General features: G+C 67.3%; 103 protein-coding genes, 1 CRISPR repeat array and 1 riboswitch (2 of these 105 only partly in view). Of the genes, 50 read left to right on the top strand and 53 right to left on the bottom strand.

The window, feature by feature from the left end; genetic code table 11:
• Window positions 1-185, bottom strand: partial view of an FMN-dependent L-lactate dehydrogenase LldD gene (gene lldD, locus KGR00_RS13940; RefSeq protein WP_224418202.1) — the 5' portion only. It extends 970 nt beyond the left edge of the window; 185 of the gene's 1155 nt are visible here — the first part of the coding sequence; it begins with the start codon at window positions 183-185; its stop codon lies beyond the left edge, outside the window.
• A gap of 440 nt (window positions 186-625) precedes the next feature.
• Here lldD and KGR00_RS13935 point away from each other — a divergent pair, with 440 nt between their 5' ends.
• Genes KGR00_RS13935 through KGR00_RS13925 form a run of 3 tightly spaced genes read left to right on the top strand, consistent with a single transcriptional unit; the run spans window position 626 to window position 5106 of the window.
• Window positions 626-1411: a GntR family transcriptional regulator gene (locus KGR00_RS13935; RefSeq protein ID WP_129140989.1), complete on the top strand. Its 786-nt coding sequence runs from the start codon at window positions 626-628 to the stop codon at window positions 1409-1411.
• A gap of 34 nt (window positions 1412-1445) precedes the next feature.
• Entirely contained in the window at window positions 1446-3728 is a 2283-nt protein-coding gene (locus KGR00_RS13930) for an ATP-binding protein (RefSeq protein ID WP_224418203.1), read from the top strand.
• A complete protein-coding gene (locus KGR00_RS13925) occupies window positions 3721-5106 on the top strand; it encodes a sigma-54 dependent transcriptional regulator (protein ID WP_224418204.1) in 1386 nt (461 codons plus the stop codon). The genes KGR00_RS13930 and KGR00_RS13925 overlap by 8 nt, the downstream gene beginning before the upstream one ends.
• Window positions 5107-5112: 6 nt before the next feature.
• On the opposite strand, the gene KGR00_RS13920 is transcribed toward KGR00_RS13925, so the two are convergent.
• The 3 genes from KGR00_RS13920 to KGR00_RS13910 form a co-directional block, all read right to left on the bottom strand.
• Window positions 5113-5784: a metal-dependent hydrolase gene (locus KGR00_RS13920; RefSeq protein ID WP_129140986.1), complete on the bottom strand. Its 672-nt coding sequence runs from the start codon at window positions 5782-5784 to the stop codon at window positions 5113-5115.
• Window positions 5785-5898: 114 nt separating this feature from the next.
• Window positions 5899-6441, bottom strand: coding sequence for a gamma carbonic anhydrase family protein (locus tag KGR00_RS13915; RefSeq protein ID WP_129140985.1), 543 nt, complete (start codon window positions 6439-6441; stop codon window positions 5899-5901).
• A 64-nt stretch (window positions 6442-6505) separates the two neighbouring features.
• Window positions 6506-7846 carry a sodium-dependent transporter gene (locus KGR00_RS13910; protein WP_129140984.1) on the bottom strand — a complete coding sequence of 447 codons (1341 nt, stop codon included), beginning with the start codon at window positions 7844-7846 and terminating at the stop codon, window positions 6506-6508.
• Between the two features lie 194 nt (window positions 7847-8040).
• Here KGR00_RS13910 and prlC point away from each other — a divergent pair, with 194 nt between their 5' ends.
• Window positions 8041-10092 carry an oligopeptidase A gene (prlC, locus tag KGR00_RS13905; protein ID WP_224418205.1) on the top strand — a complete coding sequence of 684 codons (2052 nt, stop codon included), beginning with the start codon at window positions 8041-8043 and terminating at the stop codon, window positions 10090-10092.
• Between the two features lie 63 nt (window positions 10093-10155).
• A complete protein-coding gene (locus tag KGR00_RS13900; protein WP_224418206.1) occupies window positions 10156-10398 on the top strand; it encodes a YheV family putative zinc ribbon protein in 243 nt (80 codons plus the stop codon).
• A gap of 99 nt (window positions 10399-10497) precedes the next feature.
• Here the strand turns inward: KGR00_RS13900 and sodC are convergent, their stop codons facing one another.
• On the bottom strand, window positions 10498-11028 hold the full coding sequence (gene sodC / locus KGR00_RS13895; RefSeq protein WP_224418207.1) for a superoxide dismutase family protein: 531 nt from the start codon (window positions 11026-11028) through the stop codon (window positions 10498-10500).
• A 210-nt stretch (window positions 11029-11238) separates the two neighbouring features.
• Here sodC and KGR00_RS13890 point away from each other — a divergent pair, with 210 nt between their 5' ends.
• Genes KGR00_RS13890 through KGR00_RS13880 form a run of 3 tightly spaced genes read left to right on the top strand, consistent with a single transcriptional unit; the run spans window position 11239 to window position 14190 of the window.
• Window positions 11239-12195 carry a tripartite tricarboxylate transporter substrate binding protein gene (locus KGR00_RS13890; protein ID WP_224418208.1) on the top strand — a complete coding sequence of 319 codons (957 nt, stop codon included), beginning with the start codon at window positions 11239-11241 and terminating at the stop codon, window positions 12193-12195.
• Window positions 12192-12647: a hypothetical protein gene (locus KGR00_RS13885; protein WP_224418209.1), complete on the top strand. Its 456-nt coding sequence runs from the start codon at window positions 12192-12194 to the stop codon at window positions 12645-12647. The genes KGR00_RS13890 and KGR00_RS13885 overlap by 4 nt, the downstream gene beginning before the upstream one ends.
• A 34-nt stretch (window positions 12648-12681) precedes the next feature.
• The gene (locus KGR00_RS13880) at window positions 12682-14190 is read left to right on the top strand and encodes a tripartite tricarboxylate transporter permease (RefSeq protein WP_224418210.1); all 1509 of its coding nucleotides are present in this window, start codon (window positions 12682-12684) and stop codon (window positions 14188-14190) included.
• On the opposite strand, the gene KGR00_RS13875 is transcribed toward KGR00_RS13880, so the two are convergent.
• Window positions 14187-15074 carry a LysR substrate-binding domain-containing protein gene (locus KGR00_RS13875; protein WP_224418211.1) on the bottom strand — a complete coding sequence of 296 codons (888 nt, stop codon included), beginning with the start codon at window positions 15072-15074 and terminating at the stop codon, window positions 14187-14189. The genes KGR00_RS13880 and KGR00_RS13875 overlap by 4 nt on opposite strands.
• 100 nt (window positions 15075-15174) lie before the next feature.
• On the opposite strand from KGR00_RS13875, the gene KGR00_RS13870 reads away from it, so the two are divergent.
• The 3 genes from KGR00_RS13870 to metC are packed head-to-tail and all read left to right on the top strand — an operon-like array spanning window position 15175 to window position 18568.
• Window positions 15175-15789 carry a cysteine dioxygenase family protein gene (locus KGR00_RS13870; RefSeq protein WP_224418212.1) on the top strand — a complete coding sequence of 205 codons (615 nt, stop codon included), beginning with the start codon at window positions 15175-15177 and terminating at the stop codon, window positions 15787-15789.
• Window positions 15789-17378 carry a rhodanese-like domain-containing protein gene (locus tag KGR00_RS13865; protein WP_224418213.1) on the top strand — a complete coding sequence of 530 codons (1590 nt, stop codon included), beginning with the start codon at window positions 15789-15791 and terminating at the stop codon, window positions 17376-17378. The genes KGR00_RS13870 and KGR00_RS13865 overlap by 1 nt, the downstream gene beginning before the upstream one ends.
• 20 nt (window positions 17379-17398) lie before the next feature.
• Window positions 17399-18568 (top strand): cystathionine beta-lyase, encoded by a 1170-nt coding sequence (gene metC / locus KGR00_RS13860; RefSeq protein WP_224418214.1) that lies wholly within the window; start codon window positions 17399-17401, stop codon window positions 18566-18568.
• A 63-nt stretch (window positions 18569-18631) separates the two neighbouring features.
• On the opposite strand, the gene KGR00_RS13855 is transcribed toward metC, so the two are convergent.
• The 3 genes from KGR00_RS13855 to KGR00_RS13845 all read right to left on the bottom strand — a co-directional run bounded on the left by KGR00_RS13855 (window position 18632) and on the right by KGR00_RS13845 (window position 21656).
• Window positions 18632-20014, bottom strand: coding sequence for a TRAP transporter large permease (locus tag KGR00_RS13855; protein ID WP_224418215.1), 1383 nt, complete (start codon window positions 20012-20014; stop codon window positions 18632-18634).
• Window positions 20011-20592: a TRAP transporter small permease gene (locus tag KGR00_RS13850; RefSeq protein WP_224418216.1), complete on the bottom strand. Its 582-nt coding sequence runs from the start codon at window positions 20590-20592 to the stop codon at window positions 20011-20013. The genes KGR00_RS13855 and KGR00_RS13850 overlap by 4 nt, the downstream gene beginning before the upstream one ends.
• Window positions 20593-20660: 68 nt before the next feature.
• Window positions 20661-21656 (bottom strand): TRAP transporter substrate-binding protein, encoded by a 996-nt coding sequence (locus KGR00_RS13845; RefSeq protein WP_129140972.1) that lies wholly within the window; start codon window positions 21654-21656, stop codon window positions 20661-20663.
• Between the two features lie 613 nt (window positions 21657-22269).
• Between KGR00_RS13845 and KGR00_RS13840 the strand changes: the two genes are divergently transcribed.
• Window positions 22270-22884: a superoxide dismutase gene (locus KGR00_RS13840; protein WP_129140971.1), complete on the top strand. Its 615-nt coding sequence runs from the start codon at window positions 22270-22272 to the stop codon at window positions 22882-22884.
• A 255-nt stretch (window positions 22885-23139) separates the two neighbouring features.
• Here the strand turns inward: KGR00_RS13840 and metF are convergent, their stop codons facing one another.
• The 3 genes from metF to KGR00_RS13825 form a co-directional block, all read right to left on the bottom strand.
• Window positions 23140-23979, bottom strand: a complete 840-nt coding sequence (metF, locus tag KGR00_RS13835; RefSeq protein WP_224418217.1) for a methylenetetrahydrofolate reductase [NAD(P)H] — start codon at window positions 23977-23979, stop codon at window positions 23140-23142.
• Between the two features lie 167 nt (window positions 23980-24146).
• The gene (locus KGR00_RS13830; RefSeq protein ID WP_224418218.1) at window positions 24147-25124 is read right to left on the bottom strand and encodes a cation diffusion facilitator family transporter; all 978 of its coding nucleotides are present in this window, start codon (window positions 25122-25124) and stop codon (window positions 24147-24149) included.
• 56 nt (window positions 25125-25180) lie between these two features.
• Window positions 25181-26080, bottom strand: coding sequence for a DMT family transporter (locus tag KGR00_RS13825; protein ID WP_224418219.1), 900 nt, complete (start codon window positions 26078-26080; stop codon window positions 25181-25183).
• Window positions 26081-26216: 136 nt separating this feature from the next.
• On the opposite strand from KGR00_RS13825, the gene KGR00_RS13820 reads away from it, so the two are divergent.
• Window positions 26217-27143 carry an AEC family transporter gene (locus tag KGR00_RS13820; protein ID WP_129140967.1) on the top strand — a complete coding sequence of 309 codons (927 nt, stop codon included), beginning with the start codon at window positions 26217-26219 and terminating at the stop codon, window positions 27141-27143.
• Here KGR00_RS13820 and KGR00_RS13815 read toward each other — a convergent pair.
• Together KGR00_RS13815 and KGR00_RS13810 are read right to left on the bottom strand one after the other, a co-directional pair.
• On the bottom strand, window positions 27140-27874 hold the full coding sequence (locus KGR00_RS13815) for an AraC family transcriptional regulator (RefSeq protein ID WP_224418220.1): 735 nt from the start codon (window positions 27872-27874) through the stop codon (window positions 27140-27142). The two genes, KGR00_RS13820 and KGR00_RS13815, sit on opposite strands and share 4 nt — an antisense overlap.
• Before the next feature lie 154 nt (window positions 27875-28028).
• Complete coding sequence (locus tag KGR00_RS13810) at window positions 28029-28850, bottom strand: UDP-2,3-diacylglucosamine diphosphatase (protein WP_224418221.1); 822 nt, start codon at window positions 28848-28850, stop codon at window positions 28029-28031.
• A gap of 162 nt (window positions 28851-29012) precedes the next feature.
• Between KGR00_RS13810 and KGR00_RS13805 the strand changes: the two genes are divergently transcribed.
• Window positions 29013-29432: a DUF411 domain-containing protein gene (locus tag KGR00_RS13805; RefSeq protein ID WP_224418222.1), complete on the top strand. Its 420-nt coding sequence runs from the start codon at window positions 29013-29015 to the stop codon at window positions 29430-29432.
• 112 nt (window positions 29433-29544) lie between these two features.
• Here the strand turns inward: KGR00_RS13805 and KGR00_RS13800 are convergent, their stop codons facing one another.
• The 4 genes from KGR00_RS13800 to KGR00_RS13785 form a co-directional block, all read right to left on the bottom strand.
• Window positions 29545-29883, bottom strand: a complete 339-nt coding sequence (locus tag KGR00_RS13800) for a cation transporter (protein WP_224418223.1) — start codon at window positions 29881-29883, stop codon at window positions 29545-29547.
• A 145-nt stretch (window positions 29884-30028) separates the two neighbouring features.
• Entirely contained in the window at window positions 30029-32344 is a 2316-nt protein-coding gene (locus KGR00_RS13795) for a copper-translocating P-type ATPase (RefSeq protein WP_224418224.1), read from the bottom strand.
• An 87-nt stretch (window positions 32345-32431) separates the two neighbouring features.
• On the bottom strand, window positions 32432-32683 hold the full coding sequence (locus KGR00_RS13790) for an SHOCT domain-containing protein (RefSeq protein WP_224418225.1): 252 nt from the start codon (window positions 32681-32683) through the stop codon (window positions 32432-32434).
• 310 nt (window positions 32684-32993) lie between these two features.
• Complete coding sequence (locus tag KGR00_RS13785; RefSeq protein ID WP_224418226.1) at window positions 32994-33728, bottom strand: DUF4396 domain-containing protein; 735 nt, start codon at window positions 33726-33728, stop codon at window positions 32994-32996.
• Window positions 33729-34065: 337 nt separating this feature from the next.
• Between KGR00_RS13785 and KGR00_RS13780 the strand changes: the two genes are divergently transcribed.
• Window positions 34066-34527, top strand: a complete 462-nt coding sequence (locus KGR00_RS13780; RefSeq protein ID WP_224418227.1) for a hypothetical protein — start codon at window positions 34066-34068, stop codon at window positions 34525-34527.
• Here the strand turns inward: KGR00_RS13780 and KGR00_RS13775 are convergent.
• The 6 genes from KGR00_RS13775 to metK form a co-directional block, all read right to left on the bottom strand.
• Window positions 34524-35759 carry a sodium:proton antiporter gene (locus tag KGR00_RS13775; protein ID WP_224418228.1) on the bottom strand — a complete coding sequence of 412 codons (1236 nt, stop codon included), beginning with the start codon at window positions 35757-35759 and terminating at the stop codon, window positions 34524-34526. The genes KGR00_RS13780 and KGR00_RS13775 overlap by 4 nt on opposite strands.
• An 85-nt stretch (window positions 35760-35844) precedes the next feature.
• Window positions 35845-37248, bottom strand: a complete 1404-nt coding sequence (gene ahcY / locus KGR00_RS13770; RefSeq protein ID WP_224418229.1) for an adenosylhomocysteinase — start codon at window positions 37246-37248, stop codon at window positions 35845-35847.
• Window positions 37249-37276: 28 nt separating this feature from the next.
• Window positions 37277-37369: riboswitch (S-adenosyl-L-homocysteine riboswitch) on the bottom strand.
• A gap of 124 nt (window positions 37370-37493) precedes the next feature.
• A complete protein-coding gene (locus tag KGR00_RS13765; RefSeq protein ID WP_224418230.1) occupies window positions 37494-37922 on the bottom strand; it encodes a hypothetical protein in 429 nt (142 codons plus the stop codon).
• Between the two features lie 260 nt (window positions 37923-38182).
• Window positions 38183-39178 (bottom strand): group II intron reverse transcriptase/maturase, encoded by a 996-nt coding sequence (gene ltrA / locus KGR00_RS13760; protein ID WP_239031488.1) that lies wholly within the window; start codon window positions 39176-39178, stop codon window positions 38183-38185.
• An 11-nt stretch (window positions 39179-39189) separates the two neighbouring features.
• Window positions 39190-39453, bottom strand: coding sequence for a hypothetical protein (locus KGR00_RS13755; protein WP_224418231.1), 264 nt, complete (start codon window positions 39451-39453; stop codon window positions 39190-39192).
• 650 nt (window positions 39454-40103) lie between these two features.
• Window positions 40104-41324, bottom strand: coding sequence for a methionine adenosyltransferase (metK, locus tag KGR00_RS13750; protein WP_224418232.1), 1221 nt, complete (start codon window positions 41322-41324; stop codon window positions 40104-40106).
• A gap of 356 nt (window positions 41325-41680) precedes the next feature.
• Between metK and tkt the strand changes: the two genes are divergently transcribed.
• Both tkt and KGR00_RS13740 read left to right on the top strand, forming a co-directional pair.
• Entirely contained in the window at window positions 41681-43678 is a 1998-nt protein-coding gene (tkt, locus tag KGR00_RS13745) for a transketolase (protein ID WP_224418233.1), read from the top strand.
• Between the two features lie 151 nt (window positions 43679-43829).
• Window positions 43830-44822 carry a sensor domain-containing diguanylate cyclase gene (locus tag KGR00_RS13740; RefSeq protein ID WP_224418234.1) on the top strand — a complete coding sequence of 331 codons (993 nt, stop codon included), beginning with the start codon at window positions 43830-43832 and terminating at the stop codon, window positions 44820-44822.
• Window positions 44823-44834: 12 nt separating this feature from the next.
• Here the strand turns inward: KGR00_RS13740 and nrdF are convergent, their stop codons facing one another.
• The 15 genes from nrdF to glnA all read right to left on the bottom strand — a co-directional run bounded on the left by nrdF (window position 44835) and on the right by glnA (window position 61961).
• Entirely contained in the window at window positions 44835-45812 is a 978-nt protein-coding gene (nrdF, locus tag KGR00_RS13735; RefSeq protein ID WP_129140995.1) for a class 1b ribonucleoside-diphosphate reductase subunit beta, read from the bottom strand.
• Window positions 45813-45897: 85 nt separating this feature from the next.
• Window positions 45898-48060, bottom strand: a complete 2163-nt coding sequence (gene nrdE / locus KGR00_RS13730) for a class 1b ribonucleoside-diphosphate reductase subunit alpha (RefSeq protein WP_224418235.1) — start codon at window positions 48058-48060, stop codon at window positions 45898-45900.
• Window positions 48050-48451: a class Ib ribonucleoside-diphosphate reductase assembly flavoprotein NrdI gene (gene nrdI, locus KGR00_RS13725; RefSeq protein ID WP_129140954.1), complete on the bottom strand. Its 402-nt coding sequence runs from the start codon at window positions 48449-48451 to the stop codon at window positions 48050-48052. Before nrdI ends, nrdE begins: the two co-directional genes overlap by 11 nt.
• Window positions 48452-48466: 15 nt before the next feature.
• The gene (nrdH, locus tag KGR00_RS13720) at window positions 48467-48694 is read right to left on the bottom strand and encodes a glutaredoxin-like protein NrdH (protein WP_129140953.1); all 228 of its coding nucleotides are present in this window, start codon (window positions 48692-48694) and stop codon (window positions 48467-48469) included.
• 140 nt (window positions 48695-48834) lie between these two features.
• Window positions 48835-50043, bottom strand: a complete 1209-nt coding sequence (gene ubiM, locus KGR00_RS13715) for a 5-demethoxyubiquinol-8 5-hydroxylase UbiM (RefSeq protein ID WP_224418236.1) — start codon at window positions 50041-50043, stop codon at window positions 48835-48837.
• A gap of 151 nt (window positions 50044-50194) precedes the next feature.
• Window positions 50195-51247 carry a class I fructose-bisphosphate aldolase gene (locus KGR00_RS13710; protein ID WP_129140952.1) on the bottom strand — a complete coding sequence of 351 codons (1053 nt, stop codon included), beginning with the start codon at window positions 51245-51247 and terminating at the stop codon, window positions 50195-50197.
• 73 nt (window positions 51248-51320) lie between these two features.
• Window positions 51321-52865, bottom strand: a complete 1545-nt coding sequence (locus tag KGR00_RS13705) for a tripartite tricarboxylate transporter permease (RefSeq protein ID WP_224418237.1) — start codon at window positions 52863-52865, stop codon at window positions 51321-51323.
• Window positions 52866-52875: 10 nt separating this feature from the next.
• Window positions 52876-53349: a tripartite tricarboxylate transporter TctB family protein gene (locus KGR00_RS13700; protein WP_224418238.1), complete on the bottom strand. Its 474-nt coding sequence runs from the start codon at window positions 53347-53349 to the stop codon at window positions 52876-52878.
• Window positions 53346-54356, bottom strand: coding sequence for a tripartite tricarboxylate transporter substrate-binding protein (locus KGR00_RS13695; RefSeq protein ID WP_224418239.1), 1011 nt, complete (start codon window positions 54354-54356; stop codon window positions 53346-53348). The genes KGR00_RS13700 and KGR00_RS13695 overlap by 4 nt, the downstream gene beginning before the upstream one ends.
• A gap of 48 nt (window positions 54357-54404) precedes the next feature.
• Entirely contained in the window at window positions 54405-55610 is a 1206-nt protein-coding gene (locus KGR00_RS13690) for a CoA transferase (RefSeq protein WP_224418240.1), read from the bottom strand.
• 2 nt (window positions 55611-55612) lie between these two features.
• Complete coding sequence (locus KGR00_RS13685; RefSeq protein ID WP_224418241.1) at window positions 55613-56563, bottom strand: hydroxymethylglutaryl-CoA lyase; 951 nt, start codon at window positions 56561-56563, stop codon at window positions 55613-55615.
• A 277-nt stretch (window positions 56564-56840) separates the two neighbouring features.
• Window positions 56841-58250: a nitrogen regulation protein NR(I) gene (gene glnG / locus KGR00_RS13680; RefSeq protein ID WP_129140946.1), complete on the bottom strand. Its 1410-nt coding sequence runs from the start codon at window positions 58248-58250 to the stop codon at window positions 56841-56843.
• A gap of 87 nt (window positions 58251-58337) precedes the next feature.
• Window positions 58338-59378 (bottom strand): nitrogen regulation protein NR(II), encoded by a 1041-nt coding sequence (gene glnL, locus KGR00_RS13675; protein WP_224419829.1) that lies wholly within the window; start codon window positions 59376-59378, stop codon window positions 58338-58340.
• A 411-nt stretch (window positions 59379-59789) separates the two neighbouring features.
• Window positions 59790-60368 carry a DUF4124 domain-containing protein gene (locus tag KGR00_RS13670; RefSeq protein ID WP_224424443.1) on the bottom strand — a complete coding sequence of 193 codons (579 nt, stop codon included), beginning with the start codon at window positions 60366-60368 and terminating at the stop codon, window positions 59790-59792.
• Window positions 60369-60551: 183 nt separating this feature from the next.
• Window positions 60552-61961 (bottom strand): glutamate--ammonia ligase, encoded by a 1410-nt coding sequence (gene glnA, locus KGR00_RS13665; RefSeq protein ID WP_224418243.1) that lies wholly within the window; start codon window positions 61959-61961, stop codon window positions 60552-60554.
• Window positions 61962-62548: 587 nt separating this feature from the next.
• Between glnA and KGR00_RS13660 the strand changes: the two genes are divergently transcribed.
• Both KGR00_RS13660 and KGR00_RS13655 read left to right on the top strand, forming a co-directional pair.
• Window positions 62549-63112, top strand: coding sequence for a hypothetical protein (locus tag KGR00_RS13660; RefSeq protein ID WP_224418244.1), 564 nt, complete (start codon window positions 62549-62551; stop codon window positions 63110-63112).
• A gap of 262 nt (window positions 63113-63374) precedes the next feature.
• The gene (locus KGR00_RS13655; protein WP_224418245.1) at window positions 63375-64364 is read left to right on the top strand and encodes a polysaccharide deacetylase family protein; all 990 of its coding nucleotides are present in this window, start codon (window positions 63375-63377) and stop codon (window positions 64362-64364) included.
• Window positions 64365-64399: 35 nt separating this feature from the next.
• On the opposite strand, the gene KGR00_RS13650 is transcribed toward KGR00_RS13655, so the two are convergent.
• Complete coding sequence (locus KGR00_RS13650; protein WP_224418246.1) at window positions 64400-64936, bottom strand: hypothetical protein; 537 nt, start codon at window positions 64934-64936, stop codon at window positions 64400-64402.
• A 205-nt stretch (window positions 64937-65141) separates the two neighbouring features.
• On the opposite strand from KGR00_RS13650, the gene typA reads away from it, so the two are divergent.
• The 8 genes from typA to KGR00_RS13610 all read left to right on the top strand — a co-directional run bounded on the left by typA (window position 65142) and on the right by KGR00_RS13610 (window position 72795).
• Window positions 65142-66968 carry a translational GTPase TypA gene (gene typA / locus KGR00_RS13645; protein ID WP_129140942.1) on the top strand — a complete coding sequence of 609 codons (1827 nt, stop codon included), beginning with the start codon at window positions 65142-65144 and terminating at the stop codon, window positions 66966-66968.
• Between the two features lie 205 nt (window positions 66969-67173).
• A complete protein-coding gene (locus tag KGR00_RS13640; protein WP_129140941.1) occupies window positions 67174-67803 on the top strand; it encodes an OmpW family outer membrane protein in 630 nt (209 codons plus the stop codon).
• 108 nt (window positions 67804-67911) lie between these two features.
• The gene (locus KGR00_RS13635; protein ID WP_129140940.1) at window positions 67912-68214 is read left to right on the top strand and encodes a hypothetical protein; all 303 of its coding nucleotides are present in this window, start codon (window positions 67912-67914) and stop codon (window positions 68212-68214) included.
• A gap of 112 nt (window positions 68215-68326) precedes the next feature.
• Window positions 68327-69094, top strand: coding sequence for a trehalose-phosphatase (otsB, locus tag KGR00_RS13630; RefSeq protein WP_224418247.1), 768 nt, complete (start codon window positions 68327-68329; stop codon window positions 69092-69094).
• Window positions 69061-70890, top strand: a complete 1830-nt coding sequence (locus tag KGR00_RS13625; RefSeq protein ID WP_224418248.1) for a glycoside hydrolase family 15 protein — start codon at window positions 69061-69063, stop codon at window positions 70888-70890. The genes otsB and KGR00_RS13625 overlap by 34 nt, the downstream gene beginning before the upstream one ends.
• Window positions 70887-72260, top strand: a complete 1374-nt coding sequence (locus tag KGR00_RS13620; protein WP_224418249.1) for a trehalose-6-phosphate synthase — start codon at window positions 70887-70889, stop codon at window positions 72258-72260. The genes KGR00_RS13625 and KGR00_RS13620 overlap by 4 nt, the downstream gene beginning before the upstream one ends.
• A 119-nt stretch (window positions 72261-72379) precedes the next feature.
• The gene (locus KGR00_RS13615; protein WP_129140936.1) at window positions 72380-72583 is read left to right on the top strand and encodes a hypothetical protein; all 204 of its coding nucleotides are present in this window, start codon (window positions 72380-72382) and stop codon (window positions 72581-72583) included.
• 35 nt (window positions 72584-72618) lie between these two features.
• Window positions 72619-72795 carry a hypothetical protein gene (locus KGR00_RS13610; RefSeq protein ID WP_203234878.1) on the top strand — a complete coding sequence of 59 codons (177 nt, stop codon included), beginning with the start codon at window positions 72619-72621 and terminating at the stop codon, window positions 72793-72795.
• A 319-nt stretch (window positions 72796-73114) separates the two neighbouring features.
• Window positions 73115-76815: direct repeats of the CRISPR family, unit length 33 nt; unit sequence GTTTCTATCCGCGCGACCCGTGCGGGCCGCGAC.
• A gap of 189 nt (window positions 76816-77004) precedes the next feature.
• Here KGR00_RS13610 and cas2 read toward each other — a convergent pair.
• From cas2 to betT, 9 genes are all read right to left on the bottom strand, one after another.
• On the bottom strand, window positions 77005-77295 hold the full coding sequence (gene cas2 / locus KGR00_RS13605; RefSeq protein WP_224418250.1) for a CRISPR-associated endonuclease Cas2: 291 nt from the start codon (window positions 77293-77295) through the stop codon (window positions 77005-77007).
• 19 nt (window positions 77296-77314) lie between these two features.
• Window positions 77315-78355: a type I-C CRISPR-associated endonuclease Cas1c gene (cas1c, locus tag KGR00_RS13600; protein WP_224418251.1), complete on the bottom strand. Its 1041-nt coding sequence runs from the start codon at window positions 78353-78355 to the stop codon at window positions 77315-77317.
• Between the two features lie 2 nt (window positions 78356-78357).
• Window positions 78358-78996 carry a CRISPR-associated protein Cas4 gene (cas4, locus tag KGR00_RS13595; RefSeq protein ID WP_224418252.1) on the bottom strand — a complete coding sequence of 213 codons (639 nt, stop codon included), beginning with the start codon at window positions 78994-78996 and terminating at the stop codon, window positions 78358-78360.
• Between the two features lie 13 nt (window positions 78997-79009).
• Entirely contained in the window at window positions 79010-79879 is an 870-nt protein-coding gene (gene cas7c / locus KGR00_RS13590; protein ID WP_224418253.1) for a type I-C CRISPR-associated protein Cas7/Csd2, read from the bottom strand.
• The gene (cas8c, locus tag KGR00_RS13585) at window positions 79876-81684 is read right to left on the bottom strand and encodes a type I-C CRISPR-associated protein Cas8c/Csd1 (protein WP_224418254.1); all 1809 of its coding nucleotides are present in this window, start codon (window positions 81682-81684) and stop codon (window positions 79876-79878) included. Before cas8c ends, cas7c begins: the two co-directional genes overlap by 4 nt.
• Window positions 81681-82349: a type I-C CRISPR-associated protein Cas5c gene (cas5c, locus tag KGR00_RS13580; RefSeq protein ID WP_224418255.1), complete on the bottom strand. Its 669-nt coding sequence runs from the start codon at window positions 82347-82349 to the stop codon at window positions 81681-81683. The genes cas8c and cas5c overlap by 4 nt, the downstream gene beginning before the upstream one ends.
• A 34-nt stretch (window positions 82350-82383) precedes the next feature.
• Window positions 82384-84618, bottom strand: coding sequence for a CRISPR-associated endonuclease Cas3'' (locus tag KGR00_RS13575; protein ID WP_224418256.1), 2235 nt, complete (start codon window positions 84616-84618; stop codon window positions 82384-82386).
• Between the two features lie 259 nt (window positions 84619-84877).
• Entirely contained in the window at window positions 84878-85129 is a 252-nt protein-coding gene (locus KGR00_RS13570) for a hypothetical protein (RefSeq protein ID WP_224418257.1), read from the bottom strand.
• Between the two features lie 173 nt (window positions 85130-85302).
• A complete protein-coding gene (betT, locus tag KGR00_RS13565) occupies window positions 85303-87360 on the bottom strand; it encodes a choline BCCT transporter BetT (protein WP_129142161.1) in 2058 nt (685 codons plus the stop codon).
• Window positions 87361-87688: 328 nt separating this feature from the next.
• On the opposite strand from betT, the gene KGR00_RS13560 reads away from it, so the two are divergent.
• From KGR00_RS13560 to KGR00_RS13535, 6 genes are all read left to right on the top strand, one after another.
• Window positions 87689-88375, top strand: a complete 687-nt coding sequence (locus KGR00_RS13560; RefSeq protein WP_224418258.1) for a hypothetical protein — start codon at window positions 87689-87691, stop codon at window positions 88373-88375.
• 245 nt (window positions 88376-88620) lie between these two features.
• Entirely contained in the window at window positions 88621-90273 is a 1653-nt protein-coding gene (locus KGR00_RS13555; RefSeq protein ID WP_224418259.1) for a methyl-accepting chemotaxis protein, read from the top strand.
• A gap of 148 nt (window positions 90274-90421) precedes the next feature.
• On the top strand, window positions 90422-90562 hold the full coding sequence (locus tag KGR00_RS13550; RefSeq protein ID WP_203234927.1) for a hypothetical protein: 141 nt from the start codon (window positions 90422-90424) through the stop codon (window positions 90560-90562).
• Window positions 90563-90568: 6 nt separating this feature from the next.
• Entirely contained in the window at window positions 90569-91306 is a 738-nt protein-coding gene (locus KGR00_RS13545) for a metal ABC transporter ATP-binding protein (protein WP_224418260.1), read from the top strand.
• Window positions 91303-92187 carry a metal ABC transporter permease gene (locus KGR00_RS13540; RefSeq protein WP_224418261.1) on the top strand — a complete coding sequence of 295 codons (885 nt, stop codon included), beginning with the start codon at window positions 91303-91305 and terminating at the stop codon, window positions 92185-92187. Before KGR00_RS13545 ends, KGR00_RS13540 begins: the two co-directional genes overlap by 4 nt.
• 32 nt (window positions 92188-92219) lie before the next feature.
• Window positions 92220-93302 carry a metal ABC transporter substrate-binding protein gene (locus KGR00_RS13535; RefSeq protein WP_224418262.1) on the top strand — a complete coding sequence of 361 codons (1083 nt, stop codon included), beginning with the start codon at window positions 92220-92222 and terminating at the stop codon, window positions 93300-93302.
• A 49-nt stretch (window positions 93303-93351) separates the two neighbouring features.
• On the opposite strand, the gene KGR00_RS13530 is transcribed toward KGR00_RS13535, so the two are convergent.
• Entirely contained in the window at window positions 93352-94173 is an 822-nt protein-coding gene (locus KGR00_RS13530; protein WP_224418263.1) for a YrhK family protein, read from the bottom strand.
• A 78-nt stretch (window positions 94174-94251) separates the two neighbouring features.
• Window positions 94252-95175, bottom strand: a complete 924-nt coding sequence (locus KGR00_RS13525) for a DMT family transporter (RefSeq protein ID WP_224418264.1) — start codon at window positions 95173-95175, stop codon at window positions 94252-94254.
• Between the two features lie 106 nt (window positions 95176-95281).
• Between KGR00_RS13525 and KGR00_RS13520 the strand changes: the two genes are divergently transcribed.
• The 5 genes from KGR00_RS13520 to gloA all read left to right on the top strand — a co-directional run bounded on the left by KGR00_RS13520 (window position 95282) and on the right by gloA (window position 101665).
• The gene (locus KGR00_RS13520) at window positions 95282-96211 is read left to right on the top strand and encodes a LysR family transcriptional regulator (protein WP_224418265.1); all 930 of its coding nucleotides are present in this window, start codon (window positions 95282-95284) and stop codon (window positions 96209-96211) included.
• Between the two features lie 81 nt (window positions 96212-96292).
• The gene (locus KGR00_RS13515; RefSeq protein ID WP_224418266.1) at window positions 96293-96958 is read left to right on the top strand and encodes an ABC transporter ATP-binding protein; all 666 of its coding nucleotides are present in this window, start codon (window positions 96293-96295) and stop codon (window positions 96956-96958) included.
• Window positions 96955-99483, top strand: a complete 2529-nt coding sequence (locus KGR00_RS13510) for an ABC transporter permease (protein ID WP_224418267.1) — start codon at window positions 96955-96957, stop codon at window positions 99481-99483. The genes KGR00_RS13515 and KGR00_RS13510 overlap by 4 nt, the downstream gene beginning before the upstream one ends.
• Window positions 99480-100667, top strand: a complete 1188-nt coding sequence (locus tag KGR00_RS13505; protein ID WP_224418268.1) for a lipocalin-like domain-containing protein — start codon at window positions 99480-99482, stop codon at window positions 100665-100667. The genes KGR00_RS13510 and KGR00_RS13505 overlap by 4 nt, the downstream gene beginning before the upstream one ends.
• A gap of 461 nt (window positions 100668-101128) precedes the next feature.
• Window positions 101129-101665, top strand: a complete 537-nt coding sequence (gloA, locus tag KGR00_RS13500; RefSeq protein WP_129142148.1) for a lactoylglutathione lyase — start codon at window positions 101129-101131, stop codon at window positions 101663-101665.
• 63 nt (window positions 101666-101728) lie between these two features.
• On the opposite strand, the gene KGR00_RS13495 is transcribed toward gloA, so the two are convergent.
• On the bottom strand, window positions 101729-103309 hold the full coding sequence (locus KGR00_RS13495) for a GMC family oxidoreductase (protein ID WP_224418269.1): 1581 nt from the start codon (window positions 103307-103309) through the stop codon (window positions 101729-101731).
• Between the two features lie 50 nt (window positions 103310-103359).
• The gene (locus tag KGR00_RS13490) at window positions 103360-103929 is read right to left on the bottom strand and encodes a twin-arginine translocation signal domain-containing protein (protein ID WP_224418270.1); all 570 of its coding nucleotides are present in this window, start codon (window positions 103927-103929) and stop codon (window positions 103360-103362) included.
• 281 nt (window positions 103930-104210) lie between these two features.
• On the opposite strand from KGR00_RS13490, the gene KGR00_RS13485 reads away from it, so the two are divergent.
• The 12 genes from KGR00_RS13485 to KGR00_RS13430 all read left to right on the top strand — a co-directional run.
• Window positions 104211-104525 (top strand): ribbon-helix-helix domain-containing protein, encoded by a 315-nt coding sequence (locus KGR00_RS13485; protein ID WP_129141710.1) that lies wholly within the window; start codon window positions 104211-104213, stop codon window positions 104523-104525.
• A complete protein-coding gene (locus KGR00_RS13480; protein ID WP_224418271.1) occupies window positions 104522-105019 on the top strand; it encodes a C40 family peptidase in 498 nt (165 codons plus the stop codon). Before KGR00_RS13485 ends, KGR00_RS13480 begins: the two co-directional genes overlap by 4 nt.
• Before the next feature lie 62 nt (window positions 105020-105081).
• Window positions 105082-105537, top strand: coding sequence for a GNAT family N-acetyltransferase (locus KGR00_RS13475; RefSeq protein ID WP_224418272.1), 456 nt, complete (start codon window positions 105082-105084; stop codon window positions 105535-105537).
• Between the two features lie 63 nt (window positions 105538-105600).
• Window positions 105601-106143 (top strand): ferritin-like domain-containing protein, encoded by a 543-nt coding sequence (locus KGR00_RS13470; protein ID WP_129141708.1) that lies wholly within the window; start codon window positions 105601-105603, stop codon window positions 106141-106143.
• A gap of 123 nt (window positions 106144-106266) precedes the next feature.
• Window positions 106267-106899 (top strand): peroxiredoxin, encoded by a 633-nt coding sequence (locus KGR00_RS13465; RefSeq protein ID WP_224418273.1) that lies wholly within the window; start codon window positions 106267-106269, stop codon window positions 106897-106899.
• Between the two features lie 468 nt (window positions 106900-107367).
• Window positions 107368-108744 (top strand): V-type ATP synthase subunit B, encoded by a 1377-nt coding sequence (locus KGR00_RS13460; RefSeq protein ID WP_224418274.1) that lies wholly within the window; start codon window positions 107368-107370, stop codon window positions 108742-108744.
• Entirely contained in the window at window positions 108701-109318 is a 618-nt protein-coding gene (locus tag KGR00_RS13455) for a V-type ATP synthase subunit D (RefSeq protein ID WP_224418275.1), read from the top strand. The genes KGR00_RS13460 and KGR00_RS13455 overlap by 44 nt, the downstream gene beginning before the upstream one ends.
• On the top strand, window positions 109315-111114 hold the full coding sequence (locus KGR00_RS13450; RefSeq protein ID WP_224418276.1) for a V-type ATP synthase subunit I: 1800 nt from the start codon (window positions 109315-109317) through the stop codon (window positions 111112-111114). Before KGR00_RS13455 ends, KGR00_RS13450 begins: the two co-directional genes overlap by 4 nt.
• A complete protein-coding gene (locus KGR00_RS13445) occupies window positions 111102-111548 on the top strand; it encodes an ATP synthase subunit C (RefSeq protein WP_129141703.1) in 447 nt (148 codons plus the stop codon). The genes KGR00_RS13450 and KGR00_RS13445 overlap by 13 nt, the downstream gene beginning before the upstream one ends.
• 8 nt (window positions 111549-111556) lie before the next feature.
• On the top strand, window positions 111557-112231 hold the full coding sequence (locus tag KGR00_RS13440) for an ATPase (RefSeq protein WP_224418277.1): 675 nt from the start codon (window positions 111557-111559) through the stop codon (window positions 112229-112231).
• 13 nt (window positions 112232-112244) lie between these two features.
• Complete coding sequence (locus KGR00_RS13435) at window positions 112245-112931, top strand: hypothetical protein (protein ID WP_224418278.1); 687 nt, start codon at window positions 112245-112247, stop codon at window positions 112929-112931.
• On the top strand, window positions 112928-114141 hold the 5' portion of the coding sequence (locus KGR00_RS13430; protein ID WP_224418279.1) for a V-type ATP synthase subunit A. The gene runs 670 nt beyond the window's last position; 1214 of the gene's 1884 nt are visible here — the first part of the coding sequence; it begins with the start codon at window positions 112928-112930; the stop codon falls past the right edge of the window. Before KGR00_RS13435 ends, KGR00_RS13430 begins: the two co-directional genes overlap by 4 nt.

Here is a 114141-nt window from a genome sequence, read left to right as displayed (position 1 = left end):
GTCTCCAGCGACAGCGAGGACATGTCCTTCAGGACCCGCTGGCGCAGCGCGACCTCGGCGAGATCCTCGACGTTGCGCCGCAGGGTGTGCTCGGCGTAGGCGCCCCCGTCGGCATAGTGGAAAAGAAAGGGGGGAAGGCGGCGCTTGGCGGCCTGGCGGTAGTCCGTGGACGCGGAAACGATCATGGCGTGCCCTGTGCGAGGTTGAACGAACGGCGGCCGTCACGACGTGCCTGCCGGGCGTGAAGCGGCCAAGTGGCGGCGAGACGCCTCCCGAATCCGCCAGGCTGACGCCCGGGAAGGAGACAGCTCGGTAAATTGGTAAAACCAATTGACAATCCAAGATTCAGAACCTTATGGCCAAGGCTAGGCGAGAGTCAAATCCGATGCGCTCCACGCCGGGTAAAATCTTCTTATACTTTGGTATGCATCGGCCAATGCGGGTACTCAAGACCTTGTCGCCACACCCGAAAATCCCGTCATCCCGGCATTGCCAGCCGGTTCCCGGAAGACCAATATTGGTAAAACCAATTTGTTGTTAGCCGCCCTGTCCCGCCTTTGACACAATTTGTCACGACCGCCGCGACGACACGGTCAAGCCACCCGGTCTTTCACGAGAATATGCCATGGTCTACCAGCCGGTCCGACAGCCGCGCATCGCCGATGTCATCACCGAGCGCCTCGAGGCAATGATCCTCGAAGGCAGCCTGGCGCCGGGGCAACGCCTGCCTCCCGAGCGCGAACTGGCCGAACGCTTCGGCGTGTCGCGCCCGTCGCTGCGCGAGGCGATCCAGAAGCTCTCGGCACGCGGCCTGCTGCACAGCCGCCAGGGCGGCGGCACCTTCGTCAGCGAGGAACTCAAGAGCGGCTACAGCGATCCGCTGCTGGAAATGCTCTCGCGTCACGGCGAGTTCCACCTCGATCTGCTGGAGTTCCGCGATGCCCTCGAGGGTATCTCGGCCTACTATGCGGCGCTGCGTTCCACCCCCGCCGACAAGGAGCTGTTGATCCGCCGCTTCAAGGAACTGGAGAACTCCTACGCCCAGCCCGACCTGAAGGACGACCCGAACCGCGAGGCCAAGGCGGACGCCGCCTTTCACCTGGCGATCGCCGAGGCCGGGCACAACGTGCTGTTGCTGCATACCATTCGCGGCATCTTCCATCTGCTCGAGAAGAGCATCGTCTCCAACCTCGCCCACCTGTTCGAGAAACCCGGTTCCCGCGAGAAGTTGATGCGCCAGCACCGTGCCCTGCTCGACGCGATCCTCGAGGGACGCGCCGAGGACGCCCGCTCGCGGGCCCACGAGCACCTGGTGTTCGTCGAGGAAGGGCTGCTCGAACTCGAACGCGCCGAGACCCGCGCCCAGCGGGCCCTGCGGCGCGCCCAGGCGCTGCCCGAGCGCGACGACTGACGCGACGTCGTCGCGCCACGAGGGAGGACCCCGCATGCAAGCGACCCGGCTGCCCAGACGCTGGCGACGCCTGCTGGTACTGCTGGTACCGCTGGGACTCGCGCTGAGCGTCTGGCAGGCCGTCGTGCTGGCTCGCGAGGAGGCGCTGGATTCACTCTACAACGAGGGGCGCAACGAACTGCGCCTGTCGGCCGCCGGCGTCTCCGCCTATCTGTCGCGTCACGACTATCTGCCGCGCCTGCTGGCCAGCCGCGAGGCGGTCAAGTACGCCCTGGCCCACCCCGACGCCCCCCAGGCCGTGCTGACCCTCGACCTCATGCTCGATCACTTCCGGGCCATCGCCGACGTCTCCGACATCTACCTGCTCGACGACCGGGGCACCACCCTGGCGGCCAGCAACTGGAACCTGCCGCACAGCTTCGTCGGTCAGAACTACGGCTTCCGCCCCTACTTCCTGGATGCCATGCAGGGCCGCGAGGGCCGTTTCTACGGGTTGGGCACCCAGTCCGGGGAGCGCGGCTACTATTTCTCGGCCCCGGTACGCGTCAACGACGACGAAGAGACACACATCCTCGGCGTGGTGGTGGTCAAGGTGCTCATCGCCCCGCTCGAGGAGAACTGGACCAGCCTCAACGGTGAACTGCTGATCAGCGACGAGCACGGCGTGGTGTTCATGGCCAGCCAGCCCGGCCTGCGTCTGACCAGCCTCGCCCCGCTCGCCCCCGAGGTCCGGGCACAGTTGCGCGCGGTCCGCCGCTATGACGGCACCGAACTGCCCGTGCTGCCCGTCGAGTCGCTGGGCCGGCGCGCCGACGGTTCGCGGCTGGTGAGCTTCGCGTCGGGCCCGCTGGCCGGCAAGCGCTTCCTGACGGTGACCCGCGAACTCCCGGAGCAGGGCTGGGAGATGCGCATGCTCAAGCCCCTGACCTCGCTGGAGAGCGCCGAATGGCAGGCCGGCATGCTCGCCGCGGGGCTCTACGGCGTGGTGATCCTGGCCGGCGGCATCGGCTGGCAGCGCTGGCGGCTGCGCCGCGAACGCGAACTGTTCGCCAACCGCGAGCGGCGGACCCTCGCCGAAGGCCAGGCGCGGGTTCGCGGGATCATCGACCGCACCCGGGCCGGCCTGCTGGTGCTCGACGAACACACCGCCCTCACCTATCTGAATCCCACCGCCCAGGCACTGTTCGGCCACGCCCCGGAAGCCGTCGAGGGTCGTCACCTCACCGAACTGCTCTCGCCGGCGGATGCGCGCAGTATCGCCACCTTGCGTCACACCCGTCAGTCGCCGGCGATCGAGGTCCTGGCCCTGCGCCCGGGTGGCGAGCGCGTGCCGCTGGAGCTGACCGTCAGCCAGTTGATCAGCCCCCACGGCCAGCGCTGGCTGGCCACGGTCTTCGACATCAGCGAGCGCAAGGCCCAGGAGCAGGCCCTGGCGCGCGCCCGCGATCAGCTCGAGCAGCGCGTCGAGGAGCGCACCCGCGACCTGCTCGCCTCCAACCGCCGACTGTCGTCGGAGATCGATGAGCGCAAGCGCGCCGAGGCTAGCCTCCGCCAGGCCCAGGACGAATTGATCCAGGCCGCCAAGCTGGCGGTACTCGGGCAGATGGCGGCGGGCATCAACCACGAGCTCAATCAGCCGCTGGCGGCGATCCGCGCCTATGCCGAGAACGCCCAGGCGTTCATCGAGCGCGGGCGCAGCGACGCGGCCAGCGCCAATCTCGCCCAGATCGTCGAGCTCACCGCGCGCATGGCCGAGATCAGCGCCCAGCTCAAGCAGTTCTCGCGCAAGAGCGGCGACAGCCTCGCCCCGGTGTCGGTGCAGGCCGGCTTCGGCTACGCCCTGCGCCTCTACCGTGCCCGCCTGATCAGCGCCGGTGTCGAGGTCGTACGCGACTGGCCGGCCGGCGATGTCTGGGTCCATGCCGATCTGGTGCGCCTCGAGCAGGTGCTGGTCAACCTGATCGGCAACGCCCTGCAGGCGATGGCCGACGTCGCCTCGCCGCGGCTCACCCTGCGCATCACGACCCAGGCCGGCCAGGTACGCATCGAGGTCGAGGACAACGGCACGGGTATCGACGAAGACCACCTGGGCCGGGTCTTCGAGCCGTTCTTCACCACCAAGGCCACCGGCAAGGGGCTGGGGCTGGGGCTATCGATCTCGGCGCGCATCATCGACGACCTGGGCGGCCGGCTCACCGCCGCCAACGTCGCCGGCGGCGGCGCGCGCTTCACCATCACACTGCCGGCCTGCGCGCCGCCATCGAGCACCGAGTCCGCGACGCGCATCGCGGCCCATGAGGAGAAGCGCCATGCATGAGCCGGACGCGGCCCCGGTACTGATCGTCGACGACGAGGAACACCTGCGCATCACCGCCAGCCAGACCCTGGAACTGGCCGGTTACCGCCCGCAGACCGTCGGCGACGCCGAGAGCGCCCTGACCACCCTGGAGGAGGACTACCCCGGCGTGGTGATCAGCGACATCCGCATGCCGGGCATGGACGGCCTGGCACTGCTGCGCGAGGTACGCCGCCGCGACCCGGACCTGCCGGTGATCCTGATCACCGGTCACGGCGACATCTCCACGGCGGTGGAGGCGATGCGCGAGGGCGCCTGGGACTTCCTCGAGAAGCCCTTCGCCGGCGAGCGGCTCGCCGAGGTGGTGCGCCGCGCCGTCGACAAGCGCCGGTTGAGTCTCGAGAACCGCCACCTCAAGGCCGAACTCGACGCCCAGCGCGCCGCACCGGGGCCGCGTATCGTCGGGCGCACGCCGGCGATGCAGCACCTGACGACCATGCTGCAGCGAATCAGCCAGGTGGAGACCGACGTACTGCTGTTCGGCGAGACCGGGGTGGGCAAGGACCTGGTGGCACGCTCGCTGCACGAACGCAGCAGCCGTGGCGGCCAGCCGTTCGTCGCCATCAACTGCGGCGCGGTGCCCGAGAACATCATCGAATCGGAACTCTTCGGTCACGAGAAGGGCGCCTTCACCGGCGCGGTGGAACGGCGCATCGGCAAGTTCGAGCACGCCAGCGGCGGCAGCGTGTTCCTCGACGAGATCGAGTCGATGCCGCTGTCGCTGCAGGTCAAGCTGCTGCGTGTGCTGCAGGAGCGCACCATCGAGCGTCTGGGCTCCAATCGGCCGATTCCACTGGATATCCGGGTGATCGCCGCGACCAAGGTCGATCTCAGGGCGGCCGCCGAGCGCGGCGAATTTCGCGAGGATCTCTACTACCGGCTCAACGTCGTGACCCTGCCGATTCCGCCGCTGCGCGAACGCCGCGAGGACGTGCCGCTGCTGTTCCAGCACTTCGCGGTGGTCGCCGCCAACCGCAGCGGCCTCGAGGCACCGCCGCTCGATGCCGGCGGCGTGTCGACGCTGATGGCCCACGACTGGCCGGGCAACGTCCGCGAGCTGCGCAACCTCGCCGAGCGCTTCGTGCTGATCGGCGCGGCCTACGATTACCGGCTCGACCGGCTGCTCGAGGGCAGCGACGCCGCCACCAGCGAGATGACCCTGCCGCAGCAGGTCGAGCTGTTCGAGAAGAGCCTGATCAGCCAGGCGCTGACCAACCACCACGGTCGCGTCAACGCGGTCTGCGAGCACCTGGGGCTGCCCCGCAAGACCCTCTACGACAAGCTCAAGAAGTACGATCTGCGCGCCGAGGACTTCCGCCAGCGCAGCGCCGGCGAGTGAGCCGGCTCACTGCCAGAAGCGGGCGCCCTGAGCCAGCAGCTCGACCAGCGACTGCCAGGGCGGCAGCCAGGGCGCCAGCCCCACGCCGAGCAGCAGCATGACCATCGAGTTGCCCGGCTCGCGGTAGTCGAAGAGCTTCATCGCGGTACCGAAGGAGCGCTTGAGCCGCGAGCCGACCAGATCGACGCTGTAGAGCTCGTCGAGCGCGAGGTGAATCACGCTGCCGAACACCAGCGCCAGCCCCTGGGCCCAGGCCTGCCAGGCACTCTGGGCCAGCCATTGATAGCTCAGCGCGGTGGTGGCCAGACCGCAAAGCGCCATCGCCAGCAACGAGTGCCAGATCCCGCGGTGCACGCTGAAGCGCCGGAAGACCGCCCCGGCACCGTAGCGCACCGCCAGATAGAGCCCGCCGCAACCGACCAGCAGCAGCGCCGGGCTGACCCGGGCCTGCAGCCACAACGCCCCGGCAACCACCGCCATCAGCGCGAACAGGTTGAAGATCAGCCGAATGGCGTGGGAATGGTCGGAATCGATGTCCGGCAGGATGCCGCCGAAGGCGGTCAGAGCGGCCAGCGACGCGCCCTCCGGCGGCGACCATAGCGCCGCCTGCCAGCCGCTCACCGCCAGCAGGGCACCGCCGGCCACGGCGACACTGAGATGGGTCTTGAAGTCGGCCACGCGCGCCCGCCCCGATTACTGGATGTAAATCCAGATTATCGCCCAAGGTGGCCAGAAAAAACAAACAGTTGGCCGCTCACTCCGCGACAAGATGAGCGCTCGCGAAAAACCGGCTCAGGACGTCGGCGACTCGGCCAGATAGGCATCCTTGAGCTTGACGTAATTGCCCGCCGTATAGGTGAAGAAGGCCCGCTCGCTGTCCTTCAGCGGACGCAGCGCCCTGGCCGGGTTGCCGGCATAGACGTGGCCGCCGGCCAGGCGCTTGCCGGGCGTGACCACCGCGCCGGCGGCGATGATCACCTCGTCCTCGACCACCACGCCGTCCATCACCGTGGCGTGCATGCCCACCAGCACGCGATTGCCCACGCTGCAGCCGTGGAGGATCGCCTTGTGGCCGATGGTCACGTCGTCGCCGATGGTCAACGGGAAGCCGTCGGGATTGAAGTCGCTGGCATGGGTGATATGCAGCACGCTGCCGTCCTGCACGCTGGTTCGCGCACCGATACGGATGCGATGCATGTCGCCGCGGATCACCGCCATCGGCCACACCGAACAGTCGTCACCCAGTTCGACGTCGCCCAGCACCACGCAGGCCGGGTCGAGGTAGACGCGCTCGCCCAGGCGGGGCGTGTGGCCCTGGAAGGGTCTCAGGTTCATGGGGTCACCTCCGGGACAGGGGGCCCGCCGGGCAAACGCCACGCCGGGCCGCGATCAGACAGGATCAAAACAGTCCCGACAGCAATACCACCACTACCAGCGGGATGGAAACGAAGCGCACCAGGGTGCGCCAGGTGCGAAACCCCGTCGCCCCGGCATCGAGCGCCCGCTCGGCGGTCCCGGCGGACATCACCCAGGCGGCGAAGATCGCGATCAGCAGGCCCCCGATCGGCAGGAACAGATCCAGCGGCACGGTGGTCACCAGCTCGAAGAAATTCATCTCGCCGATCCAGTGGACGTCGGCCATGGTGGAGAACGAGAACACCGACAGCAGACCCACCGCCCAGACCGCGACGCCCACCAGCGCCGCCGCCCGGCCACGCTTGAGCCCCGCGCCCTGCAGGGTGGCGACGATCGGCTCGGCGAGGTTGATCGACGAAGTCCAGGTAGCCAGCAGCAGCAGCAGGAAGAACACCGCCAGCCACAGCGAGCCGCCGGGCAGTTCGGAAAAGGCGATCGGCAGGGTGACGAACATCAGCCCCGGCCCCTCGGCGGGATCCAGCCCCTGCGAGAACACCACCGAGAAGATCGCGATGCCCGAGAGCAGCGCCACCGCCACGTCGAGCAGCGCCACCGCGGCCACCGCCCGTGGCAGGCTCTGGTGGTCCGGCATGTAGGCGCCGTAGGCCATCAGGGCACAGGCACCCACCGCCAGGGTGAAGAAGGCATGCCCCATGGCGTTGAGGACCACGCCGAGGGTGACCGCGGCCGGATCGGGGGTGAACAGCCAGGCCATCGCCTCGCCGAAGCCGGGCGTGGTGGTGGCATAGACGGCGAGCACGATCAGCAACAGGTAGAGCAGCGGCATCAGCAGGTTGTTGAGCTTCTCCAGCCCGCCGGCAATGCCCGCGGCGACCACCGACATGGTCAGCAGCATGAACAGCGTATGGTTGAAGGTCATGCGCAGCGGATCGGCGAGGAAGCCGTTGAAGTTGGCGCCGATCGCCTGCGGCGTGCCGCCGGCGAAATTACCGTTGATCGACTCCACCAGGTACTCGATCGACCAGCCCGAGACCACCGAGTAGAACGACAGGATGAAGAACACCGTCATCACCCCGAACAGCCCCAGCCAGCGCCAGTGCGGCGAGGCACCGGCCTCCCGGGCCAGGTGGCCCAGCGACTGCATGGGGCTGCGCCGCCCGGCGCGGCCGATCAGGATCTCGGCCATCATCACCGGCAGCCCCAGCAGCACCACGAAGAGCATATAGAGCAGCAGGAAGGCCGAACCGCCGTTCTCGCCCGCCACGTAGGGAAAGCGCCAGATGTTGCCCAGGCCCACGGCGGCGCCGGTGACCGCCAAAATAAATGCACGCCGCGTGCTCCAGCGCTCCAGCGTTTCGTTCATGATCCCCTATCCTTAAATCTGGCGCCGACGACCGATGCCCGCCCGTCGCGATGCGTGCTTGTCGAAAGGCGCAAGACTAGCAGGCCCGCCCCCGGCGGCCAATGCACCTGGACGTGTCGTCGTCGCCCGTTGAAAGCCCGCCGACCTGCCCGCATCTATGGCCCAACGCTCGTTGTCGACAAGGATTTCCGTCTATGTCCCGCAATCCCCTGCTCGAACCCCATGCCCTGCCCCCCTTCGCCGAGATCCAGCCCGAACACGTGGTCCCGGCGATCGAGCAGATCCTCGACGAAAACCGCGCCGAGATCGAACGCATCGCCGAGCGCGCCGCCGACGGCACGCCGACCTGGGCATCGCTCGCCCTGCCGCTGGAAGAGCTCAACGACCGCCTCTCGCAGGCCTGGTCACCGGTCTCCCACCTGAACGGCACCATGAACAACCCGGCGCTGCGCGACGCCTACCAGGCCTGCCTGGCCAAGCTCTCCGAATACGGCACCTGGCTGGGCCAGCACGAGGGCCTGTTCCGCGCCTACCAGGCACTCAAGGACTCGCCGGAATACGCCGAGCTCGACGCCGCCCAGCAGCGCTCGATCGACAACACCCTGCGTGACTTCCGGCTCGCCGGCGTCGACCTGCCGGCCGATGCCAAGCGTCGCTACGGCGAGATCATGGCGCGGCTCTCCGAGCTGACCAACACCTTCTCCAATCAGGTGCTCGATGCCACCCAGGCCTGGCACAAGGACGTCACCGACGAGGCCGCCCTCGACGGCCTGCCGCAGAGCGCGCTGGACACCCTCGCGGCCAACGCCGAGGCCAAGGGCGTCGAAGGCTACCGGATCACCCTCGACTTCCCCAGCTTCTTCCCGGTGATCACCTACGCGGCCGACCGCGAGCTGCGCCGCGAGGTCTACACCGCCTTCGTCACCCGCGCCTCCGAACTCGGCCCCAACGCCGGCGAGTTCGACAACGCGCCGGTCATGGAAGAGATCCTCGCCCTGCGTCAGGAACTGGCCCGGCTGCTCGGCTTCGACACCTACGCCGACTTCTCGCTGGCCACCAAGATGGCCGACACCCCCGATCAGGTGCTCGGCTTCCTGGGCGATCTCGCCGAGCGCGCGCACCCGCAGGCGCAGGAGGAGTTCAACGAGCTCGAGGCCTTCGCCAAGGAGTCGCTCGGCCTCGAGCATCTCGAGCCCTGGGACGTCGGCTACGCCAGCGAGAAGCTGCGCGAGTCGCGCTATGCGATCTCCCAGGAGCAATTGCGCCCCTACTTCCCGGTGCCCCAGGTGATCGACGGGTTGTTCAAGGTCACCGAGCGCCTCTACGGCGTGCAGTTCGTCGAGAACGACCAGGCCCCGCGCTACCATGACGACGTGCGCTACTTCGAGATCCGCGACGGCGAGACGCCGATCGCCGGCTTCTATCTCGACCTCTACGCCCGCGAGGGCAAGCGCGGCGGCGCCTGGATGGACGAGTGCCGGGTGCGGCGCCAGCGCGAGGACGGCAGCCTGCAGCTGCCGGTGGCCTACCTGACCTGCAACTTCACCCGCCCGGTGGGCGGCAAGCCGGCGCTGCTCACCCACGACGAGGTGACCACGCTGTTCCACGAGTTCGGTCACGGCCTGCATCACATGCTGACCCGCCAGACCGTCGCCGACGTTTCCGGCATCAACGGCGTGGCCTGGGACGCCGTCGAACTGCCCAGCCAGTTCATGGAGAACTTCTGCTGGGAGCGCGAGGGGCTGGACATGATCGCCGCCCACGTCGACACCGGCGAGCGCCTGCCCGACGACCTGCTCGGCAAGCTGCAGGCGGCGCGCAACTTCCAGTCGGCGATGGACATGCTGCGCCAGCTCGAGTTCTCGCTGTTCGACTTCCGCCTGCACCACGAACTGGAATCCCCCTCGGCGGCCGACATCCAGGCGCTGCTCGACGCGGTGCGCGACCGCTACTCGGTGGTCCCGCGGGCCGACTTCAACCGCTTCCAGAACAGCTTCGGCCACATCTTCGCCGGCGGCTACGCGGCGGGCTACTACAGCTACAAGTGGGCGGAAGTGCTCTCGGCGGACGCCTACAGTGCCTTCGAGGAAGCCGGTGTGTTCGACCCCGAGACCGGCCGGCGCTTCCGCCGGGAGATCCTCGAGCAGGGCGGCTCGCGCGACGCCGCCGAGCTGTTCAAGGCGTTCCGCGGCCGCGACCCCAGCGTCGAGCCGCTGCTGCGCCACAGCGGCATCCGCGCCGCCTGAACCGGCGTCATTCATCCAGCCGCCGCGCCCTGCGAGGCGTGGCGACGTCATAGAGGAGGCCTCATGGCCGTTCAGAAACGCTTCATCGCCGGTGCCATCTGCCCGCGCTGCGCCGCCATGGACCGGGTCCGCACCTGGGAGCAGAACGGCATCCGCTATCGGGATTGCGTGGCCTGCGATTTCTTCGAGCAGTTACCGATCGAGGAGCAGGACGCCCCGGAACTCAGCACCCGCGTCAACCAGCCGCGCGAGGAGGAGCACGACAACAGCGTGCAGCCGGTGCGCATCCTCGACCCCAAGGGCTGAATCCCCCGCGAATCGATTCCGCAGCAACGCCAAGCGGCCGGGCAATGCCCGGCCGCTGCGTCTCCGTTCGTGGGTCGTTGCGGTGCGCGAGACGCTGACTTACTGCGTCGTCTCGATCACCCCGCAGGCGACCCGCGCGCCGCCACCGCCGAGATGCGGATCGTCGCTGTAATTGTCGCCGCCGGCATGGATCACCAGCGCATGACCCGCCAGGTCGTCCATGGTCAGCCGCGGCGCCAGTACCGGCGTCGTCGAGGTGCCCTGGGCATCGGCTGTGAGCAGCGGCAGGTCACCCAGATGGCCTTCGCCGTAGGGCCCCTGGTGGGTGCCGGTCTCCTCGGGATCGAAATGCCCGCCCGCTGCTGCCGCGGCAACGGTCTCGCCATCCTTCTCGGCCGGTTCGCAGCTCGGGTTCTGGTGCAGGTGGAAGCCGTGCATGCCGGTTTCCAGCCCCTTCAGGTCGGGCGTGAACTCGACACCCCACGAGGTCTTCTCGGCGGTGATGGTGCCGATCGACTCGCCGACCCCGTCGGCCGAGACCGCATGCATCTCGACGGTGGTCGCGGCATGGGCCCCGGTCGTGGTCAGCGCGGCGAGCCCCAGGCCCAGCATCCATTGCGACAAACGCATGTCTCCCTCCTTCCCGGTTCGTGATCGCGTGTGCGATCTCAGGCTAGTCGACACACCGACGGCTGACCACCCGCGGCAGGCCGCCAAGGGGGCCGCGGCAGAGAGGTAAACAATGTTTATATTTTTCTGCCATTTATTTAATTGATGACATAACTTTTCGGCGATAGCGTTGATCCGTCCTCTCCACACAACACAACCAAGGACCCACCCATGCCCCTGATCAATGCCCGCCTGACCCTGGCCATCGTCGCCCTGAGCGCCAGCGGTGTCCTGCAGGCCGCCGACTACCCGCAGAAGAACGTCAATTACATCGTGCCCTTCGCCTCCGGCGGCGCCGTCGACGTCACCGGCCGGCTGATCGCCGACAACGCGCCCGAGGCGTTCGACGGGCACAAGTTCGTGGTCAAGAACATGCCCGGCGGCGGCGCCGTGATCGGCCAGACGTATGTCAGCTCGGCCCCCGCGGACGGCTATACCCTGCTGGCCATGACCTCGTCGATCATCAACAACTCCCTGACCAAGCCGGTCAGCTACTCGGTCGACAGCTTCACGCCCCTGGCCCTCTACAACCTCGACCCCGAGGTGATCGTCACCGCCGCGGACAGCGAGTTGAGCGACCTGAAGCACTTCCTGGACGCCGCCGCCGACGGGGGCGTCAGCGTCGCCACGCCGGGCAACGGCACCTCGCACCACATCGCGGCCCTGGCACTGGCCCAGCAGGAGGGGCTCGAATTCCGCTTCGTGCACAACGCCAGCGCCGCCATGCAGCTGCAGCAACTGATGGGCGGTCACGTCCAGGTCAGTTTCATGTCGCTGGGCGAAGCCGTCGGCCCCGCCCAGGACGGCAACATCACCATCCTCGCCGTGATGGACGGCCAGCGCAGCGATCTCGCCCCCGACGTGCCGACCTACCAGGAAGCGACCGGCGACGACTTCCAGTGGGGCACCTTCCGCGGCATCGCCGCCCCGGCAGGCCTGCCCGACGATGTCGAAGCCGAACTGGAGTCGCGGTTGCAGCAGGTGCTGACCTCACCGGCGTTCGTCGAGCGCATGAACGCCGCCGGTTACAAGGTCGACTATCGCGATGGCGAGGCATTCAGCCGCTATCTCGACACCACCGCCCAGAAGATGCAGAAAGTGCTGCCCATGCTGGATACCCAGTCATGATTCGCCAGCGCCTCTCCCCCCTGTCCGGCCACTGGCTGGACAGGGTGTTGTCGGCACTCTGCCTGGCCCTGGCGATCGGCGTGCTGACGCTGGCCGACGACTATCCGGACTCGGCCGCCGCCGTGCCGCTGATCCTGGGCTGGCTGCTGATCCCCTGCGCGATCGGGCTGTGGTTGTTCCCCGGACACCCCAGCGACACCCGGGGCATCGTCGCCACGCGGCTGCTGCGGGGCGCGGCGATACTCGCGCTGGCCTGCTGGCTGTTCACCGCCGTGGGCGCCGATGCGGGCCTGTGGGCGCTGTTCTTCGGCTGCGCCTGGCTCATGGGCCAAACGCCGAACACCAAGCTCGCCCTGGTGGCACTGCTGTTCACCCTCGGGCTGGGCGTTCTCTTCGGCAGCCTGCTCGGCGTTCCCCTGACCGGGCCGGTCTTCGGTCTCTTCCTCGACTGACCCGGGCCGACCGTCCCCAACGAGAACCGACTCCATGGATTATGCTGCCCTGTTGCAAGCGGGCCTTCACGCCATCAGCCTGTGGCCGCTGCTGAGTCTGCTGGCCGGCGTCACGCTCGGCCTGATCGTCGGCTCCATCCCCGGCCTCAACGACACCATCACCCTGGCCGTGCTGGTGCCGGTCACCTTCGCCATGCCCTCCGACATCGCCTTCCCGCTGCTGGTGGGCGTGTACTGCTCGGCCTGCTTCGGCGGCGCCTTCCCGGCCATCCTGCTGAAGATCCCCGGCACCGCCTCCTCGGTGCTGACCGCCATCGACGGCTATGCCATGACCCAACGGGGCGAGGCCGGTCGAGCGCTGGGCATCGCCACCTACAGCTCGGCGTTCGCCGGGGTGATCTCGGCGTTGGTCCTGCTGTTCTTCGCCCCGCTGCTGGCCCGCTATGCCCTGCAGTTCGGGCCGGCCGAATACTTCTCGCTGAGCGTGCTGGGGCTTTCCACGGTGATCGGCATGGGCGCCGGCAACGCCATGAAGAGCGCGCTGTCGTGCCTGCTCGGTCTGCTGGTGGCGATGATCGGCATGAGCCCCGAGTCCGGCTTCCCGCGCTTCACGTTCGGCAATTTCTGGCTCTTCGAGGGTCTGCCGCTGACCCCGATCCTGATCGGCCTGTTCGGCCTGAGCGTGGTCATCGAGATGCTCATCGCCAAGCCGGGCGACGAGGTCGCGAGTGCGTCCCGGCAGCGTCCGATCCGCTTCACCGACATGCTGCTGCCCTGGGGCCTGATACGCCGGCTGCTGCCGACCTGGCTGAGCGCGACGACCCTCGGCAACCTGGTGGGCATCCTGCCCGGGGCGGGCATGCTGGTCGCGATCTACATGGCCTACGAGCGCGTCCGCCGGCGCTTCGGCGAGCGCTGCGGCCAGGGGCTCCCGGAAGGTATCGCCGCGCCGGAGGCGGCCAACAACTCGGTGGTCTCGAGTTCGATGGTCCCGCTGCTGTCGCTGGGCATCCCCGGCAACTCGACCTCGGCGCTGTTCCTCGGCGCCCTGTTGATCCAGGGCCTGCGGCCGGGCCCCGGCCTGTTCAGCAACAGCCCCGACGTCGCCTACCTGATCGTGATCTGTTTCGTGATCGCCAACCTGCTGATGTTCCCCGTGGGCCTGCTGCTGGCGCGCATCGTGCCCAACCTGATCCGCGCCGTTCCCCAGCCGTTGCTGACCGCGGCGATCGCCGGGCTGTGCTTCACCGGCGCCTTCGCCATCGGCAACAGCGTCTTCGGCATCCTGGTCGCCCTGGCCTTCGGCGTCATCGGCTTCGGCTTCAACCGCATGCAGGTGCCATTGTCGCCGTTCATCCTCGCCCTGGTGCTCGCGCCGGTGATCGAGCGCGCCTTCTTCCAGAGCATGTCGTTGTCGCAGGGCTCGCCGAGCTATTTCTTCACCCAGCCGCTGAGCGCGACGATGCTGCTGTTCACGCTGGGATTTCTGCTCTGGCCGCTCGGCAAGCGCTATGTGCTGCAGCGCCGCACCGCCAGGGGCTAGGCCCCCGGCTCGGGCTCCTGGGTCGACGAGGCACGCCCGCCGACCTGGCTGGCGAGTAGCTGGTAGAGCTTGCTGGCCGCCTCGCTGGGGTTGTCGTCGCGCAGGTAGAGGTAGAAGTTGACGTCCGGCAGCGCCGGCAACCCCTGGCGCTCCCCCAGCACGCGAAACTCGGGCGTGACCATCTCGATGCTGCGCGCCGTGATGCCCAGCCCGGCGCGCACCGCCGCCTTGATGCCCGCCAGATTGGGGGCGACATAGCTTTCCTTGTAATCGCACCCCTGGCGATCCAGGGCCTCCAGGGCGAGGCGCCGGAAGATGCTGGGCTCGTCGGCCAGCACCAATGGCAGCGAGCCGGCGGTATCGAGCCGGTAGTCGCTGGCGGCGATCCACACCACCGGCGAGCTGCGCAGCAGCAGGTGCGGATACCCCGCCACCGCCCGGGTGGAGATGGTCAGGTCCAGTTCGCCGGCGAACAGCATGTCCATCAGGTCGGGACTGCGACCGACGTGAATCGCCATCGACAGGCGGGGGTTGGCCCGCGCGAAACGCTGCAGGATGTTGGGCAGCACCGTATCGGCGATGTCGGCCGGCGCGCCGATGCGCACCGGCCCGCTGAGTTCCTGATCGTGCAGGGTCGCCCACAGCTCGTCGTGCAGGGCCAGCAGCCGGCGGGCATACTCGGCCAGCCGGATGCCCGCCGGCGTCAACTGCTTCTGACGGCCGCGCTTGACGAACAACGCCACCTGCAGCTCGCTTTCCAGGCGGCCCATCTGCTGGCTGATGGCCGGTTGCGACTTGTGCACCTTGAGCGCAGCCTTGGCGAAGTTCGCCTCGTCGCAGATTGCCACGAAGGTGCGCAGCAGCGAGAGATCCAGGTGGCGCATATACTTAAATCCTGTTTATACATAGACGCCAAAAGCTTATTATAATTATAAAGTGTAGTGCAGTACCGTAGTGACGACTTCGCCAACTACGGAACTGCTCATGGAAACCGCTTCCGCCACTCGTCGGCAGGCCGTCGCCGAGACCCTGCGACACGTTCGCCAGACCCTCGCCGACCGCCCCGTCGACCGCCCCGTCGACCGCGCCACCCTGGACAGCGTCCTCGCCGCACTCAAGCAACTGGCCGCGCGCCACGAGCTATGGAACGAGACCGACTACCCGCCGCCGGCCGCCGACGAGTACCAGGCCCGTTATCTGATCGATCAGGGCGACGACCAGAGCGTCGCGCTCTATCTCAACGTCATGCGTCCCGGCAAGCGCATTCCGCCCCACGACCACACCACCTGGGCCTGCATCGCCGCGGTCGAGGGCGAGGAGTGCAATACCCTGTATCGTCGGCTCGACGACGGCAGCCAGCCCGGCCGCGCACGACTGGAAGAAGCCGAGCGCCACATCGTCGGGCCCGGTAGCGGCATCGCGCTGCTCGCCGACGACATTCACTCGGTGCGCATCGACGGCGACCGCCCGATCCGCCACCTGCATCTCTACGGCCGCGCCCTCGAGACGCTCACTGGCCGTACCAGCTTCGACCTCGAGGCCGGAACCTGCCGGACCATGGACATCGGCGTGAAGACGCGCCGGGCGGAGGAACGCTGATGCACGCCATCTCGCCCGGGACGCTCAAGCGCCTGCTGGCCGACGACGGCCGGGAAATCGCCCTGCTCGATATCCGTGAATTCGGCGAATACGGCATGGGGCATCCCTTTCACGCCGTCAACCTGCCCTTCAGCCGGCTCGAGGCACTGGCCGGTGGTCTGGTACCGCGCCGCACCGCGCCGATCGTGGTACTGGACGATCATGGCGAGGGCCGAGGGCAACGGGCGGCCCAGTGTCTGGCCGACCTCGGCTATCGGGACGTGGCCTGGCTGGAAGGCGGTGCCCAGGGCTGGCAGGCGGCGGGTTACGGCCTGTTCGCCGGCGTCAACGTGGTCAGCAAGACGTTCGGCGAACTGGTCCACGAGCATTTCCACACCCCCGGGGTCGCGGCCGCCACGCTGGACGAGTGGCAGCGCACGGGCAAGCCGGTGCATGTCATCGACGGCCGGCCCGTCGCCGAATACCGCAAGATGAACATCCCCGCCAGCATCTGCTGTCCCAACGGCGAACTCGCCAAGCGCCTTCCCACCTTGCTCGCCGGCGATACCACCACCCCGGTGGTGATCAACTGCGCCGGGCGCACACGCAGCATCATCGGCGCCCAGACCCTGCGCTGGCTGGGCATCGAGAACCCGGTCTACGCCCTCGAGAACGGCACTCAGGGCTGGCGGCTGGCCGGGCTATCGCTCGAACACGACAGCCGGCGCGACTATCCCGCCGAGATCGTGGCCGGAACCGAGCTGGGTGCGGCCGCCCGCCGGCTCGCCGAATCCGGCGGGGCGCAGGCGATCGACGCCGCGACCCTGGACGCCTGGCTCGCCGACGAGACCCGCACCACCTATGTCTTCGATGTGCGCACCGCCGAGGAGCATCGTCGTGACGCCCCCGCCGGTGCGGTCCACGCACCGGGCGGACAGCTGATCCAGGCCACCGACCACTGGGTCGGGGTCCAGCGTGCCCGCCTGGTGCTGCTCGACGACGACGAGTGCCGGGCGCCGGTGGTGGCACACTGGCTGGCCCTGATGGGCCAGGAGGTCGCCTGGCTGCGTGGCGGCAGCACGCACTGGCCGGCCCTGAAAAACCTCTCGCGACGCGGCGATGAAACCGCCCTGCCCCTGCTGCCGCCGGCGCTCGACCTCGCCGAGGCGCTGGACCTCGCCGAGGCGCTGGACCCGGCCAGACTGTGTCTCGACGCGCGGCCCGGCATGCAGTATCGCGCCGGCCACCTGCCCGGGGCGCGCTGGGTCAACCGCGCGCTGCTCGACGAGCAACTCGCCGAGATCGACACCCGGCGCGACATCGTCCTCGTCGCCGATGCCGAGCGCGCCGCCTGCCTGGCCATCGAACTCGCCTGGCGCGGGATCACCCGCGTCGGCTGGCTGGCGCCGGCCCTCGACGACTGGCAAAGCGCCGGCGTCACGCTGGCACGCACCCCCGACGAACCCGACGACGCGCACTGTATCGACTTCCTGTTCTTCGTCCACGACCGCCACGATGGCAACCTGGAGGCCTCACGCCGTTATCTGGCCTGGGAGACCGGCCTGCTCGACCGGCTCGACGCCCAGGAACGCGCCACCTTCACGATCTGAGTGCGCCAGCGAGGACTGCCATGAAGCTTACGACCGACCTGATTCATCTCGCGCGCCCCGGGCAGCGGCCGGCACCGGTCAACCCGCCGGTGGTGCGCACCAGTACCGTGACCTTCTCGACGCTCGCCGAGATGCGCGACACCAAGCAGCGGCGTGCCAACGGCGAGCGGCTGTTCAGCTACGGCCGTCGCGGCACGCCCACCACCCACGCTCTGGAAGACGCCATCTCGCGGCTCGAGAACGGCGAGCACACGCAACTGCTGCCTTCGGGGGTCGCCGCCATCAACCTGGTCTTCATGACCCTGTTGCAGCCCGGCGCCCATGTCGTCATCGCCGACAGCGTCTATCAACCGGTTCGCCGCATCGTGGAAGGCTGGCTGCGCCCCTGGGGCATCGCCGTCGACTACTTCGACGGCACCCCCGAGCACCTGAGCACACGGCTGCGTGCCGAGACGCGACTTATCTACACCGAGGTACCGGGCTCGCTGGTCTACGAGATGCAGGACCTGCCCGCACTGGCGGCGATGGCCGCCGAGCGCGACATCCCCCTCGCCGTCGACAACACCTGGTCCAGCGGACTCCTCATGCGGCCGCTGGAACATGGTGCCACGATCTCGCTGATGGCCTGTACCAAGTACGTGGTCGGTCACTCCGACGTGATGCTGGGCAGCGTCACCGCCAACGGCGAACTCGGCCGGCGCCTCGCCGAGATGGCCGCGACCCAGGGCCAGTGCATCGGTGGCGACGACGCCTACCTCGCGTTGCGCGGCGTGCGCACCCTCGCCTGCCGCATGGCGACCCATGCCGACAACGCGCGACAACTGGGCGACTGGCTGTCGAGCCAACCGCACGTGGCACGCGTTCACCAACCCTCGCGCGCCGAGCACCCCGGTCACGGCCTGTGGCAACGCGACTTCGACGGCACCAACGGCCTGCTGACGGTGGAATTCACCGCCGACACCCCGCCCTCAAGAGTGGACGCGCTGGTCGACAGTCTGGCGCTGTTCGGCATCGGCTCCTCCTGGGGCGGCTTCGAAAGCCTGGCGCTGCCCTGCGACCTCGCCGCCGCACGCAGCCTCGACGACAGCTGGTCGCGACGCGGCCCCTGTCTGCGCCTGCACGCCGGCCTGGAAGCCGTCGACGACCTGCGCGCCGATCTCGAACGGGCCTGGACAAGGCTCGACGAGTGACCGTCGGAACGCCCGCGCCCCCGCTCATGGCGGGGGCGCGGGTCGTTCAGTCCATCACGGGTCTCACGACAACAGGTTGGGCAGCCACAGCGAGATCGCCGGTATGTAGGTGATGGCGATCAGGAACGCCAGCAGCAGTGCCAGCCACGGCAGCGCCGCCTTGATCACCCAGCCGATCGAGCGCCCGGTGATCCCCGCCGTCACGAACAGGTTGAGCCCCACCGGCGGCGTGAGCATGCCGATCTCCATGTTGACCACCATGATGATGCCCAGGTGGATCGGATCGATGCCCAGCTGGGTGGCGATCGGAAACAGGATCGGCGCCATGATCAGCAGGATCGCCGACGGTTCCATGAAGTTGCCCGCCGCCAGCAGCAGCAGATTGACGACGATCAAAAAGCCCCAGGCCGGCAGCCCCCAGGAGACGATCGCCTCGGCGATGTGATGCGGGATCCGCTCGGTGGTCAGCACGTGGGCGAAGAGCATGGCGTTGGCGATGATGAACAGCAGCATCATCGATACCTTGGCACCGTCGAGCACCACCGCCCGGACCTCGCGATCGGCGAACGAACCGATCAGCGCCAGCGGTGGTTGCCACAGGCCGCGCAGCAAGGCCGCGCCCAGGCTTTCCTCGGGCCGTTTCCAGGGGATGCCCTTGAGCGGCCCCATGTCGCGATAGCCGATCACCGCCACCAGCCAGGCGTAGATCGCGGCGATCGCCGCCGCCTCGGTGGGGCTGGCCACGCCGCCGTAGATCGAGCCCAGCACCAGCACGATCAGCAGCAGCCCGGCCAGTGCCTTGCCCCCCGAACGCAGCAGTGCCCCGAACCCCGGGAACGGCAGCGCCGGCAGCTTCATGCGCCGCGCCGAGACGTAGATGGCGAGCATCAGGATACCGCCCATCATCAACCCGGGGATCAACCCGGCCATGAACATCTTGGCCGCCGAGACCTCGGTGGCCGCCGAATAGACCAGCATGACGATCGACGGCGGGATCAGGATGCCCAGCGTGCCGGCGTTGGCGATCGCCCCGGCGGCATAGGATTCCGGGTAGCCCTGGCGGACCATGCCGGCGATGACGATCGAACCGATCGCCGCCACCGTGGCCGGCGACGAGCCGGACACCGCGGCGAACAGCATGCAGGCCATCACCGAGGCCATCGCCAGGCCGCCCTTGACGTGTCCCACCGAGTCGTTGGCGAAGTTGATCAGCCGCCGTGCCACCCCGCCCGTCGAGAGGAAGGCGCTCGACAGGATGAAGAACGGGATCGCCAGCAGCGTGTAGTGATGCGAGACCGACTCGAACAGCTTGATGGCGATCGAACCCAGCGAGTCGTTGGAAAACAGCAGAATCGTGGTCACGCTGGAAAAGCCCAGCGCGAAGGCGATCGGCATGCCCAGGAAGATGCCGACGAACAGCAGGATGAACAGGGTCGCGATGGTCACGAGCGGCCCTCCCTGTCGGAATCGGACGCGGTGCCCGCGTCATGGGCCTCGACGTCGCGCTGCTCGGCGAGACGCAGGCTCTCCTCGCCCTCGTCGGAGAAGCCGAAGCCGTCGGCCTCGTTCTTGAGCACCCGCCAGCCGATCTCGAGGAAGCGCAGTACCAGCAGGCCCATGCCGATCGGCAGGATCAGCGTGGCCTGCCACTTGGGAATCGGAATGTCCTGCAGTTCGATACCGATCATCCGGGTCAGCGACAGGTACTGGTAGCTGCCGACCAGCAGCAGGCCGCAATAGGCCAGACAGATGGCCAGTGCCAGCAGCGTGGCGATACGCCGCCCGGCGCGCGGCAGTTTCTTGACCAGCACGTCGACGCCGATGTGGGCACCGTGCTTGACGCCCCATGACGCGCCGAACAGCACGAACCAGCCGGACAGGTAGAGCGAGCCCTCCTGGGCCCAGCTGATGCCCTCGGCGAGCACGAAGCGATAGAACACCTCGACGCCCGCGAGCAGCACCATGGCCACCAGCAGCGCCGAGAAGATCGCCTCTTCCAGCTTGTTGAGCCAGCGAAAAATCATGGTCTTACCTCGAACGAAGACGGCGATGACGGGCCCGGGCCCGCCATCGCCTGACAAGGAGTCGTCGATCAGTTCTCGTTGGCGGCCTGGGCGGCGTCGATCACGTCCTGGCCGATCTCGTCGGAGAACTGGCTCCACACCGGCTTCATGGCATCGACCCACTGCTGACGCTGCTCGGGGGTCAGCTCGATGATCTCGGACTTGCCGGAATCGATGATCGCCTGCTTGGCGTCCTGGTTCTCCTGCGCGGCGATGTCGTTGCCGTAGGCGACCGCCTCGTCGAGCGCCTCCTTGACCACCGGACGCACGTCATCGGGCAGGCCGTTCCAGAAGCGCGCCGAGGAGACCACCATGTAGTCGAGCAGACCATGGTTGGACTCGGTGATGTAGGGCTGCACCTCGTAGAACTTCTGCGAGTAGATGTTGGAGTAGGTGTTCTCCTGGCCGTCGATGGCATCGGTCTGCAGCAGCATGAACACTTCGGAGAACGGCTTCTTCAGCGGCGCGGCGTCGACCGCCTCGAACTGCGCCTCGAGCACGTCGGAGGTCATGATGCGGAACTTCTTGCCGCCGGCATCGGCCGGCACGCGCAGCGGCTCGGATGCGGAAAGCTGTTTCAGGCCGTTATGCAGGTAGCCCAGGCCGATCAGCCCCTTGGGCTCCAGCGAGGTGAGCAGCTTCTGGCCGGTCTCGCTGTCCTGGAAGCGCTCGACGGCATCCATGTCCTCGAACAGGAACGGCAGATCGAAGACCTGGAGTTGCTTGGTGTACTTCTGGAACTTGGACAGCGCCGGGGCGGCCAGCTGGACGTCGCCGAGCAGCATCGCCTCGAGAACCTGGTCGTCGCCGTAGAGCTGCGAGTTGGGATAGACCTCGACGTCGACCTGATCGCCGACCGAACTCTCCTCGACCAGCTCCTTGAACTTCTCGGCCATCTGGCCCTTGGGCGTGTTCGGTGCCACCACGTGAGAGAACTTGATGGTAATCGGGTCGGCCAGGGCGCTGCCGGCCATCATCACACCGGCGGCGAGGGCTGTCAGAGAAGCGAGCTTGAGCGTGCGCATTTGTTGACTCCTTGCGGATCTTGTTGCGATTGGCGTGCCAGGTGCAGTCGCAGGCGACGGCACGGTCGCCCAATCCATGGCAAGGGCCGTGCCAGAAAATGAAAGCCACCGAAAAACAATGACTTGATGGAGATAACAGCGAGCCGCGGGGCAACCGCTCCGGGGAAAGCGTGCGGATAGGCACACAGCACCATCCGCGGCATGTGCGGATTCCCGCACACCCGCATCCCCCATCCCGACGACGGGAAATGCAGATTCTCTCGCCGCCCCCGCTTGAAAACGGAATCATTAGCACCAAGACTCTGGGGCAGGGACGCCAAGGAACCGCCGCGCCAGGGGCTGGCGACCGCCAGTTCGCTGCGCCGGATTCGCCGGCAAGGGGTGCTTTCGGCACCGTGAGGTGAACCAGCGGTGCTACGCTGTTAGCGGGTGCGAGGCAGCATGGCCCGAATGGCGGCCGATGACGATGAACGTTTCCCCGCGACTCTCAGCGAACCGTGTCGACGGCACTGCGCCGTCGGCACCGGATGGCTCGCCCGAGAGTGGCTCGACGGGGTCGAAATCGACGGCGCTGGAATGCGCCACTTTTCCATGACAATGGAGGGTATCCACCATGATTCATGAGTTTCCCGATCTGCCCTATGCCTATGACGCGCTGGAGCCGGTCATCGACGAGACGACCATGAAGGTCCACCACACCAAGCACCACCGGGCCTACTACGACAAGTTCGTCGATGCCATCAAGGGCACCGAGATGGAAGACCAGCCGCTGGAGACGATCTTCGCCAAGGTCTCCCAGCAGTCGGCCGCGGTGCGCAACCAGGGTGGCGGCTACTACAACCACACCCTTTACTGGAACGTCATGTCGCCCAACGGCGGCGGCGATCCGACCGGCGCCCTGGGCGAGGCGATCAAGGCCAAGTACGGCTCGGCCGACGAGTTCAAGAAGGCCTTCGCCGCCGCGGCCACCGGCCAGTTCGGTTCCGGCTTCGCCTGGCTGGTGGTCAAGCCCGACGGCGAGCTCGAGATCACCTCGACCGCCAACCAGGACAATCCGCTGATGGACGTCGCCAGCGTGCGCGGCACCCCGGTGCTGGGTTGCGACGTCTGGGAACACGCTTACTACCTGACCTACATGAACCGCCGTCCCGAGTACATCGAGAACTGGTGGAAAGTGGTCAACTGGGATTACGCCAACTCGCTCTACGAGCAGGCCAAGGCGGCATAAACCGCTGGCTTCGGTTGGTTGCCCCGCAACGCGAAAGGCCCCGCTTCGGCGGGGCCTTTTTCGTCATGACGGTAGAGGGTGTTTACAAATTAGGCGAGCGAAGGCAAGACAAGGCAAAATCGGCCGAAAAAGCGGAGTTTACACGGGGTAAATGAGCATTTTGACCGGGCTCGCGCACGAGGCCGGTTTTAACGCCGTATTGTCGAGCGCAGGCATTTTGTAAACACCCTCGTAGCAGTGCGAGCTAAAGATGGTTCAGCGCAGGTTGTCGAGCACCCGCAGGGTCGCCGTCGACTGGTTGAGGGTGTAGAAGTGCAGGCCCGGGGCCCCGCCGTCGAGCAACCGCCGGCAGAGATTCGACACCACCTCCTCGCCGAACGCCTGGATGCTCTCGCTGTCGTCGCCGTAGGCCTCGAGCTGCTTGCGAACCCAGCGCGGAATATCGGCGCCGCAGGCATCCGAGAAGCGCGCCAGCTTGGTGTAGTTGGTGATCGGCATGATCCCCGGCACGATCGGCTGCTCGACGCCCAGCGCGCGGGCACGGTCGACGAAATGAAAGTAGGCGTCGGCACTGAAGAAGTACTGGGTGATCGCCAGGTCGGCCCCGGCGCGCATCTTGCGGGCGAAGTTCTGCAGGTCGTGCTCGAAGCTCGGCGCCTGGGGATGCGCCTCGGGGTAGGCGGCCACCGCGATCTCGAAGTGATCGCCGGTCTCGGCGCGGATGAACTCGACCAGCTCGTTGGCGTAGCGCAGCTCGCCGATGCCGCCCATTCCCGACGGCAGGTCGCCGCGCAGCGCCACCAGGCTGTCGATGCCGTCCTCGCGATAGTGCCCGAGCAGCTCGCGCATCTGGGCCTTCTCGCTCCCGATGCACGACAGGTGCGGCGCGGTGGTGATGCCGCACTCGCGCACCCGCTTGACCGTCTCGTGGGTACGCGCCTGGGTCGAGCCGCCGGCGCCGTAGGTCACCGAGAAGAAGCGCGGCTTGCGCTCGGCCAGGGCGTCGCGGGCGGCCATCAGCTTGTCCCGCCCGGCATCGGTGTTGGGAGGAAAGAATTCGAAACTGATGCCCAGCGGAGACTCGTGTGCACTCATTGCTCAACCCTTGATCGTGTCCGGCGTCGTCAGGGGGTCGCTGACGCCCCGCAGAGCGTCACGACCCGGGTGAATGCCCGCATTGTGCCCGCCTGCCGTCTTGAGAACCAATGAAAGTTTCCTCGCCGCTCCATGAGCGCCGGTCATGTACGCCCGACCGACAGATTTCACGAACGCGCGGTGGCGTCGCTGCAATCGCCCCCCGTGAGGCACGCCTCGCCCTCGATCTGCAGGGTGGCATGGGTGATGCCGAAGCGCTCGTGAAGCAGCGCGTAGGCCCGCTCGAGCACCCGGTCGTTGTCGCTCGCCGCATCGACCACCAGATGCAGGCTGAGCAGCGGATCCTGCGGCGTCAGTCCCCACAGATGCAGATCGTGCACGTCGCGGACGCCCTCCACCGACGCCAGCGCCTCGTGGATCTCGGCGATCTCGACGCCATCGGGCGTCCCCTCGAGCAGGGTATGCGCACTGCGCCGGATGATCTTCCAGGCGCCGCGCAGGATCAGCACCGCGGCGAGCATCGAGAGCAGCGGGTCGGCGACGTTCCAGCCGGTGGCCATGATCACCAGCGAGGCGACGATCGCCGCCACCGAGCCGAGCAGGTCGCCGATCACGTGGAGTACCGCGCCGCGCAGATTGATGTTGTCCTGATCGCCCTGATGCAGGATCACGAACACCACGATGTTCACCACCAGGCCGATCACCGCGATCACCATCATCGTGCCGGCCATGACCTCCACCGGGGCGTAGAGTCGCTTGATGGCGGCAATGACGATCCCCACGCCGATCGCCAGCAGCGCCAGGCCGTTGACGAAGGCCGCCAGCACCTGGAAGCGCTGGTAGCCGAAGGTGCGGCGCCGGTCCGGCGCGCGATGGCCCAGCCGGAAGGCGAACCAGGCCAGCGCCAGCGAGGCGGTATCGCTGACCATGTGACCGGCGTCGGCGAGCAGCGCCAGCGAGCCGGCCATCCAGCCACCGATCACCTCGGCGAGCATGAAACCGCCGGTGAGCAGCATCGCCAGCATCACCCGGCGTTCGCTGTCGGCGGTCACCGTGGGGGCGTGGTGATGATCATGAGCGTGATCATGGCCGTGGTCGTGACCGTGCGAATGGCCATGATGATGAGAGGCGTGGTCGTGCGCCATGCCGGACTCCCGTTGGCGGATGTGCCCCGATTACCGCACCTGTAGCCACTACAGGGTCAAGCCTTGTCGGTGGGCCGACTCCCCCTTCTCGCGCCACTCAGGCGACCGCTGCCCACCAGCATGCCCAGCGTGATCAGCCCCGCAGCCAGCGCCAGCAGTGGCGTGGGGCGTGCATAACCGGCGAGGATCAGCACCAGCGTCGAGAGCAGCGGCGTGAAGTAGGCCAGCAGCCCCAGCAGACGCAGATCGCCATGCTTGACCCCCACGTCCCAGGTGAAGAAGGCGCTGCCCACCGGGCCCAGCCCCAGACCGATCACCCCCAGCCAGGCGACGCCCTGCGGCCAGCGCGCCGGCTCGAAGAGCAGATGACACAGCGCGGCCAGCACGGCCGTGACCAGGCAGAAGCCGCCCACCGCCGCCGTGGGCACCCCCTTGGCGGCCCGCGAGAGGACCGAATACCCGCTCCACAGCAGGGCGCAGGCGCACGCCGCCGCATAGCCCAGGGCACTACCCGCGGCCGAAACGTCGCCGCCCACCAGCAGCCCCGCACCGGCGAAGCCCAGCAAACCGCCGACCACGTGGATCGCCTTGAGCCGCTCGCCGGGCAGCAGCGCAACGAAAATCACGATCAGCAGCGGCCAGAGATAACTGATCAGCCCGGCATTGGCCGGCGGTGCGTTCTGCTGGGCGACGAAGTACAACGCGTGATAGCCGAACAGCCCGCCCACTCCCAGCGCCCAGACCCGCGGCGGCTGGCGCAGCGGCGCGATCGGCGACGCACCGCGCAGCCCCAGCCACACGACGAAGCAGACGAAGGCGATGGCGAAGGCCAGCGCGGTCAGCAGAAACGGCGGCACCGGCCCGGCGAGTTGCGTGAGGGTGGCGAGCAGCGCCCAGTTGAGTACCGTGGTGGCGCCGATCGCCGTGGCGCGAGAATCCGTCGAGTGGTCGCTCATGTCAGCCCCTGTGCAAGCGCCGGTGAAAAGCAGGGCGCCATTGTGGCCCCGGCCGCCGCCCGCGGCTTGTCGATTCCTGACCTGCCATCCGTGGCCGCGAACAGGCATCATGAGGCTTTTTCCTGCGGAGCCGCCGATGAGCCACGATCTCTATCAACCGCTGTGGACACTGCTGGCCTTCGTCGCCCTGGGCTGGCTTTGCGCCCGGCGGCTGGCCGTCGATCCGCGCCCGATCGCCACGCTGCTGATCTACGTGATCGCGCCGCTGACCTTCTTCCGTGGCCTGGTGCAGGGCCACCCCGGGCTCGACGACCTGGCCCTGACCGCGGCGCTGTTCCTGCTCGCCAGCACCCTCGCCCTGCTCGTCGGGCAACTGGCGAAGCGCGTCTTCGCCCCGCCCGAGGCCGCGGTGCTGGCGTTCTCCGCGGGGACCGGCAACACCGGCTACTTCGGCCTGCCGCTGGCCATGGTGCTGCTGCCCCCGGAAGGCGTCGCCCAGTACCTGTTCTGCCTGCTGGGCATCACCCTCTACGAATTCACCGTGGGCTACTTCCTCAGTGCCCGCGGGCGCTTCTCGATGCGTGCCAGCCTCGCGCGCATCGTTCGCCTGCCGCTGATCTACGCCTTCGCCGCCGCCCTGGCGGTCAACGCCCTGGGGCTGACGCTGCCGGGCGCGCTGATGGACGGGCTCGACGACTTCACGTACTGCTACACCGTGCTGGGGATGATGATCATCGGCATGACACTGGGGCGGGTGACGCTGCGCGAGGTCGACGTGCGCTTCATCACCGCCTGCGTGCTGGCGCGTTTCGCCCTCTGGCCCCTGATCAGCCTGCTCGCGGTCTGGGCGCTGCAGGCGACCCTGGCGATCGATGCCACGCTGGCCACCGCCCTGCTGCTGATCGGCGTGGTGCCGATGGCGGCCAACGTGGTGGTCATCGCCATGGAGCTGGATACCCAGCCCGCCAAGGGCGCCATCGCCGTGATGCTCACCACCCTGGCGGCACCGCTGGTGGTTCCCCCTTATCTGGGCGCGCTGCAGGCCCTGGCCGGGCTGGGCTAGTCCACAAGACGCTCGGGCAAGGCACGCCGCCATTCACCGGGCGGGCAGCCCAGATGACGGCGGAAGACCCGCGAGAAGTGCGCGGCATCGGCGAAGCCACAGGCCAGGGCGATCTCGGTGAGCGAGGCGCGGGGGTCACGCAGCCGCGTCCGGGCAAGCGCGAGACGCTGTGCGGTCAGCCACACATGCGGCGGCCGGCCGGTCAGCGCGCGGAACTGGCGGGCGAACGCCGCCTCGGCGAGATGGCAGCGGGCGGCCATCTCGGCGACCCGCCAGGGATGCGCGAGGTCGGCGCGGATCGCCGGCAGCAGTTCCAGCAGCCGCAGCCGTGGCACCGCCACCGGGCGCGCGGCGGCGCTCGCCACCTCCCCGAGCCAGGCGGCCAGCACCGGCGGCGATGCGTGCTCCAGCCGGCGGCCCCGTGCGACGAGGGCATCGGGCAGGCGGCGCGACGGGCCCGCCAATGCCGCGTCCAGATCCAGCGCCCGGCACCAGTCGACCGGGAGATCGACCACCAGGATGCGATTGTCGGCCGGGGCCAGGTAGTGGTGGGTATCGCCCGCGACGACCGGCGCCAGCACGCCGGGGGCGACGCGGGTGGCACGCCCCGCCGCTTCCAGCTCGACGTGGCCGTCGAGGCCCAGCAGCAGTTGATGGAAGACGTGACGGTCGGTCAGCACGCGATCGGGATAATCGCGCACCTCGACCAGGGGCGACAGGCGATACGACATGGTTCCAGCGACCCGAAACGTGCGAGATCGCCAGTGTGCCACACCCGGTGTGGCATGGGCGCAGAGGGGCCTGCAAAATGTCTGCGAGCGGCGTTGACGTCGGCGTCGTCCGCGAGCCCGGTCGCGCCTTCGCTCGCCATCGTCAGGCACCCTCTCAGGCGTTGACCAGCTCCCCCGGCGCCGCTGTCGTCACCGGAACGACGCGCGGCTCGTCGGCGATCGACTCCCCTTGCCAGTCGATCAGCTGCAGCCGGCCGGCAGCGGTCTCGACCAGCGCGGTGCAATGCTCCACCCAGTCGCCGTCGTTGGCATAGACCACACCGTGGCCGGCACTGAAACCCGCCTGGTGGATATGGCCGCCGATATAGCCGTCGAGGCCCTCCCGGGAGGCCTGGTGCATGGCGGCCTGCTCGAACTGGGCCACATAGCGCCGTGCGGTCGCCACCCGCCGCTTGATGGCACTGGCCAGCGACCAGTAGGGCAGGCCCAGGGTCCGCCGCAAGCGGTTGCACCAGCGGTTGAGGCGCAGCACGAACTGATGCATGCCATCGCCCAGCGACAGCAGCCAGGGGGCGACGCGCACATGGGTGTCGAACTCGTCGCCATGGCTGACCAGAAAGCGCCGGCCGTCGGCCAGCTCGTGGATCCAGCGGCGCTCGATGCGCACGTTGTGGATGCGCAGCCCGCACAGGCGGCGGAAGGCGGCATCGTGGTTGCCGGGAATGTAGATCACCTCGCAGCCGCCCCGCGCCAGGCGCAGGATACGCGCCACCAGCTGCTGCTGGGCCGGCGGCAGGACCGCCCGGCGGCGCATGGCGATCAGGTCGACGACGTCGCCGACCAGGTAGAGACGCCGCGGACGCACCCGGCGCAACAGTCTGGCCAGCAGTGCCGCCTGGCAGTCCGGCGTGCCCAGGTGAATGTCGGAGATGAACAGGGTGCGGCAGTCGGCCACGGAATCGGTCGGGGTACGCATGGGACGGCCTCCTCGATTGGCGCCACCAGCGTGTCAGCCGGCGGTGACCGGCCCATGGCGAAACGATGACGTTTCGATGACCCCGGTGCTTGACCCGTGTGCTACCCCCGGCTTCTATGATCGGCAATCGGACCCGATCACCCCAGGAAGAGGATGCCACCCATGAGACGTCTTTTGCTTTCGGCCGGCCTGCTGCTGGTCACCACGCCGGCCCTGGCGACCGACGCCACCCTGCACCGCAACCCCAACTGCGGCTGCTGCGAGCAGTACGCCCGCTATCTCGAGAAGCAGGGCTGGGAGGTCGACGTCGTCTCCGAGAACGACCTGTCATCCATCAAGCGTGAGGCCGGAGTGCCGGAATCGCTGGCGTCCTGCCATACCATGCAGGTCGGCGATTACGTCGTCGAAGGCCACGTGCCCCTCGCCGCCATCGACAAGCTGCTGCGCGAAACGCCCGACATCGACGGCATCGGTCTGGCCGGCATGCCCACCGGCTCGCCCGGCATGCCCGGGCCCAAGCAGGGCGAGTTCACCGTCGAGGCCTTCGACGATCAGCGCACCGCCCCCTTCATGTCGCTGTAACCGCGTCGTGACCGGGCCATGCCATCTCGTCCGGCATGACCCACCATCGAAAAGGGCCACGCGTGATGCGTGGCCCTTTTTCCTTCCATCTGCCCACAACCGCCTGAAACCCTCAGTGGCAACTCCAGGGCTCCTTGCTGGCATTGTCCTTGATGTTCTGATCGACGAAGCGATAGTGGTTCTCCTTGACCCGCGTCCACCAGCCGTTGCTGACCGCGATGGCGTGCCGGGAGAGAATTCCTTCGATATGGTCTAGGCATAAGCGCGACGCATCATAGGCCACATCGAGACGGCGCTTGCCCGGCTCGAAGGTGACCCGCTCGAGGCCGAAAAGCGCGTCGATCTCGCCGAGGGCGGTTTGCAGGGCCGTCTCACTGCTAGGCTTGAGCTTGAGTCGTCGGGTCACCAGATTGGCCTCGGAGACACCGAGGCGGTGCTCTTTATCCGACATGTTTAACCTCCTCCCGTCTCTTGGAAAAACTGTAAAAATGCGGCTTCAGCGGTCCGGTATGACTCGGCAGGCCTGAAGCCAACCGCCAACCCACTCAGACGCTGCCTCAGACTGCGATCCAGCCGAGGCTTGTCGTGGGCCATGTTCAGATCTCCTTTCGCCGCAGTCGCAGGGAGTTGGCCACCACCGATACTGAACTGAACGACATCGCCGCCGCGGCGATGATCGGCGACAGCAGGATGCCGAAGGCCGGGTAGAGCACACCGGCGGCGATCGGCACGCCCACGCTGTTGTAGACGAAGGCGAAGAACAGGTTCTGCTTGATGTTGCGCAGGGTGGCACGGCTGAGCCGGCGGGCACGCACGATCCCGCGCAAGTCGCCCTTCACCAGCGTCACCCCGGCGCTCTCCATGGCCACGTCGGTGCCGGTGCCCATGGCGATGCCGACCTGGGCCTGGGCCAGCGCCGGGGCATCATTGATGCCGTCACCGGCCATGGCCACGAAGCGCCCCTCGGCCTGCAGCGCCTTGACCTTCTCGGCCTTCTGCTCAGGCAGGACACCGGCAATCACCTCGTCGATGCCCAATTGCCCGGCAACCGCCTGCGCCGTGGTCTGGCTGTCGCCGGTCAGCATGACGATACGGATGCCCTCGCCATGCAGCGCCTCAATCGCCTCGCGGGTCGTCGCCTTGATCGGGTCGGCGACGGCAACCAGACCGGCCGCCCGGCCGTCGACGGCGATGAACATCGCGGTCTTGCCCTCGCCGCGCAGCGCCTCGGCACGCTCGGCGAGCGTGCCGGCCTCGATGTCCTCGGCCTCCATCAGCGCGCGGTTGCCCAGGGCCACGGCCCGGTCGCCGACTTTGCCCTTGACGCCCTGCCCGGTCACCGACGTGAAATCGGTGTAGCGCTCGGGAGCAATGTCGCGTGCCTGTGCCCCTTGGACGATCGCCGTCGCCAGCGGGTGCTCGCTGCCACGCTCCAGGGTGGCGGCCAGGCGCAGTACCTCGTCTTCCGCGAAGCCCTCACTGGCGACCACGTCCTGCAGCCGGGGGCGCCCTTCGGTCAGGGTGCCGGTCTTGTCGACGATCAGGGTGTCGACCTGGCGCAGGGTCTGGATCGCCTCGGCATTCTTGAACAGCACCCCGGCCGAGGCGCCCTTGCCGCTGGCCACCATGATCGACATGGGCGTGGCCAGGCCCAGCGCGCAAGGGCAGGCGATGATCAATACCGCCACGGCGTTGATCAGCGCATAGGCCATCGCCGGCTCGGGCCCCCACAGCGCCCATACCACGAAGGTCGCCAGGGCCGCGAGCACTACGGTGGGCACGAAGTAACCGGCGACCACGTCCACCAGGTTCTGGATCGGCGCCCGACTGCGACTGGCGTCGGCGACCATCTGCACGATCTGCGACAACAGGGTGTCGCTGCCCACTCGCTGCGCCTCGATGACCAGCGAGCCGGTGCCGTTGATGGTCGCACCGATGACCTTCTCGCCTTCGGCCTTTTCGACGGGCATGGGTTCGCCGGTGATCATCGACTCGTCCACCGCGGAGCTGCCCTCGACCACCACGCCGTCCACAGGCACCTTCTCGCCGGGGCGCACGCGCAGGCGATCGCCGATCCGGATCTGCTCCAGCGGCACGTCGGTGTCGCTGCCGTCATCGGCGATACGTCGCGCGGTCTTGGGCGCCAGCCCCAGCAGCGCCTTGATCGCACTGTTGGTCTGGCTGCGCGCGCGCAGTTCCATGACCTGGCCGAGCAGCACCAGCGCCACGATCACCGCGGCGGCCTCGAAGTAGACGCCCACCTGCCCCGTCGCGTCACGGAAGGAGAGCGGAAAGAGCGCCGGAAACAGCGTGGCGACCAGGCTGTAGAGGTAGGCGACCCCGACGCCTAGCGCGATCAGGGTGAACATGTTGGGGTTCCAGCCGACCACCGAGCGATAGCCGCGCACGAAGAACGGCCAGCCGCACCACAGCACCACCGGCGTCGACAGGACCAGCTCCAGCCAGATGCGTACCTCGTGAGGGACCCAGGATTCCAGCGACAGACCGGGGATGTGCTGGCCCATCGCCAGCACGAAGACCGGTGTCGCCAACGCCAGGGCGACCCACAGCCGCCGGGTCATGTCGATCAGCTCGGGATTTTTCTCTTCCTCGACAGTGACCTGGCGTGGCTCCAGGGCCATGCCGCATTTCGGACAGGACCCAGGTTCGTCGCGGACGACTTCCGGGTGCATCGGACAGGTCCACTCGGTCCGGGAGGCCGGCGCCTGAGGCGCCACCGGCTCCAGGGCCATGCCGCACTTGGGGCATTCGCCTGGAACGTCGCTTTTCACCTCGGGGTGCATCGGGCAGGTGTAGCCGCCCGACTCGGCACGCGTCAGCGTATCCGGCGGCGCCCCCTGAGCCCCGGCGGCATGGGGCGGAGTATGAACAGCGTCGTGTTTCAGGGGCATGGCCACCTCCTGCCTGGGTGGGAGGACGGAACGACAGGCGCCCTCGCCGGCCCGGGCACGCGGCCAGTCACCAGCAAGGACGTTACGTCACGCTGACAGGTCACGCTTGCGTGCCTCGAATTCCTGACGGTCGATCTCGCCCCGCGCATAGCGTTGGCGAAGGAGCTCCAGGGCATCCGGCGCTGCCCGGTGCGAATGGGCACGATGGCCGATGGTGCGCATGACCAGCATCACGATCAACGCGATCACCAGCCCCCAGAAGATCAGCATCATGACGCCACCGAAGAGCATGTGCCCCCAACCGGCGCCATTCATATACCCCATCATGTCATGCCACATGGCTGCCTCCTCGCCTATCGCTCACGCCCCGTGCCTGCCCGGGCATCGTCACCCTGTTACCAATCATTCGACAATCATGGGAGCCATCTCGACCGTCATGGCCGAGCTTGACGACAGCGTAAGACTTGCAGGTTACCCAAGGGTCAAGCCCCGCCCTGCGGAGAGAGTCTCTATCCCGCCCGCCCATGACCCCGGTCAACGAATGCCGTCCTCCCTCGGTTTCCCGAGCTGTTCTGCCGCCCTTGGACCGCACAAAAAAGGGCCCGGCGAGCGGGCCCTTGCGTGGCGCTTGCGACAAGACATGCCTGGCTTACATCGCTTCCTTGACGCCGCGCTGGATCAGCCACCAGTTGACCGGATAGGCGGTGAGGAAGCCGAAGCCCATGGCGATCTGCATCATGAACCAGAAATGGATGGTGTTGACGTGGAGCGTCTCGCCGAAGACCACCGCAAACAGGTAGAAGTGGGCGAAGGCCATGAAGCCGTACATGCCCACCTGCCAGGCGGTCAGCGATAGGGTATCGGCCTTGATCGCCTGAAAGAGCGCCTTGCCCGGCGAAATATCCTGCATCGGCTTGATCGAGTAGTACTGGAAGGCGATACCGAACAGGAAGGCGAGGATGTAGTCGAACACCCAGACGGCGAAGATCTTGTCCTCGAAGATGCCCTTCCAGCCCAGCCAGACGGCAATGGCGGGAATCAGGAACGCCGTCCACTCGGCGACGATGTCGCCCAGCGTGCAGCCGCTGCCGCAGTGCAACGTGCCCTTGACCACCTTGACCGGGAACGGCGTGTCGCGCTTGTGCGGCGGTGTCTCGCCGGCCTTCATGGCCGGGTGGGCGATCTCGTCGGCGGCCAGCCGGCCGTACTTGCGATACACATAGAGAATGAATACGTGGCCGAACAGGGCACAGGCCGGCCAGACCGCATTCATGATCGTCATGTGCTGGGGGTGACGTCGCAGATCGCCGATGACGTAGAGGGCGCTGGCGAACCCCAGCAATAGGGAAATCCAGGCAATGATCGTCAACCAGGTCGGCACCATGTCAGGAACTCCTTTCCTTGTCCGTGGTTTCGATGATGGCCCGGCCGTCGCCGGCGGCCGCTCACGGCGTGTCCCTGGAGCGGCATTTTCGTCACCGACGGCCACCCTGAACGTAGTCGCGATCGGCGGGCGACGACAAATTCCGGCACGGCCGGTGCAGGGCCACAGGCAATCAATCGCTCAGGATAGCCCCCTTGTGCGGGACCGGGGTCAAAGAGGGTCGCGACTCGACGGCGTCGGGGTTATTGACGCGCATCACGCCGCCGCCGGTGTTACCGGCGCATACTGACGGCACACCAACCACAGGTGGCCCGTGCCGCCGACCGGGAGAGCCGTCATGCGCGTCGAAACCCTGGGCGACGTCCTGGACTGGACGCAACGCACCCACGCCAATCTGGCCGACTGCCTGGCCCAATGCTCGCGGCAGACCCATCGCGAGCGACTCAAGATGCTGCTCGACTACCTCGTCGAGCATGAGCGTCAGCTCAGCCATGCGCTGGAGCTGGCACGCCACGACGCCATGCCCTCGGCGCTCAACACCTGGTGCTACGAGTACTTCGAGAACGCCCCGGCTCGGCCGGAACGCCAGTGCCAGGCCAACTTTCGGGACATGGACGTCGATGAGGTGATGGCGGCGGTCCTCGCCTTTCACGAGCAGGTCACCGGGCTCTATCGTCACCTCCTCGATCAGGACGCCGACGTGCCCTCGGCGCGCGAACTGCTCGAGAACCTGCTCTCGCTCGAGGAACACGAGGCGATGCGCTTGGCACGGGACGCCGGACGCATGAAAGACCTTTAGGGGGAAGGAATGACGCGCCGCACCACCCGCCCGATGCTCAGCCCCTGGACGAGGATCGAGAACAGCACGATCAGGTAGGTCACCGTGAGCAGCACGTCACGCGGCTCGCCGTCGGGCAGTGACAGCGCCAGGGCCACCGAGATACCACCGCGCAGGCCGCCCCAGGTGAGAATGCGCACCGAGCCGCGCCGAAAACCCAGTCGACCGCGCAGCCAGGCGACCGGCAGGCCGACGGTGACGAAGCGCACGGCGAGCACGATCGCGATCAGCGCCACCCCGATCCACAACAGCGCCGGCGAGAAGGGGATCACCAGGATCTCCAGGCCGATCAGCACGAACAGCAGCGCATTGAGCATCTCGTCGACCAGCTCCCAGAAGCCATCGACGTAGCGGCGGGTGGTCTCGGACATGGCGCTCGCGCGGGCCTGGTTGCCGACCAGCAGCCCGGCCACCACCATAGCCAGCGGCCCGGAGGCGTGCAGATGCAGGGCCAGGGCATAGCCGCCCAGCACCACCGCCAGCGAGACCAGCACCTCGATGCGGTAGGCATCGATGCTGCGCATCAGGGCATAGCCCAGCCCACCGACGACCAGTCCCAGCAGGATCCCGCCGCCGGCCTCCTGCAGGAACAGCCAGCCGCCCTGCGTCACGCTCAACACCTGCTCGCCGGTCGCCGCCCCGACGAGCAGGGTGAAGATCACCACCGCCACACCGTCGTTGAACAGCGACTCGCCGACGATGCGCAGTTCCAGATCCTCGGGGGCGCCCGCCTCGCGCAGAATGCCCAGCACGGCGATGGGGTCGGTGGGCGAAATCAGCGCGCCGAAGGTCAGGCAGTAGAGCCAGCCGACCTCGAGCCCGAAGAACCGGCAAAGGCCATAGGTCGCCGCGCCGATCGCCAGTGTCGAGACCACCACGCCGACGGTGGCGAGAAAGCCGATCGACCAGCGGTAGCGGCGCAGCCGATCGAGGTCGACGTGCAGGGCACCGGCGAAGAGCAGCATCGACAACATCCCGTTCATCAGCAGGGCGTTGAAATCGATACGGCCGAGCAGCGTTTCGGCCCGGGCTTCCAGATCGCCGAAGCCCAGCGCGTCGAGGCCGTTCATCGCCCCCGACAACAGCAGGGCGATGGCCATCACGCCGATGGTCAGCGGCAGTCCCAGAAAACGGTGATTGAACCAGGCCAGCACGGCGGTCAGCGTGATGACGATGGCGACGAGATCGAGCACGGGCCCTCCCTGGCCGGGCGATGGATGAACACGACAACGCCGCCCGCACGGCCGGGCGCGGGCGGCGTCACGCCGTAACTAGCAATCAGTAGCGGTACTCGTCCGGCTTGTAGGGGCCGTCGGCGGCCACGCCGGTGTACTCGGCCTGGTCCTCGGTCAGGCGCGTGATCACCCCGCCGAAGCCCTCGACCATGTAGCGGGCGACCTCCTCGTCGAGCTGCTTGGGCAGCACGGTGACGCTGAGACCACCGGCCTTCTCGTCGTCGCTGAGGTCGGCGAACTTGCCTTCGAAGAGGTGGATCTGCGCCAGCACCTGGTTGGCGAAGGAGCCATCCATGATCCGCGAGGGGTGGCCGGTGGCGTTGCCCAGGTTCACCAGGCGGCCCTCGGAGAGCAGGACCAGGTAGTCGTCGCTGGTCGGATCGTAGTCGTCGGGATCGCTGTCGCGGTAGATCTTGTGGACCTGCGGCTTGACCTCTTCCCAGTGCCACTGGCGACGCATGTAGGCGGTGTCGATCTCGCTGTCGAAGTGGCCGATGTTGCACACCACCGCGCCCTTCTTGAGCGCCTTGAGCATCGGCGCGTCGCAGGCCCCGATGTTGCCGGTGCAGGTCACCACCAGGTCGATGCGCCCGAGCAGGTCGCGATCGATGCTCTCGACGCCCTGGTTGATGCCGTCGACGTAGGGCGAGACCACCTCGTAGCCGTCCATGCAGGCCTGCATGGCGCAGATCGGGTCGATCTCGCTGACCTTGACGATCATGCCCTCCTGGCGCAGCGAGGCCGCCGAGCCCTTGCCCACGTCGCCGTAACCGACCACCAGCGCCTGCTTGCCGGCCATCAGATGGTCGAGCCCGCGCTTGATGGCGTCGTTGAGGCTGTGACGGCAGCCGTACTTGTTGTCGTTCTTGGACTTGGTGACGGCGTCGTTGACGTTGATCGCCGGCACCTTGAGCGTGCCGTCGCGCAGCATCTCCTGCAGGCGATGCACGCCGGTGGTGGTCTCCTCGGAGATGCCATGGATCGCCTCGAGCAGTTCCGGACGCTTGTCGTGCAGCAACGCCGTCAGGTCGCCGCCGTCGTCGAGCACCATGTTGGGGGTCCAGCCGTCGGGGCCCTCCACCGTCTGCTCGATGCACCACCAGAACTCCTCCTCGGTCTCGCCCTTCCAGGCGAACACCGGGATGCCGGCCGCGGCGATCGCCGCGGCGGCGTGATCCTGGGTGGAGAAGATGTTGCAGGAGGACCAGCGCACCGAGGCGCCGAGCTCGATCAGGGTCTCGATCAGCACCGCGGTCTGGATGGTCATGTGGATGCAGCCGGCAATGCGGGCACCGGCGAGCGGCTGCTGGTCACGATACTTGGCGCGGATCTTCATCAGCGCCGGCATTTCGGTTTCGGCGATGCGGATCTCGCGGCGCCCCCAGTCGGCCAGGCCGATGTCGGCGACCTTGTAGTCCTGGGAGGCGGCGGCTTGCGAGTTGGCCATGGCGGTCATCGTCGTCTAACTCCATTCCGGGGAATGGGCGCCGTTGCTTGGTGGCCGTTCCCTGCCCGAGCCTCGCAGTCCGCGCCGGCGGCGTGGACATGCTGCAGCGCCCCTCGGACAGCAGCAACACGATCATGCAGGCAGTTCACTACAGGTTCGCGGCGTTTTCAATCGCGACGCCGCCGCGCAGCCGAAAAGGGCGGCCGATCGGCCGCCCCGCTGGAAGTCCGGCTCATGCCGTGACGTTACTGGGTGGTTTCCTCGTCCATCGCGCCGGCGTCATCCTGGCCGGTACCGCTGGCGCCGTCGGTCGTCGACATGTCGCTGCCGGAACCGCTGCCCGAGCCACCGCTCGTCTCGCCGGAGCCGCTGGTGGCCCCCTGCGCGGCGTTCTCGGACTGGCCGGTCTCCGCCGTGGTGCTGTTCTGCTGCATGTTCGATTCGTCGCCGGCGCCCGAGCCCGACATGTCGTTGTCACCGGTGCTGGTGCCACCCCCGTAGGAGCCGCTGCCGGAATCCGACGACTCGGTGCCACCGGCGTTCGACGGCTCGGTGGTCGTGGTGGACTGATTGGCGTTGTCCGACGCCTGATCGTCGCTGTCGTCGCCGCAGCCCACCAGCAGCGCGCCGGAGAGTGTCAGTGCGGCAACCCAGAGCATCTTGCGGTTTTCCATGTTCACATCCTCATATCCATTGATGGCGACTTCAGTCCCCTGACCGCGCGGTTGTTGTCGGGTCCGTTCTCGTCTCACAGCCTAGAAGGCCGTCCCGCTTTTCCCAAGTCTTCGACCACTTTTTATCGAACAGCGTTCGCTTCATTCAAACAGTCGTTTCCCGGCGCGTCAACGTCGGCGTCCGCTCCAATCGGGTAGGGGCCGGGGTTACCCCCGGCGCCCTCCCACACCACCGTACGTACCGTTCGGTATACGGCGGTTCATGAAGAACGGCTAAGCCCTCTTACCGTATCGAGTACCGATACCAGTCCCTGCTGACTGAGCCAGCGGTTAGGCAAGGCATGGCGCAGATGCAGAGCACCTGCATTCCACCAGGGGCCTCGGCCATTCCCCGTTGACATCCTGGCACGTTGGTCGTCCAAGCTCAGCGCACGAAGTTTCCGGCGCCGGGTGCTGGGTCGTTTCCACTGTCGCCAGATCATGCAGCGCAGTCGGCGACGTATCCATTGATCCAACGCTTCCAGCGGCCGCGTTACATCGACGAGACTGAAGTAGCTGGCCCAGCCTCGCAGGACCGGAATCAGTTCTTCGATGACGCGTCGTATATTGCGCCCCCTGCCGCGCTTGAGGATCTCACGGACACGCTGCATCAGCCGCTGCAGGCTGGCCTTGGCCAGCGTTAGCTTCGGCAGTTTGTGCCGGGTCAGCGTGTAGCCCAGATATCCCCGATGCCAGGGACGGCCCACCGCACTCTTGTCGCGATTGACCGTGAGCCTGAGCGAGCTCTCGAGATAATCACTCAGGCTGGCCATGACGCGCTCGCCCGCTCGCCGACTGCCTACATAAATTTGCAGGTCGTCGGCGTAGCGGCAGAAACGGTGGCCGCGGCGTTCCAGTTCCTTGTCCACGTCGTCCAGCAGGATATTGGCCAGCAGCGGACTCAGCGGTCCACCCTGGGGCGTCCCCTGTCGGCGTGACGTGGCCAGGCCGTCCTGGAACGTCCCGGCTTCCAGATAACGACGGATCAGGCGCAGCACCCGCTTGTCGCGGACGCGGCGCGCGACCCGCGCCATCAGCAGGTCGTGGTTCACTCGATCGAAGAAGGCTTCCAGGTCAAGATCGACCACCCAGCGGTGGCCGGCGGCAACGTGGGTCTTCATCGCCGAGACGGCCTGCTGGGCGCTACGCTTCGGGCGGTAGCCGTAACTCGATTCGGAGAAGCTCGGATCGAAGAGCGGCGTCAGCACCTGTAGCAGCGCCTGCTGGATCAGCCGGTCGGTGACCGTGGGGATGCCGAGCTGCGGATGGCCGCCCCGCCGGTCCCGCCCTTGGGCTTGGGGATCTCGACGGCTCGAACCGGGCTGGGGTGGTACTCACCGGCCAGCAGCCGCTCGCGCAGCGTCGGCCAGTGCTGTTTCAGGTGGTCGGCCAACTGGTCCACCGTCATGCCATCGGCACCCGGCGCCCCTTGGTTGGCAACCACCCTACGGTAAGCCCGCGCCATGTTGGCCTTCTCTGCCACGGCCTCCATGAGCGGGGGAGGCTCCGCTTTCGTCCACGATGACGACGCCGGGACCGTCTCGACGCCCACCGGCCGGGACTCGGGGTTCCGCCCCTGCCCCTCTGGGTGGGTGGCGGTATCAGCGCCACTTTCTGTCTTCATGATCGATCCTCGAGACGTCATCGCCTACTCGCGGTTCTTCATGTTCGGCCCTTGGTGCCGCGGTGAACCGGCACTTACTATGGCCTCGGCTGACGTCTGGTGGCCCATCCCGTCGCCTCTCGACGCCGGTAGCACCATGGCAGACCACCAGACCTCCCAGGGTAAGACGCGCGACCTTCCTCCCATCTACCCGCCGTATCTACTTCCACATCTTCCGGATAGCTATTGGGCTTCGAGTTTCACGGCCCTCTCGCCCAGATGTGGCTGCCTCATATGCGGTTCCTGTTCGTCGGGCCAGGAGTTTGCCTGCAGCTTCCTTCAGATTCCGCCTCGCGACGGACACCCTTGCTGTTCAGCTAACGGTTCCCGCTATCAGGGTCCGTAGGGGACTCTCACCCCCAAGTCATCCCGAGGCACCACCCTCGGGAACAGCGTCCGTCGGACGCTGCGCGCCATGCCTGGCGCACCGCAAAAACGCCCCGCTCGAGCGGGGCGTCGGGTCCAGCGCAAGCGGCGGCTCAGAGATCGGCGGCGCTCTTCAGGGCCTCGACCTTGTCGAGCTTTTCCCAGGGGAAGGCGGTGAAGGTCTCGTGCTGGGTCTCGCCGTTGACGTCGGTCCAGGTGTAGGTGTGTTCGAACGGCTCGCGGCCGAAGTGGCCGTAGGAGGCGGTCAACTGGTACATGGGATGCTGCAGGTCGAGCATGCGGGTGATGGCGTAGGGCCGCAGGTCGAAATGCTCGCGCACCAGCTCGATGATCTTGTCGTCGCTGACGCGACCGGTCCCGAAGGTATCGACCGACACCGAGGTCGGCTCGGCGACGCCGATGGCGTAGGAGACCTGAATCTCGCACTTGTCGGCCAGCCCCGCGGCGACCACGTTCTTGGCCACGTAGCGTCCGGCATAGGCGGCGCTGCGGTCGACCTTGGACGGGTCCTTGCCGGAGAAGGCGCCGCCGCCGTGACGCGCCATGCCGCCGTAGGTGTCGACGATGATCTTGCGCCCGGTGAGACCGCAGTCGCCGACCGGCCCGCCGATCACGAACTTGCCGGTGGGGTTGATGTGATACTTGGTGGACGCGGTCAGCCATTCGGCCGGCAGGACCTGCTCGATGATCTCGCGGCGGACCATCTTGCGCAGGTCGTCCTGATCGATCTCGGGATCGTGCTGGGTCGAGAGCACCACCGCATCGACCGCCACGGGCCTGCCGTCGTCGCCGTAGCGGAAGGTCACCTGGCTCTTGGCGTCGGGGCGCAGCCACGGCAGCATGCCGTTCTTGCGCAGCTCCGACTGGCGTTCGACCAGGCGGTGCGCGTAATGGATCGGCGCCGGCATGTAGGACGCGGTCTCGTTGGTCGCGTAACCGAACATCAGGCCCTGATCGCCGGCGCCCTGGTCCTCGGGCTTGGAGCGATCGACGCCCTGGGCGATGTCGACGCTCTGCTTGCCGATCAGGTTGAGCACGCCACAGGTCTCGCCGTCGAAGCCGACATCCGAGGAGTCGTAGCCGATGTCCAGTATCACCTTGCGCACCAGTTCCTCGAGGTCGACCCAGGCGCTGGTGGTGATCTCCCCGGCGACGATCGCCACCCCGGTCTTGACCAGCGTCTCGCACGCCACACGCGCCTGCTTGTCGCGGGCGATGATGGCATCCAGCACCGCGTCGGAGATCTGGTCGGCGATCTTGTCCGGGTGACCCTCGGATACGGATTCGGAAGTGAACAGGGAGTATTCGCTCATGATGTCCTCGACCCTCTCTAAGGCTGTCCGTTAGCGTCGCAACGAAGGGCGATCATATGGCCTCACGCCTGCGAGACGACAGGCGGCGACATGTGACCGAGCGGGGTGGCGCGGCTGCCGGGCTCGAGGGTCAAGAGTCTACACGCTGCCCCAGCGGCTGCCTAGCGACGGCCCGGGGGCCCGCCACGCGCCGTCGGGCGATTTGCTGGCAGGCGTCATCTCGGCGACAATACGGCTCTGATTTCACGCGCCGCGCCACAGGCGGCGTCATCCCGCGAAATGACCGCGGCGCGGGTGCTCCCGGGAAGGAAGCATCCGCGGCCGCTGCCCGTTTGCCGCAGGCGAGGAGCTACTAAATGCCGTCCCGTTTCGAGTTGGCGAATGCCATCCGCGCGCTGTCCATGGATGCCGTGCAGAAGGCCAATTCCGGCCACCCCGGTGCCCCCATGGGCATGGCCGACATCGCCGAGGTATTGTGGAACGATTACCTCAAGCACAACCCGGCCAACCCGCACTGGGCCGACCGCGACCGTTTCGTGCTCTCCAACGGCCATGGCTCGATGCTGCTCTATTCGCTGCTGCACCTGAGCGGCTACGACGTCACCCTCCAGGACCTGCAGAACTTCCGCCAGCTGCACTCGCGCACACCGGGCCATCCCGAGCTGGGCTACACCCCGGGCGTGGAAACCACCACCGGGCCGCTCGGCCAGGGGCTGGCCAACGCCGTGGGCATGGCCATCGCCGAGCGCACCCTGGCGGCGCAGTTCAACCAGCCGGGCCATGACATCGTCGACCACTACACCTACGTGTTCCTGGGCGACGGCTGCCTGATGGAAGGCATCTCCCACGAGGTCTGTTCGCTGGCCGGCACCCAGGGCCTGGGCAAGCTGATCGCCTTCTACGACGACAACGGCATCTCCATCGACGGCGAGGTCGAGGGCTGGTTCACCGACGACACCGCCAAGCGCTTCGAAGCCTACGGCTGGCACGTGGTGCCCAACGTCGACGGCCACAAGCCCGATGAGGTCAAGGCGGCGATCGAGCTGGCGCATTCCAACGACGACCGCCCCAGCCTGATCATCTGCAAGACGATCATCGGCTTCGGCGCGCCCAACAAGCAGGGCAAGGAAGAATCCCACGGTGCCGCGCTGGGTGACGACGAGGTGGCCGCGGCCCGCGAGCAGCTGGGCTGGCCGCACGCGCCCTTCCACGTGCCCGAAGCGGTCTACGCCGGCTGGGACGCCACCGAGCGCGGCAACGCCGCCGAGCAGGACTGGAAGACCCGCTTCGAGCGCTACCAGGCCGATCACCCCGAGCTCGCCAAGGAGCTGTCGCGGCGCCTCAAGGGCCAGCTGCCCACCCCGCTGACCAGCGAGAAGCTGATCGAGCAGGCCCAGGAGAAGGCCGAGACGCTGGCCAGCCGCAAGGCCTCGCTGGCGTGCCTCAACGAGCTCGGCCCGCAACTGCCCGAGCTGCTCGGCGGCAGCGCCGACCTGGCACCGTCCAACCTGACCTTCTGGAAGGGCGCCAGCGCCATCAATCGCGATCACCACGCCGGCAACTACCTGCATTACGGGGTCCGCGAGTTCGGCATGGGCGCGATCATGAACGGCATCAGCGCCCACGGCGGGTTCATCCCCTACGGCGCGACCTTCCTGACGTTCATGGAGTACATGCACAACGCGGTGCGCATGGCCGCGCTGATGAACCGCCAGGCGATCTACGTGTTCACCCACGATTCGATCGGCCTCGGCGAGGACGGCCCCACCCACCAGCCGATCGAGCAATTGAGCGCGCTGCGCTCGACGCCCAACCTGTCGACCTGGCGGCCGTGCGACGCCACCGAGACCGCCGCCGCCTGGCACGCCGCGATCCATCGCCGTGGCGCGCCCACCGCGCTGGTGTTCTCGCGTCAGAACCTCGCCGCCCAGCAGCGCGACAAGCACCAGCTGGCCGACATCCAGCGCGGCGGTTACGTGCTCAGGGACAGCGACGAGCCGGCCCAGGTGGTGCTGATCGCCACCGGCTCCGAGGTCGACCTGGCGATGCAGGCCGCCGACGCCCTGGAGGCCAAGGGCAAGGCGGTGCGCGTGGTGTCGATGCCCTCCACCGACGTGTTCGACGCCCAGCCGCAGAGCTACCGCGACAGCGTGCTGCCGCCGCGCCTGCGCCAGCGCGTGGCGATCGAGGCCAGCCACTGGGTCTACTGGACCAAGTACGTGGGCCTCGACGGCCGGGTGATCGGCATGCACGGCTTCGGCGAGTCGGCCCCGGCCAAGGACCTGTTCACGTACTACGGCTTCACCGTCGACAACGTCGTCGAGCAGGTCGAGGAACTGCTGGCCGTCGATTGACCCGTCGGGCCCGTCCGTTCGCGGGTGGGCCCGCCTGCCCGCGGCCACCGAGTCCCGGGCTTCCTGCCTTTTTCTTACCGCTGACCGGCGGTCCTTCTAAAGCCGCCCTCGCCGGTGCCGATAAGTCCAGTGACGTGGTTACCCTTACCAGGTGCTGAGCAATATTGCTGTGGGCGAACAGGATCTCTACAAGAAGCGTCTGCAGCTGACTCTCGAAGCCAGTGGGCTCGACCTGTGGGAGAACAACCTGTCCACGGGCGAAGTGGTCTTCGGCCTGACCAGGATCTTCAGCGATCTCGGCTACGACGACGACGAGAAAGCCGGTGATATCGGCGACATCTTCGCGCTCATGCATCCCGACGACGTGGCCGTGGTCGAACAGGCCGTCGATGATCACGTCAACGGCCACACCGAGCGCTACTACAGCGAATTCCGTATTCGTGCCAAGTCCGGCCAGTGGGTCTGGTACGCCAATTACGGCAAGATTATCGATGACGCGATCGACGGCAACCGCTTCATCGGCGTCAGCTTCAGCCTCGCCGACAAGAAGCGCCAGGAGGAGGAGCTGCTGGCGCTGAACATGCGCCTGTCCCAGCAGAATGCCCAGCTCGAGCGTCTCAATGCCGAACTCCACTCCCTGGCCGTCCGCGACTCGCTGACCGGCCTCTACAACCGGCGCCATCTACTGGACGTCGGCGAGCGCGAATACCAGCGCTCGCGGCGCTTCGATCACTCGCTGACGTTGCTGCTCCTCGACATCGACTTCTTCAAGCGCGTCAACGATACCTGGGGCCATAGCACCGGCGACCGGGTCATCCGCGCCGTCGCCGACTGCTGCGCGCGCCAGGTGCGCGAGGCCATCGACACGGTGGGGCGAATCGGCGGCGAGGAGTTCGCCATCGTGCTGCCCGAGACGCCGCTCGAAGCGGGAATGACGCTCGCCGAGCGGCTGCGCATGGCCATGGCCGAAACGACCGTCACGACCCATGATCGCGACGCCGAGACCTCGGTGACCCTGAGTATCGGCGCCGCCCAGCTCTGCAGCGAGTGCCACTCCTTCCACGACCTGCTGGTACTTACCGATCGCGCCCTGTATCGCGCCAAGCGCGGCGGACGCAACCGGGTCCACGGGTACGGCGCCTGAAGCGATTCCGCCTCAGAACGCCCAGTCCTCGTCGACGGTGCGTTCGGTGCGTCCGATCACGTAGGACGACCCGGAGCCGGAGAAGAAGTCGTGGTTCTCCTCGGCGCCGGGCGAGAGCGCGGCGAGGATCGCCGGGTCGACCGCCTCGGTGGCGCCGGGGAACAGCGCCTCGAAGCCCAGGTTCATGAGCGCCTTGTTGGCGTTGTAGTGGAGGAACGCCTTGACCTCCTCGGTGAGCCCGACCTCGTCGTAGAGCGATTCGGTGTAGTGCACCTCGTTGTCGTAGAGCTCGAGCAGCAAATCGATGGCCTCCTCCTTGACCGCCTGTTGCCGTTCGGCGCTCTCCTGCTCCAGGGCGCGCTGGAACTTGTAGCCGATGTAGTAGCCGTGAACCGCCTCGTCGCGAATGATCAGGCGGATCAGGTCGGCGGTGTTGGTCAGCTTGCCGCGACTCGAGAAGTACATCGGCAGGTAGAAGCCGGAGTAGAACAGAAACGACTCGAGGAACACGCTGGCGACCTTGCGCATCAGCGGGTCATCGGTGCGATAGCGGTTCAGGATCAGTTCCGCCTTGTTCTGCAGGTGCGCGTTCTCCTCGCTCCAGCGGTAGGCGTCGTCGACGTCGCGTGTCGCGCAGAGCGTCGAGAAGATCGAGCTGTAGGAACGCGCGTGGACCGACTCCATGAAGCTGATGTTGGTGAATACCGCCTCCTCGTGGGGCGTCACCGCATCCTCGATCAGCGTCGGCGCGCCGATCGTGCCCTGGATGGTGTCGAGCAGGGTGAGTCCGGTGAACACCCGGATGGTCAGTTGCTGCTCGCGATCGTTGAGGGTGTTCCAGGAGGGTACGTCGTTGGACAGCGGGATCTTCTCCGGCAGCCAGAAGTTGCTGGTGAGGCGGTTCCACACCTCGAGATCCTTGTCGTCCTGCAGGCGATTCCAGTTGATGGCGTCGACGCGACTCAGGCGACGGGTGGCGTTGGCAGGCATATCCATGGCGAATGTCTCGTTCGTTGGGCGTGGCCGGCATGCCGGCCACGTTTCCAGAGTTCACGGGCGCACCGCAGCGCGGGCGTTACAGGGTGCAGGACACGCAACCCTCGACCTCGGTCCCCGCCAGGGCGGCCTGGCGCAGGCGCACGTAGTAGATCGTCTTGATGCCCTTCTTCCAGGCGTGGATCTGCGCCTTGTTGATGTCGCGGGTGGTCGCGGTGTCGCGGAAGAACAGCGTCAGCGACAGCCCCTGATCGACGTGCCGGGTGGCTTCGGCATAGGTGTCGATGATCGCCTCGGGACCGATCTCGTAGGCATCGCGGTAATAGTCCTGATTGTCGTCGTCGAGATACGGCGCCGGGTAATAGACGCGGCCCAGCTTGCCCTCCTTGCGGATCTCGATCTTCGACACCACCGGATGGATGCTCGAGGTGGCGTGATTGATGTAGGAGATCGAGCCGGTCGGCGGCACCGCCTGCAGGTTGCGGTTGAACAGGCCGTGGGTCATCACCGAGGCCTTGAGCTCCCGCCAGTCGTCCTGGGTCGGGATATGGATGCCGGCGCCATCGAACAGGGCGCGCACCTTGTCGGTCCTCGGCCGCCAGGCCTGCTCGGTGTACTGGTCGAAGTACGTGCCGCTGGCGTAGGCGGAGTCCTCGAAACCGGCGAAGCGCTCGCCGCGCTCGATGGCCAGCCGGTTGGAGGCACGCAGCGCGTGGAAGGTCACCGTATAGAAATAGAGGTTGGTGAAATCCAGGCCTTCCTCGCTGCCGTAGTGGATACGCTCGCGGGCCAGATAGCCGTGCAGGTTCATCTGCCCCAGGCCGATGGCGTGGGAGCGCGCGTTGGCCTCGGCGATCGACGGCACCGAGCGAATGTCGCTCATCTCGGAGACCGCGCTTAGTGCGCGCACCGCGGTCTCGACACTGGCGCCGAAGTCCGGCGCGTCCATCACCCGGGCGATGTTCAGCGAGCCCAGGTTGCAGGAGATGTCCTCGCCGGTGTGGCGGTAGCCGAGGTCCTCGTCGTACTCGGTGGGCGAGTTGACCTGAAGGATTTCCGAGCACAGGTTCGACATGTTGATGCGCCCGGCGATCGGGTTGGCGCGGTTGGCGGTATCCTCGAACAACACGTAGGGGTACCCGGACTCGAACTGCAGCTCGGCGAGCGTCTGGAAGAGTTCGCGGGCCTCGATCTTCGACTTGCGGATGCGCGGGTCGTCGACCATCTCGTGGTACTTCTCGGTGACGCTGATGTCGCCGAAGGGCACCCCGTAGACCCGCTCGACGTCGTAGGGCGAAAACAGGTACATCGGCTCGTTGCGCTTGGCCAGCTCGAAGGTGATATCCGGGATCACCACGCCCAGCGACAGCGTCTTGATGCGGATCTTCTCGTCGGCGTTCTCGCGCTTGGTATCCAAAAAGCGCAGGATGTCGGGATGGTGGACGTTGAGATACACCGCCCCGGCGCCCTGCCGCGCGCCCAGCTGATTGGCGTAGGAGAACGCGTCCTCGAGCAGCTTCATGATCGGGATGATGCCCGAGGACTGGTTGGCGATGCGCTTGATCGGCGCCCCGGCCTCGCGGACGTTGGACAGCAGGAAGGCCACCCCGCCGCCGCGCTTGGAGAGCTGCAGCGCCGAATTGATCGCCCGGCCGATCGATTCCATGTTGTCCTCGATGCGCAGCAGGAAGCACGACACCAGCTCGCCGCGCTGTTGCTTGCCGCAGTTGAGGAAGGTCGGCGTCGCCGGCTGGAAGCGGCCATGGATGATCTCGTCGAGCAGCGTCGTCGCCAGTGCCTCGTCGCCGCGCGCCAGGCTCAGCGCGACCATGCACACGCGATCCTCGAAGCGCTCCAGGTAGCGCTGGCCGTCGAAGGTCTTGAGGGTGTAACTGGTGTAGTACTTGAAGGCACCGAGGAAGCTCTGGAAGCGGAACTTCACCGCATAGGCCCGCGCGAACAGCGACTTGACGAATTCGAAGGCGTACTGGTCGAGCACCTCGCGCTCGTAGTACCCCTCCTCGACCAGATAATCGAGCTTCTCTTCCAGAGTGTGAAAGAACACCGTGTTCTGATTGACGTGCTGCAGGAAGTACTGGCGCGCCGCCTCGCGATCGGCGCCGAGCTGCAGCCGACCGTCCGCGTCGTAGAGATTGAGCATGGCGTTGAGCGCGTGATAGTCCAGCGTCTGGGCGCGCTGGGGGCTCGCGGCGGCGGCAGGGGTGGCGATTTCATCCGACATCGGCGGTCTCCATGGCCAGGCACTCGCGTACCCGGGCGACATCCTCGGGGGTGCCCATCAGTTCGAAACGGTAGAGAAACGGCACCCCGCACTTGTGGGCGATGACATGGCCGGCCAGGGCGTAGGCGCTGCCGAAGTTGGTGTTGCCACCGGCGACGACCCCGCGGATCAAGGCACGGTTGCGGGGATCGTTGAGAAAGCGGATCACCGGGGCCGGCACCGCGGTACGCGGGTCGCCGTCACCATAGGTGGGCACCACCAGCACATAGGGGCGCTCGGCCTGCAACGACTCGCGGCGGCTGATGGGAATGCGCCAGGCCGGCCAGTCGAGCTTCTGCACGAAGCGGTGCGTGTTGTTCGACTGGGTCGAGAAATAGACCACATCGATCATGTGACGCCCTCCGCCTCAACCGACGAGCTGGCGAATCCGCTCGGGGCGGAATCCCGACCAGTGCTCCTCGTGACCCGCCACCACCACCGGCAACTGACGATAGCCGAGCGCTTCCACCGCCTCGCGACCCTCGGGTTCCGCGCTGATATCGACGACCTGATAGGCAACGCCCTGCTTGTCGAACGCGCGATAGGTGGCGTGGCACTGCATGCAATCCGGCTTGCTGTAAATAGTAATACTCATGATAATCATTCCCTTACGAGTGGCGGGACGACAGGCTCGAAGAATGCCCGGCCTCGGCGGCCTGAACACCATATATGGTAGACGATGTCAGAAATGAATCAAGATATGGTGCTCAGTCCAACTGGAGTCCTTGATCGAAATCATGGTCTCGGCGATGTGGCGCGACGCGAGTCACTCAGCAGGTAGTGTTCCAGCCCCCAGCGCAGCGGTGTCACCCGCCGGGCCAGGCCCAGCGCGGCCCGGCGCATGAGGCGCGCCGGGGGCCGGGTATCATTGTAGAGACCGACCACCGCCCGCGACGCCAGCCACAGCGGCCGGGTCGCCTGGCGATGGGCGCGATCGTAGGCCGCCAGGACATCGGCATCGCCGATATCGCGCCCCTGGCGCTGGCCACGGGCGATTTCCCCGACCAGCCGCTCGACGCTGGCCAGCCCGACGTTGAAGCCGTGGGCGGTGGCGGGATGCAGGCCGATGGCGGCGTCGCCGATCAACGCCAAGCGCTCGGCGTGCAACCGCTCAGCGTAGCCAATCCACAGCGGGTAACCGTGCAGGTCGCCGACACGCTGCATGGCGCCCAGGCGGTGCCGGTAGAAGTCCGACACCGCCGCCGAGAAGGCCCCGGCGTCCAGCGAATGGAGCCACTCGGCCTCGTCCGGCGTCACGGTCATCACCACCGAGGAGGTGCGCCCGCTCAGCGGCAGCAGCGCCAGCGCCCGCCGGTAGCCGAACCACGACCAGGTCACCTGATCATGCGCGTGCTCGTGAGCCATCCGACATACCAGCACGTGACGCCCGGTATCCTCGAGCTGGGCGGGCACGCCCGCCTGACGGCGCATCGCCGACAAGCGGCCGTCGGCGGCGACCACCAGCCGCGCGGCGAGTCGTTCGCCATCCTCGCGCAGCAGCACCCGCGAATCTGTGGCGGTCTCCAGCGCCGTGACGCCGGTACCGGCGATCAACTCGATGCGCGAGTCGGCCTGGGCGGCCTCGAAGGCCGCCCGACGCAGGTGACGGTTGGCGACGAACTGACCGAGCGGATGCACCGCGGTGGCATCGACCTCCGCGAGCGTCAAGGGTCGCGTGGCGTCGCCGTCGTAGAGCTGCGCCGCGCGGATCGGCGCGACATGCGCCTCGGCAATGCGCGACCAGATACCGGCGGCCTCGAGCCGCCGCCGCGAGGCGTGGGTCAGGGCGATCTCGCGACCGTCGTCGGCAGGCTCGGCCAGGGCGGCCCGCGGGGCCCGGTCGATCACGGCCACCGTCAGCCCCAGCGCAGCCAGTTCCACCGCCAGGCAGAGCCCGGCCGGCCCGGCTCCGACGATCGCCACGTCCTTCATCGCTTGTGTCACTCGCGCCGCTCCTTCGCTCCTTTCGAGGTAGCGCCATCATAACCGCCGCGGGTCGCGCGCGGCGGCGCGGCGACAATCGGCCGCGTCGAGAACGCAAACGGCCCGGCGACGAGGCCGGGCCGTGGCTGGCGAATGCCGCCCCGCGCGGGGCTCAGGCGATGGTGACGTCCTTCGCCAGATAGACGTCCTGGATGGCGTTGAGCAGCTCGACGCCCTCCTTCATCGGCTTCTGGAACGCCTTGCGGCCCGAGATCAGGCCCATGCCGCCGGCGCGCTTGTTGATCACCGCGGTACGCACGGCCTCGCCGAGATCGGAATGGCCCTTGGAACCGCCGCCCGAGTTGATCAGGCCGATGCGTCCCATGTAGCAGTTGGCCACCTGATAGCGGGCCAGGTCGATGGGATGATCGGTGGTCAGCTCGTCGTAGACCTTGTCGTGGGTGTGACCGAAGCCGACCTTGCGGTAGCCGGCGTTGTTCTCGGCGAGCTTCTGCTTGACGATGTCGGCCTTGAGGGTGGCCGCCAGGTGGATCGCCTGCCCGGTCAGGTCGGAGGCGACGTGATAGTCGGTGCCGTCCTTCTTGAACTCGGGATTGCGCAGGTAGGCCCAGAGCACGGTGACCATGCCCAGTTCGTGGGCACGCTCGAAGGCCTCGCTGATCTCCTCGATCTGGCGCCGGCTCTCCGGCGAGCCGAAGTAGATGGTCGCCCCCACCGCCACGCAGCCCATGGCATGGGCCTGCTCAACCTGGGCGAACGGCGTCTGGTCGTAGACCGCCGGGTAGGTCAGCGTCTCGTTGTGGTTGAGCTTGAGCATCATCGGGATCTTGTGGGCATAGCGCCGCGCCACCGACGACAGCACGCCGAGGGTCGAGGCCACGCAGTTGCAGCCGCCCTCGATGGCCAGCTCGACGATGTTCTTGGGATCGAAATACAGCGGGTTGGGCGCGAAGGAGGCCCCGGCGGAGTGCTCGATGCCCTGGTCGACCGGCAGGATGCTGACGTAACCGGTGCCGCCCAGCCGCCCGTGGTCGAAGATCGCCTGAAGGTTGCGCAGCACGTGGGGGCTGCGATCGGTGTCGGTCATCACCCGATCGACGAAGTCGGGACCCGGCAGATACAGGCTGCCCTTGTCGAATCCGCGGCACGAGTGATTGAGCAGGCTGTCGGCCTCGTCGCCCAGCAACTTGGCAATATCGGTCATCGTCTTGCACGCCTCCCTTGAGAGTGGTCCTTGCTGATCCCGCGGTGCGGGCTCCATCCTCCCATCTTGGCGTCTAGCGCCGCCGCTTTCCACCCCGATGGAGCGTCGCCGGCCACGCTCGACGCCCGCTATCTCGATTCAGCCACCAGGCGTAGAGCAGGCCGGCCACCATCAGGGCGACGGCGAACGCATAGATGCCCACCGAGATGGCGCTGGACACCAGGATGCTCCAGTCGCCGCCCGAGATGGACATGGCCCGGCGCAGGTTGAACTCCATCTCGCCGCCCAGCAGCAGCCCCAGGACCACCGGCACCGACGGGATCTCCAGCTTGCGCAGCGCATAGCCCAGCACCCCGAAGGCCAGCATGACGCAGAGATCGAAGGCGCTGTTGTTGAGCGAGTAGACGCCGACGAACGCCACCAGGATCACCACCGGCATCAACAGCCAGGTGGGGGCGCGCAGCACCCGGGCGAACAGCCCCACCAGCGGCACGTTGAGCACCAGCAGCATGATGTTACCGATGAACAGCGCCGCCACCAGCCCCCACACCATGTCGGGCTGCTGCTCGAACAGCAGCGGCCCTGGAGTGATGTTCATCGACAGCAGCAGCGCCAGCAGGATGGCCGTCGTGCCGCTGCCCGGGATGCCCAGCGACAGCATGGGAATCAGCGCACCGCCGGCGGCGGCGTTGTTGCCCGCCTCGGGGGCCGCCACGCCGCGCGGGTCGCCGTTGCCGAAGTCGCCCTTGCGCCCCAGCCAGCGCTTCTCCAGCGTGTAGGAGAGAAAGCTGCCCAGCGAGGCGCCGGCCCCGGGCAGCACCCCGGCGATGAAGCCGATCAGCGAACCACGGGCGATGGTCGGCGCGCAGCGTCCGGCGCTGCGCATGCCGGGGATCGCCGAGCCCAGCTCCCGGCTGGCGCCGGTTGCCTGGCGGCGGTCCTCGAGGAATAGCAGGCACTCCGAGATGGCGAACAGCCCCACCAGGGCGGCGATGAAATCGATGCCGTCGTACAGCTCGTACAATCCGAAGGTATAGCGCGACACGCCGCTCGCCGGGTCGAGCCCCACCGTGCCCAGCAGCAGGCCCAGACAGGCGGCGACGAAGCTCTTGGTGAAGCTGCCGCTGGTCACCCCGCCGATGGTGGCGAACGCCAGCACGAACAGCGCGAAGTACTCGGCGGGGCCGAAGCGAATGGCGAAGCCCACCAGCAAGGGCGCGAACAGCGTCAGGCCGATGGTCGCCACCGTCGCGCCGACGAACGAGGCCACCGCGGACAGCCCCAGGGCCTCACCGCCGCGCCCCGCGAGCGCCATCGGATAGCCGTCGAGGGTGGTCATCATCGCCGGCTCGTCGCCGGGGATGTTGAGGACGATCGAACTGATGCGCCCACCGTACATGGTGCCGTAATAGACGCTGACCAGCAGGATCAACGCGGCGGTGGGCGACAGGCCGAAGTTGAAGGCCAGCGGAATCAGCAGCGCCACGCCGTTGACCGGCCCCAGCCCCGGCAGGGCTCCGATCAGGGTCCCCACGGCACAGCCGATCAACGCCAGGAGCAGATTCTGGGGCTCGGTGGCCACCGCGAAGCCGTGCAGGAGAAAGCCGAGGATATCCATGCGATGCCCCTCAGAAACCCAGGCCGGGGATGGCGGGCAGCGGAATGCCCAGCGCGTACTCGAACAATAGATAGAGGATCGCCGTCAGTGCCGCGCCACTGACCAGCGCCTGGCGCCAGGCGGCATCGAACAGGCGAATCAGCAGCACGCTGCAGACCAGCGTCGCCGGCAGGAACCCCCAGGGTTCGAGGAAGGCGGCATAGCCGCCCAGCACCACCAGCAGCCCGGCCTGGCGCAGCAGCGCTGCCCCCCCGGGCCAGCGCTGGTTGAGGCCGGGCCGGCAGATCAGGTAGAGCGCCAGCACGCCCAGCGGTACGCAGACCAGACGCGGAAACAGATCCGGCCCCACCGGCTGGCGAAAGCCGGAAACGAAGGTCTGGGCGTGCCACCAGGCCACCACCGCCAGCAGGAGCAGCACGGCCCCGGCGAGACGGTCGCCGAGGGCCGCCGGACGCGGCGCGTCGCCGGGTTCGTCTGCCGTCACTGGATGACCCCGATCTCCCGGGAAATGCTCTCGACCTGGTCGGCGGTATCGCGGACGAAGGTGTCGAACGCGTCACCGCCACGCCACAGGGGCACCAGGCCGTTGCGCTCGGCGACCTGTTTCCACGCCGGCGAGTCGTAGAGGGTCTTCAGGGTGTCGACCATCGCCTGGTAGTCGGCATCCGAGACCTCGCCACCGGTATAGAAACCGCGCCAGTTGTAGCCGGTCACGTCATAGCCCTGGGAGACCGCGGTGGGCAGGTCGTCGAAGGGCGGCGCCAGCGGCTCGTCGGCGAGCACCGCCAGCACGCGGACGTCCCCCGACTTGATGAAGCCCGCGATCTCGCCCAGGTCGGTGGACACGACGTCCACGTGGCCGCCCATCATCTGGGTCACGGCGGGGCCGCCGCCGTCGAACTGCACCCAGCGCACCTTGCCGGTCTGGTCGCTGGCCAGGCCCGCGGCCTTGGCCAGCATCAGCGCGCGTATGTGATCCCAGCCACCGGCCCCGCTGGACCCCGACAGCACCACCGACGAGGGATCCTCGACCAGCGCGTTCAGCAGATCGTCGAGGCTCTGATAGGGGCTGTCGTCGTCGACCAGGATCACCCCCACGTCGGTGCCCAGCATGGCCAGCCAGCGCATGGTGTCGACGCCGCCCGGATAGCGACCCTGGGCGATCTGGGTGATCCCCACGGTGCTGGTGGCCACGATCAGGTCGCTGTCATCGGCGCGCTTGCCGGCCACGTTGGAGAACGCCACGGCGCCCACGCCGCCGGGCATGTTGACCACCTGGACGGGGCTGTCGACCAGTTCGAGATCGTAGAGCAGCTTGCCCACGCTGCGGCAGGTGAAATCCCAGCCGCCACCCGGGTCGGCCGGCGCCAGGCACTCGCTGATCGGCAATGCCTGACTCGGGGTGCTGACGGCCAGGCCCGCGCCCAGCAACAGCGTCGCGGCGAGGGTCTGCAGGGGGCGCAAGGCGAGCGTGCGTGGAGAGATGGCCATGATTGTTGTTCCTTGTGTCGGTTCGTCTCGTCGTCATTCCGGTGAGGGTCAGATCGCGCCCTCGTCGTGAAGCCGTTGCAGTTCGCTCTCGTCGAGACCCAGTTGGGTCAGGATCTCGCGGGTGTGCTCGCCCAGGGCCGGCACCGGCCGGTAGACCGCCGCCGGCGCCTCGCTCATCTTCACCGGAAAGCCGGTGGTGGGGACCCGGCCGTGTTCACCCTGGTCGAGATCCAGGCGCATCTGCTGGGCCTGGACCTGGGGATCGTCGAAGGTCTCGCGCAGGCTGTGGACGCGCCCGCAGGGCACGCCGGCCTCGTTGAGATGCTCGATCCACTCGGCCACGCGGCGCGTGCCGATCACGGCGTTGAGACGTTCGCGCAACGCCTCGCGGTGGAGCATGCGCTGGGCATTGTCGGCGAAGCGCGGTTCATCGAGCAGCTCGAGGCAGTCCAGGGCGCGCAGCAGACGCTCGACCATGGCGTCGTTGCTGGGCGCGATCGCCACGTCGCCGTCGCTGGCCTTGAACAGGCCGTAGGGATAGACCATGGGGTGGTCGTTGCCGGTCCGCGCCGGCACCCGGTCGGTGGCGAAATATTCCGCGGCGAGATAGCCCATCATGCTGATCAGGCCGTTGGTCAGGGCGGTCTCGACGATGTCGCCCTGGCCGGTGCGCTCGCGACGCACCAGCGCGGCGCAGATGCCGAAGGCCAGGTTCTGGCTGGCGACCATGTCGCTGAGCGGCGGCGCGGCACGCATGGGCTCGCCGTCGGCCGGGCCGTTGACGCTCATGAAGCCGCTCATCGCCTGGGCGATGAAGTCGTAGGCCGGGCGGTCGCGATAGGGCCCCTCGGAGCCGAAGCCATTGATCCGCCCCACCACCAGCCGCGGAAAGCGCTCGCGCAACGTGGCATCGTCCAGGCCCATCCTGGCCAGCACCCCGGGGCGGAAGTTCTCGACCAGCACGTCGGCGTCCTCGAGCAGCCGCCACAGGACCGCCTTGCCGCTCTCGCTGCGCAGGTCCAGGGTCAGGGAGCGCTTGTTGCGATTGAACTGGGCGAAGTACCAGCTGAAGCCCTTGACCCTGTTGCCCTGGGAGCGCACCACGTCACCACGACGCGGCGGCTCGACCTTGATCACGTCGGCGCCGTGATCGCCGAGCATCTGGGTGCAGAAGGGGCCGGAGATCACCCGCGTGAGGTCGATGACGCGAATGCCCTCGAGGGAGCCGGCGGTCGGCAGGGAGAGTGGCGCCATGCTCACCCCCGGGCCGTGGCGACGGCGTCGCCGTCGCTGAGCGCCAGCCGCGGCCCGGCCTTGGAAACCTGCGCGGGCAGTGGTCGGCCCATCAGGCGCGAGGCCAGTCGACCGGCCTCGATCAGCGTCGTCAGGTCGATGCCGGTGTCGATGCCCATCTCGGTGAGCAGGTAGACCAGGTCCTCGCTGGCGATGTTGCCGGTGGCCCCGGGGGCGAAGGGACACCCGCCCAGCCCGCCGATGGAACTCTCGTAGCGGGTGACGCCGAGCGCCAGGCCCTGCATCACGTTGGCCAGGCCGATACCGCGGGTGTTGTGGAAGTGCAGCGTCGGCGACAGGGAGGGCGCCACCTCGCGCAGATGGCGGATGCGCTCGCCGACCAGCGGCGGCGTCGCCATGCCGGTGGTGTCGCCCAGCGACACGTGACGTGCGCCGAGATCGGCGAAGGCACGGGCGATGTCGCCGACCGCGCCGACGTCGACATCGCCCTCGAAGGGGCAGCCGAAGGCCGTGGCGATGGCGCCGCGCAGTTCGACGCCGCTGCCGTCGAGCAGCCGCGCGATCTCCGTGAAGCCCGCCAGCGAGGTGGCGATGTCGCGGTTGACGTTCTTGGCGTTGTGGGTCGGCGAGGCCGAGACGAACAGCACCACCGAGTCGATGCCGGCTTCCAGCGCGCGTTCGGCGCCGCGCACGTTGGGCACCAGCGCCGACCAGTGCACGTCCGGGATGTCGGCCAGCGCCGCCACCAGTTGCGCCGCATCGGCCAGGGCGGGCACCGCCCGCGGGCTGACGAAGGAGGTCAGCTCGAACTCGCGCACCCCGGCGGCCACCAGCGCTCGCACCAGGGCGACCTTGTCGTCGGTACTCAACCGTGTCGCTTCGTTCTGCAGACCGTCGCGCAGCCCCACCTCGGTGACATGCACCCGGGCGGGCATCGGCTGGTGCTGATCCATGACAGGGGCGCCTCGTCGAACCGGTTTCAATGGGTTACACGAGCCTACCCCTGTCGGGTCAGGTCACAAAAGCACGACTTTGGTCGCCCCATACGCCGCGAGCCCGGAGAACAACCCTGCCGCCGGGGTCTCCCACGGGGCTCGCGCGAGCCCCGCCAGTCACTCCTCGGCCAGTGCCGGCAGCAGCACTTTCACCTTGCAGGCCCTTGTGAAGAGCCGGTGTTGCGCCCCCAGCCCAGCGACTCGACTGCCTCGATACAGACCGCCATCTCGCCGGTCACTCCTCGGCCAGTGCCGGCAGCAATACCTTCACCTTGCGGGTCAATGTATTGCGCCCCCAGCCCAGCAGCTCGGCGGCCTCGCCCTTGCGCCCGCCGGTGTGCTTGAGGGCGGTCTCGATGAGGATGCGCTCGAAATCCGGCACCGCCTCTTCGAGCAGATGGGTGTGCCCGGCGGCCAGCGCCCGGTCGGCCCATTCACGGAAGGCGCTGCGCCAGTCGCCGCTGGCCGCCTCGGTGCCCTCGACGTCGCGCAGCTCCGGTGGCAGGTCGTCGACCAGCACCTCGCGGCCCGAGGCCATCACCGTCAGCCAGCGACAGGTGTTCTCGAGCTGGCGCACGTTGCCCGGCCAGGGCAGCTTGGTGAGGTGCTGCTCGGCGTCCTTGGTCAGCACCTTGGGATCGGTGGAAAGCTCCTTGGCGGCCTCGGCGAGAAAGTGCTGGGCCAGCCGCGGGATGTCCTCGCGGCGCTCGGCGAGCTTGGGCAGGTGGACGCGAATCACGTTGAGGCGGTGGAACAGATCCTCGCGGAAGCGCCCGTCCTCGACCAGCCGCTCGAGGTTCTGGTGGGTGGCGGCGATGATGCGCACGTCGACCTTGACCGGCGTATGACCGCCGACTCGATAGAACTCGCCGTCGGCCAGCACGCGCAGCAGACGGGTCTGGGTGTCGGGCGGCATGTCGCCGATCTCGTCGAGGAACAGCGTGCCGCCGTCGGCCTGTTCGAAGCGCCCGCGACGCTGCGCGGTGGCGCCGGTGAAGGCGCCCTTCTCGTGGCCGAACAGCTCGGACTCCATCAGGTCCTTGGGGATCGCCGCCATGTTCAGGGCGATGAACGGGTGCGAGCGGCGCGGGCTGTGCTGATGCAGTGCCTGGGCGACCCGCTCCTTGCCGGTCCCGGACTCGCCGTTGATCAACACGGTGATGTGCGACTGCGAGAGCCGGCCGATGGCGCGAAACACCTCCTGCATCGCCGGCGCCTCGCCGATGATCTCGGTGGTCAGGCCCTCGGGCACCGCCGCCGGCGACTGACGTTCGCGGGCATGGGCCACCGCACGGCGTACCAGGGCCAGTGCCTCGTCGACGTCGAACGGCTTGGGCAGGTATTCGAAGGCCCCGCCCTGATAGGACGCCACCGCACTGTCCAGGTCGGAATGCGCGGTCATCACGATCACCGGCAGGTCGGGGTGGCTCTCGCGGAGCCTCGCCATCAGATCGAGGCCGTCCAGCCCCGGCATGCGGATGTCGGTGAGCAGCACGTCCGGCGGGTGGCGCAACAGGCTCTCGAGCGCGGTGTCGGCGCGATCGAAACTGGTCACTTCCAGGTCCGGCTGGGCGAGGGCGCGCTCCAGCACCCATCGTATGGCACGGTCGTCGTCGACGATCACGATACGAGCGACGTCAGTCATAAAGCCCTCCAGCGGGTAGCATAGGTTCGCCTCCGGCGAATGTCGCAAGATCAGCGCGTCCGGCGCTGCGTGTGCCTGCCGCTGCCATCAGTTCGCCTCCAGCGGAATCAGCAGGCGGAATTCGGTACAGCCGGGCTGCGAGTCGCACTCGATCAGGCCCTGGTGCTGGTGGAGGATCGACTGGGCGATCGACAGCCCCAGCCCGCTACCTTCGGCGCGCCCCGAGACCATCGGGTAGAACAGCGTCTCGCGCAACGTCGCGGGGATCCCCGGGCCGTTGTCGATGATCGCCACCTCGCAGACCAGCCGGTGGCGCTCCGCCCCCAGGGTGAACTGGCGCCGCGCACGGGTGCGCAACGTCAGCCGGGGCCGGGCGACGCCGCTCTCCTCCATGGCCTGCACGGCGTTGCGCGCGACGTTGAGTACCGCCTGGATCAACTGCGACTCGTCGCCGTTGAGATCGGGCAGGCTGGGGTCGTAGTCGCGCACGTAGTCGACCCGCGAATGCTCGGCCTCGAGCAAGGCACGCACCCGCTCGAGGACCTTGTGGATGTTGAGCGGCTCGTGGCGGACCATGTGGTTGGGGCCAAGCATGCGATCGACCAGATCGCGCAGCCGGTCGGCCTCCTCGACGATCACCCGGGTGAACTCGGCGAGCTGCGGGTCGGGCAGATCGCGCTCGAGCAGTTGCGCGGCACCGCGGATGCCGCCCAGCGGGTTCTTGATCTCGTGGGCCAGCCCCCGGGAGAGCACCTTGATGGTCTCCTGGCGACTGATCAGCGCCTCCTCGCGGGAGATGCGCATCAGCCGGTCGCGGGGCTCGATCTCCAGCAGCAGCTCGTCCTCGGCGAGCGGCGTCACCGTGAAGTCGACGGTGATCGATTCACCGCCGACCAGCAGCAGGACCGCCTCGCGCTGGGTGAAGGGGTGATACTCCTCGAGCGCCTTGGCCAGCACCTCGGCCACGGCGCCGCCCTCGCCCTCCAGGCATTCCAGCCGCAGGCCCTGGACGCGGCCCTGGCTGACCGCCAGCAGCGCCTCCGCCGCGGGGTTCAACCAGCGCACGCGCAACGCGTCGTCGAGCAGGACGACCGCGGTGGTGAGATTCTCCAGCAGGCGTTGATACATGGCTCGTTCCGACATTCCGGGACTCGTTAGCTGTCGATTTGCAAAAAGCGCGCCACTCTGCGAAAGACCGTAACGACGCGAGATCCGCGCCGCCGCCGCGCGCCGTTACGCACCATTATGGTGCATCAGGTCGAACCCTGCCGCGCCAGAATGGCACGCCCGGGCAGGCGTCGTCGGCACCCGGCGGCGTTGCGGCGGTGCAGCACGAGACGGCGAAGATGGCACGACGCGCCATGCCGGAACCCTTTTCCGGCCGGCGCGGTCGCCTCAGAGGGTGTTTACAAAGTCGGCGAGCGAAGGCAAGACAAGGCGAAATCGGCCGAAAAAGCGGAGTTTACAAGGGCTAAATGAGCATTTTTAGGCCGATTTTAACGCCGTATTGTCGAGCGCAGGCATTTTGTAAACACCCTCTCAGTTGGCGGGGTTGTTGGGGTTGGCGGGCAGATTAACGCTGGCACGCTGGACGTAGAGTGTCACCGGCGCACTGCGATGACGCACCTTGCCGTCGCCATCGAGCAGTTCGGCGCGCAGGGTGTGTTCGCCGCGATCCAGGTTGGTGAGCATGAAGGCACTGGTATGCAGGGCCGACTGGCTGACGTTGCCGTCGACGAGCAGGCGGACCTTGTGGTCCGGGCGCAGGTCGGGCTCGATATCGAGCATCACCTGGACGTTGCCGGCGGCGCCGGTGGGCAGGGTCTTGCCGTCCGGCGGCGAGGCGATGCGAAAGGTGGTATAGGGCATGAACGGCTGACCGATGGCTCGCCTCGACGACGACGTCTCGCGGCTCGGGGCCGCCGACGGCGTCGACGACGGACTGGCCGAGGGCACAACGGTCAGCGGCGCCAGGTCGACGCGCTGGGCGTCGTCCACCGGCCGGTCGGTGAAGACCACGTTGCCCTGGGCATCGGTCGTGCGATAGACCGTCGCCGCCTGGGCCATGCTCCATGCCAGCCCCATCACCAAGCCCACCGCGAGTAGACGCCGCATCATCGTCCCTGCCCTCTCTGCTCATTGTCCCGCCCGTACCGGCGCCGGACGGCGATCCTCCGGCAGTGTAACGCAAAACGCAAAAGGGGCCCGCCGTGGCGAGCCCCTTCGGTGCGGCTTGCGAGCAAGCCGGCGGAAGACGACCGGCACGACCCACGATAGACCATCGCGGGCCGGCCGAGGCCCTCAGCAGCTGTAGTAGAGGTCGAATTCGACCGGGTGCGTCGCCATGCGCAGGCGCTCGACTTCCTCGTCCTTCAGCTCGATGTAGGCATCGATCATGTCGTCGGTGAACACGCCGCCTTCGGTGAGGAAGGCACGGTCGTCGTTCAGGGCTTCCAGGGCCTGATCGAGGCTGTTGGCCACGGTCGGCACCTTCTTGCCCTCTTCCGGCGGCAGGTCGTAGAGGTTCTTGTCCATCGCGTCGCCCGGATGGATCTTGTTCTTGATGCCGTCGATGCCCGCCATCAGGATGGCCGCGAACGCCAGGTAGGGGTTGGCGGTCGGGTCGGGGAAGCGGCACTCGACGCGCTTGCCTTTCGGGCTGGACGTGTACGGGATGCGGATCGACGCGGAACGGTTGCGCGCCGAGTAGGCCAGCATGACCGGCGCCTCGAAGCCCGGTACCAGACGCTTGTAGGAGTTGGTCGAAGCGTTGGTGAAGGCGTTCAGGGCACGCGCGTGCTTGATGATACCGCCGATGTAGTAGAGGGCGGTCTCGGACAGACCGGCATAGCCGTCGCCGGCGAACTGGTTCTCGCCATCCTTCCAGAAGGAAGAGTGCACGTGCATGCCGGACCCGTTGTCGCCGACCAGCGGCTTGGGCATGAAGGTCGCGGTCTTGCCGTAGGCGTGGGCGACGTTGTGCACCACGTACTTGAGCTGCTGGACCTCGTCGGCCTTCTTGACCAGGGTGTTGAACTTGACGCCGATCTCGTTCTGGCCGGCGTTGGCCACTTCGTGGTGATGCACTTCCACCGCCTGGCCGATCGCTTCCAGGGTGTTGCACATCGCGCTGCGGATATCATGGAAGCTGTCCACCGGCGGGACCGGGAAGTAACCGCCCTTGACGCGCGGACGGTGGCCCAGGTTGCCGCCTTCGACGTTGGTGGCCGAGGTCGCCCAGGCGCCTTCTTCGGAGGTGATCTTGTACATGGCGCCGTCGATGTCGGCACGCCAGTGGACCTCGTCGAAGATGAAGAACTCGGGCTCCGGACCGAAGAAGGCGGTGTCGCCCAGGCCGGTGGAGTTCAGGTAGGCCTCGGCACGCTTGGCGATGGAGCGCGGGTCACGCTCGTAACCCTGCATGGTGGCCGGCTCGATGATGTCGCAGCGCAGCACCAGGGTCGCGTCTTCGGTGAACGGGTCGAGGAAGCCGGTGCCGTCCTCCGGGCGCAGGATCATGTCGGATTCGTTGATGCCCTTCCAGCCTTCGATGGAGGAACCATCGAACATCTGGCCGTCCTCGAAGAACTCGTCGTCGATAGCGCTGGCCGGAATCGTTACGTGCTGCTCCTTGCCCTTGGTATCGGTGAAGCGCAGGTCAACCCACTTGACGTCGTGTTCTTCGATCAGGGCGAGTGTCTTCTCAGACATGATGTCCTCCACAAATGAGCATTTCGGGCTCGAATCGATAGCTTGCGTGTCCAGCGTCGTTTTAGCACGCCGACCAAGGATTGCCTATGACGTGCCGTTCTGGCAAACCAAATGCAGACACCGTGCCAAAATGGCGCAACCGTTTCGCACGCCATCTGACAACCCCATGAAATCCCAGTGAAAATTCGACGCCAGCGGGGCCGGCACGGCGCCGCGGGAACGCGCCCGCTCGCGCCATCGGGGTGCACCCGACAGCTGCTCGCACCGCAAGAATGCAAAAAAGGCGTACCAGGCACCAACTTGGTGCATGCGGCGCGAGACGCCGCCTGGCCCGGCCCCTTGCCGGGAATGACCCCTCTCAGCCCGGGGGCCTCCGGAAAAATCACTCCCCACGATCTCGGAAATCAGCCAGCCGGGGCGTTGCAACCTTTTGAAACCGACGGCTACACTTGATTACATAACAAGAAACGCTATCAGGACACATGTGGGCCACGTCGGAGGGCAGCGGCCATCCGACGTCGAGGAAGCCGGCGGCCTGCGTCGATGTCACGGTAAACGGCCATTACCGGATTCAGGACGCCCTCCCTATGAACTCGTACAGCGTCATCATCGATTCCCGACGTGGCTACTTCCGCCTCGCCCGCTTTCTCGCGGCGATCGAGCAGAACGCCCAGGGCTTCGCGGGGCGCCTGGAGACCTGGCTGGTGATCGACAAGCCGCGCAACCGCATGGATCAGCTGGCGGAAGCGCACGGTGCCCGGCAACTGCTGCTACCGAGCCAGCCCCACGGCAAGCGGCTCAACATCGCGTCCAACCACAGTCAGTCCGACGTGCTGGTGTTCATCGACCCCGTCATCGACCTGCCGCCGGGCTGGCTGGATTTCCTCGAGCAGACCCTGTTTCACCAGCACTGGGACGTCACGGCCCTGGTGACGGAGGGCTGGTTCGCGACGCACTGGCTGCAGCGCCTGCACCGTCCCGGTGTCCGCGTACCGATGCTGGCCATGCGACGCATCTGGTTCGAGCGGGTCGGCGGCTTCGATCCCGAGCTGGAGGGCGGTGCCGAGCAGGACCTGTTGACCCGACTGAGGGCCTGTCACGCTCGCGTGCTGCAGCGCAAGCCATGGGAGGGGCAGCGCTCGGCCGGGTGAGACGCTGCCCGTTAGGGAAATGCTGAATAAATCGACGAGCGAGATGAAGCGCGAGGCGCATGGAACGCAGAAAACGAGACATAACATGAAGTTAGGCGAGTTTTCGAGTACCACGCAACGAAGCGATTCGCTCGCGCAGGCATTTATGCAGCGTTTCCTTAGCCGGCAAGCCTTTAGTCGACCCCTGACCACCGCGGGGCCGCCAGACGGTATGATGTTTCCGAGGTTAGTCGTGCGCGAGGCGCACAAGGAGAGGCTATCCATGAACGGTCTGAACCTGGCCCAGGACCTGGCCTGCCGCCTGCGTGGCCACTGGCGGCGCAGTCTGGTCGCGCCCCTGTGGGGACGCAGCGCGATCCTCGTCCTGCCCCGGGTGGTCGATGACGAGGCCACCGCCCGCCTGCCCCACCGTGCCCCCTGGTGCCTGGGGCGCGAGAGCTTCGAGCGGCTGCTGCTCAGCCTCAGCGACATCGCCCGGGTGGTCAGCCTGGCGACGGTCATGCAGCCCCATCACCAGCCACAGGCCTGCATCGCCCTGACCTTCGACGGCGCCTGGCGCGACGACCTCGACGCCGCCATGCCGCTGCTCGACCATTATGCGATTCCCGCCAGCGTCTTCGTCAGCAGCGGCCAGCTGCAGCGTGCCCGCGGCGACTGGCGCGCGGTGATCGGCGACGGGCTCTGGCAAGGGCCGCATGCCCGGCGCATCCACGACGCGCTGGGCGATGCCGGCCTGCCCCTGCCGCCGGCGCCCCCCGCGCAGCGGGACACCGCCTACAGCCGCGCCCTGCGCGGCTATCTGCAGCAGTTGGCGGGCGTCGCCGCCCACCGGCTGGAAGCGGTGACCGACTACCTGACCATCGAACTCGATCTGCCGCCGCCGCACATCGACCCCTTCAGCATCCGGCGGCTGGAGAACGAAGGCCTGATCCGCTTCGGCACCCGCGGCATCGGTGTCGCGGCCCTCGAGGGCCTGGACGACGAGGCGATACGCCGCCAGGTGCGGCGCTCACGTCTGGCGCTGGCGCGCCTGTGCCGGGAACCGCTGCAGGTGTTCGCCTACCCCGACCGCGACCCCTCGGCCCGGGTCCGCCGCATCGTCAGGGAGTGCGGCGTGACCATCGGCCTGGCTCGCCAGGGCGGCTGGCTATCGCACCGCGACGACCCGCTCTCGCTGCCGCGCATCCCGCTCTCGCAGCCGCTGGCCCAGAGTCCGGGGCGCTTGTTCGACTATCTGCTCGGCCAGTTGTGACACCCCGGCGGCCCGACGACCCGATGACCCGGCGCTTACGGGGAGCCGCCGGCGTCGCCCGCCTGCTCGATGATCCGGTAGACCCGCTCGCGCGCCTGACGGGCGTTGTCCGCCATTTCGCGCCGCAGCTTGAAGACCTCCGTGTAGACGTCGCCGGCACGGGCCGGATCGGCCTTCTCATCGCCATAGAGTTCGTACAGCGTTTCCATCCGCTCGTGCAGGCGTTCCATCAGCGGCTGCTGGGACTTGTAGAACTCGCCCTGGATCCGGCGAATCTGCCGACGCTGGTCATCGTTCAACAGGCGCTCGTCACCGAACGGCAGAGCACCGCCCATCATGCCCGGGCCATAGCCGCCACCCATCATGCCCGGGCCGTAGCCGCCACCCATCATGCCCGGGCCGTAGCCGCCGCCCATCATGCCGGGGCCGTAGCCGCCACCCATCATGCCGGGGCCGTAACCATCACCCATCATGCCGGGGCCGTAACCGCCCCCCATCATGCCCCCGTGGGCCAGGGCCAGGCCGCTGACCAGCACGGTCGCCAGCACGCCACCCATCAATCCGCGTTTCATCGTCGCTCCTCCTTTATTCCACGACCACTGCAATACCGCGCGAGCCGACTCGCGCCGTGTCCCGTTAAGCCTATGAAGGAACGGCCGAAGCGGCGTTGATGTAGGTCACGACAGCGCAAAAGCCCGGAAATCGGGGCCGTGAAGGTGGCAGGGGTCACGGCCTAGACCCTATAATGCGCCCCTTATTTCCCTGCAGGATCCCGTCGTGATCGAGAAACTTCGCAACATCGCCATCATCGCTCACGTCGACCACGGCAAAACCACCCTGGTCGACAAGCTCCTCCAGCAGTCCGGCACCCTGGACCGCAAGGCCGAGGGGCAGGAGCGCATCATGGACTCCAACGACCAGGAAAAGGAACGCGGCATCACCATCCTGGCCAAGAACACGGCGATCCGCTGGCAGGCACCCGACGACGAGGTCTACCACATCAACATCGTCGACACCCCGGGACACGCCGACTTCGGCGGCGAGGTGGAACGCGTGATGTCGATGGTCGACTCGGTGCTGCTGCTGGTCGACGCCGTCGACGGTCCCATGCCGCAGACCCGCTTCGTTACCCAGAAGGCCTTCGACCAGGGCCTCAAGCCGATCGTGGTGGTCAACAAGATCGACCGCCCCGGCGCCCGCCCCGACTGGGTGATCGACCAGATCTTCGATCTGTTCGACAACCTCGGCGCCTCCGACGAGCAGCTCGACTTCCCGATCATCTACTGCTCGGCGCTCAACGGCATCGCCGGCCCCGAGCCGGACGCGCTCGCCGACGACATGACGCCGATGTTCCAGTCGATCGTCGACATCGTCGAGCCGCCCAAGGTCGAACTCGACGGCCCCTTCCAGATGCAGATCTCGGCGCTCGACTACTCCAGCTACGTGGGCGTCATCGGCCTGGGCCGCATCAAGCGCGGCAGCGTCAGGCCCAATCAGCAGGTCAGCGTGATCACCAAGGAAGGCAACACCCGCAAGGGCAAGATCGGTCAGGTGATGACCCACATGGGTCTCGAGCGGGTCCAGACCGAACAGGCCGAAGCCGGTGACATCATCTGCATCACCGGCATCGAGGATCTGGCGATCTCCGACACGCTGTGCGATCCGAGTGCCGTCGAGGCGCTGCCGGCGCTGACCGTCGACGAGCCCACGGTCTCCATGACCTTCCAGGTCAACGACTCGCCGTTCGCCGGCAAGGACGGCAAGTTCGTCACCAGCCGCAACATCAAGGATCGCCTCGAGCAGGAGCTGATCCACAACGTCGCGCTGCGCGTCGAGCAGGGCGAATCGCCCGAGAAGTTCAAGGTCTCCGGGCGCGGCGAGCTGCACCTCTCGGTGCTGATCGAGACCATGCGTCGCGAGGGCTACGAGCTCGCCGTGGGCCGCCCCGAGGTGATCATCAAGGAGATCGACGGCGAGAAGCAGGAGCCGTACGAAGAGGTGATCATCGACTGCGAGGAGCAGCACCAGGGCGCGGTCATGGAGGAACTCGGCTACCGCAAGGGCGAGATGACCAACATGAACCCCGACGGCAAGGGGCGCGTGCGGCTCGACTTCATCATCCCCGCACGCGGGCTGATCGGCTTCCGCGGCCAGTTCCTGACCCTGACCTCGGGCACCGGCATCCTCACCAGCCGCTTCGACCACTACGGTCCGCTCAAGCCCGACGCCGCCATTCAGCGTCGCAACGGCGTGCTGGTGTCGATGGTCCCCGGCAAGGCGCTGGCCTATGCGCTCTACGCCCTGCAGGACCGCGGCAAGCTGATCGTCGAACACGGCACCGAGGTCTACGAAGGCATGCTGGTGGGCATCAACAACCGCGCCGACGACATGGTGGTCAACCCCACCAAGGCCAAGAAGCTCGACAACATGCGCGCCTCCGGCAACGACGAGAACATCGTCCTCACGCCGCCGGTACGCTTCACGCTCGAGCAGGCGATCGAGTTCCTCGACGACGACGAACTGGTCGAGGTCACGCCCAACCACATCCGCCTGCGCAAGAAACACCTCACCGAGAACGAGCGCAAGCGCGCCAAGAAAAAGTGACTCGCCACGGCCCGCCAAGCGCGGGCCGCTTCATTTTCTTGATCCAGGTCGTATTCCGGCCGTGCCCGGGAAACCACAGCGGCCAATTCTTGTCTCAAGACAATTTTTCCCGCCCGCGGCAGGGATATGGTGAAGGGGCTTTCAGTCGCCGACACGCAGTCCATGCAACATCGGCGTCGTCATCGTCACTTCAGGAGTTCCTGTCATGCGTACCGCCATGCTGCTTTCCGCCGCCGCACTCGCCGCCGCCGGCCTGGTCGCCACCAGCCCCGCCTTCGCCTACGGGCAGGGCGACTTCTACACCCGCTTCGGTGTCGCCAAGGTCGAGCCCAAGAGCGACAACGGCGAATTCGACGACCTGAACCTGGATGTCGACGTCGGTGACGACAGCGGCTTCGCCTTCACCCTCGGCTACCGCTTCACCGACAAGCTGGGCGTCGAACTGCTCGCCGCCGAGCCCTTCAAGCACGACATCGCGCTCAACGGCGACAACCTCGCTTCCACCAAGCACCTGCCGCCGACCCTGACCCTGCAGTACTACCCGCTGGGCGGAACCGACGCGCGCGTCCAGCCCTACGTCGGCGCCGGTATCAACTACACCCACTTCTCCGACGAAGAACTCGATGTGGGCAGCCTCGACCTCGACGACTCCTGGGGCGCCGCCGCCCAGGTCGGTGTCGACCTGCTGATCAACGAGCACTGGGCGCTCAACGCCGCCGCCTGGTACATCGACATCGATACCGACGCCACCGCCACCATCGCCGGTACCGACTACGACGCCAACGTCGAGATCGACCCGGTCGTGGTCATGGGCGGCCTCAGCTACCGTTTCTGAGCCCCCGCACGGCACGCCGGCCCTGTCCGGCGTGCCGCCCCCATGGGCGTTCCCCCGCCACACGCGCTACCCTGTGCAGTGACACCACCAGCGACAGGGAAAGCTCGCATGCACAAGCACATCGAATGGGACACCCCGGGCGAGACCAGCGTGTCCGCCCACTACGCCAAGGATCCCAACGACTACGGTGAACCCCACCCCGGCAGCATCCTCACCGGCCGCTACAAGGGCGCGACGGTGCGTATCCGGGTCGAGGCCTACCGCGACGCCACCAGCATCGGCGACGTGGTCGCCCTGATCGACCCCGGCAGCGGCGAACGCCTGCAGTCGCTCGGCGACTTGAACCTGGGCGACACGGTACGCCTGCCCGACGACAAGCGCGCCTTCCAGCCGGCCGCCCCCGACGACTGACACTCGCTCCCCGCCCCCGTGAAGGCGTATGCTGACAGCGCGGTGCCGAGCGCATCGCGCGTTATCGGTTTGTTGTGTCACGTTCTGTTTTTCGCGAACTACCGGCGAGACGATGCCCGATTCCAAGACACCGCCCGATGCCAAGACACCACCACCCCCGCGCCACGACTGGGCGCTGTTTCTCGACTTCGATGGCACCCTGGTGCCGCTCGTCGACCACCCCCGGGACACCCGTGTCTCCGCGCCGCTGCGCCGGCTGATCGCCACCCTGGATCGCGAGCTGGACGGCGCCGTGGCGATCGTCAGCGGCCGCCCGGTAGCCGAACTCGAACGCCTGCTCGGCCCGCTCGCGCTGCCGCTGGCCGGCGTCCACGGCCTGGAATGGCGCGACGCCGCGGGCGGCTATCACAGTGCCGTCGAGCACCCCGAACGCCTGGCCGCCTGCCGCGAGGCACTGGCCGACTTCGTCGCCGACCGCGACGGCCTGCACTACGAGGACAAGCGCGTCGCGCTGGCCCTGCACTACCGCGGCGCCCCCGATCGCGCCGACGACTGCCGCCGCTTCATGGCCGACTGGCGGGCCAGGCTGGGCGAGGGCTTCGAGACCGTCGCCGGCAAGTGCGTCATCGAACTGCGCCCGGCCGGTGTCCACAAGGGCTCCGCCGTCGCCCGGCTGCTCGACGAACCGACCTTTCGCGGCCGCCGCCCGGTGTTCGTCGGCGACGACGTCACCGACGAGGACGCCTTCCGCGAGGTCAACGCCCGCGGCGGGCTCAGCGTACGCGTCGGCCGCGGCGGCGAGACCACCGCAACCTGCTATCTTGACTCGGTACAGGAGGTACTGACATGGCTGGAGAGTCTGCCAACCCGAACGACCTGAGCGCGTCGTCCCAACCGCGCCCCACCTCCCTGGAACTCGGCCTGATCGGCAACTGCCAGATCGGCGCCCTGGTCGATGCCGATGGCCGGATCGTCTGGTGCTGCCTGCCGCGCTTCGACGGCGACCCCTTCTTCTCGCAGTTGATGGACACCGCCGATCACGGCTACTTCGCCATCGAACTCAAGGACCAGGTCGAGTCCCGGCAGTACTACCAGCGCAATACCGCGATCCTGTGCACCGAACTCACCGACAAGTTCGGCAGCCGCATCCGCATCACCGACTTCTGCCCACGCTTCAGGCTCTACGACCGGACCTTCCGCCCCGAGGCCGTGATACGGCGCGTGCAGTGCCTGGCCGGCACGCCGGTGATCCGCGTGCGCCTGCGCCCCACCACCGCCTACGGCGAGCCCATCACCAACATCACCCACGGCAGCCACCACATCCGCTACATCGGCCAGGGGCGGGTGACCCGGCTGACCACCGACGCCTCGATCACCCATGTGCTGCAGGAATCGCCGATCGTCCTCGAAGGCGAACTCAACTTCGCGCTGGGCCCCGACGAGAGCATCACCGAATCGGTCACCGCGCTGTGTCAGCGCTTCGAGACCCAGACCACCACCTACTGGCAGGAGTGGGCCCGCGGGCTGGCCATTCCCTTCGAATGGCAGAACGCCGTGATCCGCGCCGCCACCACCCTCAAGCTCAGCACCTTCGAGGACACCGGCGCGGTGATCGCCGCCATGACCACCTCGGTGCCCGAGGCCGCCAACACCCAGCGCAACTGGGACTACCGCTACTGCTGGCTGCGCGACGCCTACTTCGTGGTTCACGCCCTCAACCGCCTGGGCGCCACCGCGACCATGGAGAACTACCTCAACTACATCATCAACCTGGTGGTCGGCGCCGCCGAGCACGAGCTGCAGCCGCTCTACGGGATCGGCGGCGAGGTGCGCATCGAGGAGTACGAGGTCAGCGGGCTCGCCGGTTACCGCGGCATGGGGCCGGTACGGGTCGGCAACGCCGCCTATCACCAGGTGCAGCACGACGTCTACGGCGCCGTGGTGCTGGCCGCCAATCAAGCGTTCTTCGACGAGCGCCTGGCCCGCCCCGGCGACGAAGCGCTGTTCCGCCGCCTGACGATCCTCGGCGAACAGGCCGCACGGCTGTTCGACAAGCCCGACGCCGGCATCTGGGAATATCGCGGCCGCGCCCGCGTGCACACCTACTCGGCGATCATGTGCTGGGCCGCCTGCGACCGCCTGGCACGCATCGCCGCGCATCTCGGTCTCGACGAGGACGCCACCCGCTGGCGCCAACAGGCCGACCGCATGCACGACGTGATCTGCCGCGAGGCCTGGAGCGAGCCGCGCCAGGCCTTCACCGAGAGCTTCGGCGGCGACACCATGGACGCCAGCCTGCTCTTGATGCACGAGCTCGACTTCCTCGCCGCCGACGACCCGCGCTTCGTCAGCACGGTCGGCGCCATCGAGGCCGAGCTGCGCCGCGGCGACCACCTGTTCCGCTACGCCGCCGCCGACGACTTCGGCCACCCCGAGAACGCCTTCAACATCTGCACCTTCTGGTACATCGACGCGCTGTGGGCGATCGGCCGCCGCGACGAGGCGCGCCGGCTGTTCGAGAACATGCTCGAATGCCGCAACGCCCAGGGCTTGCTTTCCGAGGATCTCGACACCACCAGTCATGAACTGTGGGGCAACTTTCCGCAGACCTACAGCATGGTCGGCCTGATCAACTCCGCCCTGCACCTGAGCCGTAGCTGGGAGGAAGCCGTATGACACGACTCGTGGTGGTCTCCAATCGCGTATCGATTCCCGAAGCCGGCAAACCCCAGGCCGGTGGCCTGGCGGTGGCCATCACCGGCGCGCTCCGCGAACACGGCGGGCTATGGTTCGGCTGGGACGGCCGCGTCAAGCAGGTCCCCTCCAATCGGCCCAGCGTGGTCACCCGCGATGCCATCGACTATGCCACGCTGTCGCTCTCCAAGGAGGACTACGACGACTACTACCTGGGCTTCGCCAACGAAGTGCTGTGGCCGGTGTTCCACTTCAACCTCGGCGCCATGGACTTCCGGCTCGACTACGTGAAGGCCTACTCGCGGGTCAACGCCCGCTTCGCCGAAGGCCTGACCCCGCTATTGCAGGGCGACGAGCTGATCTGGGTCCACGACTACCACCTGCTGCCGCTGGGCAAGGAACTGCGCGAGCGCGACGTCCGCCAGCCGCTGGGCTTCTTCCTGCACATCCCCTTTCCCAGCTTCGATCTGCTGCGCGCGCTGCCCTGCCATCGCGAGCTGCTCGAGGACCTGCTGTACTACGACCTCATCGGCTTCCAGACCGAGAACGATCGCCATGCCTTCCACGAGGCCCTGGTCGAGACCTTCGACGCCACCATCGACGGCGACCACGTCACCTGTCGGGGCCACCGGCTGCGCACCGGCGTCTACCCGGTGGGCATCGACGTCGATGAAGCCATCGCCGAAGCCGAACAGGCCATCACCCAGGACCCGGCCTGCCAGTTCCAGGCCGATCTCGGCAAGCGCGACCTGATCATCGGCGCCGACCGCCTCGACTACTCCAAGGGGCTGGTGCAGCGCTTCAACGCCATCGAGACGCTGCTCACCCACTTCAAGCACCGCCGCCAGCGCACCATCTTCATGCAGATCGCCAGCCCCTCGCGCAGCGCGATCCCCGAGTACGACGAGCTGCGCCGCCAGCTCGAGGGCCTGGCCGGCCACATCAACGGCACCTACGCCGACATCGACTGGCTGCCGGTGCACTACCTCAACCAGACCTACTCCCACGCCGACCTGATGGGCCTGTTCCGCGCCGCGCGGGTCGGCCTGGTGACCCCGCTGCGCGACGGCATGAACCTGGTCTGCAAGGAATTCGTCGCCGCCCAGGACCCCGACGACCCCGGCGTGCTGGTGCTCAGCGAACTGGCCGGCGCCGCCCGCGAGTTGAGCGGCGCGCTGCTGGTCAACCCCTACGACGTGCACGACATCGCCAGCGCCATCGAGCGTTCCCTGAACATGCCAAAGGACGAGCGCCGCCAACGCCACCGGCAGATGCTCGACGTGCTGCGCCAGAACAGCCTGCTGGCCTGGCGCCAGCGCTTCATCGACGACCTCGCCCACCCGCCGGCCTGACCGCCACCCCGGCCGGCTTCCTGACGGAGTCGGCCGTGCCCGCAATCCCCTGATCGACTGGCAAAGCGCCCCACGTCGTGACTACCTTGATGGGCGAACCCGCCAGACAGGAGACACCGATGGCCGACCTGGGAACCTGCGCCTGCGTAGGCTGCGAACATGAAGTCACCAGCGAGCAGAGCGCCATGAGCGAAGGCCAGGCCTTCTGTTGCTCGGCCTGTGCCGCCGGGCACCCCGAGGGCATGTCCTGCGTCCACGAGGGCTGCCCCTGTACCGAACTCAACCGCCCGGCCGCCGGCGATCTGTCCCGCGACGGCGCCTGAACCGCCAGCGTCGCGATATCCGTCAAGGAGCGACCATGCAAAAACAAGCCCGCGTGGAGCCGGTCTTCGCCGCCCGCGCCATGAACGAGAAAGTCACCGGCTGGGTGGTGATCGACGAAAGCCAGCCCGATAACGAGAACGTCGTCTCCGAGCACGACACCCAGGACGACGCCCTGCGCGCCGCCGAACGCTTCGAGAACGACGAACACTGAGCCCCGCGGCCCGCTCCGGCGGGCTGCCCACCTTGCCTACCGAACACCCCGCACCGGCTATACTCCAGACGCGGCATCCGCCGTTTTCGAGTACGCCCCCATGACACTCAGTGTCACCACCTGCTTCGCCTTCCTCGCCTTGCAACTGCTGCTTCTCGCGCATATCGACTGGCGGTTGAATTCGGGGATCGAAAACTCCGGAAAGGGAGGAAAAACAACCCTTGAAGGAGATGAGGCACCCCGAACTTAGGCTAGATTGTTCGCTCTGATACGCGCGATCCGCGACCAGTCAGCGCCTGGACCACGTCAAGCTGGTGCTGTTTCAACCCGCGCGGCCCTTGCGGGCCGCGACACTCAAGGACGAGAAGGGAACGCCGGTTCAATACTGATTTCTATCCGCGCGACCCGTGCGGACCGCGACCGGTGCACTTCCTGATCGACATGGTGCCGTTCATGTTTCTATCCGCGCGACCCATGCGGACCGCAACGGCAGCAGGTTGCCGGCAGTGTAGCTCGCCCATTGTTTCTATCCGCGCGACCCGTGCGGGCCGCGACGGGGGTGTCGAGGGTGCGCTCGGTGGAGTAGTGGCGGTTTCTATCCGCACGACCCGTGCGGGCCGCGACGTTTCCGCCGTGTTGAGGGTCGGATGCAAGTAGCACTCGTTTCTATCCGCGCGACCCGTGCGGGCCGCGACCCGTCAGGCCGCAAGCGCTGGGAAGTGCGCTACAAGTTTCTATCCGCGCGACCCGTGCGGGCCGCGACCATCGCAAGGGTGAAATGCGGGACGGGATATTCGTGTTTCTATCCGCGCGACCCGTGCGGGCCGCGACCGCAACGGCAAGCTGGAGATCGAGGACGAGCGGGGCGTTTCTATCCGCGCGACCCGTGCGGGCCGCGACACGACGCCCCGGAGCCGATCAACGCCAAGGCCGAGTTTCTATCCGCGCGACCCGTGCGGGCCGCGACCTTCCAACCTGCGTGCGGTCCGCCCCCATCGTTTGGTTTCTATCCGCGCGACCCGTGCGGGCCGCGACAGTGTCTCGGCCATCCACACGGTGGCGCCGGTGGCGTTTCTATCCGCGCGACCCGTGCGGGCCGCGACCCGGCAGGTGGCACCCCACCGCCCGCCACCGGCGAGTTTCTATCCGCGCGACCCGTGCGGGCCGCGACGCTCGGCGGCACGAATTCCGACTTCATCGGACATGTTTCTATCCGCGCGACCCGTGCGGGCCGCGACGAGCTGAGGTTGTGCCGATAAAGCACCAGAGCGTCGATGTTTCTATCCGCGCGACCCGTGCGGGCCGCGACCGACCTCAACTACTGGCATGTAGGCGTCGATGGCGTTTCTATCCGCGCGACCCGTGCGGGCCGCGACTATCCTCGATGACACCAGCGACGGTACGCAGCGGGGTTTCTATCCGCGCGACCCGTGCGGGCCGCGACATTCTTCTGCCTGCTCCTCTGCCCAACCAATAACGTTTCTATCCGCGCGACCCGTGCGGGCCGCGACCTGCTGGTACACACACGGCACAATCGGGCGCTACGGTTTCTATCCGCGCGACCCGTGCGGGCCGCGACCCGTTTCCGCCAATCTCCACAGTCGATGCCGGCGTTTCTATCCGCGCGACCCGTGCGGGCCGCGACTTGATCGCGCTGACCGGCTCGCTGCCGATGCCGCCGTTTCTATCCGCGCGACCCGTGCGGGCCGCGACGGCCCACGTCCGTCGGGCGCACTGGCACGGCTACTGGTTTCTATCCGCGCGACCCGTGCGGGCCGCGACCGGCCCTGATGTGCAATTCAATGCTTCAGGCGGAGTTTCTATCCGCGCGACCCGTGCGGGCCGCGACCCGAGACAGGCGAGGCCACGTTCAAACGCTTCATTGTTTCTATCCGCGCGACCCGTGCGGGCCGCGACCCGAGACAGGCGAGGCCACGTTCAAACGCTTCATTGTTTCTATCCGCGCGACCCGTGCGGGCCGCGACGATGCAGCCGGGCACCGGCTCGGCGGGCTGCGGCTGTTTCTATCCGCGCGACCCGTGCGGGCCGCGACGCGGGTTCACCGGCACCCACTTGGTCCGGGGCTTGTTTCTATCCGCGCGACCCGTGCGGGCCGCGACTCGACCTTGGGGACCGTCAACCCCAGCTCATCGCGGTTTCTATCCGCGCGACCCGTGCGGGCCGCGACGGTACCGAGGTTGACGCCCTCGGGATCCTCGACGGCGTTTCTATCCGCGCGACCCGTGCGGGCCGCGACTCGGCTTTTGCCAGCAGTTGGCCCCGCCTGCCCTGGTTTCTATCCGCGCGACCCGTGCGGGCCGCGACGACGTCGAGGACCAGCGTCACGCCGAACGGTTCCTCGTTTCTATCCGCGCGACCCGTGCGGGCCGCGACGACCTAACGCGGCAGGCGGCTATCGTCCAGGACGCGTTTCTATCCGCGCGACCCGTGCGGGCCGCGACCCTTGTCTCCGGCCCTGCACCCGAGAGCATGGTCATGGTTTCTATCCGCGCGACCCGTGCGGGCCGCGACTGCATCGTTATGGCCAGGATCTCCAGGAGGAGTTCGTTTCTATCCGCGCGACCCGTGCGGGCCGCGACATGATTTCCCCTGCGCTGATCTGATCTCGTAAGTCAGTTTCTATCCGCGCGACCCGTGCGGGCCGCGACTGTGGGACTGTCGGTGGCTGAGCAAAGGACAATCGTTTCTATCCGCGCGACCCGTGCGGGCCGCGACGCAGCGCGCCCTGGGAGACCGAGCCCAGGCCGAGGTTTCTATCCGCGCGACCCGTGCGGGCCGCGACCCAGCACTACTGCCCCAGGTGCTGGCCGGTCGTGTTTCTATCCGCGCGACCCGTGCGGGCCGCGACCAAGGCGATGGACTTCCGGCGCGCCGAGACTCTGTTTCTATCCGCGCGACCCGTGCGGGCCGCGACGTCCATCGTGAGAGCCCGACATGGCATACCTGCTCGTTTCTATCCGCGCGACCCGTGCGGGCCGCGACCAAAGCCATTGTTTTCTGCGTAGCACTTGCACTCATGTTTCTATCCGCGCGACCCGTGCGGGCCGCGACCGCATCACCAACACCGCCGACGAGGCGCAGACCATTGTTTCTATCCGCGCGACCCGTGCGGGCCGCGACAAGAAGTCGGCCATCTCACCGCCGCCGGTAGTGAGGTTTCTATCCGCGCGACCCGTGCGGGCCGCGACGCGAGAGGGCGAGGACGGCTTTAACCGGCCGCTGGTCGTTTCTATCCGCGCGACCCGTGCGGGCCGCGACGAGAGGGCGAGGACGGCTTTAACCGGCCGCTGGTCGTTTCTATCCGCGCGACCCGTGCGGGCCGCGACGGCTTTCCCCGGCAGGAATCGAATACTCGTAGAAGTTTCTATCCGCGCGACCCGTGCGGGCCGCGACGCGGGGCAACCTTGGCGCTTTCGGTGGTGATCTCGTTTCTATCCGCGCGACCCGTGCGGGCCGCGACGCGAGTGACGTAGATGTCCGCGATGGTGGCGTCGTTTCTATCCGCGCGACCCGTGCGGGCCGCGACAGGATGCCGCCGAGGTCTACGGATTCACCGGGCAGTTTCTATCCGCGCGACCCGTGCGGGCCGCGACGTCCTTGGCGTCCTGGTCCTGGTCGAAGCGGCTGTTTCTATCCGCGCGACCCGTGCGGGCCGCGACTCCATCGGTCAGCTCGTGATTGAGAACGCCGAGATGGTTTCTATCCGCGCGACCCGTGCGGGCCGCGACCCGAGGCTATCAGCAATGAGCGCTGGTCGCTGCAGTTTCTATCCGCGCGACCCGTGCGGGCCGCGACAGAGGCCGCCGACCGCATCAATGAATCGTTCGCGTTTCTATCCGCGCGACCCGTGCGGGCCGCGACCTACGGCTCGGCAATGCTGCGGATCAGCATCGATCGCGTTTCTATCCGCGCGACCCGTGCGGGCCGCGACGTGACACCGAGCTACTGAGCCGCCAGCGAGAACGTGTTTCTATCCGCGCGACCCGTGCGGGCCGCGACTGTTCCTTTATAACGCCTTGATTATACTAAGCAAACAACGTAAACACAGCGAACTCCTTCACCGGTTCGTTTATCAGGCCAATTCTCTAGCCCCAGAAGGGGAAATCATCTTTTAAAACAAATTATTAAAGAGCCGCGAACCTGGCGGGAAAAAGCGGAACACTTGTGGTTCGCAGAGAGGAAAGGTCTTCAGAAAACGAGAGGGCCATTCATATCCAAGGCAGGTTTCGCACCAATATGCTCTATGCGCTTCTGCCAGTTACGTCCAAGAAAATAGAAGCGCAGACTGTCGACCTCATCATCGATCAGATCAGTCAACTGCTGACGCAGACGAACCCACTGGTCGGGCTCGACTTCGATTTCAAAGACCGAAAACTGAACACGCTGCCCATAATCGCGACAGGCTTTAGCGACGCGGCGCAGGCGGCGTTCGCCGCCTTCGGAAGACGTGCTGACATCGTAGCTGACCAGAACCATCATGGCGCGGCTCCTCGTATGGTCATTTCCAGAGAAAAGGTGGATAGGTGTCCAGGTCGCCGCGCAGATGACGCGCCAATAGCTGCGCTTGCAGAAAGGGCAGAAGGCCGATGGGCGCCTTTTCGCCGATGAAGGGGTGATTGAGATCTTCCCGCTTACGCTCCTGGTATGCTGTCAGTACCGTCTTGCGAGCGTCTTCTGTCAACGCGACACCGCCACTCTCGGCGATGATGAAGTCTCGTTCGCGTAGTTGACGACGGTTGACCAGCGACAGGGCGAGCCGATCGCCCAGCAGCGGACGGAACTCCTCGGCAAGATCTAGCGCCAGACTGGGACGACCGGGGCGATCGCGATGCAGAAAACCGACCGCGGGATCTAGCCCAACACTTTCCAGAGTCGACCGGCAGTCGTGGGTCAATAGTGTATAGAGAAACGAAAGCAGCGCATTGATACGATCACGTGGTGGACGGCGGTTACGGCTCGTGAAGCGGAACGCTTCACCGTCATGGCGCACGAGCAGGTCGAAATGCCCGAAATAGACCTGTGCCGCCTCGCCCTCCAGACCGCGCAACGCATCAGTGGCTGGCTCCTTGAGAAGATTCTTGGCGATGCGACTCATGCGTGACCGAGCCCGTTCCAGAGCCAAACGATCGACTTCTTCCAGCTTCGCGCCGTAGTCGCGCAGCCCTCGCGCAAGTACGGCACGCTGATTGTGCACCTTGCCGATCAGTACGCCGCGCACGATGGCCGCACAGGCGGTGTCATCGTCGCTCGTCCGGTACTGAGTACGCCGCAACAGTACATTGCCGGATACCGGCCCTTCGATACGTGCGAGAAACTTGCCGTTGGGGGTCAGATGCGTGATCGTCACGCCCTGTTCGGCGCAAAACCCCATCAAGGGCGGTGACACCAGTACGCGGCCGAAACAGACCAGCGATTCGAGCATATGGATGGGCAGACGTGCACGCTCCTCCCCCTCCACCTGCATGACGATGTTGGCGCCGTCCTTCTTGAGCCAGGCGCCGTCGGTGGTGATGTAGAGTGTGTTGAGCTGACGTCGCACGGTTAATCATCCAGTGTCTGAAGCTGACGCGAGAGCCAGCGGCTTGCCGAACGTCGCCTGCCCAGCACACGCGGCTGGCAGAGATCCATCAGCGAACAGCGGTCGCAGCGCTTGGCGTCATAGTCGGCCACTGGCGTCCGATTACTGTCGAATAACCCACCTACGCCATCGATGACTTGGCGAGTCAGCGTACGCAGCTCCTCATCGAACGCCACGATCTTGCGTCGCCGAGTCTTGCCATAGAAAAGAGCGCCCTCACCGATCCTCGTGTCGAGCATTTCCTCCAGGCACATCGCCTGCGCGCAAAGCTGTACCTCGTCGGCACGGTGCGCCTTGGGTCGCCCGCGCTTGTATTCGATCGGACGTACACGCGTCGGCGTCTCGCGCTCATCGAACTCGACCACATCGGCGACGCCGGTCAGCCCCAGTCTTGCACTAGCCAGAGGTAGAGCCATGGCGGTATGCACGCCGCGCCGACGCTCATGGCCAAGATGGTCAGCGCGTTCATGCAGGATGCGCCCTTCCGCCGTGTAGCGGTTCTCGGACCACTGCTGTTCAAGATGGATCAGTGCACACTGGCGCGGACAGAACAGGTAGTGCTGCAACGCCGAGAGCGGGATCAGCCGGGCCGAATCCTCCATGGTCGCATGGCGCCTACAGGCGCTCTTCGACGCTGACGCCGGCGGGTAGCATGTCAGCATCGACCGTGACCCGATAATCGCTGTAATGCCGTGCGGGGGTATCAGCTTCACCTTCGACACGCTCGACTTGCACGCTGTCAAAAAGCCGATGCGCAGGTGCATTGCCCATGGGATGATCGTGCTTGAAGACGATCAGTTTGCGTGCCGACATCTCGCCACGTGCCGCAGAGCGGTCGTGCTCGAACATGTTGATCAGGGAACGCCACAATAGTTCGAGATCGTCCTCGGAAAAGCCGGTACGCTCAGCCAGCTTGGCGGAGACATACCCATGCACACGGTAGAGGCCATAAGGAATGATGTGCTTGCGGCCCATGGTGCGCTCCTTCTCGAGATCACGCTCGTTTGTCACCGCCATGCGTGTAATCGAGACCTCCATCGGCACCACGGGATCGATGGAACTGGCAAATGCCATCTGCACCGGCCCACGGACCTGACCGGAATTGACCTCAGTGGTCATCACCGCACCAAAGGTGCGTACATCGAAGAAGTTTCCGCACATCCAGGCGGTCAACCCGCGCGCCTTGGCTTCGTCCTTCGGCAGCTTCTTCGGCTCAGGCTTGATATTAAGCGCTTCGTACGCCTTCTTGTGCTGATTGTTGAGAACCGACTTTTCCTGCATGTAGATGGCGTAGCCGGCATCCTCTTCCTTCTCCAGCGCGACATAGTTGCGAATCTTGCGCTTGAGGCACACATCGGTGACCAGGCCCTGATTGGTTTCCGGATCGAGACGCGGCAGATTGCCGGCATCAGGATCACCGTTGGGGTTGCCGTTGGTGACATCGAACAGCAGCACGAATTCATAACGGTTGGCGATGGCGGTCATGCCCCTTCTCCCTGCGCAGTGGTTTCTTCTGTTGTTTCGGTGTCGGGCTCACGTTTGGAGAAACGCGCCTGTGACTGGTGGTAATAGCCGATGGCGAAGCGCCCCTGGTCCTCGATCTTCAGGTGCCTGGGAAAGGTATCGCCCAGGCCGCCGATAATGGCACCGATCTCATCTTCTATGGTATGTGCCAATCCCCCCTTGCCCTGCTTGCGCAGGTTCGACAGGTGGTGCTGAGCGTTGCGCAATAACATCGGGAAGACGCTGGCCGGCGTGGCCGACGCTGCCCCGTAGTAGCGATCGCGAATGGTCGCGTTTAGCTGATTGCCGAGCGCACCGCGCTGAGCATTCTCCAGCTCGGCGAACAGTCGCCCCAGCAGATAGCCGGGGTGGGTGGAGTGTCGATCAAGGCTCACGGGCACCTCCTGGGTGGTGGAATTGGCCTGGGTCGCGAGCCGCGCCGCCCGCGCGAGTACGGCCTTGCAGAGCGCAATGCGCGCCCCGGTGATATGACCATCGCTACGAAAACGCATGACAAGATTGGATAGCAGTGACTGTGGATAGCGGCTACCGGTAAGAATCGCACGCATCAACTCACCGGCCAGTTGCGGCGGGACGTCGTCCGCCTTGGGTCTCTGCCCGCCATGCATCGGAGCGGTCTGTAACACCAGCCACCAGCTTCCCGGCGCGATGCCTTTCCAGGGCGTTGGCTCCAGCGCCATATCCCGATGATGCTGTGCATAGTGGCGAGCCAGTTCGTCCAGGGTGTCGGCATACCAGAAACGCACCGAGAGACGCGCAGCATTGGGCGCCAGCCCCAGTACGAACATGCGCGTCCGTGGCTCCAGTATTGGGTCAATCTCTTTTAATGGGCGACCTTGTGCAACCTGGGTCAACAGACTCCCCAATTTGGCTGCCTCCTGCTCATCGTCAGGGGGGGCATTGGCCATCGCCAGGAAATTTTCCGCTGCCTCGGCATGCGCGGCATCGCTGGCTTCGGCCCAGAACACGACGGTGGCGTCGCCAATCTGCAGACGCTGATGGTTGTCGTTGTCGCGACGCAACAGGTAATTGAGGGCCGTCGCATAGCCGAAGATGGCAGTTTTCGAGATCGATGCGTTGGTCTGTCCCTTGTAGCCATAGGATTCGTAGGCATCGCTATTGAACGAAACGAGGGAGGCTCCCGAACTCTGTGCGCCGTTAACTTCTCGGATGCGAGGATGATCCGTACCGAGCGACGCAATTTCGCCGGTAATCAAGCATTGCCCTTCGTCTCCCGCCTCTTTCTGCAACGCAGCCTGCCAGATTTCTCGCGCTGCCAATGTTTCATGCAAATATTGCCGCTCACCATCGAGACGAAACACGACATTGGTATCCAGCATCTCCTCGGTGTAGCCGGGAAGCTCTGCCAAAGCCTCCGGTCTCCACCGTTCGATGAGCCTCAGAAAAGCCTGCAGTACGGGATCGTCATTCTCACCGAACAATTCGATCTGGCGCGCCTTGAATGCCGCATGCTCTTCGGACAAGCGTTTACCCGTGCCATTGGTCACGCCGAGAGCATAGGCGGTCTTGTCCCATAACGGATAAGCATGAATACCCGACGTGCGTCCCTTGTCGACCGGAACCTGCATGGCGCGCGGTCGCGGTTTCTTGCCCGAGGTATCGCGAAGATCGACGACCTGTAGCGGCACGCCCTCGGCCGAGAACACCAGCGCATAACTGATCTTCTCGCTGCTGAAGCCAGGCAAGGGTACCTTATAGTCCGCTGCCAGGCGCTGATAGTAATCGTTGAGCGCAGAGAGAATCATGCCAGCGCCTCAGCAAATGGCGGCACTTCGATGACGCCATCGACCATGCGAGCCCGGAAGAAACGCGGTGTCTTGCCGCTGGCGAAATCGATGTCATGCAGCATGAAGCCTAGATCGCGCTCGCCATGCAGTTGCGTATCAACGACCGGCATTTCCGCCTCGGACTCAACCAGTTCGAAGGCGGCAGGAAATTCACGCGTTCCCAGGCACGGCATGTGAAAGCACTGCCCCTGGCGAGCGCGACGGTTGAAGATATCCAGATGCTTGCCGGGGGAGTCACTGTTATCGGCCCTCGGCGTGAACTCGAAATGCGCCTCGATAACGTAGCCGACATCGCGCAGGATGGTGGCGGCACGCTGCTGCCGGCCCTGATCGACGAAATAGTGCACATCATCGACGCGGCCGGCCTTCATCGCCTTGGTGACCGTCGAGGCAGGTAACTTGTGACCTACCTCATTACGCCGGATCGATTCGAAATGAATCGGCTTGAGGACATGAATGCGATCGATGCACCAGCGGATCGCCGGCTTCCAGTGGATGGCTTCCAGAATGCCGCGCGCCGCCGAGGGCGTGATCACGTCATAGGAAACCCGCTCCACCTTCATCTCCGGGCGTGTGAAACACGCCCGTTCCCCCCAGATATGCAGCCGAACCCCGAATGCCATTCGCTGCTCCCCTATTCCGTTTTAGTTTTCCGTTTCACCAGATGTTCGACTCACTGTCACGGAACGTCGGCTCGTTCCAATCTAACCCCAATCGATCGTCGTAGAGATCCTCGTTGATCAGCACCATGAACTGCTCGCCGAAACGCTCCTGCTCGATCGCCGCAATCGCACCAGCGCGCTCCAGTGCGGCAAAGCCCTGAGGCGGTACCTGCACGGTATAGCGCTGCAGCTCACGGGCGATTCCTCCGACGCTTTCGGCGTGACTCAGCCGCCTGATGGCGTCACATGCCGGCTCATCGAAAGGAATGATGACCGCGAGCTGCGTGTTCTCGATCATGCGAAACTTCTGCTCGAGTGTTTCGAACGGTAGCCCTTCCAGTCGTCCTTTCTCGCACAGACCAAGCAGGTCGTGCCGATCCAGCGCCTTGTTGCCCTGCTGCCAGTAGAGCAGGCGGAAGTAGGCATCGATCGCCTCCAGCGATAGCGGATCGTCACCATGATTTCTGAGCACCTCGCGGCTGACCTGGGCAAATTGCTCGAGTTCCGGCGGTGGCGCCCAATCTTCATTGGCCGTGGCAAAAATCCGCACTTCGCTATCAGCGACGTTACGCTTGCCTTCACGATTGCAGCGCCCCGCCGCTTGGGCGATGGAATCCAGCCCGGCCTCGGCACGCAGCACACGTGGGAAATCGACATCGACGCCGGCTTCGATCAGCGACGTTGAGACGACGCGGCAGGGCCGACCGTCTTTCAATTGCTGGCGAATCTCGGCAAGCATCTGGCGGCGATGCACGGCACACATCGACGTGGTGAGATGATAGGTGCCGGGCTGATCGGCTATCGCTTCGAACAGCGCCCTCGCATGGCGGCGATTGTTGACGATGCACAGCACCTGTTCCAGTGCCAGCATTTCCTCACGCAGGTCATTGTCCTCAAGCGTACCGATATACCGGACCTTGATCCGTTCGAGCTGTCGGTAGAGCCGCTTGGGGCAGGGCGCCAGCTCACGCACATCACGCAGCCCACCGATAAAGCTGCGCGCGGGATCGTCGGTTTCCGCGAGCGCCGGCTGGGTGGCTGTGCACAACACCACGCTGGTGTGGTAGTTCAGTGCCAGTTCATCGAGCGCCGCCACGCTGGGACGCAACAATGGCAGCGGCATCGTCTGCGCCTCGTCGAGAATCACCACGCTCCGCGCGATGTTGTGCAGCTTGCGACAGCGAGAAGTCTTGGCGGCGAACAAACTCTCGAAGAACTGCACCGCCGTGGTCACCACGATCGGCACGTCCCAGTTCTCGCTGTCACGCCTGAGCTTGTCGCGGCTATCGACATCAAGGCGATCACGCTGGGCGCCAGCATCGAAGGCACTGTGATGTTCGAGCACGGCTGTGGCCCCGTACTCACCCAACGCCTGGCGGAACACCGCGGCGTTCTGCTCGACGATACTGGTAAATGGAATGACATAGATCACCCGATCCATCCCGTGCGCGATGGCATGGTCGAGAGCGAAGGCGAGCGAGGCAAGGGTCTTGCCACCACCGGTGGGGACGGTGAGCGTGAAACGCCCGGGCGGATGGTCGGACTGACCCCGTACATGGCTCAGTATCTCGGCTCGCAGACGATTGACGTCGCTATCGGCCTCAAACGTTGCAAGATGGCGATCGAGCGCCTTACGCAAGTCCACCAGCGATGGACCGCCACCACGCGCATGCGATCCGCCATGCTCATGGCGAACGTAGAATGTTTCGGTATCAATGAAATCGGCATCGACCAGACAGGAAAACAGCATGCGGGTCAGAAAGGCGTACTGAAAGAAGCCCCGATCACGGCGTGGGGTGAAGTGGGCTGGCGGAATCAATTGCCCAGGCAGAGAGAGTTCCTCTTCCCAGCACGAGTCAAGTGCAGGGAGGACGGCTTCGAAGCGGTTTTGCAACGGGGTGCGCTCACCGGGGTCACGGCCGTTGGCCAGCCCGGCATGGTGTCCAGCGATGGCATAAGCGAGCATGGTGCCCAGCGGTCCCAGTCGATCCCTGGCGATGACCGCTCCCGCCGTCGAGTGATCGACGCGTCGCGGAGACCCCGCCAGGCGCTGCTGGAATTCATGGCTATATTTGCCCAGATCATGCAGCAGTCCTGCTACACGAGCGGCCTCAGCCATTCCGAATCGCTCGGCGCGCCCGGCGGCAAGCTCCCCGACGGCAACCAAGTGGCTTTCCAGACTCTGCCAAGCTTCACGGGGGACCCCCGCAAGAGAATGCGCGTAATACATAGGTCCCCTGCAAGAGACATGCTGTCACGAACGGCTAATTATTCTTCAACCATATAAGCAGATACGTTCAGTAACTTCCAGAGTCTGGGACTACATCGATAGTATCGTTGAGAGTAAAAAACCAAACCGCCAAACACCGGCCCCCTCACACGTTGCTTGCCGGGAGTTCTAGCTGGCGCGGCGCTGCCAGGTTGCGAGATGCCGCTCGAATCGACACCAAGCCACATAATGACAGCCAGGTCTCCGATCAACCGCGGTTTCAAGATTTGTCGGCAAGCCATTCACCGATCTCGCCCTTGAGATACCGCTCGGACGTCAGCAGGAACAGGCGGCGGCGCAATCGCTGGACGGCCTCCTGACGCGCCAGCTCCCAGCGTTCGAGGTCATCGCTCGCGGCGGCGCAAGCGCTCAGTTGGGATTCCCGGACCATGCGGACCGAGACGTCGCTGGCCCCGAGGACTTGCGGGTTCGGATCGGCATGTCGTTGCGCGGGGTGAGTGCGGTCGATCATGGTGGCCTCCTCGATTGCCGACTTAAATGACAATTATTATCATTTTCAATCGAAAATTAGATCGATCGCCACTTCCTGTCAAGACACCCGCCGAGCTACCGGACTACGCCGCCCCACGAAAACGGCCCCGCGTCGCCGCGGGGCCGGTGGGGTGAAGGACACTTGCCGTGCCGTCAGGCGGGCGGCTGCTCGGGGCTGTCGGGCATGTTGATATGCCCCGGTTCCAGCCGGTTGAGGTGCAGGAACTGCATGTGCCGCTCGTACTGGTCGAGGATGTCCTCGATCACCTGCTCGCGGGTGTAGCCCATCAGGTCGTAACCCTGGCTGCCCTCGAGCAGGTAGACCTCGAGCCGGTAGTAGTGCTTCGAGGCCTGCGGGGTGTGCATGGCGAAACCGGGCGTGGAAAAGCCCTGGCTCCACACCTGATAGGTGAAGTTCTGCTCGTCCTCGAGATCGACGTTGAGCGACAGGTAGTCGTCGCCGTTCTGCACGCCTTCGTGGATCGCGGCATGTACGCCCTGCTCCTCGAGGGAATCGCGTACCGCTTCCATCGCCGGCTTGCAGGTCTCGTCCATGAAGCGCCGCGCCTGGCGCTTGTCGGGGAAGCTCATGGCGCGCCTGAGCCGGTGTTGCCAGCTCTGCGGGCCACGCTCGCCGCCGGTGCGCCCGGAGAGCGACCCGGCCAGGCTCAACTGCCGGCTGTCCTCCTTGAAGGCTTCCAGCTTCAGTGCCTTGAGCAGCCCGGCCATCATGTAGAACAGCACCACCGAGAACGGCAGTCCGGTGATCACCACCGCGCTCTGCAGGGCGCTCAGGCCACCGGCCAGCAGCAGGGCCAGCGTCAGCACGCCGATCACCGCCGACCACAGGATGCGCATCCAGATCGGCGCGTCGTGGTTGACGTCGGTGAGGATCGAGGTGAAGTTCGACAGCACCAGCGCGCCGGAGTCGCCGGAAGTGACGAAGAACACGATCGCCAGGATGCTCACCGCGATGGTGGTGAAGATCGGCAGCGGGTACTGCTCGAGGAACAGGTAGATGCCCGCCGGCGGGTTGTCCATGACCTGCTGGCCGAACTCGGCGGCTCCGCTCATTGCCATGTCGATGGCGCTGTTACCCAGCAGCGACATCCACAGGATCATGAAGATGATCGGCAGCGTCAGGGTGCCCAGCACGAAGGTGCGGATGGTGCGCCCGCGCGAGATGCGCGCCAGGAACAGCCCGACGAACGGCCCCCAGGCGATCCACCAGGCCCAGAAGAACAGCGTCCAGGCGTTGAGCCACGTCGTCGGCGGGTCGAAGGCGTAGGTATTGAACGAGAGGCTGACGAAGTTGGCCAGGTAATCGCCGATGTTCATCACCAGCGCGTTGAGCAAAAAGATCGTCTTGCCGGCGAACAGCACGAACAGCAACAGCGCCACAGCGAGCAGGATGTTGAACTCCGAGAGCCGACGGATGCCCTTCTCGACGCCGGTGATCGCCGAGATCGTCGCGAACAGCACGATCAGCATCACCAGGATCGCCTGGGTCCAGGTGCTCTTGGGAATGCCGAACATGTACTCCAGCCCGAAGTTGAGCTGGATGATGCCGATGCCCAGGCTGGCGGCGATGCCGAACACCGTGCCCAGCACCGCGGCGATGTCCACCGCGTGGCCGATGGCGCCGTAGATGCGATCGCCGAAGATCGGATAGAGCGCGCTGCGGATGGTCAACGGCAGGTTGTGGCGGTAGCTGAAGAACGCCAGCGACATGCCCACCAGGGTGTAGATGCCCCAGCCGGAGAGGCCCCAGTGCAGGAAGGTCAGTTCCATGGCGTGGCGCGCCGCGGCGATCTGGTCGTCGGGCGCCCCGGGCGCGTTATAGAACTGGGTGAGCGGCTCGGCCAGGGCGAAGAAGATCACGCCGATGCCGATCCCCGCCGAGAACAGCATCGCCGACCACGAAAAGATGTTGAAGTCGGGTCGCGAATGCTCCGGCCCCAGGCGGATCTTGCCGTAGCGCGATAGCCCCAGGTAGATCACGAAGCCCAGGTAGATCACCACGGTGAGGAAGTAGTACCAGCCGAAGGTGTTGGAGATCCAGCCCAGCACGGCGTTGATCACCGTGTTGGCCTGTTGGGTGGCGATCATGGTCCACAGCGAGAAGACCACGATGCCGATCACCGAGCCGTAGAACACCACCGGATTGAGGCGGTCCTTCGACGGCGAGGCGCTTGAGTCCTGTGTTGTCATTTCGATCCCTCGGGTTTTTTATCGATACCCCGTCGGCAATCCGCGCGGGCACGCGGGGCCAAGGGGGGACCTCGTCGGGGGGCCATGAATAGCGGGCCCCGACGCCTAAGCTTAGGTGGCGGGGGAATTTCCGACGACCGAACCGACGGTATCGCGGCATATCCGAAGTCGGCTTCGGCCGCTCCCCGCCACCCGGGTGCGCACCTGTACAGCCCGGCACCCGGGACGTCAAGCCGGGCGGCGGGCCGCCAGACGCCGGCGATTGCCCTATACTCCCTCTCGGTAACGCCAGCCGCCGGAATGACCGCCGTCTCGACAGGGAGTCCTCATGCCTCGCATCCGCCCGATCACGCTCATGCTCGTCTGCGCCCTGCTGGGCGCGCTCGCCACGCCCGCCGTGGCGCAATCCCGCAGCGCCGACGAATGGAACGCCTACCTCGATGCCCTCGAGCGCGGTGCGGACCAGGCCACGCTATGGCGCTACGGCTGGGGCGGCATCTATACCGCAAGCCTGGCCGCCAACCTCTATCAGGCCAGCGAGGCGGACGACCACGACGATCGCTTCGATGCCCGCGTGGGGAGCGTCAAGTCGGCGCTGGCGCTGGCCGGGGTGATCGCCGGTCCGCAACCGCACCCCGCGGCCTACCGGCGGCTGCAGACGCTCGCCGAGCAGCGCGATTCGCCTCACCTGGCCGAAGCCCGCGCGCTGATGCGCGCCACCGCCGCCGAGGAACGTCAACGCCGGGCCTGGCGGGCACGCCTGGGGTCGCTGGCGATCAACACCCTGGGCGGGCTGGTGATCGGCCTGGGTGACGACCGCCCCCGGGACGGCGCGATCAGCTTCGCCACCGGCATGCTGGTCAGCGAGATCCAGTTGCGGACCCAGCCGACCCAGGCCGGCGCGGCGCTCAACCGCTTCCGGCCGGCGCGCCTGTCGCTGGGCGACGTACGCCTCGACTATCAGTACGCCTGGGTCCTGGCGCCCGATCGCGTGGGTGTGAACATTCGCTACTGACCGCGTCCCACCGCCCCCTCCCCTGCGGACGACGGCCGGCGCGCCGCGTCCCAAATGTCGCAGATTGTAAAACCCGATGGCGGCCCACTTACGCTGCCGGCCTCTCCTGCCGATAATCCCCATGAACGCTCGTGAACGCCGGAATTCCGGCAAGGCCCGCCGGACCGCACGAACGTCGTCCCCATGACGCTGCAATGGTGCGACGCCAGGGACCCGCAAAATCAAGAACCAAAAAGGACCAAGCCATGTTTCTCAAGAAGAGCGTCAAGTTGCGACTGGGGGTCAGCCTGGGGGCGTGCATCGTCCTGCTGCTGATCGTCGGCGTACTGGGTATCGTGACCGCCGGGTCGGTCAAGCAGAGTCTGGAAAAGACCTACGAAGAAAACCTGATCACCCTGGTGCAGCTCGGCAACGTTCGCGACGCCCTGCTCAGCAACCGGGTCAAGATCACCGCCGAGCAGCGCGATGCCGATTCGGCGTCGGCCGCCGCCGCCAAGGCCGAAATCGCCGCCAACGACGCCCGGCTCGATCAGGCCTGGACGAGTTACTTTCCGGGGCGCATCAGCAACGCCAGGGAACGGGCCATGGCCGAGCGCTTCCAGAGCGACCTGACGACGCTGCGCGCAAACCTCGACAAACTCGTCACGGCGATGGCCGCCAACGACTTCGCCAAGGCCCGCGAGATCACCAGCGGGCCCCTGAATGCCGAATACCCGACGGTGATCGACGACATCAACCAGCTGGTCGAGATGAACTCCCGGCAGGCGGAAGCCAGCTATCTCGAGGCCGCCGCCAATTACGCCACGGCGCGCAACATCGTGATCGGCGTGATCGTGGTCTCGGTACTGCTGGCACTGGCACTGGCCATCTGGCTGATCCGCGGCGTCATGACCCCGCTGAGCAAGGCCCGCATGATGGCCGAATCGCTGGCCAAGGGGCATCTCGATAGCCGGATCAACATCACCTGCCAGGACGAGTTCGGCGACATGCTGCGGGCCCTCGAGGCCATGCAGGACAAGTTTTCCAGCGTGGTGGTGTCGGTACGTCGCAATGCCGAATCGGTCAACATCGCCTCCGGCGAGATCGCCCAGGGCACCGACGATCTCAACCGGCGCACCCAGGAACAGGCCTCCAGCCTCCAGCAGACCGCGGCGTCGATGGACGAGATCACCTCCACCGTGCGCCAGAACGCCGACAACGCCGCCCAGGCCGACCGCCTGGTCCACGAAGTCAGCCAGCACGCCCAGAACGGCGGTGAAGTCGCCCAGCAGGCGGTCGGCGCGATGGGCGAGATCAGCGCCTCCAGCCGCAAGATCGCCAGTATCGTCGGTCTGATCGACGAGATCGCCTTCCAGACCAACCTGCTGGCACTCAACGCCTCGGTCGAGGCGGCCCGGGCCGGTGAACAGGGCCGCGGCTTCGCGGTAGTCGCCAGCGAGGTCCGCACCCTGGCGGGACGCAGCGCCAACGCCGCCAAGGAGATCAAGACCCTGGTCGACGAAAGCGTCTCGCGGGTCGAATCCGGTACCGTGCTGGTCGACCGCGCCGGTCAGACGCTCGCGGAGATCGTCGACGGCGTCAAGCGCGTCACCGACCTGGTCGGCGAGATCGCCGTGGCCAGCCGCGAGCAGTCCCAGGGCATCGATCAGGTCAACCAGGCGGTCGCGCAGATGGACTCGGCCACTCAGCAGAACGCCAGTCTGGTCGAGGAATCCAGCGCTGCCAGCCGCTCGCTGCAGGATCAGGCCAGCGAACTGCTCAAGGAGGTGTCCTTCTTCCGCAGTGGCGAAAGCCAGTCGGCTGCGCCGGCCCTGCGTGCCCCCGCACCGCGCCAGCCGAAACCGGCGGCCCGCAAGCCCGCCGCGACCGCCACCGAGGACGACTGGAGCGAATTCTAAGTCCCCATCCCTTCCCCTTGAGCCGCCTTCGGGCGGCGTTTTTTTGTCGAGACAACCAGCCCGGTACGGCAATTCGGCTTGGCAGCCTCTTTTGTTACGTTATAACATATGTGCTCATTTGTTCGATCGACCCGCGTGGGGCGCTTTCATGTCACATCGTCACCGGCCCGACGGGCCCTGTCATTTTTCCCTGATGTCGCTCGGCGCCGGCCGCCGGATACTGCTGGCGCTGCTGCCGCTGGCGGGTCTGTGGCTGGCGGCGGCCTGGGCCGCCGGCATGCTGGGGTAGCCCGACATGTCGTCGATCCTGACCCTCGAAGCGCTGAGCCTGGCGCAGGGCAACCGGCTGGTGCTGGAGAACATCGACGGTCGTTTCGAGGCCGGCTCCATCACCGCGCTGGTCGGCCCCAACGGCGCCGGCAAGAGCACCCTGGTCCAGGGCATCATGGGCATGCTGCGCCCGATCGCCGGCCGGGTGAACTGCAGCGTGCCCAAGGCGCACCGCGCCTGGCTGCCCCAGCAACTGGCGCTGGATCTCTCCTTTCCGATGAGCGTCGAGGAACTGGTGATGACCGGCTGCTGGCCCACCCACGGCAGCTTCCGGCGTTACGGGCCGCAGGAATACCGGCGCGGCCAGGCGATCATGCACCGTCTGGGCCTGCAGGCCTTCGAACATCGCCCCTTGGGCGAGCTGTCCGGTGGCCAGCGCCAGCGCGCCCTGCTCGGCCGCACCCTGATGCAGCGCGCCCGCTTGCTGCTGCTCGACGAGCCCTTCGCCAACGTCGATGCGGCGACGGTGGAAGTGCTGATCGAGGTGCTGCGCGACATGGCCGCCGACGGCGTGACGATCCTCGTCGTCCTGCACGATCACGACCAGCTCCGGTGCCTGGCCGACCGGGTGCTGCTGCTCGACCGCGGCCACGGCACCTGGACGACGCCGGCCGCGCTGGGCGAACTCTCGCGCCTCGGTCATCCGCCCTATACGCCCCCGTCGAGCGGGGCCGCTCACTCACCGACGGGGAATCCGGCATGATCGACTGGCTGTACATGCCGCTGGTGGAATTCGGCTTCATGCGGCGCGCCCTGGTGGCCGGGCTGGCGCTGTCGCTGGTGGCGCCGCCGCTGGGCGTCTTCCTGACGTTGCGCGGCATGAGCCTGGTGGGCGATGCCATGGCCCATGCGGTGCTGCCGGGGGTGGCCGTGGGCTTTCTGCTGGCGGGTTTCTCGCTGCCGGCGATGAGCGCCGGCGGGCTGGTCGCCGGGTTGCTGGTCGCCGGCCTCGCCGGCGGCGTCTCGCGGCTGTCCGGGCATCGCGAGGACTCGGCGATCGCCAGCTTCTACCTGATCTCGCTGGCGGCGGGGGTGATGCTGATCTCGCTGCGCGGCAGCAGCGTCGACCTGACGCACGTGCTGTTCGGCTCGATCCTGGCGGTGAACAGCACGGCGTTGTGGCTGATCGTCGCCGTCTCGAGCGCCACCCTGGTGGTGCTCGCGGCGATCTTCCGCATCCTGGTGGTGGAGTGCCTCGACCCGCTGTTCCTGCGCGGCCAGGGCGTCCGCGGCGGCGCGGTCCATGCCCTGTTCCTGGGCTTGATGGTGCTCAATCTCACCGCCGGGTTCCAGACCCTGGGTACGCTGATGGCGGTCGGCCTGATGATGCTGCCGGCCACGGCGGCACGCTTCTGGTCGTCGCGCCTGGAGGGGCTGATGGGGCTGGCGATCGCCATCGGCATGCTCTCCAGCACCGGCGGCCTGTTGCTGTCGTATCACGCCGGGCTGCCTTCCGGGCCCTGCATCATCCTGCTGGCCGGCGCCATCTACCTGGTTTCCGCGCTGTTCGGGCGCTACGACAGCCTGGCCGCGCGCTGGCGCCGCCGCGTGCAACCACTGCTGCCGCCGGACGCCCACGGCTGACTCTTTCCACCCCCGTCGCAAGGAATCCCCCGATGTCCCGTCATCCGCTCGTCTCCCCGCTGTTCAAGGGTCTGCTGACCGCCGGCATCCTGAGCCTGGGTACGCTCGCCACCGCCCAGGCCCGGGAACCGCTCGAGGTGGTCACCAGCTTCAGCATCCTCGACGACATGGTCTCGACCATCGGCGGCGACCACGTCGAGGTCTCCTCGCTGGTCGGCCCCGACGGCGACGCCCACACCTTCTCGCCCAGTCCCAGCGACGCGCGCACGCTGGCCGATGCCGATCTGGTGGTGGTCAATGGCCTGCAGTTCGAAGGCTGGATCGACCGCCTGATCGATGCCAGCGGTTATGACGGCGACGTGGTGGTGGCCAGCCGCGGCATCGAGCCGCTGGCGTTCGACGGCCACCACGACGAAGAGCCGGCGGGTCGCCCCCCCGCCGACCACGACCATAATCATGACCATGACGGCCACGACCATGCCAGCGCCGGGCATGATCATGACGACCACGACCATGCCAACGCCGGGCATGATCATGACGACCACGACCACGCCGAAGCCGGCCACCATCACCACGGCAATCTCGACCCCCACGCCTGGCAGGATCTCGCCAACGGCGAGCAGTATGCGCGCAACATCCGCGATGCCCTGGTGAAGGCCGATCCGAGCCACGCCGACGACTACCGCGCCAATGCCGCGCACTACATCGAGCAGATGAAGGCTCTCGACACCGAGATCCGCGAGCGCCTGGCCAGGATCCCCGAGGCCGACCGGCTGATCATCACCAGTCACGATGCCTTCGGCTACTTCGCCCACGCCTATGGCCTCGAGCTGCTCGCCCCGGTCGGCCTCAACACCCAGGCCGAGCCCAGCGCCGGCGACATGGCCGAGTTGATCCAGCAGATCGAGGCCAGCCACGCCAAGGCGCTGTTCCTGGAGAACATGAGCAACCCGGCCCTGGTGCGTCAGCTGCAGGAGGAGACCGGGGTCGCCATCGGCGGCACGCTCTATGCCGACGCCCTGACGGCCGACGGCGAAGGCAGCACCTACCTCGGCATGTTCCGCCACAACGCCGACACCCTGGTCGCGGCACTCACCGCCCCCGGCCCGCAGTAAGCCACCGCCGGCGCCCCACAGGGTGCTGGCGAATGCCCCCGTCACGGGGTCAGGGCATGCCCCGTGACGCCAGCCCCTCGGCACGCCAGGCGTGGCGGAACTCCGCGGCGCTGATCTCACCGCGCAGGTAGGCCATGAGCAGGGCATCGTCGCCGGCATGCCGGCTCTCGCCGTCGCGATGCCGAGCCATGAGCAGATAGGCGCGGTAATAGTTGAAGACGCCGCCGAGAAAGAACAGCAGGCTGCCGATCAGGTACTGCCAGGCCAGGAAGGTGAACAGCCGCAGCTTGCTCGCCGGATCGTCGAAGGTCCACAGGTAGGGGATCGAGGCGATCGCGAACAGCACCGAACCGACCACGAAGGCGACCGCCGTCAGGTTGGTCATCTGCATGGACAGCAGCGACGGTGCCTGGACGATCCGCAGCACATTGACGCTCGCCCCGAGCACGAACAGCAGCGAGCCGATGACGAAGCACCAGGCGCCGGCGGTGAACCAGCCCCACCAGCTGAGAAAGAACAGGCTGCCCGCGGTGAACAGCACCGTGCCCGTCAGGTAGCTGCTGGCGGCGATCATCTCGAGCCGCCGACCGGGGGCATGATGGCTACGCTGACGCCAGTACTTGCGTACCTCCAGCATGTCGTGCCCGGTCACCACCAGGTACAGCAGCGAACCGACGAAGAACACCCAGGCGCCGATGTTCTGGTAGGCCTCGAAGCGCGGAAAGAAGAACACGCTGCCGACGATGAACAGAAAGCCACCGATCTTGTAGAGGATGGCGTTGGCGGTTTCCCAGCGGAAATCGTCACGCGGGTCGGGGGTATCGCGGGTCAGGGCGGACAGCTTGGCGCGATTGGTGAACAGGTGAGGCACGGGCACATCCTTCGCGGCGCGGGCGAAACGCGCGCCCGCGGGGAACGGTCATGGTAGCAATGCCCGCGCCGCCGGGCATCACCCGCCGCGCCGGGCAGTCGCCGGACGAGCGCGCAGGGCCTGCACGCCGGCCACCACGATCGCCGCCATCCCCGCCAGGGTCAGCGGCCCCGGCCACTCGCCCAGCAGCAGCCCGCTGCACAGGGCCGCCGCCGGCAGATAGCCGTAATCGCAGGTCGCGATCAGCGTCGGCCGCCCCTGCTGGAACGCCAGCGCCGTCAACAGACTGGCGGTGACGATCAACACGCCGAGCAGGGCCATGATCCCCCACAAGCCGCCCGATACCGGCCGCCAGCCACTCAGCACGAAGGGCTGGAGCGCCACGAACCGGGCATCGAGCCCCGCCACCGCCGCCAGCCCGACCACGCCACACACCACGAAGGCCAGGTTGAGGCCCAGCGACATCATGGCGGCCGATTCCGCCTGGCAGCGATAGCGCGTGACCAGTGCCGCCAGCGCATAGCACAGGGCACTGCCCAGCGGCAGCAGGCTCCAGGCGGTGAACCCGGCCGGGCTGGGACGCAGCATCAGCAGGACCCCGCCGAAGCCCACCGCCACGGCGACCGCCCGCCGCCCATCGAGGCGCTCGTCGGGAAGCCAGGGTGCCATCAGCGCCAGCAACAGCGGGAAGGTGTAGGCGGTGGCGGCCACCACCGGCAGGCTGAGTACCGCCAGGGCGGCATAGAACAGCCCCCACATCGCTACCATCAGCCCACTGCGCAACGCCACCCAAGCGGGGTGCCGCCAGCGCAGCGGCACCCGACGCCAGCGCAGGATACCGATCAGCAGCGCCACGGCCACCGGGGCGCGCATCAGATAGAGCTGCCAGATCCCGATGTCGCCGCTGAAGCGCTTGACCAGGGCATCGTGGCCGGCAATCGCCAGCGTGGCGATGACGATGGCGCCGACGGCGCGAACCTCGCTGCTCCTGGTCGCAAACATCGCCGAACCTCCTCTCCAGGTGGTATTCGGCGTAAAGTGTGAGCTGAAGGAATGGGCGTTTCACACGACCTTTGCCGCGCGTCGCTTTACAGGAGATCAAGTCAACATGAGCCGGCTGCGTCAGGCCCTGCCGCCCCTCTCCACCCTGCTGCCCTTCGAGGCGGCCGCCCGTCACCAGAGCTTCCTGCGGGCCGCGCAGGAATTGAGCCTCACCCAGGCGGCGATCAGCCGGCGTATCCGCGCGCTGGAGGAATCGCTCGGCGTCGCGCTGTTCGAGCGTCGCCATCGCCAGGTGGTGCTCACCGAGGCGGGCCGCACGCTCGCCGAGGCCGTCGCCGGCGGGCTCATCGACATCGCCGAGTGCGCACAGCGCCTGCGTCACCGTCAGCCGCCCCACGAGGTGGTGCTGTTCGCCGAGCTCTACGTGGCGATGTACTGGCTGGTCCCGCGGCTGAACGACTTTCATCGCCGCCATCCGCGGATCTCGGTGCGCATCAACGCCTCCAGCCAGCCCCTGGTCCAGGCCATGGAACCCTTCGACCTGGCGATGCAGTGCACCGACCGGCCCAGTGGCCTGCTGGCCCCGCTGCTGTCGGTGCCCGACGAGGTCTTTCCGGTCTGCAGCCCCGCGCTGACCGAGCCGCATGCCTGGTCGATCGAGACCCTGCTGTCCCGCCCCCTGCTGCATTATCGGGAGAGCGACAACGATGCCTGGATGAGCTGGCGAACCTGGCTCGACAGGGTCGGCCACCCGCAGCCGCCACCGGCGCCGACCAGCGGGCAGCTGTTCGACAGCTATCCGGTGATGCTGCAGGCGGCGATGAACGGCCATGGGGTTTGTCTGGGCTACGGCGGTATCGGCCAGCTCGTGCGCAAGGGCGAACTGGTGCGCCCGGTGGTGGAGAGCATCCGGCTGGACGCGGGCATGTCGGTGTACCGCGCCCGTCATGCCGACGACCGCCCGGCCGTGGACAGCGTCCTCGACTGGCTGGCGGAGATCCTGACCACGCCGGAGCGCCTGCAACGCGAGGACTGACGTGGCACACCGATCGTAACGGGTCACCGCTGCCGCCCTTTGCTAATATGCTCGGGACACGCCCGTCGAGAGCCCGCCCCCATGCTGCAACTGACCGACGTCGCCAAGAGCTACCCCACCCCCCAGGGGCCGCTGTTCGTCCTCGACGGCATCGACCTGCGCCTCGCTCCCGGCGAGAGCCTGGCGCTGATGGGCGAGTCGGGCAGCGGCAAGTCGACGCTGCTGCATCTCGCCGCGGGGCTCGACACCCCCGATCGCGGCGAGATCGTGCTCGGCGCGCGGGCCCTGTCGAGCCTCGACGAAGCGGGTCGCGCCGACCTGCGCCGCCAGCGCCTGGGGCTGGTGTTCCAGCAGTTCCATCTGGTGCCCAGCCTGTCGGTGCTCGACAACCTCACCCTGCAGGCGCGTCTCGCCGACCGCGAGGACCGCGACTGGACCCACCACCTGATCGAGCGGCTGGGCCTCGCCGGCCTCGAGGGGCGCTATCCCGAACAGCTCTCCGGCGGCCAGCAGCAGCGCCTGGCGATCGGCCGCGCCCTGGCGCCGCGCCCCGAGCTGCTGCTCGCCGACGAGCCCACCGGCAACCTCGACGAGAGCGCCGCCGACCAGGTCCTCGACCTGCTGCGCGCGCTGATCGGCGAGAGCGACTGCGCCCTGCTGATGGTCACCCACAGCGCGCGGGTCGCGGCCCCGCTCGACCGCTGCGTGCACCTGCACCACGGTCGGCTCGCCGACCGCACCCCATGACCGCGCCGCAAGCCCAGCGGGGCCGTCGGCGGGTGCTCGCCACCACCCTGGCCACCCTGCTCTCGCACTACCGTCGCCACCCCGGTCAGTTGGCCATGCTGCTGCTCGGCCTGTGGGTCGCCAGCGCGCTGTGGAGCGGCGTGCAGGCGATCAACGCCTCGGCACGGGACAGCTATGCCCGCGCCGAGGCGCTGTTCGAGAGCCGGCTCGACCGCATCGAACGCCGCGACGGCGAACCGCTGGCACTGGCCGAGTATCTCGACCTGCGCCGGGCCGGCGCCGCCGTCTCGCCGCTGGTCGAGGGCACCCTGGCGCTGACCGACGGGGAAGGGGCTTCGCGGCCCCGAGTCAGGCTGCTGGGCATCGACCCGCTGACCCTGCCCGGCGATTCGCCGCTGGCCCGCCGCCAGAGCAGCGGCGAGGCCCTGCGCGACTGGCTGCTGCCGCCCCATCGGCTGCGCGCCGCCCCGGACGTCGCCGCCGCAGCCCGTGCCGACCCACGCCTGCCGCCGGTCGAGGTCGATGCCAGCCTGCCGCCCGCCACCCTGGTCACCGATGTCGGTGTCGCCCAGCGCCTGCTGGGGCTCGACGGCCTCACCCGGCTGGTGATCGCCCCGCGTGCCGCGGCCGAGCTACCCGCGACGCTGGTACGCATTCCCGCCCGCCAGCTGGCCTCGCCGGGGCAGCTCGCCGACAGTTTCCATCTCAACCTCACGGCGATGGGACTGCTGGCCCTGGTGGTGGGGCTGTTCATCGTCCACGCCGCCCTGGGCCTGGCGCTGGAACAGCGCCTGGGGCTGATGCGCACGCTGCGCGCTCTGGGCGTGCCGGGGCGTTCGCTGGTCGTTGCCCTGGGGCTCGAGCTGCTGACCCTGGGCCTCGCCGGCGCCGCGCTGGGCATCCTCAGCGGCGTGGCGCTGGCCCGGCTGCTGCTGCCCGACGTCGCCGCCAGCCTGGACGCCCTCTACGACGCCGACGTGGGGACCCGCCTGGCACTGCCCTGGAGCTACTGGCTGGGCGGCGTGGCGATCACCCTCGGCGGGCTGGCCACCGCCGGGGCGGGCCTGCTGTGGCGGGCCGCACGGCTCGACGTGCTCGCCCTCGGCCACGCCCAGGCCTGGCGGGCGCGGCTGGCACGACAACAGCGTCGTCAGGCCGTGGCCGGCGGCGTGCTGCTCGGCCTCGCCGGTCTGGTGGGGCTGTGGCTGCATCTGGCTCATGGCCAGCATCTGGTCGCCGGCTTCGTGATGGTCACCGCGGCGCTGCTCGGCGTGGCGCTGTGGTTGCCCACCCTGCTCGGTGGCGCGCTGCGCCTGGCCGCGGGCCGGCTGCGCCGCCGGCCATTGTGGCAGTGGGCGCTGGCCGACCTGCAGCTCCAGCTGCCGCGCCTGCAACTGCCGATGATGGCGCTGCTGCTGGCGCTGGCCGCCAACCTGGGGGTCTCCAGCATGGTCGGCGGCTTCCGCGTGACCTTCCTCGACTGGCTGGACCAGCGCCTGCTCGCCGATCTCTACATCCACCCGCCGGCCGAGCGCTACGCGGCGCTGGAAAGCTGGCTCGACGCCCAGCCGGAGGTCGCCACCCTGCTGCCGGCGCGGCATGCCGATGCCACCCTGCTACCCGACGACCGCCGCGCCAGCGATGCCGCCCCGGCCCCGGTGGCCCTCTTCGGCCTCCGTCCGGCGCCGGTGCTGCGCGCGAGCTGGCCGCTCACCGTCACCCGCGACGGCCGCGATGCCGCCTGGCGCGCCCTCGAGGGCGACGCGGTGTTCGTCAACGAGCAGCTCGCGCGACGCCGCGCCATCGCCCCCGGCGACGCCATACGCCTGCGCGGCGCCGACGGCAACGTCCACCGTCTGAGCGTCGCCGCCGTCTACCCCGACTACGGCAACCCGCATGGCGAGATCGTCATGCCGGTGTCGCGACTGGCCCGGCAATTCGCCGCCCCGCCCGGCAGCCTGGGCGTGGTGCTCGCCGCCGACGCCACGCACCGCGACGCCGCCCTGGCGGGCCTGCGCGAACGGCTGACGGCGCGCTTCGGGCCGACGGTGAGCAAGACGCTGATCGACCAGCACGCGCTCAAGGCCGAGTCGCGCCGGGTCTTCGAGCGGACCTTCGCCATCACCGCCGCCCTCAACGGGCTGACCCTGGGGGTCGCGGCGCTGGCCTTGTTGACCACGCTGCTGGCCCAGGCCGATGCCCGGCTCACCCAGCTGGCGCCGCTGTGGGCGCTGGGCGTCTCGCGCTCGCGGCTGGTCGCCGCGCAGCTCGGCCAGCTCGGCGCCTGCGCGCTGGGCACGGCACTCGTCGCCCTGCCGCTGGGTATCGCGCTGGCCTGGGCGCTGGTCGCGGTGATCAACGTCGCCGCCTTCGGCTGGCGCCTGCCGCTGCACGTCTTTCCCGGCCAGATGGCCACGACCCTGGTGCTGGCGGTCGTCGTCGCCGCACTGGCCGCGCTGCTGCCCGCCTGGCGACTGTGGCGAACGCCGCCACGCCGACTTCTGCAGGAGTTCGCCGCGACATGAGACACCTCAGAACGCTGCTCGCCGGCGTCCTCGTCGCCCTGCTGGCCTTCGGCGCCTGGCGGGCCTGGCACCCGCCGGCCGGTCAGGGCCAGGCCGACACGGGCACTTCTGAAGGCTATGCCGGGCTGGGCACGGCCGCCGAGGGCTACGCCGAGGCACGCCCAGGGGGGCGCCTCGCCTTCCCCGCCGATCACGGCCCGCACCCCGACTTCCGCATCGAGTGGTGGTACCTGACCGCCAACCTCACGGACGCCGCCGGCCGGCCGTTCGGTATCCAGTGGACGCTGTTCCGCCAGGCGCTGGCCCCGCCCGGCACGCTCGACGAGGGGGCCGATTCGCCGTGGACGACCCGCCAGTTGTGGATGGCCCACGCCGCGGTTTCCACGCCCACCGGGCACCGCTACGCCGAACGCTTCGCCCGGGGCATGGCCGTGCCGGATGCCCGTGGCCAGGCCGGGGTGACGGCCGCGCCCTTCGCCGCCTGGCTGGACGACTGGCGGCTCGCCGCGCCCGCTGGGGCTGCCAGGACCGGCGCCGATACCGGTCTCGATCATCTGGACGTTTCCGCCGGGGGCGACGACTTCGGCTACCGCCTGCGACTCGACGCCGAAGGGCCGCTGGCGATCCACGGCGATCATGGCTTCAGCCGCAAGTCCGCCGACGGTCAGGGCTCGATCTACTACAGTCAGCCGTTCTATCGGGTCGCGGGCACGCTGACGGTGGATGGCGACCCCGTGGCAGTGAGCGGCCGCGCCTGGCTGGATCGCGAATGGAGCAGCCAGTTGCTGGGCCCCGGACAGTCGGGCTGGGACTGGTTCTCGCTGCACTTCGACGACGGCGCCAAGCTGATGGCGTTTCGCCTGCGCGGCGCCGGCGAGGCGGGTGGCGACTACCTCTCGGGGAGCTGGATCGCCGCCGACGGCACGGTGACGCCGCTCGATGACGACGCCCTGCGGCTCACCCCGCTGTCCCGCACCTCGGTCGCCGGTCGCGAGTTGCCCACCGCCTGGCGCGTCGAGGTCCCCGGCCACGACCTGGCGGTGACCGTGCAGGCCGTACAGCCCGATCAATGGATGGGCACCGCCTTCGCCTACTGGGAGGGCATGGTCAGCGTCGCCCCCCTCGACGCGACGTCGTCGAGCGCCCGGCATGGGGTCGGCTATCTGGAAATGACGGGCTATTGAGAGGTTCATCGCATTTTGCCGGGAAATACGGAGCGGTTCCTCGCGAACGCGCTCCCTCCCATAGTCCCTGCCGATTGGCTTTTCCCTGTGGGAGCGAATTCATTCGCGATGACGGCGGGCACTGTACCACCCCGGCCATGCCAGGCGCCGGTGACGCCAATCGGGAACAAGTTCCCTCCCACCGAATCTCCTTGCGCCAGTGCGCCATCCAGACGGGTTTTCGTGGGAGGGAATTCATTCCCCACGGCGGTGGCTTAACGTTTCACGCTGATCGGCAATGAACCTATTGGGAGGGGACTTGGCGGCACCGGAACGCCGTGGCAGGCTAAAGCCGCCGATGCGGCCGGCACCGGATATCGCCGTCACCGGCCGGGCTGGCTACGCTGAGCAGGAGAGGTGCGATCACCGCGCTTCCGAGGAACCCAAGTCGCCGTCCAACAGAGCACTCGCAAGGAGCCCCCATGACGCTATTCACCGAGGAACATCCCGGTGTCGAGACCCACGTGCCGCCCGAAACCTCGGGGTTCACGCTCAATCACAGCATGCTGCGGGTCAAGGACCCCGAACGTTCGCTGGCGTTCTATACGCGGGTGTTCGGCATGCGCGTACTGCGCAAGCTGGACTTCGAGGAGCTGCAGTTCTCGCTGTACTTCCTGGCCCGCCTCGAGGAGGAGGACGAGGTCCCCGAACAGACCTGCGAGCGCACGGTGTGGACCTTCAACCAGCGTGGCCTGCTGGAGCTGACCCACAACTGGGGCACCGAGAACCAGGCCGACTTCGCCTACCATGACGGCAATGCCGAGCCGCAGGGCTTCGGACATATCTGCTTCTCGGTGCCCGATCTCAACGACGCCATCGTCTGGCTCGACGAGAACGGCGTCGAATTCGTCAAGCGCCCGGAGCAGGGCAAGCTCAAGAACGTGGCCTTCGTGAAGGACCCGGACGGCTACTGGATCGAGATCATCGAACCCGCGCTGATGGGCAATACCGGCATGTGAGCCGGGGCGCCCGGCCGGCCCGGGCGCTTCCTTCCCGATGCCGCGGTCATCGCCTGGCCGGACTCACACGGCCCGCGCCTTGAGCTGCTTGCCGATGTACTCGGCCTGGCGGACTGCCAGCGCGACGATGGTCAGCGTGGGGTTCTCCGCGGCCGAGGTGGTGAACTGGCTGCCGTCGGCGATGAACAGGTTGGGGATGTCGTGGCTCTGGCCATGGGCGTTGCACACGCCGTCCTCCGGCTTCGCGCTCATCCGGCAACTGCCCAGGTTGTGGGTCGACGGATAGGGCGGCACCCGGTAGATGTCCCTGGCGCCGACCGCTTCGTAGATCGCCGAACCGCGCTGATAGGCATGCTCGCGCATGGCCAGGTCGTTGTCGTGGTCGTCGTAATGGACGTTGGCCACCGGCAGCCCGTAGGCGTCCTTGACGTCGTGATTGAGGGTGATGCGGTTGCTTTCGCGCGGCATGTCCTCGCCTACCAGCCACATCCCGGCCATGTGCGCGTACTGGTCCAGGGCATGGGTGAAGTCCTTGCCCCAGGCGCCCGGATCGAGGAAGGCCGCCATGAACGGCAGGCCCAGCGACAGGGTTTCCATCTCGTAGCCGCCGGCGAACCCCCGCGACGGGTCGAAGCCGACCTCGTCGGAGACGATGCCGGCCATGGTGGTGCCGCGATACATGTGCACCGGCTCGTCGAAGGTGGCGTAGACCGAGCCGGTCATGTGGCGCATGTAGTTGCGCCCGACCTGACCGGAGCTGTTGGCCAGCCCGTCGGGGAACTGCGCCGACGCCGAGTTGAGCAGCAGCCGCGGCGTCTCGATCGAGTTGCCGGCCACCGCCACCAGCCGCGCCTTCTGGCGCTGCCGGTCGCCGTTGGCATCGAAGTAGACCACGCCGGTGACCCGACCCTGGTCGTCGTGCTCGATGGTGGCGACGTGGGACTGCGGTCGCAGTTCCATGTGCCCGGTGGCGATCGCCCTGGGCAGCTCGGTATAGAGCGTCGACCACTTGGCGCCGGTGCGGCAGCCCTGGAAGCAGAAGCCGCGCTGCTGGCAGGGCGCGCGGCCGTCGCGGATCTCGCTGTTGATCGCCATGTGGCCGGTGTTGCAGGTGTAGCCCAGCTTGGTGGCGCCGGTGTACATGACGTGGAAGTTGTTGTTGCCGGGCAGGCCGTGGATACCGTGGGTACGGGTCACGCCCATGCGATCCTCGGCATTGTCGTAGTAGGGCGCCAGTTCGTCGGGGTCGAGCGGCCAGTCGAGCAGGTTGGCGCCGTCGAGCTTGCCGTAGTGGCTCAGTGCGCGGAATTCGTGGGGCTGGATGCGCAGGCTGGCACCGGCCCAGTGCACGGTGGTCCCGCCCACCGACTTGACGATCCATGCCGGCAGGTTGGGGAAGTCCCTGGCCAGCCGGAAGCTACCCGAGGTGGTGCGCTTGTCGAGCCAGGCCAGCTGGCTGAACGAGGCCCATTCGTCGGCCAGGAAGTCGTCGCGGGTATGCAGGGCGCCGGCCTCGAGCACCACCACGTCGATGCCCTGCCTGGCCAGCTCGTGGGCCAGCGTGCCGCCCCCCGCCCCGGAGCCGACGATCACCACCACCGCGTCGTCGAGGGCGAAGCGCTTCTGGTTGTCAGTGAGTGCCATGACGGTCTCTCCTCATCGTTGTCGTTATCGGCGGTCCGGCGGCCCGGCGCTCAGGCCTGCGGCGCCTGGCCGGGCATGTAGCCGTCCGCCGGCCGGGGCGGATCGGGCAACCACTGCAGATCGCTGAACCCGTTGTAGAGATAACCGACGTCGCCCTCGGCGCCCTGATAGCCGAAGTGGGCGAAGGCCAGCGGGTTGTTGTAGAGCGAGACCACCGCCGTCGCGCGCAGCTTCTCGAAGAACGGCGTGCCCTCCAGCGATTCGATGCGCTGGAACTGGTCGGCCGCATCGAGCGCCAGCCAGTCGCCGCTGGCGTCGCTGTCCAGCGAGGCGATGCCGCCGCGGATCAGTTCGTGGGTGGCGGGGTCGGCCGCGGCCTTGTCGAGGTCCTTGACCACGAAGGCATAGACGGCATCCTCGAGGTCGGGGTGCGGGAACATCTGCCGGGTCATCTCGAGCAGGACGCTGCCCTCGCGGGTACTCAGCGTATCCAGCGGCATCGCCCAGCTGCGGCTGGGCGCGAGCAGCGCGATGGGGCCGCCGGCGAAGGCCAGCGTGCCGACCAGGACGCCGCCGCTGGCCTTGAGGAAGACACGGCGGGTGAGCGGGCGTGACAACATGGCGTTTCTCCCCAGGATGGGCTGACACGACCGGCCTGGCGCGGCACGATACGGTGTCTCCCGGTTGTTGTAGTGGGCGTGGAATGCCTGGACGGCACCCCCTATAGCTGAGCGTAGGCCGCCATCGGAGAAACGGGTAACAGTGGGTTACTACGTAGCCGAAGGTATGAGAGGCGCCGGCCAGGCCCCGCGCTTTCGCCGAAGCCCGACCCGAGTGGCTTGGCCTGGACCCCGAACCCCGGCTAATTTAGAAACAGGACCTGCCGCAAGAGACGCCGACGATGTGCCATGTCTATGCCTCCACCGATCCGCAACGCTACGAGAGCACCACGCGGTCGGTGCGCCTCCAGGGCTGCGTGACCAGCGTGCGCCTGGAAAACGAGTTCTGGGAGATCCTCGACGGCCTGGCCGCCGAGCAGGACCTGTCGACCGCCCGCTTCATCAGCCAGCTGCACGACGAGGTCATCGCCGAGCGCGGCGCGGTGCCCAACCTGGCCTCGCTGTTGCGCGTCGCCTGCGCCGTGCACCTGCATCTTCGCGGCAATGCCGACGCGCAAGGCCGCACCGACAACCCGGCCGCCCGGCAACGCGCATGAGAGAGCTGGCCAGACACTGGCACGCCCGCCGGGCCGCCCTCGCGCTGCTGGCCACGCTGTGGCTCGCCGGCTGTGCCGGTCCGCAGATGCGCATGGCCGACCTGGAGAACGGCGGCCGGGCGCCGCTGTCGATCGAGCGGGCGATGATCCTCGCCAACGCCCGTCAGGCGCTGGGCATCCCCTACGTCTATGGCGGCGACTCGCCCGACGGCGTCGACTGCTCGGGCCTGGTGCAGATGACCTACCGCACCGCGGGGATCCCGGTGCCGCGTACCGCCGAGCAGCAGTACGAACGCCTGCCGGAGCGTGACGCCGCCCGCCCCGGCGACCTGCTGTTCTTCGGCTCGGGCTCGCGGGCCACCCACGTCGGCATCTACCTGGGCGAGCGGCGGATGATCCACGCCCCGGGGCGCGGCCGCGAGGTCACCACCACCTCGCTGGATCTCGACTACTGGCGCCAGCACTACCTGGGCGCCGCGGGGCCGGCGCCCTGAACGGCCTGCGCATCGAGTCCGCCACCCGCGAGGACTGCCGCGCCATCGCCGAGGTGCACGTCGTGGCATGGCGACACGCCTACGCCGACCTGCTGCCCGCCGATTACCTGGACGCCCTGTCGGTCGACGACAGCGAAAACCGCTGGCGGGAGCGGCTCGCCGGCGGCGACGTCCACCTGTTGCAGGCGCGCCACGCGGGCCGGGTCCTGGGCTTCATCGCCGTCGGCGCGTCACGCGATGAAGACGCCCCCGACGATCGCGCCGAGATCCGGGCCTTCTACATCGCCCCGGATCACTGGTCGACCGGCGTGGGCCGCCGATTGTGGCTCGCCGCGCAGCGCCACATCCGCTCCCGCGGCTATACCGCCATCAGCCTGTGGGCGATCGCCGACAATCGTCGAGGCAGGCGTTTCTACGAGCGCGCGGGCTTCGTGGCGGAACCGGCATCGCGGCAATCGTTCACGCTCGGCGACACCCGGCTGGAGGAAATTCGTTACCACCGCCCCATCGCCGACTGACCGCGTGGAATGATCTACGCTCAAGGATGGTCATCGACCGAGCCGAGAAAAGGAGTCTCCACCGTGGCTGATCAACCGTTTCTGACCGACATCCAGACGATTCGCCAGCGCGCCCGCGAACACATCGAGCGCGGCGCCGTCACCGAGGGCTACACCGCCGACCGGGAGAACGTCATCCAGTTGCTCAACGAGGCGCTGGCCACCGAGATCGTCTGCACCCTGCGCTACAAGCGCCATTACTACATGGCCGACGGCCTGAGCGCGAACATCGCCGCCAACGAGTTCCTCGAGCATGCCCAGCAGGAACAGCAGCACGCCGACTGGCTGGCCGAACGCATCGTCCAGCTCGGCGGCGCGCCCAACTTCTCGCCCGAGGGCCTGCTGACCCGCGCTCACGCCGAGTACATCGAGGGCGACTCGCTGCGCGAGATGATCAAGGAGGACCTGATCGCCGAGCGCATCGCCATCGACAGCTATCGCGAGATCGCCACCTATCTCGGCGACAAGGACCCGACCTCGCGGCGCATCATGGAGGACATCCTCGCCCAGGAAGAGGAACACGCCGACGACATGGCCGGGTTGCTCGAGGGCCTCGATAACCGCTGATCCGCCGGGGGTTGTTTCCCGAACGCGGCGCCCCGATGTCATCATCGGGCGAGACACACCCCGTCCGAGCCTCGCGCCACCAGGGCGCGAGGCTCCCACCGGTCTTTTAAGGAGGTTGCACCAATGGCACTGCATCTTGGCGATACCGCCCCGGATTTCACTCAGGAAAGCACCGAGGGCACGATCCACTTCCACGAGTGGGCCGGCGACAACTGGGTCGTGCTGTTCTCGCATCCCAAGGACTTCACCCCGGTCTGCACCACCGAGCTCGGCGAAGTCTCGCGGCTGAAGCCGGAGTTCGAGAAGCGCAACGCCAAGGCGATCGGCCTGTCGGTGGACCCGCTCGAGGACCACAAGGCCTGGGCCGGCGATATCCAGGAAACCCAGGGCCATGGCCTCAACTTCCCGCTGCTCGCCGACAGCGACCGCAAGGTCAGCACGCTCTACGACATGATTCACCCCAACGCCAACGACACCCTGACGGTGCGTAGCGTGTTCATCATCGACCCCAACAAGAAGATCCGCCTGACCATCACCTATCCGGCCAGCACCGGGCGCAACTTCAGCGAGATCCTGCGGGTGATCGACAGCCTGCAGCTCACCGACAACCAGAAGGTGGCGACGCCGGTCAACTGGAACGAAGGCGACGACTGCATCATCGTGCCGTCAGTGTCCAACGAGCAGGCCAAGGAACTCTTCCCCCAGGGCTGGGACGAGAAGAAGCCCTATCTGCGCATGGTCAAGCTCGACAAGTGAGGGAAACACTGCATAAATGGCTGCGCGGGCAAACCACGTCGTTGTGCGGTGCTGGTACGCCAGCCCGGTCGGAATCCTCACCTATACCCCATAGGCTCCGGTTCCTGTGCGCCGTACGCCTCGTGCTTTACACCGCTCGCCAATTTATTCAGCGCTTCCTGAGCCCCCGCGTCCCGGCCGTCGGCCGGGACCCTTCTCTCCCGCCGCCGTTTTCACCCCCGATGACGCTTGATCCATATCAAGAGTCAGGCGCTTTATTAGCCGGCTCACCGGCCGCCGAGCGCTCCACTCGCCTCCCCCGTCGATAAAATTACCTACAAAACAAAGTCTTGCATGTTTCGCCGTGCGTAATGGCCGCACCGCCGTCGACGTTGGGGATGACGCTGCGGCGCAGTATCCTGAACCCGGGTCAGGCCGAGCAGGCCCGGCAACGTTCAGCGAGGCGGCCACGCCGCGGGGGAGCGAGACATGACGGAGTCGATCATCGCCTTCACGGGCATCACCGCGATCGTCGGCGACATCGTCGAGATCGACGTGGCCGCGGCCCGGCGCATGGGACTCTCGCCCCGCAATCGCGAGCTGGCGCTGCTCGAGCAGGACGGCCGGGCCTTCTCGCTGGCCCAGGTGGTGCGGCTGACGCGCGACACCGCCTCGCTGCAGGTGTTCGCCGGCACCCAGGGGCTGTCCAACCGGGCCAGCGTGCGCTTTCTCGGCGAGATGCTGCGCGCCATCTATTCGGACAACATCTACGGGCGGGTCTTCAATGGCGCCGGGCGGCCCATCGATGGCGGGCCCGGCCTCGCCGACGATCCGCGCATCGCCATCGCCGGCCCCACCGTCAACCCCATGTCGCGGATCCTCGCCTCGCGGATGATCCGCACCGACATCCCCATGATCGATGTCTTCAACTGCCTGGTGGAGAGCCAGAAGATCCCCATCTTCTCGGTGCCCGGCGAACCCTACAACGCCCTGCTGGCACGCATCGGCATCCAGGCCGATGCCGACGTGGTGATCTTCGCCGGGATGGGCCTGATCTTCGATGACTTCCACACCTTCCGGAAGACCTTCGAGGACGCCGGCATCCTCTCGCGCACGGTGATGTTCGCCAACCTGGCCTCCGACCCGGTGGTCGAACGCACGCTGATCCCCGACCTCGCCCTGGCGGTGGCCGAACGGCTGGCGGTCGAGGCCGGCAAGCGCGTGCTGGTGTTGATGACCGACATGACCGCCTTCGCCGATGCCCTCAAGGAACTGGGCATCGCCATGGAGCACATCCCCTCCAATCGCGGCTACATGGGCGATCTCTACTCGCAGCTGGCGCGCCGCTACGAAAAGGCCTGCGACTTCCGCGGCGCCGGCTCGGTGACCATCCTCTCGGTGACCACCATGCCGGGCAACGACGTCACCCACCCGGTCCCCGACAACACCGGCTACATCACCGAGGGCCAGTTCTACCTGCACGACGGTGAACTCGACCCATTCGGCTCGCTGTCGCGCCTCAAGCAGCACGTCATCGGCAAACAGACCCGCGAGGATCACGGCGCGCTGATGAACACCATGATCCGCTACTACGCCGAGGGCGTGGAGGCCGAGCAGAAACAGGCGATGGCCTTCGAGCTCTCGGCGCACGACCGCCGCCTGATGCGCTTCGCCACCGCCTTCCGCGAGCGCTTCATGACGCTCGAGGTCCAGAAACCCCTGGAGACGGCACTGGACGACGGCTGGGCCCTGCTCGCCGAATGCTTCGACGCCGACGACGTGATCATCAAGCAATCGCTCAAGGACACCTACTGGCCCGCTCATGTCGCAAGCCACGCTCAACAAGAGCGCGCTGAGTCGCCTTGAGCGCCAGCGCGACCTCTACAAGCGCTTTCTGCCGTCGCTGGAGATGAAGCGTCGCACGCTGCTCGCCGAACGCCAGCAGACCGCCGCGCAACTGGCCGCGCAACGCGCCGAGATCGACGCCCTCGAGACCGAGGTCGGCGAGGCGTTGCCGATGCTCGCCGACGACGACGTCGTCCTGGAGGCACCGCTACGCATCGCCACCCTGCGCCTGGGCGACGAGAACCGGGTCGGCGTGCGCCTGCCGGTGCTCGCCGAGCTCGCCATCGAGCGCGCCGCCTACCCGCGGCTGGTCCAGCCGCACTGGATGGACGGCGTGCTCGAGCGCCTGGAGCAGCGCCTGCGCCTCGAGGTGGCACAACGCATCGCGACCCGGCGCCTGGCGATTCTCGACGCCGCCGCACGCACCGTGACCCAGCGGGTCAACCTGTTCGAGAAGGTGATGATCCCCCAGGCCGAGGCGGCCATCGCGCGCATCGAGCTGTATCTCGCCGACCAGGAACGCGCCAGCGTGGTGCGCGCCAAGCTGGCCAAGCGCAAGCGTCAGGCCGCCGAGCGACGCGAGGAGGACGCATGAGTATCGTCGCCATGCAGCGTGTCACCCTGATCGGCCTGGTCGATCGCAAGCGCGAGACGCTGCGCCGACTGCAGGCGTTGGGCGTGATGCACGTCGATGCGCCGGCCGTGCCCGAGGCCGCGGATCGTCGCGAGTCGCTGGAGCTTCACCAGGCGTTGACGTACCTGCTCGCCTGCCCGCATCGCCGCCGCCTGCAACGCCCGGCCGACACGCCGGGGCTGGGCGAGCTGCTCGAGACGATTCACACCAATCGCCGGCGGCGCGAGGATCTCATCGACCGTCTCACCCTGCTGCGCCGCCACCGGCGCGCCCTCGCGCCCTGGGGGGACTTCCACTTCCCGCCGCTCGAGGCCCTGGGCGGACAGCGCCTGTGGTTCTACCGGGTACCGCTGGGCAAGCACCGCCTGCTCGAGGCCCTCGACCTGCCCTGGCAGGTGGTCAACCGCGACCATCGCGAACTCTATCTGGTGGTGATCGCGCCCGAGGAGCCGACCGGCGAGCAGGTGCCCTTCGCGCGGTCGCACACCGGCTCGCGGTCGCTGACGGCGGTCGATGCCGCCATCGAGACGGCGCGCAGCGAACTCGAGGATCTCGACGCCGAACGCTTCATGCTGACCCGCTGGATCGTCACCCTCGCCGGCCACGTCGCGCAGGCCGCCGACACCGCCGAGCTGCTGCGCATCATGCGCGCCAGCGACGACACGGCGGAAGCGCTGTTCGTGATCCACGGCTGGGTCCCGCGGGAACGTCTCCCGGCACTGGTCGCGCTCGACGAGAGCGGCGAGGTGGCCCTGCTCGAGCGCCCCCCGGCGGACGACGAGGAGCCGCCGGTGCTGCTCGACAATCCCGAGTGGCTGGCCGGCGGCGAGGAGGCGGTCAAGTTCTTCCAGCTTCCCGGCTATCGCAGCGCCGACCCCTCGGCGATGGTGGGGCTCTCGTTCGCACTGTTCTTCGCCATCATCCTCGCCGACGCCGGCTACGCGCTGGTGTTCGGCGCCCTGGTGGCGCTCGCCCGGCCGCGCTGGAAACGCTCGCGCACCGGCCGTCGGCTGGGCCGACTGGGCCTGGCGATGAGCGCCGGCGGCCTGCTCTACGGGGTGCTGGTGGGCAGCTATTTCGGGGTCGCGCCGCCGCCACACAGCTGGGCAGCGGGGCTGGCCGTCATGTCGATGGACGACTTCGGCGGCATGATGCGCCTGTCGATCACCATCGGCGTCTGCCACCTGATCGCCGGCAACGCCCTCGCGGCCCGTCATGCCCGGCCGCGCCGGCGGGCGCTGAGCAATGGGGGCTGGATTCTCATGCTGGCCAGCGGCTTCGGCCTGTGGCTGTCCCTGCCGACCCAGGCGCCGCGCCTGCCCTGGCTGGTCGGGCTGATCCTGGGCGCCGTTCTGGTGCTGCTGTTCACCCGGGTCACGCCGCGCATCGACGGCTGGCGCCCGGCCCTGCAGCGGCTGATCGCCGGCCTCACCGCGCTGGGCTCGGTGACCCAGGCCTTCGGCCACGCCCTGAGCTACATGCGGCTGTTCGCCCTGGGCCTGGCCAGCGCCTCGCTGGCGGTCACCTTCAATCAACTGGCCGTCGACGTCCGCGATGCCGTGGCCGGCGCCGGGCCGCTGCTGTTCGTGCTGATCCTGCTGCTCGGCCATGCGCTCAACTTCGCCCTGGCCCTGATGGGCGGGGTGGTGCACGGGCTGCGCCTCAATCTCATCGAGTTCCTGCGCTGGGGCGTCACCGGCGAGGGACGACCGTATCAGGCATTCGCCAATCAGGAGGAATCGACGTGGATCAAGTGATACTGGCGCTCGGCTGGCTGGGCATCTATGCCCCGGTGGCGCTGGGCGCGATCGGCAGCTCGATCGGCTGCACCCTGGCCGGGCAGGCCGCGGCGGGCGCGCTGCTCGACGTCGAGAGCGGCTACGGCAAGTACATCGGCCTGGCGGCGATGCCGTCCACCCAGTCGATCTTCGGCATCGTCATCATGTTCTCGCTCAACCGCGAGGTGAGTCTCGCCAACGCCCCGGGGCTGGCGGCGGTGGGCCTGCTGGCCGGGCTGGCGATGCTGTTCAACTCCGTCTATCAGGGGCGCGCCCTGGTCAGCGCCATCGAGGCGTCCAAGAACAAGCCGGAGATCTTCGGCCTGTCGCTCGCGCCCTCGGCGATCGTCGAAGGCTTCGCGGTGTTCGCCTTCGTCTTCGCCCTGGTGCTGAGCGGCGCCCTGCCGCAGTGAGGAACGCCATGAATCCTGCATCCACCGCCAACCAGCACGGCGTCCAGACGCTGCTCGATACCCTGCGCGAACAGGGCGTCGAGGCGGGGCGCCAGGAAGCCGCGCGCCTGGTCGAGGACGCCGAGCAACGCGCCGACTGGCTGCTCGCCCAAGCCCGCGAGGAAGCCGAACGCATCACCCGGGAGGCCAACGCCGAGGCCGAGCAGTTGCGCGAGGGCGGCCGCCAGGCGCTCACCCTGGCCTACCGCGACCTCTGCCTGACCGCCCGCGACACCTTCAGCCAGCAGTTCGCCAGCGAGCTGCAGAGCCTGGTGCGCGAGGCGCTCGACACGCCCGACGTCCTGGCGCGTCTGCTGCAGGCGGCGGCCACACGCAGCGCCGTCCCCGACGATACCGAGGGCGAGGCGTTGCTGCCCGAGCGGGTGATCGGCCTGGCGGAACTGCGCGACGACCCGCAGGCCCTGCACGAGGGCGCGCTGCCCGACTTGCTCGTCCAGGTCGCCCGGGCGATGCTCGCGCGGGGCATCACCCTGCGCGGCGACCCCGACGTGGACGCCGGCGTGCATTTCGTGCTCGACGACGGCCGCGTGCATGTCGACCTCAGCGACCAGGCGCTGGCCGCCCTGCTGCTGCGCCATCTGCAGCCGCGCTTTCGCGCCCTGCTCGAAGGCGTGGTCGCCTGACACGGAGCCCGGCATGTCCCGAGACGCCTACCGCTATGTGACCCTGCTGTGTTCGCTGCCGCATCTGCGCCCGCCGTTTCACTGGGAGCGGCCGCCGATCTCGCGGGTCCGCCTCGAGCAGCGCCTGACCCTGCTCGAGGCCCGTGACCGGGCCCTGCTGGCACGCGTGGAGGCGGTCGCCCGGCCGTATCGCGGCAGCGGCTGGCACGATGACGCGGCACTGCTCGGCGAGGCCCGCGACCTGCTGGCCGAGCTGGGCCACGCGCCGCTGGCCGACTGGCTCGTCTGGTGGCTGACCCTCGACGTGCTCACCGCCGCCCTGCGCGCGCGCCGCGACGGCCAGACCGAGGCGGGCGCGCTGTCGGCAGCGCCGCGGGTCGGCCGCCGACTGCGCGACGCCTGGCAGCACCCGACCTTCGCCCTGGCGACCCGCTACCCCTGGCTGACGCCGCTCGCCAACCAGGTCCAGGCCGGCGACAGCCTCGCCGTCGAGACCACCCAGTTGGAGCTGAGCTGGGACTACCTCGCCCGCCACCGCCCCATGACGCCTTACGGCCTCGAGGCCGTGGCGCACTACCTGTTCCGCTGGTGGCTGATCGAACGCCGTTGCCGGCAGGACGGCCCGGGGGCCCGACAGCGCTTTCGCGAGGCCCTCGTCACGCCGCCCGACCTCGACAGCACCCTGGAGGCCTTTGCATGACCGCAGCGCCCGACACCCCTGCCATGGGGGCACCCAGTGCCCACGTGGTGGCCATCAACGACGACGTGGTGACCCTGGCCCTCGATGACCCGGCCCGGGGCGGCTGGATCAAGAACGAGGTGGTCTATCTCTGCCCGCCGCCCGACCCGGGGCAGACCGAGACCCGCCTCAAGGCCGAGGTGCTGCGGGTGCGCGGCAGCGAGGCCGACGCCCAGGTCTACGAGGATACCGCCGGGGTCGGCATCGGCGATGCGGTGATCCAGAGCGGCGAGCAATTGGCGGTGACCCTCGGCCCCGGCCTGCTCGGCCAGGTCTTCGACGGCCTGCAGAACCCGTTGCCGCGCCTCGAGGCACTCAGCGGGCGTTTCCTGCAGCGCGGCCTCGACGTCCCCGCCCTGGACCGCGACCAGCACTGGGCCTTCGAGCCACGGGTGCGCAGCGGCGATGGCGTGAGCGCCGGCGATACCCTGGGCACGGTGGCGGAAGGGCGTTTCACGCACCGCCTCTTCGTGCCCTTCGACTGGCCGGGCCGTTACCGGGTCGCCTGGGTCCAGGCGGGCAGCGTCGATGTCGAGACCGTGGTCGCCCGGCTCACCGACGAGCACGGCAGGGAACACCCCCTGACGCTGGCCCAGCGCTGGCCGATCCGCCGGCCGCTGGCCGCCCCGCTGGAAAGGGCCGGCCGGGTCCGCCGCGAGTACCCCGACGCCCCACTGATCACCACCCTGCGCCTGATCGACACGCTCTTTCCCATCGCCCGGGGCGGCACCGCCTGCATCCCGGGCCCCTTCGGCGCCGGCAAGACGGTGCTGCAGAACCTGATCTCGCGTTACTCGGACGTCGACATCGTGATCGTCGTCGCCTGCGGCGAGCGCGCCGGCGAAGTGGTCGAGACGATCAACGAATTCCCCCAGCTCGCCGACCCGCGCACCGGCGGCACGCTGATGGACCGCACGATCATCATCTGCAACACCTCGTCGATGCCGGTGGCCGCCCGCGAGGCGTCGATCCACACCGGCATCACCCTGGGCGAGTACTACCGCCAGATGGGCTACGACGTGCTGCTGATCGCCGACTCCACCTCGCGCTGGGCCCAGGCGATGCGCGAGACGTCCGGGCGACTCGAGGAGATCCCCGGCGAGGAGGCCTTTCCCGCCTATCTGGAATCGTCGATCCGCCAGCTCTACGAACGCGCCGGCGTCGTGCGCCT

This window comes from Modicisalibacter sp. MOD 31.J (genome assembly GCF_020147985.1).
In the GTDB taxonomy this organism is placed as follows: domain Bacteria; phylum Pseudomonadota; class Gammaproteobacteria; order Pseudomonadales; family Halomonadaceae; genus Modicisalibacter; species Modicisalibacter coralii.
This window is presented reverse-complemented; position numbering and strand designations above follow the sequence as displayed.

Excerpts from the sequence above, each read along its gene's own strand:
- nrdI (WP_129140954.1), bottom strand. The coding sequence starts at position 48,451 with ATGATCGATGTGGTCTATTTCTCGACCCAGTCGAACAACACGCACCGC.
- KGR00_RS13610 (WP_203234878.1), top strand. The coding sequence starts at position 72,619 with ATGCAAAAACAAGCCCGCGTGGAGCCGGTCTTCGCCGCCCGCGCCATG.
- KGR00_RS13840 (WP_129140971.1), top strand. The coding sequence starts at position 22,270 with ATGATTCATGAGTTTCCCGATCTGCCCTATGCCTATGACGCGCTGGAG.
- cas2 (WP_224418250.1), bottom strand. The coding sequence starts at position 77,295 with ATGATGGTTCTGGTCAGCTACGATGTCAGCACGTCTTCCGAAGGCGGC.
- KGR00_RS13790 (WP_224418225.1), bottom strand. The coding sequence starts at position 32,683 with ATGTGGCATGACATGATGGGGTATATGAATGGCGCCGGTTGGGGGCAC.
- KGR00_RS13885 (WP_224418209.1), top strand. The coding sequence starts at position 12,192 with ATGATTCGCCAGCGCCTCTCCCCCCTGTCCGGCCACTGGCTGGACAGG.
- betT (WP_129142161.1), bottom strand. The coding sequence starts at position 87,360 with ATGACAACACAGGACTCAAGCGCCTCGCCGTCGAAGGACCGCCTCAAT.
- glnA (WP_224418243.1), bottom strand. The coding sequence starts at position 61,961 with ATGTCTGAGAAGACACTCGCCCTGATCGAAGAACACGACGTCAAGTGG.
- KGR00_RS13490 (WP_224418270.1), bottom strand. The coding sequence starts at position 103,929 with ATGTTGTCACGCCCGCTCACCCGCCGTGTCTTCCTCAAGGCCAGCGGC.
- KGR00_RS13655 (WP_224418245.1), top strand. The coding sequence starts at position 63,375 with ATGAACGGTCTGAACCTGGCCCAGGACCTGGCCTGCCGCCTGCGTGGC.
- KGR00_RS13915 (WP_129140985.1), bottom strand. The coding sequence starts at position 6,441 with ATGAACCTGAGACCCTTCCAGGGCCACACGCCCCGCCTGGGCGAGCGC.
- KGR00_RS13870 (WP_224418212.1), top strand. The coding sequence starts at position 15,175 with ATGGAAACCGCTTCCGCCACTCGTCGGCAGGCCGTCGCCGAGACCCTG.
- KGR00_RS13820 (WP_129140967.1), top strand. The coding sequence starts at position 26,217 with ATGAGCCACGATCTCTATCAACCGCTGTGGACACTGCTGGCCTTCGTC.
- KGR00_RS13780 (WP_224418227.1), top strand. The coding sequence starts at position 34,066 with ATGCGCGTCGAAACCCTGGGCGACGTCCTGGACTGGACGCAACGCACC.
- KGR00_RS13865 (WP_224418213.1), top strand. The coding sequence starts at position 15,789 with ATGCACGCCATCTCGCCCGGGACGCTCAAGCGCCTGCTGGCCGACGAC.
- cas8c (WP_224418254.1), bottom strand. The coding sequence starts at position 81,684 with ATGATTCTCTCTGCGCTCAACGATTACTATCAGCGCCTGGCAGCGGAC.
- KGR00_RS13685 (WP_224418241.1), bottom strand. The coding sequence starts at position 56,563 with ATGGATCAGCACCAGCCGATGCCCGCCCGGGTGCATGTCACCGAGGTG.
- KGR00_RS13890 (WP_224418208.1), top strand. The coding sequence starts at position 11,239 with ATGCCCCTGATCAATGCCCGCCTGACCCTGGCCATCGTCGCCCTGAGC.
- KGR00_RS13460 (WP_224418274.1), top strand. The coding sequence starts at position 107,368 with ATGACGGAGTCGATCATCGCCTTCACGGGCATCACCGCGATCGTCGGC.
- KGR00_RS13880 (WP_224418210.1), top strand. The coding sequence starts at position 12,682 with ATGGATTATGCTGCCCTGTTGCAAGCGGGCCTTCACGCCATCAGCCTG.
- KGR00_RS13540 (WP_224418261.1), top strand. The coding sequence starts at position 91,303 with ATGATCGACTGGCTGTACATGCCGCTGGTGGAATTCGGCTTCATGCGG.
- tkt (WP_224418233.1), top strand. The coding sequence starts at position 41,681 with ATGCCGTCCCGTTTCGAGTTGGCGAATGCCATCCGCGCGCTGTCCATG.
- cas4 (WP_224418252.1), bottom strand. The coding sequence starts at position 78,996 with ATGGAGGATTCGGCCCGGCTGATCCCGCTCTCGGCGTTGCAGCACTAC.
- KGR00_RS13910 (WP_129140984.1), bottom strand. The coding sequence starts at position 7,846 with ATGAACGAAACGCTGGAGCGCTGGAGCACGCGGCGTGCATTTATTTTG.
- KGR00_RS13505 (WP_224418268.1), top strand. The coding sequence starts at position 99,480 with ATGAGACACCTCAGAACGCTGCTCGCCGGCGTCCTCGTCGCCCTGCTG.
- KGR00_RS13785 (WP_224418226.1), bottom strand. The coding sequence starts at position 33,728 with ATGGTGCCGACCTGGTTGACGATCATTGCCTGGATTTCCCTATTGCTG.
- metC (WP_224418214.1), top strand. The coding sequence starts at position 17,399 with ATGAAGCTTACGACCGACCTGATTCATCTCGCGCGCCCCGGGCAGCGG.
- gloA (WP_129142148.1), top strand. The coding sequence starts at position 101,129 with ATGACGCTATTCACCGAGGAACATCCCGGTGTCGAGACCCACGTGCCG.
- KGR00_RS13615 (WP_129140936.1), top strand. The coding sequence starts at position 72,380 with ATGGCCGACCTGGGAACCTGCGCCTGCGTAGGCTGCGAACATGAAGTC.
- KGR00_RS13815 (WP_224418220.1), bottom strand. The coding sequence starts at position 27,874 with ATGTCGTATCGCCTGTCGCCCCTGGTCGAGGTGCGCGATTATCCCGAT.
- nrdF (WP_129140995.1), bottom strand. The coding sequence starts at position 45,812 with ATGCCTGCCAACGCCACCCGTCGCCTGAGTCGCGTCGACGCCATCAAC.
- KGR00_RS13435 (WP_224418278.1), top strand. The coding sequence starts at position 112,245 with ATGTCCCGAGACGCCTACCGCTATGTGACCCTGCTGTGTTCGCTGCCG.
- KGR00_RS13450 (WP_224418276.1), top strand. The coding sequence starts at position 109,315 with ATGAGTATCGTCGCCATGCAGCGTGTCACCCTGATCGGCCTGGTCGAT.
- KGR00_RS13875 (WP_224418211.1), bottom strand. The coding sequence starts at position 15,074 with ATGCGCCACCTGGATCTCTCGCTGCTGCGCACCTTCGTGGCAATCTGC.
- KGR00_RS13755 (WP_224418231.1), bottom strand. The coding sequence starts at position 39,453 with ATGGAGGCCGTGGCAGAGAAGGCCAACATGGCGCGGGCTTACCGTAGG.
- KGR00_RS13525 (WP_224418264.1), bottom strand. The coding sequence starts at position 95,175 with ATGTTTGCGACCAGGAGCAGCGAGGTTCGCGCCGTCGGCGCCATCGTC.
- KGR00_RS13570 (WP_224418257.1), bottom strand. The coding sequence starts at position 85,129 with ATGATCGACCGCACTCACCCCGCGCAACGACATGCCGATCCGAACCCG.
- KGR00_RS13480 (WP_224418271.1), top strand. The coding sequence starts at position 104,522 with ATGAGAGAGCTGGCCAGACACTGGCACGCCCGCCGGGCCGCCCTCGCG.
- glnG (WP_129140946.1), bottom strand. The coding sequence starts at position 58,250 with ATGACTGACGTCGCTCGTATCGTGATCGTCGACGACGACCGTGCCATA.
- otsB (WP_224418247.1), top strand. The coding sequence starts at position 68,327 with ATGCCCGATTCCAAGACACCGCCCGATGCCAAGACACCACCACCCCCG.
- KGR00_RS13850 (WP_224418216.1), bottom strand. The coding sequence starts at position 20,592 with ATGATTTTTCGCTGGCTCAACAAGCTGGAAGAGGCGATCTTCTCGGCG.
- KGR00_RS13550 (WP_203234927.1), top strand. The coding sequence starts at position 90,422 with ATGTCACATCGTCACCGGCCCGACGGGCCCTGTCATTTTTCCCTGATG.
- KGR00_RS13510 (WP_224418267.1), top strand. The coding sequence starts at position 96,955 with ATGACCGCGCCGCAAGCCCAGCGGGGCCGTCGGCGGGTGCTCGCCACC.
- KGR00_RS13545 (WP_224418260.1), top strand. The coding sequence starts at position 90,569 with ATGTCGTCGATCCTGACCCTCGAAGCGCTGAGCCTGGCGCAGGGCAAC.
- prlC (WP_224418205.1), top strand. The coding sequence starts at position 8,041 with ATGTCCCGCAATCCCCTGCTCGAACCCCATGCCCTGCCCCCCTTCGCC.
- KGR00_RS13810 (WP_224418221.1), bottom strand. The coding sequence starts at position 28,850 with ATGCGTACCCCGACCGATTCCGTGGCCGACTGCCGCACCCTGTTCATC.
- KGR00_RS13830 (WP_224418218.1), bottom strand. The coding sequence starts at position 25,124 with ATGGCGCACGACCACGCCTCTCATCATCATGGCCATTCGCACGGTCAC.
- KGR00_RS13650 (WP_224418246.1), bottom strand. The coding sequence starts at position 64,936 with ATGAAACGCGGATTGATGGGTGGCGTGCTGGCGACCGTGCTGGTCAGC.
- KGR00_RS13705 (WP_224418237.1), bottom strand. The coding sequence starts at position 52,865 with ATGGATATCCTCGGCTTTCTCCTGCACGGCTTCGCGGTGGCCACCGAG.
- KGR00_RS13515 (WP_224418266.1), top strand. The coding sequence starts at position 96,293 with ATGCTGCAACTGACCGACGTCGCCAAGAGCTACCCCACCCCCCAGGGG.
- KGR00_RS13935 (WP_129140989.1), top strand. The coding sequence starts at position 626 with ATGGTCTACCAGCCGGTCCGACAGCCGCGCATCGCCGATGTCATCACC.
- KGR00_RS13465 (WP_224418273.1), top strand. The coding sequence starts at position 106,267 with ATGGCACTGCATCTTGGCGATACCGCCCCGGATTTCACTCAGGAAAGC.
- metF (WP_224418217.1), bottom strand. The coding sequence starts at position 23,979 with ATGAGTGCACACGAGTCTCCGCTGGGCATCAGTTTCGAATTCTTTCCT.
- KGR00_RS13805 (WP_224418222.1), top strand. The coding sequence starts at position 29,013 with ATGAGACGTCTTTTGCTTTCGGCCGGCCTGCTGCTGGTCACCACGCCG.
- KGR00_RS13690 (WP_224418240.1), bottom strand. The coding sequence starts at position 55,610 with ATGGCGCCACTCTCCCTGCCGACCGCCGGCTCCCTCGAGGGCATTCGC.
- KGR00_RS13620 (WP_224418249.1), top strand. The coding sequence starts at position 70,887 with ATGACACGACTCGTGGTGGTCTCCAATCGCGTATCGATTCCCGAAGCC.
- KGR00_RS13930 (WP_224418203.1), top strand. The coding sequence starts at position 1,446 with ATGCAAGCGACCCGGCTGCCCAGACGCTGGCGACGCCTGCTGGTACTG.
- sodC (WP_224418207.1), bottom strand. The coding sequence starts at position 11,028 with ATGCGTTTGTCGCAATGGATGCTGGGCCTGGGGCTCGCCGCGCTGACC.
- nrdE (WP_224418235.1), bottom strand. The coding sequence starts at position 48,060 with ATGTCGGATGAAATCGCCACCCCTGCCGCCGCCGCGAGCCCCCAGCGC.
- KGR00_RS13845 (WP_129140972.1), bottom strand. The coding sequence starts at position 21,656 with ATGCGCACGCTCAAGCTCGCTTCTCTGACAGCCCTCGCCGCCGGTGTG.
- KGR00_RS13695 (WP_224418239.1), bottom strand. The coding sequence starts at position 54,356 with ATGGCCATCTCTCCACGCACGCTCGCCTTGCGCCCCCTGCAGACCCTC.
- KGR00_RS13795 (WP_224418224.1), bottom strand. The coding sequence starts at position 32,344 with ATGCCCCTGAAACACGACGCTGTTCATACTCCGCCCCATGCCGCCGGG.
- metK (WP_224418232.1), bottom strand. The coding sequence starts at position 41,324 with ATGAGCGAATACTCCCTGTTCACTTCCGAATCCGTATCCGAGGGTCAC.
- KGR00_RS13640 (WP_129140941.1), top strand. The coding sequence starts at position 67,174 with ATGCGTACCGCCATGCTGCTTTCCGCCGCCGCACTCGCCGCCGCCGGC.
- KGR00_RS13485 (WP_129141710.1), top strand. The coding sequence starts at position 104,211 with ATGTGCCATGTCTATGCCTCCACCGATCCGCAACGCTACGAGAGCACC.
- KGR00_RS13455 (WP_224418275.1), top strand. The coding sequence starts at position 108,701 with ATGTCGCAAGCCACGCTCAACAAGAGCGCGCTGAGTCGCCTTGAGCGC.
- KGR00_RS13825 (WP_224418219.1), bottom strand. The coding sequence starts at position 26,080 with ATGAGCGACCACTCGACGGATTCTCGCGCCACGGCGATCGGCGCCACC.
- glnL (WP_224419829.1), bottom strand. The coding sequence starts at position 59,378 with ATGTATCAACGCCTGCTGGAGAATCTCACCACCGCGGTCGTCCTGCTC.
- KGR00_RS13535 (WP_224418262.1), top strand. The coding sequence starts at position 92,220 with ATGTCCCGTCATCCGCTCGTCTCCCCGCTGTTCAAGGGTCTGCTGACC.
- KGR00_RS13660 (WP_224418244.1), top strand. The coding sequence starts at position 62,549 with ATGAACTCGTACAGCGTCATCATCGATTCCCGACGTGGCTACTTCCGC.
- ahcY (WP_224418229.1), bottom strand. The coding sequence starts at position 37,248 with ATGGCCAACTCGCAAGCCGCCGCCTCCCAGGACTACAAGGTCGCCGAC.
- cas7c (WP_224418253.1), bottom strand. The coding sequence starts at position 79,879 with ATGACCGCCATCGCCAACCGTTATGAATTCGTGCTGCTGTTCGATGTC.
- cas5c (WP_224418255.1), bottom strand. The coding sequence starts at position 82,349 with ATGGCATTCGGGGTTCGGCTGCATATCTGGGGGGAACGGGCGTGTTTC.
- KGR00_RS13710 (WP_129140952.1), bottom strand. The coding sequence starts at position 51,247 with ATGACCGATATTGCCAAGTTGCTGGGCGACGAGGCCGACAGCCTGCTC.
- KGR00_RS13575 (WP_224418256.1), bottom strand. The coding sequence starts at position 84,618 with ATGTATTACGCGCATTCTCTTGCGGGGGTCCCCCGTGAAGCTTGGCAG.
- KGR00_RS13625 (WP_224418248.1), top strand. The coding sequence starts at position 69,061 with ATGGCTGGAGAGTCTGCCAACCCGAACGACCTGAGCGCGTCGTCCCAA.
- KGR00_RS13555 (WP_224418259.1), top strand. The coding sequence starts at position 88,621 with ATGTTTCTCAAGAAGAGCGTCAAGTTGCGACTGGGGGTCAGCCTGGGG.
- KGR00_RS13800 (WP_224418223.1), bottom strand. The coding sequence starts at position 29,883 with ATGTCGGATAAAGAGCACCGCCTCGGTGTCTCCGAGGCCAATCTGGTG.
- KGR00_RS13635 (WP_129140940.1), top strand. The coding sequence starts at position 67,912 with ATGCACAAGCACATCGAATGGGACACCCCGGGCGAGACCAGCGTGTCC.
- KGR00_RS13765 (WP_224418230.1), bottom strand. The coding sequence starts at position 37,922 with ATGGAAAACCGCAAGATGCTCTGGGTTGCCGCACTGACACTCTCCGGC.
- KGR00_RS13925 (WP_224418204.1), top strand. The coding sequence starts at position 3,721 with ATGCATGAGCCGGACGCGGCCCCGGTACTGATCGTCGACGACGAGGAA.
- KGR00_RS13440 (WP_224418277.1), top strand. The coding sequence starts at position 111,557 with ATGAATCCTGCATCCACCGCCAACCAGCACGGCGTCCAGACGCTGCTC.
- KGR00_RS13520 (WP_224418265.1), top strand. The coding sequence starts at position 95,282 with ATGAGCCGGCTGCGTCAGGCCCTGCCGCCCCTCTCCACCCTGCTGCCC.
- KGR00_RS13495 (WP_224418269.1), bottom strand. The coding sequence starts at position 103,309 with ATGGCACTCACTGACAACCAGAAGCGCTTCGCCCTCGACGACGCGGTG.
- nrdH (WP_129140953.1), bottom strand. The coding sequence starts at position 48,694 with ATGAGTATTACTATTTACAGCAAGCCGGATTGCATGCAGTGCCACGCC.
- KGR00_RS13900 (WP_224418206.1), top strand. The coding sequence starts at position 10,156 with ATGGCCGTTCAGAAACGCTTCATCGCCGGTGCCATCTGCCCGCGCTGC.
- KGR00_RS13670 (WP_224424443.1), bottom strand. The coding sequence starts at position 60,368 with ATGATGCGGCGTCTACTCGCGGTGGGCTTGGTGATGGGGCTGGCATGG.
- KGR00_RS13560 (WP_224418258.1), top strand. The coding sequence starts at position 87,689 with ATGCCTCGCATCCGCCCGATCACGCTCATGCTCGTCTGCGCCCTGCTG.